Source organism: Enterobacter cloacae complex sp. GF14B (genome assembly GCF_004136805.1).
Classification (GTDB): domain Bacteria; phylum Pseudomonadota; class Gammaproteobacteria; order Enterobacterales; family Enterobacteriaceae; genus Enterobacter; species Enterobacter hormaechei_C.
Genome location: NZ_QFRV01000004.1, coordinates 1 through 111,703, shown reverse-complemented (window position 1 = coordinate 111,703; position 111,703 = coordinate 1). Strand labels below are relative to the sequence as shown.

General features: G+C 53.9%; 107 protein-coding genes, 2 tRNA genes and 1 other annotated feature. Of the genes, 63 read left to right on the top strand and 46 right to left on the bottom strand.

The window, feature by feature from the left end:
- Together DD606_RS02700 and DD606_RS02695 are read left to right on the top strand one after the other, a co-directional pair.
- Positions 1-344: bacterioferritin-associated ferredoxin (locus DD606_RS02700; protein WP_176691431.1), on the top strand; the 344-nt coding region annotated here is incomplete at its 5' end.
- A gap of 174 nt (positions 345-518) precedes the next feature.
- Positions 519-1,937 (top strand): YchO/YchP family invasin, encoded by a 1,419-nt coding sequence (locus DD606_RS02695; protein WP_058648255.1) that lies wholly within the window; start codon positions 519-521, stop codon positions 1,935-1,937.
- Between the two features lies 1 nt (position 1,938).
- Here the strand turns inward: DD606_RS02695 and narL are convergent, their stop codons facing one another.
- Both narL and narX read right to left on the bottom strand, forming a co-directional pair.
- A complete protein-coding gene (narL, locus tag DD606_RS02690) occupies positions 1,939-2,589 on the bottom strand; it encodes a two-component system response regulator NarL (protein WP_003856701.1) in 651 nt (216 codons plus the stop codon).
- Positions 2,582-4,378, bottom strand: a complete 1,797-nt coding sequence (gene narX, locus DD606_RS02685; RefSeq protein ID WP_003856703.1) for a nitrate/nitrite two-component system sensor histidine kinase NarX — start codon at positions 4,376-4,378, stop codon at positions 2,582-2,584. The genes narL and narX overlap by 8 nt, the downstream gene beginning before the upstream one ends.
- A 309-nt stretch (positions 4,379-4,687) precedes the next feature.
- Between narX and DD606_RS02680 the strand changes: the two genes are divergently transcribed.
- The 5 genes from DD606_RS02680 (at position 4,688) to narI (ending at position 13,126) form a co-directional block, all read left to right on the top strand.
- The gene (locus DD606_RS02680; protein ID WP_003856705.1) at positions 4,688-6,085 is read left to right on the top strand and encodes a NarK family nitrate/nitrite MFS transporter; all 1,398 of its coding nucleotides are present in this window, start codon (positions 4,688-4,690) and stop codon (positions 6,083-6,085) included.
- A gap of 381 nt (positions 6,086-6,466) precedes the next feature.
- Positions 6,467-10,210 carry a nitrate reductase subunit alpha gene (locus DD606_RS02675; RefSeq protein ID WP_003856706.1) on the top strand — a complete coding sequence of 1,248 codons (3,744 nt, stop codon included), beginning with the start codon at positions 6,467-6,469 and terminating at the stop codon, positions 10,208-10,210.
- On the top strand, positions 10,207-11,742 hold the full coding sequence (narH, locus tag DD606_RS02670) for a nitrate reductase subunit beta (protein ID WP_017384243.1): 1,536 nt from the start codon (positions 10,207-10,209) through the stop codon (positions 11,740-11,742). The genes DD606_RS02675 and narH overlap by 4 nt, the downstream gene beginning before the upstream one ends.
- Positions 11,739-12,449 carry a nitrate reductase molybdenum cofactor assembly chaperone gene (gene narJ, locus DD606_RS02665; RefSeq protein WP_022651366.1) on the top strand — a complete coding sequence of 237 codons (711 nt, stop codon included), beginning with the start codon at positions 11,739-11,741 and terminating at the stop codon, positions 12,447-12,449. The genes narH and narJ overlap by 4 nt, the downstream gene beginning before the upstream one ends.
- The gene (gene narI / locus DD606_RS02660; protein WP_003856712.1) at positions 12,449-13,126 is read left to right on the top strand and encodes a respiratory nitrate reductase subunit gamma; all 678 of its coding nucleotides are present in this window, start codon (positions 12,449-12,451) and stop codon (positions 13,124-13,126) included. Before narJ ends, narI begins: the two co-directional genes overlap by 1 nt.
- A gap of 201 nt (positions 13,127-13,327) precedes the next feature.
- Here narI and DD606_RS02655 read toward each other — a convergent pair.
- The 4 genes from DD606_RS02655 to DD606_RS02640 form a co-directional block, all read right to left on the bottom strand.
- Positions 13,328-13,412: transfer RNA gene (locus DD606_RS02655), tRNA-Tyr, on the bottom strand.
- 34 nt (positions 13,413-13,446) lie between these two features.
- Positions 13,447-13,531 (bottom strand) — tRNA-Tyr (locus DD606_RS02650).
- A gap of 157 nt (positions 13,532-13,688) precedes the next feature.
- Positions 13,689-14,531, bottom strand: a complete 843-nt coding sequence (gene purU / locus DD606_RS02645) for a formyltetrahydrofolate deformylase (RefSeq protein WP_003856715.1) — start codon at positions 14,529-14,531, stop codon at positions 13,689-13,691.
- Positions 14,532-14,572: 41 nt separating this feature from the next.
- Entirely contained in the window at positions 14,573-15,037 is a 465-nt protein-coding gene (locus DD606_RS02640; RefSeq protein WP_026094296.1) for a YchJ family protein, read from the bottom strand.
- 113 nt (positions 15,038-15,150) lie between these two features.
- Between DD606_RS02640 and rssA the strand changes: the two genes are divergently transcribed.
- The 3 genes from rssA to galU all read left to right on the top strand — a co-directional run bounded on the left by rssA (position 15,151) and on the right by galU (position 18,261).
- Positions 15,151-16,053, top strand: a complete 903-nt coding sequence (rssA, locus tag DD606_RS02635; protein WP_045333132.1) for a patatin-like phospholipase RssA — start codon at positions 15,151-15,153, stop codon at positions 16,051-16,053.
- A gap of 89 nt (positions 16,054-16,142) precedes the next feature.
- Positions 16,143-17,156, top strand: a complete 1,014-nt coding sequence (gene rssB / locus DD606_RS02630; protein WP_003856721.1) for a two-component system response regulator RssB — start codon at positions 16,143-16,145, stop codon at positions 17,154-17,156.
- Between the two features lie 199 nt (positions 17,157-17,355).
- A complete protein-coding gene (gene galU, locus DD606_RS02625; protein ID WP_003856723.1) occupies positions 17,356-18,261 on the top strand; it encodes a UTP--glucose-1-phosphate uridylyltransferase GalU in 906 nt (301 codons plus the stop codon).
- Positions 18,262-18,463: 202 nt separating this feature from the next.
- Here the strand turns inward: galU and hns are convergent, their stop codons facing one another.
- Positions 18,464-18,877, bottom strand: coding sequence for a histone-like nucleoid-structuring protein H-NS (hns, locus tag DD606_RS02620; RefSeq protein WP_003856724.1), 414 nt, complete (start codon positions 18,875-18,877; stop codon positions 18,464-18,466).
- 550 nt (positions 18,878-19,427) lie between these two features.
- Between hns and tdk the strand changes: the two genes are divergently transcribed.
- Positions 19,428-20,042: a thymidine kinase gene (tdk, locus tag DD606_RS02615; protein WP_032610234.1), complete on the top strand. Its 615-nt coding sequence runs from the start codon at positions 19,428-19,430 to the stop codon at positions 20,040-20,042.
- Between the two features lie 69 nt (positions 20,043-20,111).
- Here the strand turns inward: tdk and adhE are convergent, their stop codons facing one another.
- Entirely contained in the window at positions 20,112-22,793 is a 2,682-nt protein-coding gene (adhE, locus tag DD606_RS02610) for a bifunctional acetaldehyde-CoA/alcohol dehydrogenase (protein ID WP_003856730.1), read from the bottom strand.
- A 480-nt stretch (positions 22,794-23,273) separates the two neighbouring features.
- On the opposite strand from adhE, the gene DD606_RS02605 reads away from it, so the two are divergent.
- The 7 genes from DD606_RS02605 (at position 23,274) to DD606_RS02575 (ending at position 31,155) form a co-directional block, all read left to right on the top strand.
- Positions 23,274-23,921 (top strand): YchE family NAAT transporter, encoded by a 648-nt coding sequence (locus tag DD606_RS02605; RefSeq protein WP_017384236.1) that lies wholly within the window; start codon positions 23,274-23,276, stop codon positions 23,919-23,921.
- A gap of 770 nt (positions 23,922-24,691) precedes the next feature.
- Positions 24,692-26,323, top strand: coding sequence for an oligopeptide ABC transporter substrate-binding protein OppA (gene oppA, locus DD606_RS02600; protein WP_003856736.1), 1,632 nt, complete (start codon positions 24,692-24,694; stop codon positions 26,321-26,323).
- An 82-nt stretch (positions 26,324-26,405) separates the two neighbouring features.
- Positions 26,406-27,326: an oligopeptide ABC transporter permease OppB gene (gene oppB / locus DD606_RS02595; protein WP_003856738.1), complete on the top strand. Its 921-nt coding sequence runs from the start codon at positions 26,406-26,408 to the stop codon at positions 27,324-27,326.
- A 12-nt stretch (positions 27,327-27,338) separates the two neighbouring features.
- Positions 27,339-28,247: an oligopeptide ABC transporter permease OppC gene (gene oppC / locus DD606_RS02590; protein WP_003856740.1), complete on the top strand. Its 909-nt coding sequence runs from the start codon at positions 27,339-27,341 to the stop codon at positions 28,245-28,247.
- Between the two features lie 11 nt (positions 28,248-28,258).
- Positions 28,259-29,272: an ABC transporter ATP-binding protein gene (locus DD606_RS02585; protein ID WP_003856742.1), complete on the top strand. Its 1,014-nt coding sequence runs from the start codon at positions 28,259-28,261 to the stop codon at positions 29,270-29,272.
- Entirely contained in the window at positions 29,269-30,273 is a 1,005-nt protein-coding gene (oppF, locus tag DD606_RS02580; protein WP_003856743.1) for a murein tripeptide/oligopeptide ABC transporter ATP-binding protein OppF, read from the top strand. The genes DD606_RS02585 and oppF overlap by 4 nt, the downstream gene beginning before the upstream one ends.
- 45 nt (positions 30,274-30,318) lie before the next feature.
- Positions 30,319-31,155, top strand: a complete 837-nt coding sequence (locus tag DD606_RS02575) for an ion transporter (RefSeq protein WP_003856745.1) — start codon at positions 30,319-30,321, stop codon at positions 31,153-31,155.
- A gap of 31 nt (positions 31,156-31,186) precedes the next feature.
- On the opposite strand, the gene DD606_RS02570 is transcribed toward DD606_RS02575, so the two are convergent.
- Both DD606_RS02570 and cls read right to left on the bottom strand, forming a co-directional pair.
- A complete protein-coding gene (locus tag DD606_RS02570; RefSeq protein ID WP_006810881.1) occupies positions 31,187-31,516 on the bottom strand; it encodes an HI1450 family dsDNA-mimic protein in 330 nt (109 codons plus the stop codon).
- A gap of 33 nt (positions 31,517-31,549) precedes the next feature.
- Positions 31,550-33,010 (bottom strand): cardiolipin synthase, encoded by a 1,461-nt coding sequence (gene cls, locus DD606_RS02565; RefSeq protein WP_003856750.1) that lies wholly within the window; start codon positions 33,008-33,010, stop codon positions 31,550-31,552.
- A gap of 143 nt (positions 33,011-33,153) precedes the next feature.
- Here cls and DD606_RS02560 point away from each other — a divergent pair, with 143 nt between their 5' ends.
- The 4 genes from DD606_RS02560 (at position 33,154) to leuE (ending at position 34,699) form a co-directional block, all read left to right on the top strand.
- On the top strand, positions 33,154-33,327 hold the full coding sequence (locus DD606_RS02560) for a YciY family protein (protein WP_017384232.1): 174 nt from the start codon (positions 33,154-33,156) through the stop codon (positions 33,325-33,327).
- Between the two features lie 118 nt (positions 33,328-33,445).
- The gene (locus tag DD606_RS26675) at positions 33,446-33,574 is read left to right on the top strand and encodes a KPN_01571 family protein (RefSeq protein WP_210911827.1); all 129 of its coding nucleotides are present in this window, start codon (positions 33,446-33,448) and stop codon (positions 33,572-33,574) included.
- Between the two features lie 11 nt (positions 33,575-33,585).
- Entirely contained in the window at positions 33,586-33,996 is a 411-nt protein-coding gene (locus DD606_RS02555) for an Exc2 family lipoprotein (RefSeq protein ID WP_003856751.1), read from the top strand.
- A 67-nt stretch (positions 33,997-34,063) separates the two neighbouring features.
- Positions 34,064-34,699 (top strand): leucine efflux protein LeuE, encoded by a 636-nt coding sequence (gene leuE / locus DD606_RS02550; protein ID WP_022651359.1) that lies wholly within the window; start codon positions 34,064-34,066, stop codon positions 34,697-34,699.
- A gap of 33 nt (positions 34,700-34,732) precedes the next feature.
- Here the strand turns inward: leuE and DD606_RS02545 are convergent, their stop codons facing one another.
- Entirely contained in the window at positions 34,733-35,029 is a 297-nt protein-coding gene (locus tag DD606_RS02545; RefSeq protein WP_023314258.1) for a YciI family protein, read from the bottom strand.
- Positions 35,030-35,250: 221 nt separating this feature from the next.
- Between DD606_RS02545 and tonB the strand changes: the two genes are divergently transcribed.
- Positions 35,251-35,979, top strand: a complete 729-nt coding sequence (gene tonB / locus DD606_RS02540) for a TonB system transport protein TonB (protein WP_017384230.1) — start codon at positions 35,251-35,253, stop codon at positions 35,977-35,979.
- Positions 35,980-36,016: 37 nt separating this feature from the next.
- On the opposite strand, the gene yciA is transcribed toward tonB, so the two are convergent.
- The 5 genes from yciA to DD606_RS02515 form a co-directional block, all read right to left on the bottom strand.
- Positions 36,017-36,412, bottom strand: a complete 396-nt coding sequence (gene yciA / locus DD606_RS02535; RefSeq protein WP_003856759.1) for an acyl-CoA thioester hydrolase YciA — start codon at positions 36,410-36,412, stop codon at positions 36,017-36,019.
- 98 nt (positions 36,413-36,510) lie between these two features.
- A complete protein-coding gene (locus tag DD606_RS02530) occupies positions 36,511-38,697 on the bottom strand; it encodes a TonB-dependent siderophore receptor (RefSeq protein WP_116290721.1) in 2,187 nt (728 codons plus the stop codon).
- Positions 38,698-38,877: 180 nt separating this feature from the next.
- Positions 38,878-39,417: a septation protein A gene (locus tag DD606_RS02525; RefSeq protein WP_003856762.1), complete on the bottom strand. Its 540-nt coding sequence runs from the start codon at positions 39,415-39,417 to the stop codon at positions 38,878-38,880.
- A 13-nt stretch (positions 39,418-39,430) separates the two neighbouring features.
- Positions 39,431-40,174, bottom strand: coding sequence for a YciC family protein (locus DD606_RS02520; protein WP_003856765.1), 744 nt, complete (start codon positions 40,172-40,174; stop codon positions 39,431-39,433).
- 25 nt (positions 40,175-40,199) lie between these two features.
- A complete protein-coding gene (locus tag DD606_RS02515; protein ID WP_023314254.1) occupies positions 40,200-40,604 on the bottom strand; it encodes a YkgJ family cysteine cluster protein in 405 nt (134 codons plus the stop codon).
- A gap of 282 nt (positions 40,605-40,886) precedes the next feature.
- Here DD606_RS02515 and ompW point away from each other — a divergent pair, with 282 nt between their 5' ends.
- The gene (ompW, locus tag DD606_RS02510) at positions 40,887-41,519 is read left to right on the top strand and encodes an outer membrane protein OmpW (RefSeq protein WP_003856769.1); all 633 of its coding nucleotides are present in this window, start codon (positions 40,887-40,889) and stop codon (positions 41,517-41,519) included.
- Positions 41,520-41,805: 286 nt separating this feature from the next.
- Here the strand turns inward: ompW and yedF are convergent, their stop codons facing one another.
- The 8 genes from yedF to trpL form a co-directional block, all read right to left on the bottom strand.
- Positions 41,806-42,039, bottom strand: coding sequence for a sulfurtransferase-like selenium metabolism protein YedF (gene yedF, locus DD606_RS02505; RefSeq protein WP_003856774.1), 234 nt, complete (start codon positions 42,037-42,039; stop codon positions 41,806-41,808).
- Positions 42,036-43,247: a selenium metabolism membrane protein YedE/FdhT gene (yedE, locus tag DD606_RS02500; RefSeq protein ID WP_129258149.1), complete on the bottom strand. Its 1,212-nt coding sequence runs from the start codon at positions 43,245-43,247 to the stop codon at positions 42,036-42,038. Before yedE ends, yedF begins: the two co-directional genes overlap by 4 nt.
- 174 nt (positions 43,248-43,421) lie before the next feature.
- Positions 43,422-44,231, bottom strand: coding sequence for a tryptophan synthase subunit alpha (gene trpA, locus DD606_RS02495; RefSeq protein ID WP_032609356.1), 810 nt, complete (start codon positions 44,229-44,231; stop codon positions 43,422-43,424).
- A complete protein-coding gene (gene trpB / locus DD606_RS02490) occupies positions 44,231-45,424 on the bottom strand; it encodes a tryptophan synthase subunit beta (RefSeq protein WP_003856780.1) in 1,194 nt (397 codons plus the stop codon). The genes trpA and trpB overlap by 1 nt, the downstream gene beginning before the upstream one ends.
- A 10-nt stretch (positions 45,425-45,434) precedes the next feature.
- Entirely contained in the window at positions 45,435-46,793 is a 1,359-nt protein-coding gene (trpCF, locus tag DD606_RS02485; RefSeq protein ID WP_003856781.1) for a bifunctional indole-3-glycerol-phosphate synthase TrpC/phosphoribosylanthranilate isomerase TrpF, read from the bottom strand.
- Positions 46,794-46,796: 3 nt separating this feature from the next.
- On the bottom strand, positions 46,797-48,392 hold the full coding sequence (gene trpD, locus DD606_RS02480) for a bifunctional anthranilate synthase glutamate amidotransferase component TrpG/anthranilate phosphoribosyltransferase TrpD (RefSeq protein ID WP_003856782.1): 1,596 nt from the start codon (positions 48,390-48,392) through the stop codon (positions 46,797-46,799).
- Positions 48,392-49,954, bottom strand: coding sequence for an anthranilate synthase component 1 (locus DD606_RS02475; RefSeq protein ID WP_045343250.1), 1,563 nt, complete (start codon positions 49,952-49,954; stop codon positions 48,392-48,394). The genes trpD and DD606_RS02475 overlap by 1 nt, the downstream gene beginning before the upstream one ends.
- Positions 49,955-49,977: 23 nt before the next feature.
- Positions 49,978-50,072 (bottom strand) — a sequence feature (Trp leader region).
- Positions 50,049-50,093, bottom strand: coding sequence for a trp operon leader peptide (gene trpL, locus DD606_RS02470; RefSeq protein WP_071524153.1), 45 nt, complete (start codon positions 50,091-50,093; stop codon positions 50,049-50,051). Its footprint overlaps the feature before it by 24 nt.
- A gap of 127 nt (positions 50,094-50,220) precedes the next feature.
- On the opposite strand from trpL, the gene rnm reads away from it, so the two are divergent.
- The 3 genes from rnm (at position 50,221) to rluB (ending at position 52,704) form a co-directional block, all read left to right on the top strand.
- Positions 50,221-51,114 carry an RNase AM gene (gene rnm, locus DD606_RS02465; protein ID WP_022651354.1) on the top strand — a complete coding sequence of 298 codons (894 nt, stop codon included), beginning with the start codon at positions 50,221-50,223 and terminating at the stop codon, positions 51,112-51,114.
- Positions 51,111-51,731, top strand: a complete 621-nt coding sequence (locus DD606_RS02460; protein WP_003856793.1) for an L-threonylcarbamoyladenylate synthase — start codon at positions 51,111-51,113, stop codon at positions 51,729-51,731. Before rnm ends, DD606_RS02460 begins: the two co-directional genes overlap by 4 nt.
- A 97-nt stretch (positions 51,732-51,828) precedes the next feature.
- Complete coding sequence (gene rluB, locus DD606_RS02455; protein ID WP_032658649.1) at positions 51,829-52,704, top strand: 23S rRNA pseudouridine(2605) synthase RluB; 876 nt, start codon at positions 51,829-51,831, stop codon at positions 52,702-52,704.
- Positions 52,705-52,740: 36 nt separating this feature from the next.
- Here rluB and cobO read toward each other — a convergent pair whose 3' ends face one another.
- The gene (gene cobO / locus DD606_RS02450; protein ID WP_003856796.1) at positions 52,741-53,331 is read right to left on the bottom strand and encodes a cob(I)yrinic acid a,c-diamide adenosyltransferase; all 591 of its coding nucleotides are present in this window, start codon (positions 53,329-53,331) and stop codon (positions 52,741-52,743) included.
- Positions 53,328-54,089 carry a YciK family oxidoreductase gene (locus DD606_RS02445; RefSeq protein ID WP_017384219.1) on the bottom strand — a complete coding sequence of 254 codons (762 nt, stop codon included), beginning with the start codon at positions 54,087-54,089 and terminating at the stop codon, positions 53,328-53,330. The genes cobO and DD606_RS02445 overlap by 4 nt, the downstream gene beginning before the upstream one ends.
- Before the next feature lie 252 nt (positions 54,090-54,341).
- On the opposite strand from DD606_RS02445, the gene sohB reads away from it, so the two are divergent.
- A complete protein-coding gene (gene sohB / locus DD606_RS02440) occupies positions 54,342-55,388 on the top strand; it encodes a protease SohB (protein ID WP_022651351.1) in 1,047 nt (348 codons plus the stop codon).
- Positions 55,389-55,423: 35 nt separating this feature from the next.
- Here sohB and DD606_RS02435 read toward each other — a convergent pair whose 3' ends face one another.
- A complete protein-coding gene (locus DD606_RS02435; RefSeq protein WP_003856804.1) occupies positions 55,424-55,675 on the bottom strand; it encodes a YciN family protein in 252 nt (83 codons plus the stop codon).
- 398 nt (positions 55,676-56,073) lie between these two features.
- Between DD606_RS02435 and topA the strand changes: the two genes are divergently transcribed.
- From topA to acnA, 6 genes are all read left to right on the top strand, one after another.
- Positions 56,074-58,671, top strand: a complete 2,598-nt coding sequence (gene topA, locus DD606_RS02430; RefSeq protein ID WP_003856806.1) for a type I DNA topoisomerase — start codon at positions 56,074-56,076, stop codon at positions 58,669-58,671.
- Between the two features lie 186 nt (positions 58,672-58,857).
- Complete coding sequence (gene cysB / locus DD606_RS02425) at positions 58,858-59,832, top strand: HTH-type transcriptional regulator CysB (RefSeq protein WP_003856808.1); 975 nt, start codon at positions 58,858-58,860, stop codon at positions 59,830-59,832.
- A 336-nt stretch (positions 59,833-60,168) separates the two neighbouring features.
- Positions 60,169-60,309: a YmiA family putative membrane protein gene (locus tag DD606_RS02420; protein ID WP_213083754.1), complete on the top strand. Its 141-nt coding sequence runs from the start codon at positions 60,169-60,171 to the stop codon at positions 60,307-60,309.
- Positions 60,310-60,311: 2 nt separating this feature from the next.
- Positions 60,312-60,482, top strand: coding sequence for a hypothetical protein (locus tag DD606_RS25865; RefSeq protein WP_006810843.1), 171 nt, complete (start codon positions 60,312-60,314; stop codon positions 60,480-60,482).
- A 137-nt stretch (positions 60,483-60,619) separates the two neighbouring features.
- Positions 60,620-60,718 carry a small membrane protein YmiC gene (gene ymiC / locus DD606_RS26335; protein WP_032103392.1) on the top strand — a complete coding sequence of 33 codons (99 nt, stop codon included), beginning with the start codon at positions 60,620-60,622 and terminating at the stop codon, positions 60,716-60,718.
- A 165-nt stretch (positions 60,719-60,883) separates the two neighbouring features.
- Positions 60,884-63,559: an aconitate hydratase AcnA gene (acnA, locus tag DD606_RS02415; protein WP_045894816.1), complete on the top strand. Its 2,676-nt coding sequence runs from the start codon at positions 60,884-60,886 to the stop codon at positions 63,557-63,559.
- A gap of 36 nt (positions 63,560-63,595) precedes the next feature.
- Here acnA and ribA read toward each other — a convergent pair whose 3' ends face one another.
- Entirely contained in the window at positions 63,596-64,186 is a 591-nt protein-coding gene (gene ribA / locus DD606_RS02410) for a GTP cyclohydrolase II (protein WP_003856813.1), read from the bottom strand.
- Between the two features lie 197 nt (positions 64,187-64,383).
- On the opposite strand from ribA, the gene pgpB reads away from it, so the two are divergent.
- The 5 genes from pgpB to yciH all read left to right on the top strand — a co-directional run bounded on the left by pgpB (position 64,384) and on the right by yciH (position 68,032).
- Positions 64,384-65,151, top strand: coding sequence for a phosphatidylglycerophosphatase B (gene pgpB / locus DD606_RS02405; protein ID WP_003856815.1), 768 nt, complete (start codon positions 64,384-64,386; stop codon positions 65,149-65,151).
- Between the two features lie 148 nt (positions 65,152-65,299).
- Positions 65,300-65,608 carry a LapA family protein gene (locus DD606_RS02400; RefSeq protein ID WP_003856817.1) on the top strand — a complete coding sequence of 103 codons (309 nt, stop codon included), beginning with the start codon at positions 65,300-65,302 and terminating at the stop codon, positions 65,606-65,608.
- Positions 65,609-65,614: 6 nt separating this feature from the next.
- A complete protein-coding gene (gene lapB / locus DD606_RS02395; RefSeq protein ID WP_003856819.1) occupies positions 65,615-66,784 on the top strand; it encodes a lipopolysaccharide assembly protein LapB in 1,170 nt (389 codons plus the stop codon).
- A gap of 184 nt (positions 66,785-66,968) precedes the next feature.
- A complete protein-coding gene (pyrF, locus tag DD606_RS02390; RefSeq protein WP_003856820.1) occupies positions 66,969-67,706 on the top strand; it encodes an orotidine-5'-phosphate decarboxylase in 738 nt (245 codons plus the stop codon).
- Complete coding sequence (gene yciH, locus DD606_RS02385; protein WP_003856822.1) at positions 67,706-68,032, top strand: stress response translation initiation inhibitor YciH; 327 nt, start codon at positions 67,706-67,708, stop codon at positions 68,030-68,032. The genes pyrF and yciH overlap by 1 nt, the downstream gene beginning before the upstream one ends.
- A 104-nt stretch (positions 68,033-68,136) precedes the next feature.
- Here the strand turns inward: yciH and osmB are convergent, their stop codons facing one another.
- From osmB to DD606_RS02370, 3 genes are all read right to left on the bottom strand, one after another.
- On the bottom strand, positions 68,137-68,355 hold the full coding sequence (gene osmB, locus DD606_RS02380) for an osmotically-inducible lipoprotein OsmB (protein WP_003856823.1): 219 nt from the start codon (positions 68,353-68,355) through the stop codon (positions 68,137-68,139).
- Positions 68,356-68,617: 262 nt separating this feature from the next.
- Positions 68,618-69,370: a DNA-binding transcriptional regulator YciT gene (locus DD606_RS02375; protein WP_129258147.1), complete on the bottom strand. Its 753-nt coding sequence runs from the start codon at positions 69,368-69,370 to the stop codon at positions 68,618-68,620.
- A 37-nt stretch (positions 69,371-69,407) separates the two neighbouring features.
- Positions 69,408-69,590 carry a hypothetical protein gene (locus DD606_RS02370; protein ID WP_003856825.1) on the bottom strand — a complete coding sequence of 61 codons (183 nt, stop codon included), beginning with the start codon at positions 69,588-69,590 and terminating at the stop codon, positions 69,408-69,410.
- A gap of 191 nt (positions 69,591-69,781) precedes the next feature.
- On the opposite strand from DD606_RS02370, the gene DD606_RS02365 reads away from it, so the two are divergent.
- Entirely contained in the window at positions 69,782-70,651 is an 870-nt protein-coding gene (locus tag DD606_RS02365) for a crotonase/enoyl-CoA hydratase family protein (RefSeq protein WP_129258145.1), read from the top strand.
- Here DD606_RS02365 and pdeR read toward each other — a convergent pair.
- From pdeR to fabI, 4 genes are all read right to left on the bottom strand, one after another.
- Complete coding sequence (gene pdeR / locus DD606_RS02360; RefSeq protein ID WP_003856827.1) at positions 70,648-72,639, bottom strand: cyclic di-GMP phosphodiesterase; 1,992 nt, start codon at positions 72,637-72,639, stop codon at positions 70,648-70,650. The two genes, DD606_RS02365 and pdeR, sit on opposite strands and share 4 nt — an antisense overlap.
- 204 nt (positions 72,640-72,843) lie before the next feature.
- Entirely contained in the window at positions 72,844-74,778 is a 1,935-nt protein-coding gene (locus DD606_RS02355) for an exoribonuclease II (RefSeq protein ID WP_023324795.1), read from the bottom strand.
- 88 nt (positions 74,779-74,866) lie between these two features.
- Positions 74,867-75,853 carry an oxidoreductase gene (locus DD606_RS02350; protein WP_045333123.1) on the bottom strand — a complete coding sequence of 329 codons (987 nt, stop codon included), beginning with the start codon at positions 75,851-75,853 and terminating at the stop codon, positions 74,867-74,869.
- Positions 75,854-76,005: 152 nt separating this feature from the next.
- A complete protein-coding gene (gene fabI / locus DD606_RS02345; protein ID WP_003856831.1) occupies positions 76,006-76,794 on the bottom strand; it encodes an enoyl-ACP reductase FabI in 789 nt (262 codons plus the stop codon).
- A 393-nt stretch (positions 76,795-77,187) separates the two neighbouring features.
- Between fabI and DD606_RS02340 the strand changes: the two genes are divergently transcribed.
- A complete protein-coding gene (locus DD606_RS02340; RefSeq protein ID WP_045336490.1) occupies positions 77,188-78,528 on the top strand; it encodes a GGDEF domain-containing protein in 1,341 nt (446 codons plus the stop codon).
- Positions 78,529-78,536: 8 nt separating this feature from the next.
- On the opposite strand, the gene DD606_RS02335 is transcribed toward DD606_RS02340, so the two are convergent.
- Both DD606_RS02335 and DD606_RS02330 read right to left on the bottom strand, forming a co-directional pair.
- Entirely contained in the window at positions 78,537-79,358 is an 822-nt protein-coding gene (locus tag DD606_RS02335) for a helix-turn-helix transcriptional regulator (RefSeq protein ID WP_126542489.1), read from the bottom strand.
- A 47-nt stretch (positions 79,359-79,405) separates the two neighbouring features.
- Positions 79,406-79,807: a RidA family protein gene (locus tag DD606_RS02330; protein WP_129258143.1), complete on the bottom strand. Its 402-nt coding sequence runs from the start codon at positions 79,805-79,807 to the stop codon at positions 79,406-79,408.
- A 132-nt stretch (positions 79,808-79,939) separates the two neighbouring features.
- Between DD606_RS02330 and DD606_RS02325 the strand changes: the two genes are divergently transcribed.
- The gene (locus tag DD606_RS02325) at positions 79,940-80,530 is read left to right on the top strand and encodes a TetR/AcrR family transcriptional regulator (RefSeq protein WP_003856836.1); all 591 of its coding nucleotides are present in this window, start codon (positions 79,940-79,942) and stop codon (positions 80,528-80,530) included.
- Here DD606_RS02325 and sapF read toward each other — a convergent pair.
- From sapF to pspF, 6 genes are all read right to left on the bottom strand, one after another.
- Positions 80,527-81,333, bottom strand: a complete 807-nt coding sequence (gene sapF, locus DD606_RS02320) for a putrescine export ABC transporter ATP-binding protein SapF (RefSeq protein WP_003856838.1) — start codon at positions 81,331-81,333, stop codon at positions 80,527-80,529. The two genes, DD606_RS02325 and sapF, sit on opposite strands and share 4 nt — an antisense overlap.
- 1 nt (position 81,334) lies before the next feature.
- On the bottom strand, positions 81,335-82,327 hold the full coding sequence (gene sapD / locus DD606_RS02315) for a putrescine export ABC transporter ATP-binding protein SapD (protein ID WP_003856840.1): 993 nt from the start codon (positions 82,325-82,327) through the stop codon (positions 81,335-81,337).
- A complete protein-coding gene (gene sapC / locus DD606_RS02310) occupies positions 82,327-83,217 on the bottom strand; it encodes a putrescine export ABC transporter permease SapC (RefSeq protein ID WP_003856843.1) in 891 nt (296 codons plus the stop codon). Before sapC ends, sapD begins: the two co-directional genes overlap by 1 nt.
- Positions 83,204-84,169, bottom strand: a complete 966-nt coding sequence (sapB, locus tag DD606_RS02305; protein ID WP_003856845.1) for a putrescine export ABC transporter permease SapB — start codon at positions 84,167-84,169, stop codon at positions 83,204-83,206. Before sapB ends, sapC begins: the two co-directional genes overlap by 14 nt.
- Positions 84,166-85,806: an ABC transporter substrate-binding protein SapA gene (sapA, locus tag DD606_RS02300; protein WP_129258141.1), complete on the bottom strand. Its 1,641-nt coding sequence runs from the start codon at positions 85,804-85,806 to the stop codon at positions 84,166-84,168. Before sapA ends, sapB begins: the two co-directional genes overlap by 4 nt.
- Before the next feature lie 88 nt (positions 85,807-85,894).
- A complete protein-coding gene (gene pspF, locus DD606_RS02295; RefSeq protein ID WP_170970035.1) occupies positions 85,895-86,887 on the bottom strand; it encodes a phage shock protein operon transcriptional activator in 993 nt (330 codons plus the stop codon).
- Between the two features lie 151 nt (positions 86,888-87,038).
- Here pspF and pspA point away from each other — a divergent pair, with 151 nt between their 5' ends.
- The 15 genes from pspA (at position 87,039) to DD606_RS02220 (ending at position 101,468) form a co-directional block, all read left to right on the top strand.
- A complete protein-coding gene (gene pspA, locus DD606_RS02290; RefSeq protein WP_022651342.1) occupies positions 87,039-87,707 on the top strand; it encodes a phage shock protein PspA in 669 nt (222 codons plus the stop codon).
- Positions 87,708-87,756: 49 nt separating this feature from the next.
- Positions 87,757-87,981 carry an envelope stress response membrane protein PspB gene (pspB, locus tag DD606_RS02285; RefSeq protein WP_003856853.1) on the top strand — a complete coding sequence of 75 codons (225 nt, stop codon included), beginning with the start codon at positions 87,757-87,759 and terminating at the stop codon, positions 87,979-87,981.
- Complete coding sequence (gene pspC, locus DD606_RS02280; RefSeq protein ID WP_003856855.1) at positions 87,981-88,340, top strand: envelope stress response membrane protein PspC; 360 nt, start codon at positions 87,981-87,983, stop codon at positions 88,338-88,340. Before pspB ends, pspC begins: the two co-directional genes overlap by 1 nt.
- Positions 88,341-88,352: 12 nt before the next feature.
- Positions 88,353-88,577, top strand: a complete 225-nt coding sequence (gene pspD, locus DD606_RS02275; protein ID WP_003856857.1) for a phage shock protein PspD — start codon at positions 88,353-88,355, stop codon at positions 88,575-88,577.
- 195 nt (positions 88,578-88,772) lie between these two features.
- On the top strand, positions 88,773-90,470 hold the full coding sequence (locus DD606_RS02270) for a sugar phosphorylase (RefSeq protein WP_129258137.1): 1,698 nt from the start codon (positions 88,773-88,775) through the stop codon (positions 90,468-90,470).
- A gap of 13 nt (positions 90,471-90,483) precedes the next feature.
- Positions 90,484-91,776, top strand: a complete 1,293-nt coding sequence (locus DD606_RS02265) for an ABC transporter substrate-binding protein (protein WP_129258135.1) — start codon at positions 90,484-90,486, stop codon at positions 91,774-91,776.
- Between the two features lie 21 nt (positions 91,777-91,797).
- The gene (locus tag DD606_RS02260; protein ID WP_003856862.1) at positions 91,798-92,679 is read left to right on the top strand and encodes a carbohydrate ABC transporter permease; all 882 of its coding nucleotides are present in this window, start codon (positions 91,798-91,800) and stop codon (positions 92,677-92,679) included.
- On the top strand, positions 92,666-93,508 hold the full coding sequence (locus DD606_RS02255) for a carbohydrate ABC transporter permease (RefSeq protein ID WP_015570402.1): 843 nt from the start codon (positions 92,666-92,668) through the stop codon (positions 93,506-93,508). The genes DD606_RS02260 and DD606_RS02255 overlap by 14 nt, the downstream gene beginning before the upstream one ends.
- A 28-nt stretch (positions 93,509-93,536) precedes the next feature.
- Positions 93,537-94,589, top strand: a complete 1,053-nt coding sequence (locus tag DD606_RS02250; protein WP_003856866.1) for a zinc-binding alcohol dehydrogenase — start codon at positions 93,537-93,539, stop codon at positions 94,587-94,589.
- Between the two features lie 16 nt (positions 94,590-94,605).
- Positions 94,606-95,394 (top strand): sugar phosphate isomerase/epimerase, encoded by a 789-nt coding sequence (locus tag DD606_RS02245; RefSeq protein WP_003856868.1) that lies wholly within the window; start codon positions 94,606-94,608, stop codon positions 95,392-95,394.
- An 11-nt stretch (positions 95,395-95,405) separates the two neighbouring features.
- The gene (locus DD606_RS02240; RefSeq protein ID WP_129258133.1) at positions 95,406-96,464 is read left to right on the top strand and encodes a Gfo/Idh/MocA family protein; all 1,059 of its coding nucleotides are present in this window, start codon (positions 95,406-95,408) and stop codon (positions 96,462-96,464) included.
- Positions 96,458-98,737: a glycoside hydrolase family 65 protein gene (locus tag DD606_RS02235; protein WP_129258131.1), complete on the top strand. Its 2,280-nt coding sequence runs from the start codon at positions 96,458-96,460 to the stop codon at positions 98,735-98,737. Before DD606_RS02240 ends, DD606_RS02235 begins: the two co-directional genes overlap by 7 nt.
- Positions 98,727-99,392, top strand: coding sequence for a beta-phosphoglucomutase (pgmB, locus tag DD606_RS02230; RefSeq protein ID WP_129258129.1), 666 nt, complete (start codon positions 98,727-98,729; stop codon positions 99,390-99,392). The genes DD606_RS02235 and pgmB overlap by 11 nt, the downstream gene beginning before the upstream one ends.
- Positions 99,393-99,405: 13 nt before the next feature.
- Complete coding sequence (locus tag DD606_RS02225; RefSeq protein WP_129258127.1) at positions 99,406-100,488, top strand: ABC transporter ATP-binding protein; 1,083 nt, start codon at positions 99,406-99,408, stop codon at positions 100,486-100,488.
- A gap of 65 nt (positions 100,489-100,553) precedes the next feature.
- Entirely contained in the window at positions 100,554-101,468 is a 915-nt protein-coding gene (locus DD606_RS02220; protein WP_023314240.1) for an OmpG family monomeric porin, read from the top strand.
- 33 nt (positions 101,469-101,501) lie between these two features.
- Here DD606_RS02220 and DD606_RS02215 read toward each other — a convergent pair whose 3' ends face one another.
- Entirely contained in the window at positions 101,502-102,512 is a 1,011-nt protein-coding gene (locus tag DD606_RS02215) for a LacI family DNA-binding transcriptional regulator (protein ID WP_003856881.1), read from the bottom strand.
- 155 nt (positions 102,513-102,667) lie between these two features.
- Here DD606_RS02215 and DD606_RS02210 point away from each other — a divergent pair, with 155 nt between their 5' ends.
- The 3 genes from DD606_RS02210 to tyrR all read left to right on the top strand — a co-directional run bounded on the left by DD606_RS02210 (position 102,668) and on the right by tyrR (position 106,767).
- Positions 102,668-104,065 carry a YcjX family protein gene (locus DD606_RS02210; RefSeq protein ID WP_045336517.1) on the top strand — a complete coding sequence of 466 codons (1,398 nt, stop codon included), beginning with the start codon at positions 102,668-102,670 and terminating at the stop codon, positions 104,063-104,065.
- Positions 104,062-105,114 (top strand): YcjF family protein, encoded by a 1,053-nt coding sequence (locus DD606_RS02205; protein WP_032609317.1) that lies wholly within the window; start codon positions 104,062-104,064, stop codon positions 105,112-105,114. Before DD606_RS02210 ends, DD606_RS02205 begins: the two co-directional genes overlap by 4 nt.
- Before the next feature lie 111 nt (positions 105,115-105,225).
- Positions 105,226-106,767 (top strand): transcriptional regulator TyrR, encoded by a 1,542-nt coding sequence (gene tyrR, locus DD606_RS02200; RefSeq protein WP_003856887.1) that lies wholly within the window; start codon positions 105,226-105,228, stop codon positions 106,765-106,767.
- A gap of 34 nt (positions 106,768-106,801) precedes the next feature.
- On the opposite strand, the gene tpx is transcribed toward tyrR, so the two are convergent.
- A complete protein-coding gene (gene tpx, locus DD606_RS02195) occupies positions 106,802-107,308 on the bottom strand; it encodes a thiol peroxidase (RefSeq protein WP_003856889.1) in 507 nt (168 codons plus the stop codon).
- A 106-nt stretch (positions 107,309-107,414) separates the two neighbouring features.
- Here tpx and ycjG point away from each other — a divergent pair, with 106 nt between their 5' ends.
- On the top strand, positions 107,415-108,380 hold the full coding sequence (gene ycjG / locus DD606_RS02190; RefSeq protein WP_129258125.1) for an L-Ala-D/L-Glu epimerase: 966 nt from the start codon (positions 107,415-107,417) through the stop codon (positions 108,378-108,380).
- Here ycjG and mpaA read toward each other — a convergent pair.
- Positions 108,371-109,084, bottom strand: a complete 714-nt coding sequence (gene mpaA, locus DD606_RS02185) for a murein tripeptide amidase MpaA (RefSeq protein ID WP_022651338.1) — start codon at positions 109,082-109,084, stop codon at positions 108,371-108,373. The two genes, ycjG and mpaA, sit on opposite strands and share 10 nt — an antisense overlap.
- Positions 109,085-109,267: 183 nt before the next feature.
- On the opposite strand from mpaA, the gene DD606_RS02180 reads away from it, so the two are divergent.
- Both DD606_RS02180 and DD606_RS02175 read left to right on the top strand, forming a co-directional pair.
- Positions 109,268-110,884 (top strand): ABC transporter substrate-binding protein, encoded by a 1,617-nt coding sequence (locus DD606_RS02180; RefSeq protein ID WP_045343273.1) that lies wholly within the window; start codon positions 109,268-109,270, stop codon positions 110,882-110,884.
- 614 nt (positions 110,885-111,498) lie between these two features.
- On the top strand, positions 111,499-111,703 hold a 205-nt coding region (locus DD606_RS02175), incomplete at its 3' end, for a type VI secretion system contractile sheath small subunit (protein WP_139158309.1).

Sequence of the window (111,703 nt, the reverse complement as noted above, 5' to 3'; positions counted from 1 at the left end):
AGACGGGAGAACGCAGCAGCGTGCTCGCCTGGCATCACGGCGAGCTGATGCTGGGCTACTGGGAGGGCCATACGCTGCCGGCGCTGGCGCATGCGTTTATTGAAGAAGCCTTTGCTGCTGCACCCGTACAACTCGCTGAACGCCATGCGCTGCTGCACGGACAACGGCCGGGCGAAGATGCCGATCCCGGGCGAATTATCTGTAGCTGCTTCAGCGTGGGTGAAAATGCGATACGTAAGGCGATAGCCGGAGGCTGTGATTCTGCCGCAGCGCTGGGCGTGAAGCTGCGCTGCGGCACGAACTGCGGCTCCTGCGTGCCGGAGCTGAAAGCGCTGTTGGGATAATAGTGCAAGGGCGTCGGTTGGCGGCTTCGCACCGGTACGAATTTGTAGGTCGGGTAAGGCGAAGCCGCCACCCGACAAATCTTTTCAGGATATTCCTGAAATTTCTGTTAAGACTGGTTTTCAGGGCTTATGGCGTTAACATAATAAGTGTTTGTTCATAAACACAGGTTCTGATTGACGACGTTGAAGGCTGTATCGTCCCGCATCCGTTTTTTGCTGTTACTCCCCCTTTTTACGGCTGGAGCCCTTCACGGTGCGCCGAAATCCTTCGTGCAGCAGGCGCAGAATCCGTTTGATAATAACGGCGATAGCCTGCCGGATCTCGGTATGGCGCAACCGACCACCGAAGGCGAAAAGCATCTGGCTGAAATGGCAAAGGCCTTCGGTGAAGCCAGTATGACCGATAACGGCCTGACGGCCGGGCAGCAGGCGCGACAGTTCGCGTTTGGCAAAGTGCGGGATGCCGTCAGCGGGGAAGTCAACGAGCAGATTGAATCCTGGCTTTCACCCTGGGGAAACGCCAACGTCAATGTACTGGTGGATGACGACGGCAACTTTAACGGCAGCAGCGGTAGCTGGTTTATCCCCTGGAACGACAACACCCGTTATCTGAGCTGGAGCCAGCTTGGCCTGACGCAGCAGACAGATGGGCTGGTGAGCAATGTCGGGATCGGGCAGCGCTGGGTTGCCGGAAACTGGCTGCTGGGCTACAACACCTTTTACGACAACCTGCTGGAAGACAACCTGCAACGTGCCGGGCTGGGCGCAGAGGCGTGGGGTGAAAACCTGCGCCTGTCGGCCAATTACTACCAGCCGTTCGCTGGCTGGCAGCCGCGTTCCGACATCCGCGAGCAGCGCATGGCGCGCGGGTACGACGTAACGGCCAAAGCCTGGCTTCCCTGGTTTCATCACCTGAACACCAGCGTCAGCTTTGAACAGTATTTTGGCGATAACGTCGATCTGTTTAACAGCGGTACGGGGTATCACAACCCGGTTGCGGTCAATCTGGGGCTGAACTATACCCCCGTACCGCTGGTCACCCTGACGGCTGCCCATAAGCAGGGGGAGAGCGGCGTTAGCCAGAATAACCTCGGGCTGAAGCTCAACTATCGTTTTGGCGTGCCGCTGGCGAAACAGCTTTCCGCCGGAGAAGTGGCGGCGACGCGCTCGCTGCGGGGCAGCCGCTATGATTCACCTGAGCGCGATAATCTGCCCGTGATGGAATTCCGTCAGCGCAAAACCCTCTCGGTATATCTGGCCACGCCGCCGTGGGATCTTAAGCCAGGCGAAACCGTGATGCTGAAGCTGCAAATTCGCAGCAAGCACGGTATCCGGCAGATCCACTGGCTGGGTGATACCCAGGCGCTCAGCCTGACCTCACCGGCAAACGGCAACAGCAGCGATGGCTGGAGTGTGATCATGCCTGCATGGGATGATTCAGAAGGGGCGAAAAACGCATGGCGGCTAACGGCCGTGGTGGAAGATAAGGATGGGCAGCGTGTCTCCTCCAATGAGATCACGCTTTCCGTGGTGCAACCGCTCGTCGCAATGCCTGCCGACGATCCACGGTGGAAGTTGCTGCCGGATGAGTAAGTTAAAAAATGCGCTCCTGATGCACCCAGACGGCGGCTTCGACGCGGGATTTTAACTTCATTTTTTTCAGCATGTGTTTGACATGCACTTTGACCGTGCTCTCGGTGATGTCCAGACGGCGGGCGATCATTTTGTTCGGCAGCCCCTGGGCAATCAGCTTCAGAATGTCACGCTCGCGCGGGGTCAACTGGCTGACGTCGCGGTCAGACGTGGCGCGGTTCGCACGCAGGCTGGCGGCCAGTACCGGCGTTAACGCTTCACTCAGCACCATCTCGCCTGCGGCAGCCTGTTGCAGCGCCTTGAGCAGATCTTCCGGCTCCATATCTTTCAGCAGATAGCCGTCTGCCCCTCGCTTGAGGGCGGTGACCACGTCTTCTTCATGGTTTGAGACGCTGAAGACCACCACCCGGCCAGAGAGGGATTTCTCCCGCAGCTTGTCGAGGGTTTCCAGGCCATTCATGCCCGGCATGTTGAGATCGAGCAAGATCAAATCAGGATCGAGCGATTCGGCAAGTTCAATACCCTGTTCGCCGTTGCTGGCTTCCCCGACGACGGTGATATCTGGCGCCATGCTGACAAGCTGTTTAACGCCAGTGCGCAGCATCGGATGATCGTCAATCAACAGGATAGATGCCGGTTCCTGATTAGTCATGGTTTTCTCCTTGAGCAGTTATGAGGGGCTTTTCGGGTATAAAGGTGACCACTACTTCGGTGCCACCTGACTCTCCCCGGCGAACCTGGCAATCACCGCGCAGGCTTTGCGCGCGGTCTCGCATGATAATTAAACCATAATGGTTCGTTCGTTCGGCATTTTCCGGCACGCCGCGGCCGTTATCCTGAACCCTGAGCTTCACCTGATTATCCTGGCAGCTGACGGTGACCGTAACGGCCGTCGCCTCGGCATGCTTGAGCACGTTGCTCAGGGCTTCACGGGCAATTTGCAGCAAATGGATCGCCTGGTGAGAGGGGACAAAACGCGGTGGCAGCTGGTAATCCAGCTTCACCGGGAAGCCCAGCCGGGCACTAAACTCCTGACAGCTGGACTCCAGCGCAGGGCGCAGCCCCGGCTCGGTGAGCTGCAAACGGAAGGTGGTCAGCAGCTCGCGAAGCTGAACCCACGAGGTGTTAAGCTCGTTGCGGATCTGGCTGAGCAGCTGTTTGCTGCTCTCGGGCATGCCTTCGTCCTGCATTTGCAGGCAGCTCACCTGCATCTTCATGCAGGAGAGGGACTGGGCGATGGAGTCGTGCAGCTCGCGGGCGATGGTGGCACGCTCCTCCATCACGATCAGCTGCTGCTGTTTCTCCTGGTGGCGGTCGAGCGCCAGCGTGGCCGTGAGCTGCTCAACAAGCGTATCGACCAGCTGCTGCTGGTCGTGGCTCAGGTGACGTCCGGCGGGCAGGGTGGCCAGCAAAATACCGTACTGGGTATGGCTGTCCATCAGCCGCCACTTGAGGGTCGTGCCGCTGGTGGTAAGCGGCGGCAAGCCGCGCGGGCACAGATGACACCCTTTATCGTCGCAGGAGATGTCCGACTGACAGGTAAATTCCTGATGGTTTTCCTCATCTTCAACGTCGTAAACCCGAAGCTCAAGATCGCGGAGCAGAGTCAGGTTTTGCAGGCCGTTCAGTACTGGCGAGAGACGTTCGCAAAGCGGGACCTGCATATGCAGGCGACGGTTCGCCTGCCAGAGGAAAGAGAGGATCTCGTTTTTCTGCTCAAGCCCGGCGGTTTTCTCCTGGACGCGTTGTTCCAGTACCGCGTAGCTTTCTGATAGCTCTGCCGACATGGTGTTGAGCGCCTCGCCGAGCATCGCCATTTCGTTGCGCCCGCTGATGTGCGTGCGCTGGGTAAAATCGCGCTGTGTGACGGCGCGGGCCATCGCCAGGAGCTGTTTCCAGGGGTTAAGCAACCGCGCGCGCAGCCAGATAACCGTGAAAATCAGCAGCAAACCCATAAACAGCGCCATTGCGCGGTGAACCATCACCACACGGTCAATGCGTAACTCTGTGGTGCGATCGAATGAGGAGACAAGATGATCGATGCGTGACACAAACCCGGCGACATCCTGGGCGACCGTTTCCCGGTCTTCCGCCCGCTTTAAGCCGGGCTCCAGCTGGGTATGCCAGTAGCCCTGAAGCGCCTTAAGCTGAGATTGCTGACCGTCACGGATGGCGGCTCTTTCCAGTTCAGGGCTGAATGCGGTACGCTCCATTTCGTCGATAAGCGGTTGGTCAGCCTGCGTCAGCGGCACCGACGCCAGTAGCCGGTAACTCTGCATACGTAGTGAGCCTGCCTCGTTGATGGCATGCGCGTTACCCTGTACACCCTGTACCAGCCAGCCAGAAATAGCCATGCCGGTCACACCGATAGCGGTGGACAGCAGAACAATAAGCGCCAGCTGGTTAACCAGCGTCAGCGGAGATAAACATCTTTTTAACATAGAGTTGCCGGGCTCCTGACGTGACCTGATTGCAGGAATGGCGCTATTCTGGTGCATACCCTGGAGTATACCCATACCAATAAAGGATTACCTCTAAATTGCCAGAGGGGTAACGGTTAGTGGGTGGACGAAGCAGGGATGCCTCAGCACCGTGAAAAACCACACCTTTTTTACGTTTTGCATCTACTCATTAAGAGTGATGGCTTTTTTTTTGCCGCAAAACCTCCCACTTTTCCTTTGATTTATATCAACTTACCGCCGCTCTAAAGCCCTAATGTTTGCAGCATCATTCGAGAATCAGAGGTGTCTATGAGTCACTCTTCCGCTCCCGAAAGGGAAACTGGTGCCGTTATTACAGACTGGCGTCCAGAGGATCCGGCGTTCTGGCAACAGCGCGGCCACCGTGTAGCAAGTCGTAATCTGTGGATTTCCGTTCCATGTCTGTTACTGGCGTTTTGCGTCTGGATGTTGTTCAGTGCGGTTGCGGTTAACCTGCCAAAAGTGGGCTTTACCTTTACCACCGACCAGCTGTTTATGTTGACCGCGTTGCCGTCGCTTTCAGGCGCACTGCTGCGCGTTCCTTATGCGTTTATGGTGCCGGTCTTTGGTGGTCGTCGCTGGACGGCTTTCAGTACCGGGATCATGATCATACCGTGCGTGTGGCTCGGTTTTGCGGTGCAGGATACCTCCACACCGTTTAGCGTGTTCGTGATTATCTCTCTGCTGTGCGGTTTTGCGGGGGCGAACTTTGCGTCCAGTATGGCAAACATCAGCTTCTTCTTCCCGAAAGCGAAGCAGGGTGGCGCGCTGGGCATCAACGGCGGTCTGGGTAACATGGGCGTGAGCGTGATGCAGCTGATTGCCCCGCTGGCGATCTCTGTCTCCATCTTTGCGGCCTTTGGCGGCGGCGGTGTGACGCAGCCCGACGGTTCCGTGCTGTTCCTGCAAAACGCCTCCTGGATTTGGGTACCGTTCCTGGTGGTCTTTACCCTGGCGGCGTGGTTCTTCATGAACGATCTGTCCGCGTCCAAAGCGTCACTGAGCGAGCAGCTGCCGGTTCTGAAGCGTGGCCACCTGTGGGTGATGGCGTTGCTGTATCTGGCGACCTTCGGCTCGTTCATCGGTTTCTCCGCAGGCTTTGCCATGCTGTCTAAAACCCAGTTCCCGGACGTGCAGATCCTTCAGTTTGCCTTCTTCGGTCCGTTTATCGGCGCGCTGGCACGTTCGCTGGGCGGGATGATCTCCGACCGTCTGGGCGGGACGCGCGTTACGCTGGTGAACTTTGTTGTAATGGCCATCTTCTGTGCGCTGCTGTTCCTGACGCTGCCTGCGGGTGGTGAGGGGGGTAACTTCTTTGCCTTCTTCGGCGTCTTCATGGTGCTGTTCCTGACCGCCGGGCTGGGCAGTGCGTCTACTTTCCAGATGATCTCTGTCATCTTCCGCAAGCTGACCATGGACCGCGTGAAAGCGCAGGGTGGGAGCGACGAGCAGGCAATGCGTGAAGCCGCCACCGATACCGCTGCGGCGCTTGGGTTTATCTCTGCGATAGGCGCGATTGGCGGCTTCTTTATTCCAAAAGCGTTCGGTATCTCACTGGATCTGACCGGCTCTCCGGCGGGTGCGATGAAAGTATTCCTCGTCTTCTATATCGCCTGCGTGGTCATCACCTGGCTGGTATATGGCCGTAATACCAAGAAAAACAAGTAAGCTTGATTATCCGTTTGCGCGGCCTGAGTGCCGCGCTTTTTTTAATCGCTGAATAGTTACAACATACTAATGGCGTTACCCGTGCTCACCCGCAGGTCACGCTGTGATCGCCATCGCTTTACAGGTGTTTCTACCCCTTAATACCTAAGATGTTAAATTTTGCCTCGCTTATTGTACGATAAATAAAATATATCTATATAAATCATAAGGTTAAAAAATATTAACAGCTACCGCTTTGGTGGTATTTGATCTAATACCCCCCCTCAGAGTCCCCCTTCGTCTTGATCGTTATCAATTCTCACCATCTTTCATAGCGTTACCTTCGCTGCAAATCAGCAATGTCGATTTAGAGAGCCACAGGCTCCACACAGGAGATACCCGATGAGCAAATTTTTGGACCGGTTTCGCTACTTCAAACAGAAGGGTGAAACTTTTGCCGATGGGCACGGCCAGGTTCTGGATACCAACCGGGACTGGGAAGACGGTTACCGTCAACGCTGGCAGCATGACAAAGTTGTCCGTTCTACCCACGGCGTAAACTGCACTGGCTCATGTAGCTGGAAGATTTTCGTTAAAAACGGTCTGGTGACCTGGGAAATGCAGCAGACCGATTATCCGCGTACCCGTCCGGATATGCCGAACCACGAGCCGCGTGGCTGCCCGCGTGGGGCCAGCTACTCCTGGTATCTCTACAGCGCAAACCGACTGAAATACCCGCTGATGCGTAAACGCCTGATGAAAATGTGGCGTGAAGCGAAAGTGCAGCACAGCGATCCGGTTGATGCCTGGGCCTCCATCATTGAAGATGCCGACAAAGCGAAAAGCTTCAAGCAGGCGCGTGGTCGCGGTGGTTTCGTTCGCTCTTCCTGGAAAGAGGTGAACGAGCTGATTGCGGCTTCCAACGTCTACACCGTGAAAACTTTCGGTCCTGACCGTGTGGCAGGCTTCTCGCCAATCCCGGCGATGTCGATGGTCTCTTATGCCTCCGGCGCGCGCTACCTGTCACTCATCGGCGGAACCTGCCTGAGCTTCTACGACTGGTACTGCGACCTGCCGCCAGCGTCGCCACAGACCTGGGGCGAGCAGACCGACGTGCCGGAGTCCGCTGACTGGTACAACTCCAGCTACATCATCGCCTGGGGCTCTAACGTTCCGCAGACCCGTACCCCGGATGCGCACTTCTTTACCGAAGTACGTTACAAAGGGACCAAAACCGTTGCCGTGACCCCGGACTACGCCGAAATCGCCAAGCTGTGCGACCTGTGGCTGGCGCCGAAACAGGGTACCGATGCCGCCATGGCGCTGGCGATGGGCCACGTCATGCTGCGCGAATTCCACCTCGACAAGCCAAGCCAGTATTTCACCGATTACGTGCGTCGCTACACCGACATGCCAATGCTGGTGATGCTCGAAGAGCGTGACGGCTATTACGCCGCAGGCCGTATGCTGCGTGCCGCAGATCTGGTGGACGCGCTTGGTCAGGAAAACAACCCGGAGTGGAAAACGGTCGCCTGCAACAGCAACGGCGAGCTGGTGGCGCCAAACGGCTCTATCGGCTTCCGCTGGGGCGAAAAAGGCAAATGGAACCTGGAACAGCGTAACGGCACCACGGGTGAAGAGACAGAACTTCGCCTTAGCATGCTGGGCAGCCAGGACGAAATCGCCGATGTCGGCTTCCCGTACTTTGGTGGTGAAGGTTCCGAGCACTTCAACAAGGTTGAGCTGCAAAACGTTCTGATGCACAAACTGCCGGTTAAGCGCCTGCAACTGGCGGACGGTTCTACTGCTCTGGTCACTACCGTCTACGATCTGACCATGGCGAACTACGGCCTGGAGCGCGGCCTGAACGACGAAAACTGCGCGACCAGCTATGATGACGTGAAGGCTTATACCCCGGCCTGGGCGGAGCAGATCACCGGCGTGCCACGCGCGCAGATCACCCGTATCGCGCGTGAATTTGCGGAAAACGCCGACAAAACCCACGGTCGCTCCATGATCATCGTCGGTGCCGGTCTGAACCACTGGTATCACCTCGATATGAACTATCGCGGCCTGATCAACATGCTGATCTTCTGCGGCTGCGTCGGGCAGAGCGGCGGCGGCTGGGCGCACTACGTGGGCCAGGAAAAACTGCGTCCGCAGACCGGCTGGCAGCCGCTGGCGTTTGCCCTTGACTGGCAGCGTCCGGCCCGTCACATGAACAGCACCTCCTACTTCTATAACCACTCCAGCCAGTGGCGCTACGAGACGGTTACCGCCCAGGAACTGCTGTCGCCGATGGCGGATAAATCCCGCTACAGCGGCCACCTGATTGACTTCAACGTGCGCGCTGAGCGTATGGGCTGGCTGCCGTCTGCGCCGCAGCTGGGCACGAACCCGCTGCGCATTGCGGAAGCGGCGAAGAAAGCGGGCATGTCACCGGTTGACTACACCGTTAAATCCCTCAAAGACGGCTCAATCCGCTTCGCGGCAGAACAGCCGGAGAACGGTAAAAACCATCCGCGTAACCTGTTCATCTGGCGCTCTAACCTGCTGGGTTCGTCCGGTAAAGGCCATGAATACATGCTGAAATACCTGCTCGGTACCGAAAACGGTATTCAGGGTAAAGATCTCGGCAAGCAGGGCGGCGTGAAGCCAGAAGAAGTTGAATGGAAAGACAACGGTCTGGACGGCAAGCTGGATCTGGTGGTAACGCTGGACTTCCGTCTGTCCAGTACCTGCCTGTACTCCGATATCGTGCTGCCTACCGCCACCTGGTACGAAAAAGACGACATGAATACGTCGGATATGCATCCGTTTATTCATCCGCTGTCTGCGGCCGTTGACCCGGCATGGGAATCAAAAAGCGACTGGGAAATCTACAAAGACATCGCGAAGAAATTCTCCGAAGTCTGTGTAGGGCACCTGGGCAAAGAGACCGACGTGGTGACGCTGCCAATCCAGCACGACTCCGCTGCCGAACTGGCGCAACCGCTGGACGTGAAGGACTGGAAAAAAGGCGAGTGCGACCTGATCCCAGGCGTAACCGCGCCGCACATTATTCCGGTTGAACGTGATTACCCGGCAACGTACGAGCGCTTTACCTCTATCGGCCCGCTGATGGAAAAAATCGGTAACGGCGGGAAAGGGATCGCCTGGAACACCCAGAGTGAAATGGACCTGCTGCGCAAGCTCAATTACACCAAAGCGGACGGCCCGGCGAAAGGCCAGCCGATGCTGAACACGGCGATTGATGCGGCGGAAATGATCCTGACCCTGGCCCCGGAAACCAACGGCCACGTGGCGGTGAAAGCCTGGGCGGCCCTGAGCGAGTTTACCGGTCGTGACCATACGCACCTGGCGAAGAATAAAGAGGAAGAGAAAATCCGCTTCCGCGATATTCAGGCCCAGCCGCGCAAGATTATCTCCAGCCCGACCTGGTCTGGCCTCGAAGATGAACATGTGTCCTATAACGCCGGATACACCAACGTTCACGAGTTGATCCCATGGCGCACGCTGTCTGGCCGTCAGTCTCTGTATCAGGATCACCAGTGGATGCGTGACTTCGGTGAAAGCCTGCTGGTTTACCGTCCGCCAATCGACACCCGCTCCGTGAAAGCGGTGATGGGTGCGAAATCGAACGGTAACCCTGAGAAGGCGCTGAACTTCCTGACGCCGCACCAGAAGTGGGGTATCCACTCCACCTATAGCGACAACCTGCTGATGCTGACCCTGTCGCGCGGGGGGCCAATCGTCTGGATGAGCGAAGCGGACGCCAAAGATCTGGGTATCGAAGATAACGACTGGATTGAAGTGTTCAACAGCAACGGTGCCCTGACGGCACGTGCGGTGGTGAGCCAGCGCGTACCGGCCGGGATGACCATGATGTACCACGCGCAGGAACGTATCGTTAACCTGCCGGGGTCTGAGATCACCGAACAGCGCGGCGGTATTCACAACTCCGTGACCCGTATTACGCCGAAGCCGACCCACATGATCGGTGGTTATGCCCAGCTGGCCTACGGCTTTAACTACTACGGCACCGTAGGATCGAACCGCGATGAGTTCGTGGTGGTACGTAAGATGAAGAATATTAACTGGTTAGATGGCGAAGGTAATGACCAGGTACAGGAGAGCGTAAAATGAAAATTCGTTCACAAGTCGGCATGGTGCTGAATCTGGATAAATGCATCGGCTGTCATACCTGCTCAGTCACCTGTAAAAACGTCTGGACCAGCCGTGAAGGTATGGAGTACGCCTGGTTCAACAACGTGGAAAGTAAGCCGGGCACCGGCTTCCCGACCGACTGGGAAAACCAGGAGAAATGGAAGGGGGGCTGGATCCGTAAAATCAACGGCAAACTGCAACCACGCATGGGTAACCGTGCCATGCTGCTGGGTAAAATCTTCGCTAACCCGCATCTGCCGGGCATCGATGATTACTACGAGCCGTTTGATTACGACTATCAGAACCTGCACAACGCGCCGGAAAGCAAACACCAGCCGATCGCCCGTCCTCGCTCGCTGATCACCGGCCAGCGCATGGACAAAATTACCAGCGGTCCAAACTGGGAAGAGATTCTGGGCGGCGAGTTCGAAAAACGCGCCAAAGACCAGAACTTCGAGAACATGCAGAAGGCGATGTACGGCCAGTTCGAAAACACCTTCATGATGTACCTGCCGCGCCTGTGCGAACACTGCCTTAACCCGGCGTGCGTGGCGACCTGCCCAAGCGGCGCCATCTACAAGCGTGAAGAAGATGGCATTGTGCTGATCGACCAGGACAAGTGCCGCGGCTGGCGTATGTGCATCACCGGCTGCCCGTACAAAAAAATCTACTTCAACTGGAAGAGCGGTAAGTCTGAGAAGTGCATCTTCTGCTACCCGCGTATCGAAGCCGGTATGCCGACCGTCTGCTCAGAGAGCTGCGTAGGTCGTATCCGCTACCTCGGCGTGCTGCTGTACGACGCGGACGCGATTGAAAATGCCGCAAGCACCGAGAACGAGAAAGATCTGTATCAGCGTCAACTAGACGTCTTCCTCGATCCAAACGATCCGAAGGTTATTGAGCAGGCGCTGAAAGACGGTATTCCGCAGAGCGTGATTGACGCCGCACAGCAGTCTCCGGTGTACAAAATGGCGATGGACTGGAAGCTGGCCCTGCCGCTGCACCCGGAATACCGCACGCTGCCGATGGTCTGGTACGTGCCGCCGCTGTCTCCGATTCAGTCTGCGGCGGATGCGGGTGAACTGGGCAGCAACGGCATTCTGCCGGACGTGGAAAGCCTGCGTATCCCGGTTCAGTATCTGGCCAACCTGCTCACCGCCGGGGATACCCAGCCGGTACTGCTGGCGCTGAAACGTATGCTGGCGATGCGTCACTTCAAACGTGCGGAAACCGTTGACGGCGTGAACGATACCCGCGCGCTGGAAGAGGTTGGTCTGACCGAAGCGCAGGCGCAGGAGATGTACCGCTATCTGGCAATCGCTAACTACGAAGATCGTTTCGTGGTGCCGAGCAGCCACCGTGAACTGGCTCGCGAGGCCTTCCCGGAGAAAAGTGGGTGTGGCTTTACCTTTGGCGACGGTTGCCACGGGTCAGACAGCAAATTCAACCTGTTCAACAGCCGCCGCATCGACGCGATGGATGTGACCAGCAAAACGGAGCCGCACCAATGATTGAACTCGTCATTGTTTCGCGTCTGCTCGAGTACCCTGATGCTGCGCTTGTGCAGCATCAACAGGAACTCTTTGATGCACTCGCGTCATCTGAAAACCTGGATAAAGAGGATGCCCAGAAGCTGGGCGTTTTCCTCCGCGATCTGCTGGCGCGCGATCTTCTTGATGCGCAGGCGGACTACAGCCAGCTGTTTGACCGGGGTCGTGCCACGTCTCTGCTGTTGTTCGAACACGTTCACGGTGAATCCCGCGACCGTGGTCAGGCGATGGTGGATCTGATGGCCCAGTACGAGCAGCACGGTTTGCAACTCGACAGCCGCGAGCTGCCGGATCACCTGCCGCTGTATCTGGAATATCTGGCGCAGTTGCCGAAAGAGGAAGCGCTGGGCGGGTTGCAGGACATTGCTCCCATTCTGGCGTTGCTCGGCGCGCGTCTCCAGCAACGTGAGAGCAGCTATGCAGTCCTGTTTGATCTGCTGGTGAAACTGGCTAACGCCTCGGTTGACAGTCAAAAAGTGGCAGAAAAAATCGCGGATGAAGCCCGGGACGATACCCCACAAGCACTGGATGCCGTCTGGGAAGAAGAGCAGGTGAAATTCTTTGCTGACCAGAGCTGTGGCGAATCTGAAATCTCCGCGCATCAGCGTCGTTTTGCCGGAGCGGTGGCTCCGCAATATTTGAATATCTCTAACGGAGGACAGCACTAATGCACTTCCTGAATATGTTCTTCTTTGACATTTACCCGTATATCGCGGGCACCGTGTTCCTGGTGGGAAGCTGGCTGCGTTATGACTATGGCCAGTACACCTGGCGTGCTGCCTCCAGCCAGATGCTGGATCGTAAAGGGATGAACCTGGCGTCAAACCTGTTCCACATCGGGATTTTGGGGATTTTCGCCGGTCACTTCCTGGGGATGCTGACCCCGCACTGGATGTACGAAGCGTGGCTGCCGATTGACGTGAAGCAGAAGATGGCGATGCTCGCCGGTGGCGCCTGCGGCGTGATGACCCTGGTGGGTGGTCTGTTGCTGCTGAAACGCCGTCTGTTCAGCCCACGCGTGCGGGCTACCACGACCGGAGCGGACATCCTTATCCTCTCCCTGCTGATGGTGCAGTGTGCGCTGGGTCTGCTGACCATTCCATTCTCTGCGCAGCATATGGACGGCAGCGAGATGATGAAGCTGGTGGGATGGGCGCAGTCTGTCGTGACCTTCCGCGGGGGCGCCTCTGAGCATCTGGACGGCGTGGCGTTCATCTTCCGCGTTCACCTGGTGTTGGGTATGACCCTGTTTGTGCTGTTCCCGTTCTCTCGCCTGGTGCACATCTGGAGTGCGCCGGTGGAGTACCTGACGCGCAAATATCAGGTTGTGCGTGCCCGTCGCTGATTCGCTGTATTAATACAACCCCGCATATGCGGGGTTTTTTTTGTCCCCGATCCAGGGTTTCGTGCGGATGCCGGGTGGCGGCTGCGCCTTACCCGGCCACTATGCTCGAATCGAACCTTAGTCGAAGCTTCTTATCCGTCCCCGCATGGGAGAACCATGGGGCATTGTGCTTTTGGATAGTGCTAAAGAATCTGGAAGTGATGGTGGTGGGGGAAGGATTCGAACCTTCGAAGTCGATGACGGCAGATTTACAGTCTGCTCCCTTTGGCCGCTCGGGAACCCCACCAGGGGTAATTCATATTTTGAGGTAAAGCTGGAGATGGTGGTGGGGGAAGGATTCGAACCTTCGAAGTCGATGACGGCAGATTTACAGTCTGCTCCCTTTGGCCGCTCGGGAACCCCACCACGGGGTAATGCTTTTAACTGGCCTGCTTCCTGTTGGAAGCGGGGCGCATCATATCAAATGAGACGCCCCTGTAAAGCATTCCTTTAGGAAAATGAAGCTGTTTGCCTGCTTTTTATCCGCAAAGGCGTAAAGCTAATCAATTCATTTTCCGAGGGATTAAAGAATAATCGTTCTGTTGCCGTACACAAAGACGCGCTGGGCAAGTACCTGATACAGCGCACGGCTTAGTACGTTCTTCTCAACGTCACGGCCAGCACGCATCATATCTTCTGCCGTGTAGGTGTGATCCACGTGAATCACGTCCTGCATGATGATTGGGCCTTCATCCAGATTATCATTCACGTAGTGCGCGGTTGCGCCAATGATCTTCACCCCACGCTCGTATGCCTGGTGATACGGACGCGCGCCAATAAAGGCTGGCAGGAAGGAGTGGTGGATGTTGATAATCTTGTTCGGGAAGCGCGCCACGAAGGATGGCGTCAGCACGCGCATATATTTCGCCAGCACCACGTAGTCCGGGTTATGCGCTTCAATCGCAGCAGCCATCAGGTTGTCGTGCTCTTCACGGGTATGGCCTTCGTGACTGACCAGCTCAAACGGAATGTCGAAACGTTCTACCAGTGTACGCAGCGTCTCGTGGTTGCCAATGACGGCGGCAATTTCGACGTCCAGGCCACCGTAGTTGGCTTTCATCAGCAGATCGCCCAGGCAGTGCGCCTCTTTGGTGACCAGAATGACAATACGGCGACGGCCCGCCGGGTTCAGCTCGCGCACCGAGCCTTCCGGCAGGGCGCTGTCCAGATCGGCAAGCAAGGTTGTGTCGTTGAAAATGCCTTCCAGTTCGGTACGCATAAAGAAGCGACCGGTACGGTGGTCAACGAACTCGTTGTTCTGCACGATATTCAGTTCATGCTTGTAGCAAATGTTGGTAATTCGTGCGATCAGCCCTTTTTGATCGGGACAGATAGTGCGCAGAACTTTACGTTGTAATGATTGCATCGCCGGGAAATCCTGTTTATGTATTTGCGAAGTCTGAGTTGTCAGGCATTACTGCCGCAACACTTTTTAAATTTTTTTCCTGAACCACAGGGGCAGGGATCGTTACGACCGAATTGCGGACGTGTGCCGTCAATATAATACCATTGCCCGCTGTCCTTTAAGAACCGTGAGCGTTCAATGATGGCGCCGGGTTTGTTTTGTTCGCTAAAGCGGGCGACAAAACTGACATAGCCCTCGTTGGCATCGCGGCCGGGAGCGGCTTCAAAGACGGTGAGGCCCAGCCAGACGGTGTTGGCAAATCCGGCTTCAATCTCTTGGCGAAAATCGGCAGCATGGCAGGACGGATGCCAGGTTTTAATCAGGTAGTCTGCGTTTTTGATCACAAAAGCAGTATACCGCGAGCGCATAAGGTGTGACGGCTCTGGTGCAACCTGCTCGCCAGAAAGATATCGCTGGCAACATAGGCTATACTCCAGAGCGCTACCACAGGGGCAGAGTTGAGACACGATTCTCTTCCTGGAACAAAAAATAAGGCGTTAAACGCTTAAGGTAGCAATATGTTAACTGAGCAGGTGCGTTGACGCTATGTCGGGAATCCAGGGGAAGTAAAACAGGGCTAATGAGAAAGGTAAAAATTGGACTGGCGTTGGGCTCAGGTGCAGCCCGGGGTTGGTCACATATTGGCGTTATCAATACCTTAAACCAGATGGGGATTGACGTTGATATTGTCGCAGGATGTTCTATCGGGTCGCTGGTCGGATCCGCGTACGCCTGCGGTAAGCTCCCGGAGCTTGAAAGCTGGGTGCGCTCCTTCAGTTACTGGGATGTGCTGCGCCTGATGGATCTCTCCTGGCAGCGTGGCGGCCTGTTGCGCGGCGAACGCGTTTTCAATCAGTTTCGCAAGATAATGCCCCTCGCTGACTTCAGCCACTGCCAAATGCCTTTCGGGGCCGTTGCAACCAACCTCAGTACGGGCAGGGAGTTATGGCTCACCGAAGGGGATATTCATCTCGCCGTTCGTGCATCCTGTAGTATGCCTGGATTAATGGCGCCTGTGCCTCACAATGGCTACTGGCTCGTTGACGGTGGCGTAGTGAATCCTGTCCCTGTCTCTCTGACGCGCGCCATGGGGGCGGATATCGTCATTGCCGTGGATTTACAGCACGACGCTCACCTTATGCAGCAGGATTTGATGCCGGTTAATCTTCAGAGCGATGACACGGAAGAGGAGAAACTTGCCTGGCATGCTCGATTACGCGGCAGAATAGGGCGCCTGGCTGCCCGTCGCGCGGTGACCGCACCGAACGCCATTGAAATCATGACGACCTCTATTCAAATTCTTGAGAATCGCCTGAAGCGAAACCGTATGGCTGGCGATCCTCCGGATATTCTTATTCAACCCTATTGTCCACAAATCTCTACCCTTGATTTCCACCGGGCTGAGGCCGCCATAGCAGCGGGCTCGTTAGCCGTCGAAAAGAAAATAGATGAACTGTTGCCTTTTGTGCGTACAGCACGTTGAGCACTTTTTTGATTACTTCAGCAAAATCTGACAGGCGATAGTACCAATAGCATGCCACTATTGAGTAACTGTCAGCCAGGGGAGGAACCATGACACAGCCATTGGCCGGAAAACATATTTTGATAGTAGAAGACGAGCCCGTTTTCCGATCGCTACTGGATTCGTGGTTATCCTCACTGGGTGCAACCACGTCCCTTGCCGAAGATGGCGTCGAGGCACTGGAAAAAATGGCCAGCATGGCGCCGGATCTGATGATCTGCGATCTTGAGATGCCGCGCATGGACGGATTAATGCTGGTAGAAAACCTGCGTAATGAAGGTTATCAGACACCGATACTGGTGATCTCGGCCACCGAAAATATGGCGGATATTGCTAAGGCGTTGCGTTTAGGTGTGCAGGATATTCTGCTCAAACCGGTTAAAGATTTGAACCGTCTGCGTGAAACGGTGTTGGCCTGCCTGTATCCCAATATGTTTAATTCCCGGGTGGAAGAAGAAGAACGTCTTTTCCAGGACTGGGATGCTTTAGTCAGTAATCCTCTCGCGGCCGCGAAGCTGCTTCAGGAACTTCAGCCGCCGGTGCAGCAAAATATCTCTCATTGCAGAGTAAATTATCGCCAGCTGGTAGCGGCTGACCAGCCTGGACTGGTGCTGGATATTGCGCCGCTCTCGGATTCCGACCTCGCTTTTTATTGCCTGGATGTTACCCGAGCGGGAGATAACGGCGTTCTGGCGGCCTTATTACTCCGGGCGCTGTTTAATGGATTGCTACAGGAACAATTATCCCATCAGGGGCAACGACTTCCTGAGCTAGGCAGTTTACTAAAACAGGTCAACCAACTTTTTCGCCAGGCCAATTTACCGGGGCAGTTCCCGCTTCTGGTTGGCTATTATCACAGCGGGTTGAATAACCTTATTCTGGTGTCTGCGGGATTAAATGCCACACTGAATACTGGCGAACACCATATTCAGGTGAGTAACGGCGTGCCGTTGGGTACGCTGGGAAATACTTACCTTAATCAAATTAGCCATCGCTGCACCTCCTGGCAGTGCCAAATTTGGGGTGCCGGAGGGCGGTTACGCTTAATGTTGTCCACGGAGTAAGCAGTCAGATTTTATTTTTCAGATTGCTTTACCTGTGTTTTTGCTGGCAGTGCTACTATCGCTGCAAGTTTCATGCGTATTTGTCTTAATTGATCGGCAACGCGTTCTTTTCAGACCCGTATTAGTGGCTGAGACTGTATACTCAACGCGTTATTCAATGCATAAAAGTTCAAAACTTGAACAGTTCAGGAGAATTTCAATGGCTGCCCTTAATTCGAAAGTCAGAAAGGCCGTTATCCCGGTGGCGGGATTGGGTACCAGGATGTTGCCAGCGACGAAGGCAATCCCAAAAGAGATGCTGCCTCTGGTTGATAAGCCATTAATCCAGTATGTCGTGAATGAATGTATTGCAGCAGGTATCACCGAAATTGTGCTGGTGACGCATTCATCTAAAAACTCTATCGAAAACCATTTCGATACCAGTTTCGAACTCGAAGCAATGCTGGAAAAACGCGTTAAGCGCCAGCTGCTGGAGGAAGTGCAGTCTATTTGTCCTCCACACGTTACCATTATGCAGGTTCGTCAGGGCCTGGCGAAGGGCCTGGGGCATGCAGTATTGTGCGCACATCCTGTAGTGGGTGATGAGCCGGTCGCGGTTATTCTGCCTGATGTGATCCTTGATGAGTACGAGTCCGATCTTTCCCAGGAAAACCTGGCGGAAATGATTAAACGCTTCGACGAAACCGGCAGCAGCCAGATTATGGTTGAGCCAGTCGACGACGTGACCGCTTACGGCGTGGTTGACTGCAAAGGCGTTGACCTGCAACCTGGCGAAAGCGTACCGATGGTTGGCGTTGTTGAAAAACCTAAAGCGGACGTCGCGCCGTCTAACCTTGCTGTTGTTGGTCGTTACGTACTGAGCGCTGAAATTTGGGCGCTGCTGGCGAAAACGCCTCCGGGTGCGGGCGATGAAATCCAGCTGACGGATGCTATCGATATGCTGATCGAGAAAGAGACCGTGGAAGCCTACCATATGAAAGGTAAGAGCCATGACTGCGGGAATAAGCTCGGTTATATGCAGGCATTCGTCGAATATGGTATTCGCCATAACAGCCTGGGTGAAGAATTTAAAGCCTGGCTCAAAGGTAGCGTGGGTATTAAGTAATAAACTCACCAGCCTGTGAACAAGACCGGTGTGGCGTCGCCCACCGGTTTTTTTATGCCTGTCACTCTGTAAATGACGGGGGATTGTCAAGGACGTTAAATACGGAGCCTCACAATATGACAGAATGTAAGGAGATGTTCGGGCGGATATTACAGGCATAAAAAATCCCGCATTAAGCGGGATTTTTCAGAATCTTTCCAGATTAATCCTTGATCAGGAAGTCATCCAGTTGTTTACCTTGTTCGTCCATTGCTTTCTTGATTACAGCAGGAGTACGGCCCTGGCCAGTCCAGGTTTTCTCTTCGCCGTTCTCATCGATGTAGCTATATTTAGCAGGACGTGCCGCGCGTTTTGCTTTGGTACCGGTTTTAGCCGCAGCCATGCTGTTCAGCAATTCGTTTGGATCGATACCATCGGCAATCAGCATTTCGCGATACTGTTGCAGTTTACGTGTACGTTCTTCGATTTCAGCCGCAGCTGCGCTTTCTTCTTCACGACGTTCGTTAACTACAACTTCTAATTTTTCGAGCATTTCTTCAAGCGTCTCAAGGGTACATTCTCTTGCCTGCGCACGAAGAGTACGGATGTTGTTCAGAATTTTAAGTGCTTCGCTCATTGTAGTAATCTCAAACTTATAATGGGGGTGGGTTTGTTGTCCTAATAATAGAGCCTTAATTTCACTTGTGCAATAGGTGGGAATGTAAGGAATTCAAAAAATACAAAATAAACGACGCTATTATTAATTACGCTAACTTAAATTTCATTGTTTGTTGGGGCTGCGAGATATCGTTTCAAACGGCAAAAGCGCGTCATTTGCATGTTTGTTTTGTGACTTTTACCTCAGGAATTATAGTTGCGGTTGATAAATATCAGCCTTTTGTATTACCCCGTGTAAACGCAGCGAAGCCAGGAATAGTTAATAAATAGTGAATTTTAATGAACGAAGAAGACACTATAAAAAGAAGTGTTATCTCTGGTTGCGGTCTCACCTTATTGTCAGTGTTTAATGCCTTTACTGCCTGTTTTAACGCATTATTTTGCGCTACTCGCGAAGGATTTACCGGTGCATGGCAGGTTGGAGTGTGCTGCTCGCCGCAGCTGACGGTACAAAATATGGTACAATGATCCATCGGGAATATTTCACATTGATTAGGGTTCTTCGGCCAATGGCACAACTTTATTTCTACTATTCGGCAATGAATGCAGGGAAATCGACGGCGTTACTGCAATCCTCATACAATTATCAGGAGCGGGGGATGCGTACCGTTGTTTATACCGCCGAAATCGACGATCGCTTTGGGGCAGGGAAGGTAAGCTCAAGAATAGGGCTTTCATCGCCTGCAAGGCTGTTTAACCCTCAAACGGACCTGCTGGAGGACATTCGTGTCGAGCATGCCTCTAAGCCTGTCCATTGCGTGCTGGTAGATGAAAGCCAGTTCCTGACCCGTGAGCAGGTCCATGCGCTTTCAGAGGTCGTTGATGAGCTGGATATTCCCGTTCTTTGCTATGGATTACGTACCGATTTTCGTGGGGAGTTATTTGCCGGCAGCCAGTATCTGCTCGCCTGGTCGGATAAGCTGGTTGAGCTGAAAACAATCTGCTTTTGTGGCCGCAAGGCAAGTATGGTTCTTCGCCTGGACCAGTCGGGTAAACCCTATGCTGATGGCGAGCAGGTGGTGATAGGAGGCAATGAACGTTATGTCTCGGTCTGCCGCAAGCATTATAAAGAGGCGCTGGCTGTAGGCTCGCTGACGGCGTTACAGGGCGACAATCGAAAATAACAAGAATGTTTTACCGATCCTCAGATATAAAAAAACCCGCTGCTGGCGGGTTTTTTATCACACTGTCAACTAAGCGTTTTTCTTCGCTTTCTTGTCAGCCTTTACAACTGCGGGGATTTCAACTTTTACGGCTGCGACATCGCTTTCAGTGAAGTTACGACCGTAATAAGTATCCAGCAGGATCTGTTTCAGTTCGGAAATCAGTGGGTAGCGCGGGTTAGCACCAGTACACTGGTCATCGAATGCATCTTCAGACAGCTTATCTACGTGAGCGAGGAAGTCAGCTTCCTGAACGCCTGCTTCGCGGATAGATTTAGGAATACCCAGTTCCGCCTTCAGACTTTCCAGCCATGCCAGCAGTTTTTCGATCTTCGCGGCAGTACGGTCGCCCGGTGCGCTCAGACCCAGGTGATCGGCGATTTCAGCATAACGACGGCGCGCCTGTGGACGGTCGTACTGGCTGAATGCAGTTTGCTTGGTTGGGTTGTCGTTGGCGTTATAGCGGATAACGTTGCTGATCAACAGGGCGTTCGCCAGACCGTGAGGAATGTGGAACTGTGAACCCAGCTTGTGCGCCATAGAGTGACAGACACCCAGGAAGGCGTTAGCAAACGCGATGCCCGCGATTGTTGCCGCACTGTGTACACGTTCACGCGCAACAGGGTTTTTCGAACCTTCGTTGTAAGAAGCTGGCAGGTTTTCTTTCAGAAGTTTCAGCGCCTGCAAAGCCTGACCGTCAGAGAACTCAGAAGCCAGTACGGAAACGTAAGCTTCCAGAGCGTGAGTTACCGCATCCAGACCACCGAACGCACACAGTGATTTCGGCATTTCCATGACCAGGTTGGCGTCAACGATAGCCATATCTGGCGTCAGTGCGTAGTCAGCCAGCGGGTATTTCTGACCGGTTGCGTCATCAGTCACAACGGCAAATGGAGTCACTTCTGAACCAGTACCGGAAGTAGTGGTGACGGCGATCATTTTCGCTTTCACGCCCATTTTCGGGAACTTGTAGATACGTTTACGGATATCCATAAAGCGCAGCGCCAGTTCTTCGAAGTGAGTTTCCGGATGCTCGTACATCACCCACATAATTTTCGCGGCGTCCATTGGGGAACCGCCACCCAGTGCGATGATCACATCAGGTTTGAAGGAGTTCGCCAGTTCAGCACCTTTACGGACAACGCTCAGGGTTGGGTCAGCTTCAACTTCAAAGAAGACTTCAGTTTCGACGCCAGCCGCTTTCAGAACAGAGGTGATCTGGTCTGCATAGCCATTGTTGAACAGGAAACGGTCAGTCACGATGAGCGCACGTTTGTGGCCATCAGTAATCACTTCATCCAGCGCGATTGGCAGAGAGCCGCGGCGGAAGTAGATAGATTTCGGAAGTTTGTGCCACAACATGTTTTCAGCTCGCTTAGCAACGGTTTTCTTGTTGATCAGGTGTTTTGGACCAACGTTTTCAGAGATGGAGTTACCACCCCAGGAACCACAACCCAGAGTCAGGGAAGGTGCGAGTTTGAAGTTGTACAGATCACCGATACCACCCTGAGAAGCAGGGGTGTTGATCAGGATACGTGCCGTCTTCATCTTCTGACCGAAGTAAGCAACACGCTCAGGCTGGTTATCCTGATCGGTGTACAGGCAAGAGGTGTGGCCGATACCGCCCATTGCCACCAGTTTCTCTGCTTTTTCTACCGCGTCATCAAAATCTTTCGCACGGTACATTGCCAGCGTTGGGGAGAGTTTCTCGTGAGCAAACGGCTCACTTTCATCAACGACTTTCACTTCACCAATCAGAATTTTGGTGGTAGCAGGGACGCTAAAGCCAGCGAGTTCAGCAATTTTATACGCTGGCTGACCTACGATAGCTGCGTTCAGCGCGCCATTTTTCAGGATCACGTCCTGAACGGCTTTCAGTTCTTTACCTTGCAACAGGTAGCCGCCGTGGCTGGCGAAACGTTCACGAACGGCGTCGTATACCGAATCAACCACGACAACAGACTGTTCAGATGCGCAGATAACGCCGTTATCGAAGGTTTTAGACATCAGCACAGAAGCAACTGCACGCTTGATATCTGCCGTTTCGTCGATCACAACAGGAGTATTACCTGCGCCTACGCCGATGGCTGGTTTACCGGAGCTGTATGCTGCTTTAACCATACCAGGACCACCGGTCGCCAGAATCAGGTTAATGTCCGGGTGATGCATCAGAGCGTTGGACAGTTCAACAGAAGGTTGGTCGATCCAGCCGATCAGATCTTTTGGCGCACCCGCAGCAATGGCTGCCTGAAGCACGATATCTGCTGCTTTGTTGGTGGCGTCCTTCGCACGTGGATGCGGAGAGAAAATGATTGCGTTACGAGTCTTCAGACTGATGAGAGATTTGAAGATGGCGGTAGAGGTTGGGTTAGTGGTTGGAACGATACCGCAAATGATGCCGATCGGTTCTGCGATGGTGATGGTGCCGAAAGTATCGTCTTCTGACAGCACACCGCAGGTTTTCTCATCTTTATAGGCGTTGTAGATATACTCTGAAGCAAAGTGGTTTTTGATCACTTTATCTTCAACGATACCCATGCCGGATTCGGCAACGGCCATTTTAGCGAGAGGGATTCGAGCATCAGCAGCAGCCAGAGCGGCCGCGCGGAAGATTTTATCAACCTGTTCTTGGGTGAAATTGGCATATTCACGCTGGGCTTTTTTTACGCGCTCGACGAGGGCGTTCAGTTCAGCGATATTGGTAACAGCCATAATGCTCTCCTGATAATGTTTAAACTCTTTTAGTAAACCAGCGCTCGATACGTCTGACAGTATAGTCAGAGCCGATCCCACTTGCGTAACACACAGTAAAACAAAGGATTACTCACTGCTCCAGCTCACTAATTTACTAAAAGAGCCTTACCTTAGCATCATACCTTTTTGATAGGTGATCTCCCTGGCGGCGTAACCAAGATTACTCACTTCTGAGTACGAAAATTATGATCAAGATCAATTTTGTCCTAAGCTGATACCTTTCAGCAGGGTTATTTTGTACTAATTATTCTACTGTTAAATAATTAAGTAACTATTGGAAGCGGCAATATCATTGATTACACAAATGTTTAACATCATGAATTGATAACGTTTAAGAACAGATTTCTGGTGAAGTGTGCGGCTAAAAAGCGTATCTTCAGCGCGGATTTATCATGACACGCAGTTTCTCCCTGGACATGCTCAATTGCGGAGCTTAATGTGATTCAAACGCTCTTTGATTTCCCTACATATTTCAAGTTTTTTATCGGCTTGTTTGCTCTGGTTAACCCGGTAGGGATCATCCCTGTCTTCATCAGTATGACCAGCTATCAGACGGCTGCGGCACGAAATAAAACCAACCTGACGGCAAACCTGTCGGTGGCGATCATCCTACTTACGTCTCTTTATCTCGGGGACGCCATTCTTCAGGTCTTCGGCATCTCGATTGATTCGTTCCGTATAGCAGGCGGGATCCTGGTGGTGACGATTGCCATGTCGATGATCAGCGGCAAGCTGGGGGAGGATAAACAGAACAAACAGGAAAAATCAGAGACAGCTATCCGCGAGAGCATTGGGGTTGTGCCACTGGCACTGCCGCTGATGGCGGGCCCGGGGGCGATCAGTTCCACCATTGTCTGGGGAACGCGCTACCACAGCCTGATGCACCTGATTGGCTTTTCCGTCGCCATTGCGCTGTTCGCGCTGTGCTGCTGGGGCGTATTTCGTATGGCGCCATGGCTGGTTCGCTTGCTGGGACAAACGGGCATCAACGTGATTACCCGTATCATGGGTCTGTTGTTAATGGCGTTGGGCATCGAATTTATCGTTACCGGTATAAAAAGTATTTTCCCCGGGTTAGTACACTGACTTTCATTTGAAAGAGCGGAGCCAGCGGCTCCGTTTTTTTTACGTGATTATCTGCAAATCATATAAATAAAGTTGAAATAGGCGCCAGTCATAATAAGTTCTACTAATAACCCTCTTTTGTTGTTTTTCAAGAGGTTGTTTATTTTCATTTCCCCTTGCCGCGCATAAATCCCTCAAACCCTCTGTTATTTTACTCACATGATACTCTGGGGCTTGCTGACAGATAACCGAAATGATATTAGTAATTTCGATGCTGACTCAGACGAATGTGCTAAATAATAATCAATTGTTAAATTATCGTGAAAAGTCGTTCAACTAAGCCATGTCGTCGCGTTTGGAGCAACAAAATTTCTTATCTGTATGAATTATATCTCTTTTAGTTGATTTCGGCGTAAGCCAGGGTTGGCGCCTTAGTTATGCCAGCCATCGTAAAAGAGAAATGCTTAACAAATTTGCAAAATGTATTGGCGAGAGTTGGCACCATTTGGTACTTTCCGGCCTTATATTTTGCAGCATTAAACAAGTTGATGAGAACTATTTTCATATAGCCCTCACGTAAGATATCCAACGCATCTCTCTGACAGGGGAAAGGTGTAAAGAATCGACGCAAGACCGCCGTACGAGCGGTCAGTAATAATGAAGTCGGTGATAGCAAGAAGTAAAAAAAGAACCTGACAGTAGCAAAAAAAACTCCTGCGCTGTACAGGCCCCAACAGGGGATTACACAACTGGCGAAGGCCAGTCATTATAATGAGTGGAGTATCAACACAATGTCCATCATCACAAAAAAAAGTCTGGTAGCGGCGGGGATTTTAACTGCGCTAATCGCGGGCAACGCTGCAATGGCTGCGGACGTTCCTGCTGGTGTTCAGCTGGCTGAGAAGCAAACGCTGGTACGTAATAACGGTGCGGAAGTGCAGTCTCTTGATCCGCACAAAATTGAAGGTGTTCCAGAGTCTAACGTTAACCGCGATCTGTTTGAAGGTCTGCTGGTGACTGACGTAGACGGCCACCCGGCTCCGGGCGTGGCGGAAAAATGGGACAACAAAGATTTTAAAGTCTGGACCTTCCATCTGCGTAAAGATGCCAAATGGTCCGACGGTACGCCGGTTACCGCCGAAGATTTCGTCTATAGCTGGCAGCGTCTGGCGGATCCAAATACCGCCTCCCCGTATGCGAGTTACCTCCAGTATGGCCATATTGCCAATATCGATGACATCATCACGGGTAAAAAGCCAGTAACCGACCTGGGCGTAAAAGCCATCGATGCCAATACCTTTGAAGTGACGTTGAGCGAACCTGTTCCGTACTTCTATAAGCTGCTGGTTCACCCGTCCGTCTCCCCGGTACCAAAATCCGCGGTAGAAAAATTTGGTGAAAAATGGACGCAGCCTGCGAATATCGTGACCAACGGTGCATATAAGCTGAAGGACTGGGTCGTTAACGAACGTATGGTGCTGGAGCGCAACCCGCAGTATTGGGATAATGCGAAGACTGTTATCAATCAGGTCACCTACCTGCCAATCTCTTCTGAAGTGACGGACGTAAACCGCTACCGCAGTGGTGAAATCGACATGACCTATAACAACATGCCGATTGAACTGTTCCAGAAGCTGAAAAAAGAGATCCCGAAAGAAGTTCACGTCGATCCGTATCTGTGCACCTACTATTACGAAATTAACAACCAGAAAGCACCGTTCACCGACGTACGTGTTCGTACCGCACTGAAGCTGGCTCTGGATCGCGACATTATCGTGAATAAAGTGAAGAATCAGGGCGACCTGCCGGCTTACAGCTACACCCCGCCTTACACCGACGGTATGAAGCTGGTTGAACCTGAATGGTTCAAATGGTCCCAGGAAAAACGTAACGAAGAAGCGAAAAAACTGCTGGCTGAAGCTGGCTATACCGCCGACAAGCCGCTGACCTTTAGCCTGCTGTACAACACCTCCGATCTGCATAAAAAGCTGGCTATTGCCGTCGCGTCTATCTGGAAGAAAAACCTCGGCGTGAACGTGAAGCTGGAAAATCAGGAATGGAAGACCTTCCTCGATACGCGCCACCAGGGAACCTTTGACGTGGCACGTGCAGGATGGTGTGCGGACTATAACGAACCGACCTCATTCCTGAACACCATGCTGAGCGACAGTTCGAACAACACCGCACACTATAAGAGCCCGGCGTTTGATAAGCTGATTGGCGAAACCCTGAAGGTGGCAGATGACGCCCAGCGCGCCGATCTGTACGCCAAATCAGAACAACAGCTCGATAAAGACTCTGCGATCGTTCCGGTTTACTACTACGTTAACGCCCGCCTGGTGAAACCATGGGTAGGGGGTTATACCGGTAAAGACCCGTTGGATAATATTTCCGTTAAGAATCTTTATATTATCAAGCATTAATGGCAATACGTGGGGCGAGCGAGCTTGCCCCACTGTGTCTATTTTGTAACATTCGTCAGGCACACGCCAGAAGGTACGGGCAATGTTGAAATTTATCCTGCGTCGCTGTCTTGAAGCGATTCCAACGTTATTTATTCTAATTACAATTTCCTTCTTCATGATGCGTCTTGCACCGGGCAGTCCTTTTACCGGTGAACGCACGCTTCCGCCAGAAGTTATGGCCAACATCGAAGCGAAATACCATTTAAACGATCCTATCACCACGCAGTACTTCAACTATCTGAAGCAACTTGCACACGGTGATTTTGGTCCGTCATTTAAATATAAAGACTATTCCGTTAACGACCTGGTGGCGTCCAGCTTCCCGGTATCGGCTAAATTAGGAGCTGCTGCATTTATCCTGGCCGTTGTTCTCGGTGTCACTGCGGGCGTTATCGCCGCGCTTAAACAAAATACCCGATGGGATTACGCCGTAATGGGGGTCGCAATGACCGGGGTGGTTATCCCCAGCTTCGTTGTTGCGCCGTTGCTGGTCATGATATTCGCCATAACCCTGAAATGGCTTCCCGGAGGCGGCTGGAACGGCGGGGCGCTGAAGTTCATGATATTGCCGATGGTGGCATTATCTCTGGCCTACATCGCCAGTATCGCCCGTATTACCCGCGGTTCAATGATTGAAGTCCTGCATTCGAACTTCATCCGTACCGCCCGTGCGAAAGGGCTGCCGATGCGCCGGATTATTTTCCGTCATGCCCTCAAGCCTGCACTGTTACCGGTACTCTCCTATATGGGGCCTGCTTTCGTCGGCATTATCACCGGTTCAATGGTGATTGAAACCATTTATGGTCTGCCGGGCATCGGGCAGCTGTTTGTTAACGGGGCGCTTAACCGTGACTATTCGCTGGTGCTGAGCCTGACGATCCTCGTGGGCGCGCTGACCATTCTGTTTAATGCCGTTGTCGATGTGCTGTATGCCGTTATCGACCCGAAAATCCGTTACTAACTGGAGCACGCCATGATGTTGAGTAAGAAAAACAGCGAGGCGCTGGAAAACTTCAGTGAAAAGCTGGAGGTTGAAGGTCGTAGCCTTTGGCAGGACGCCCGCCGTCGTTTTATGCATAACCGTGCCGCCGTTGCCAGCCTGGTCGTGCTGGTGCTTATCGCGCTGTTCGTAACCCTGGCGCCAATGCTCTCTCAGTTCACCTATTTCGATACGGACTGGGGCATGATGTCCAGCGCGCCGGATATGGAATCCGGGCACTATTTCGGTACCGACTCTTCCGGGCGTGATTTGCTGGTGCGAGTGGCGATTGGCGGCCGTATCTCCCTGATGGTTGGCATCGCGGCGGCGCTGGTGGCGGTGATCGTCGGCACGCTTTACGGTTCGCTTTCCGGATACCTCGGCGGGAAAGTGGACTCCGTGATGATGCGTCTGCTAGAAATCCTGAACTCCTTCCCGTTCATGTTCTTCGTCATTCTGCTGGTGACCTTCTTTGGTCAAAATATCCTGCTGATCTTCGTGGCGATCGGGATGGTGTCCTGGCTGGATATGGCGCGTATTGTGCGCGGCCAGACGCTGAGCCTCAAACGTAAGGAGTTTATCGAAGCCGCACAGGTTGGTGGTGTTTCTACCGCCAATATTGTGGTGCGTCATATCGTTCCTAACGTGCTGGGCGTGGTGGTGGTATACGCCTCCCTGTTGGTGCCAAGTATGATCCTGTTTGAATCTTTCCTGAGCTTCCTGGGATTAGGTACGCAAGAGCCGCTGAGTAGCTGGGGCGCTCTGTTAAGTGATGGCGCAAACTCCATGGAAGTGTCACCGTGGTTACTCCTGTATCCGGCGGGCTTCCTGGTCGTCACCCTGTTCTGTTTCAACTTTATCGGCGATGGCCTGCGTGATGCCCTCGACCCGAAAGACCGTTAAGGAGCGCCGTCATGACTATTATTGAAACGGCAACCGCGCCACAGGCGCAACAGCGGACCAGCGCACTGCTGGACGTTAAAGACCTCCGCGTGACGTTTAAAACCCCCGACGGTGATGTTACTGCCGTTAACGATCTCAACTTCGACCTGCGTGCCGGTGAAACGCTGGGCATTGTGGGCGAATCCGGTTCCGGTAAATCCCAGACCGCATTCGCGCTGATGGGCCTGCTGGCGTCAAACGGCGTGATCGGTGGTTCGGCGACGTTTAACGGAAAAGAGATCCTGAATTTGCCGGAACATGAGCTGAATAAGCTGCGCGCGGAGCAGATTTCAATGATTTTCCAGGATCCGATGACGTCCCTGAACCCCTATATGCGTGTGGGCGAACAGCTGATGGAAGTGCTGATGCTCCACAAGGGGCTGGGTAAAGCCGAAGCGTTTGAAGAGTCCGTCAAAATGCTGGATGCGGTGAAAATGCCTGAGGCACGTAAGCGCATGCGCATGTATCCGCACGAATTCTCCGGCGGTATGCGCCAGCGCGTCATGATCGCGATGGCATTGCTTTGTCGGCCAAAACTGCTGATCGCTGATGAACCGACCACCGCTCTGGACGTGACCGTCCAGGCGCAGATCATGACGTTGCTGAACGAGCTGAAGCGCGAGTTCAACACCGCCATCATCATGATCACCCACGATTTAGGCGTCGTTGCCGGGATCTGCGACAAAGTGTTAGTCATGTATGCAGGTCGCACGATGGAATACGGTAATGCCCGCGATGTGTTCTACCAGCCAGCCCATCCGTACTCTATCGGGTTGCTGAATGCCGTACCGCGCCTTGATGCGGAAGGGGAGTCGCTGCTGACTATCCCGGGTAACCCGCCAAACCTGCTGCGTCTGCCAAAAGGCTGTCCGTTCCAGCCGCGTTGTCCGCATGCGATGGAAATCTGTAACAGCGCACCGCCGCTGGAAGCGTTTGTCCCAGGCCGTCTGCGCGCCTGCTTTAAGCCGCTGGAGGAGCTGGTATGAACGCAATCGACGAAAAAAGAAATGTGCTGCTCGAAATCGCTGACCTGAAGGTCCATTTCGATATCAAAGACGGTAAACAGTGGTTCTGGCAGCCTGCCAAAACCCTGAAAGCGGTGGATGGCGTCACGCTACGCCTGTACGAAGGGGAGACCCTGGGCGTGGTGGGTGAATCTGGCTGCGGCAAATCGACATTTGCGCGTGCGATCATCGGCCTGGTGAAGGCCACCGACGGGAAAGTGGCCTGGCTTGGCAAAGATCTGCTGGGGATGAAGCCGGATGAATGGCGCGACGTGCGCAGCGACATCCAGATGATTTTCCAGGATCCGCTGGCGTCCCTGAACCCGCGTATGACCATTGGCGAAATCATTGCCGAGCCGCTGCGCACCTATCATCCGAAGATGCCGCGCCAGGAAGTTCGCGATCGGGTGAAAGCGATGATGCTCAAGGTGGGTCTGTTGCCTAACCTCATTAACCGCTACCCACACGAGTTTTCCGGCGGTCAGTGCCAACGTATCGGTATCGCACGCGCGTTGATCCTTGAACCAAAACTGATTATCTGTGATGAGCCGGTTTCGGCGCTGGACGTCTCCATCCAGGCCCAGGTGGTTAACCTGCTACAGAAACTGCAACGGGAAATGGGGCTGTCGCTGATCTTCATCGCCCACGATCTGGCGGTGGTAAAACACATTTCGGACCGTGTGCTGGTCATGTATCTGGGCCACGCCGTGGAGCTGGGTACGTATGATGAGGTGTACCACAATCCGCTGCACCCTTATACCAAAGCGCTGATGTCTGCGGTTCCCGTTCCGGATCCCGATCTGGAAAAAAATAAAACCATTCAGCTTCTGGAAGGTGAACTGCCTTCGCCAATCAACCCGCCTTCAGGCTGCGTATTCCGTACGCGATGCCCAATAGCCGGGCCGGAATGTGCAAAAACACGGCCGGTTCTGGAGGGCAGTTTCCGACATGCGGTTTCCTGCCTGAAAGTAGACCCGTTATAATCGCAAGGGCTGACATGATGTCAGCCCTTATTTTTCGAGGTTAATGTGTCGCGATTATTCACGTCGGCCCGTCAGCGGCTGTATCACCTTTTATTTGATCCTGAGACGGTTTCCGGTCGCCGTTTCGAAGGCCTTTGTGGTTTATTTGCCCTGATTAGCGTCATTATTATCTTTATCGAATCCGGCGCCGGAACGCAGTACCATATGACGTATGAGGAGTGGCACGTTTTCGTCTGGCTGGAATTGATTGTCACGCTGGTGTTTACCGCGGAATATGTGCTGAGGGTCATTAGCTGGCCAAATCCGGCGAAATACGTTTTCAGCTTCTGGGGGTTTATTGATTTAGCCACCATCCTGCCGCTGTATGTCATGTGGCTGTGGCCTGAGATCAGCCTGAATTATGTGTTTGCCTGGCGTGCAATGCGGGCGATTCGTGTGTTACGAATACTCAAACTGCTGCGCTTTATGCCGTCGCTGCGGGTTTTTTGGGTCGCCATTGTCAGCGCTCGCCACCAGCTGATTCTCTTCTATTCGTTTATTGCTATCGTGATGATCGTTTTTGGCTCCCTGATGTATTTAATCGAAGGGCCAAAATACGGGTTTACCACGCTTAATGCGTCTGTTTACTGGGCTATCGTCACGGTGACCACCGTGGGCTATGGCGATATTACCCCGCATACGCCGCTCGGACGTATTGTGGCATCGGTTCTTATCCTGATCGGCTATTCAGTTATAGCGATACCAACGGGGCTAATTACCACCCATATGAGCAGCGCCTTCCAGAACAGCAAGCAGCAACGCAAATGTCCGAATTGTCAGCAGGGGAATCATGAACCCGGCGCGCGGTTTTGTCACCGCTGTGGAAATGCTTTACCGGATTAAATAAAAAAGGCTGCGCGGGCAGCCTTTTTTATTATTCGCGCCAGAGAATATGGCACAGTTTGTGGTCTTTCTCGCGGCACAGCAGGACGCGGGCAAAGATGTCGTTAATTTCTCCGCCGTCTTCATCTGCCAGGCCAATCACCACCTCGGCGAAGAAGTCCGGATTGAGGTCAAAATCGACGTGTTCGGCCCAGTCTTCAGACGGATCGAACAGCTCAGCACCGCCACGCTCTTCAAATTGCAGGTTGAAAAGAATGACGTCAGCAGGGTCGAGATTATCGACCGCCAGCTCGAGAAAAATATCGTAGGCCTGTTCGAGCGTTTCGTCTTCGGTCAGGCGATTGTTCAGATCCATTTCCATGATGACTACCTGTTAAACATCGTTGGGCACGTTTTACAGCAACGGGCTAAAGAAGTAAAACAGTCGTTCGGCAATTCGCTGCCAGAGCGGACGTTTCGCCCACAGTCTGGCGTCCAGCAGGCGTGAGCGGGAGATATAATCGTCCTGAACCGCCGCCAGATCGCCACCGAACCCGGCGTCATCAATGACCAGCGTAATTTCAAAATTCAGCCACAGACTGCGCATATCGAGGTTAACGGTGCCCACCAGGCTCAGCTCTCCGTCCACCAGCACGCTCTTGGTATGTAACAGCCCGCCTTCGAACTGATAAATTTTAACGCCTGCGGCCAGCAGCTCACTAAAGAACGCGCGGCTTGCCCATCCCACCAGCAGCGAATCGTTCTTGCGCGGCATAATAATGCTCACATCCACTCCGCGCTGTGCCGCTGTACAGATGGCATGCAGAAGGTCGTCGCTGGGAACGAAATAGGGCGTGGTCATGATCAGATATTCCCGCGCGGAGTAGGCGGCGGTCAGCAGTGCCTGATGGATCAGATCTTCCGGGAAGCCAGGACCGGATGCGATAGTGTGGATAGTGTGCCCGCTGGCTTCCTCAAACGGCATGATATTGCCATCCGGGGGCGGGGGAAGAATGCGTTTACCGGTTTCAATTTCCCAGTCGCAGGAGTAGACGATACCCATTGAGGTCGCGATCGGTCCCTCCATCCGCGCCATCAGATCGATCCATTGCCCCACGCCGGAATCCTGCTTGAAGAAGCGGGGGTCAACCATGTTCATGCTGCCGGTGTAGGCGATATAGTTATCGATCAGAACCATTTTCCGGTGCTGGCGGAGATCCATGCGGCGCAGAAAGACGCGGAAAAGATTCACTTTCAGCGCCTCGACCACCTCGATACCGGCGTTGCGCATCATGCCTGCCCACGGGCTACGGAAAAAGGCCACGCTGCCGGCGGAGTCCAGCATCAGGCGGCAGTGGATACCGCGACGTGCAGCGGCCATTAGTGATTCGGCGACCTGGTCCGCCATGCCGCCCGGCTGCCAGATATAAAACACCATCTCGATATTATGCCGTGCGAGCTGGATATCACGGATCAGCGCCTGCATCACATCATCGGAAGAGGTCATCAGTTGCAGTTGATTACCTTTTACCCCAGCAATCCCCTGGCGGCGTTCGCACAGCTTGAACAGAGATGCGGCCACGCTGCTGTTCTCTTCAGCGAAGATATGCTTGCAGGCTTTAAGGTCTGCAAGCCATTTCGCCGTGGAGGGCCACATGGCGCGGGCGCGTTCGGCGCGGCGTTTACCCAGATGAAGTTCACCGAAAGAGAGATAGGCGATGATGCCCACCAGCGGCAGAATATAGATAATCAGAAGCCAGGCCATGGCGGAAGGTACCGCTCTGCGTTTCATCAGAATGCGCAACGTCACCCCGGCAATTAACAGCCAGTATCCTAAAATGACCAGCCAACTCACCACGGTGTAGAAGGTTGTCATAAATAAAAAATCCTTTTGAAAGCGTATTGTTATGAGTTTACGCATCAGGATTCATCTGGCAAATAAAAACACCAGATAAAAGCGCTGGTTTGCCGCCTGCTTAGGCATATAATGGCATCTCTGTTAGAGAAAGAGTTGTAGACATGAAGCGCAGTAGAACTGAAGTTGGGCGCTGGCGCATGTTGCGACAGGTGAGTCGTCGTAAGGCTCGTTGGCTGGAAGCACAATCCCGCCGCAATATGCGTATCCACGCCATCAGAAAATGTGGCCTGAACAGACACCGTAACGCGCTGTTGTTCGCGGTCCAGGACATCTGAAAAGCATGAAGGGCACCGTAAAGGTGCCCATTAAACATCCAGGCTATCAATTTTTGCAGTCTCTTCCCATCTGCTTTCCGCGATATACTAAGTCCCCTTAACGTCATGATATTAAAAGATGAATCCTTATCTCTGGATTTTTATTGTACTTTTGGCGCTGGATGCGCTCAGGGAAGATTTAGGACTTTCGTCATTTTCCTCATTGGCAGATTATGTTTTCGCATGCGGAATACATTGGCTTTATTAAAGGAACAAAGGATGAACGGAAAAGTAATGGCAGCACTCTTTGGGATTGCGATATTAAGCGGTTGTGCCAGCAGCAAAACCTCACCCGAACGGCACGCGTTTTATTTCGTGTCGCATCAGTCCAGCTTTACTGGCGGCAATTACACCTCCAGCGTGCAGAAAAATTATCAGCTGAACGTGGCGCAGTTCCGCGAGCTTTATGCCCGGGGCAAAGCTGACCGCGCGGAAGGGCGGACTCAGGCTGAAGCCAGTGAATACGCACAAAGCATTCGCGATCAGCTAAAAGAAAATGCGACGTCTCAGGAATTGTTCGCAGGCAACACGAAGGATAAATGGTCATCGGACATGGACAGTAAAGACGCCATATTATTTGGCAACGAACTGGCCGCGACTTATCTTGATGGCTATAACGGCGTACAATAGCGCAACTGATTAAGGGGATACCGTAATTCCCGGTATCCCCGCTGTTTTTGAGCGAAAGGAGTGAGACGTGTTTGCGGAGTTTGGTGTACTGAATTTCTGGACCTATGTTGTCGGCGCATTTTTTATCGTGCTGGTTCCAGGACCGAACACCTTGTTTGTGCTGAAAACAGGGATTGGCCACGGCGTTAAGAAAGGCTATCTGGCAGCCACCGGTGTGTTTATTGGTGATGCCGTGCTGATGTTTTTGGCCTGGGCGGGCGTCGCCGCGTTGATCCAGACCACTCCGGTATTATTTAATATTGTCCGCTATCTGGGCGCGTTTTATCTGCTGTGGCTGGGCGGGAAAATGCTCTGGTCCGTTATGATGCGTCAAAAAAATGCGCACGAAAGTAGCGCCGAACCGGCAAGCGCAATCCTTAAGCGTTCGCTGGTGCTGAGCCTGACGAACCCGAAAGCGATTCTCTTTTACGTGTCGTTCTTCGTACAGTTCATTGATGTCAATGCGAAGAATACCGGCACGTCGTTCCTGATCCTCGCCACAACGCTTGAGCTGATCAGCTTCATGTACATGAGCTTCCTGATTTTCTCAGGCGCGTTTGTCACGCGTTACCTCAAAACCAAAAAGAAACTGGCGAAGCTGGGGAACGGGCTGATAGGTCTGCTGTTTGTCGGATTTGCGGCGAGGCTGGCGTCGCTGCACTGAATGAAGAAAAGGCTCCTGAGGGAGCCTTTCGTTTCAGAATACTTTTTTATACGGACGAACCGTGACTTTCTCGTACACGCCGGCTGCGACGTACGGGTCTGCTTCTGCCCAGGCCTGCGCGGCTTCAAGAGATTCAAACTCGGCAATCACCGCGGAGCCGGTAAAACCCGCCGCGCCCGGATCGTTGCTGTCAACGGCAGGCATCGGGCCTGCGGTCAGCAACCGACCTTCATCCTGTAGCAACTGTAAACGCGCCAGATGGGCAGGGCGAACGGAAAGACGTTTTTCCAGAGAATCAGGTACATCTTCAGCGTAAATCACGTAAAGCACGGCAAAGCTCCTTAACCGGTAAAAGTGACAATTACGTTATGTGAAAGCACAAATGACTGCAATGTAAAGATAATAACAATGTTAAAACCCTGATCTGGATGCCCCTTTTTTGCCCTCATGTACGCTTAAATTGCGCCAGGACAAAGTGTCTTATTGAATATGATTGCTATTTGCATTTAAAATCGAGGTTCGGTTTTTTAACGTTGATGATTATGACTTCGATGACCCTTGATTTACCTCGCCGCTTTCCATGGCCGACGCTGCTTTCCGTCGTTATTCACGGTGCTGTCGTGGCGGGTCTGCTCTATACCTCGGTTCATCAGGTTATTGAAATGCCGGCGCCCGCGCAGCCAATTTCTGTGACCATGGTATCGCCTGCGGATCTTGAGCCGCCGCAGGTTGCGCCGCCGCCGCCACAGCCCGTTGTTGAACCCGAGCCAGAGCCAGAGCCCGAGCCGGTTCCTGAACCGCCGAAAGAAGCGCCGGTGGTGATCCATAAGCCGGAGCCGAAACCTAAGCCGAAGCCAAAACCCAAGCCGGTCAAAAAGGTGGAAGAGCGTCCGAAACGCGAAGTGCGTCCGGTTGAGCCACGCGCCACGCAGCCGGTTGAAAATGCCGCCCCGTCACGTCCGCTGATGAATAACACCACGACCGCGACAAAACCGACGGTAACGGCGCCAGCAGGCCCGCGCGCGCTGAGCCGTAACCAGCCGCAGTACCCGGCACGTGCTCAGGCGTTACGTATTGAAGGGCGTGTACGGGTGAAATTCGACGTTACGGCCGATGGACGTGTGGATAACGTGGAAATCCTGTCCGCACAGCCGGCGAATATGTTTGAACGTGAAGTTAAATCGGCCATGCGCAGGTGGCGCTATGAAGCCGGTAAACCCGGCAATGGGTTGATTGTGAACATTGTCTTCCGCCTGAACGGCGGGGCACAGATGGAATAAAAGAAGCCTCCGCAAGGAGGCTTTTTTTACCTGAGGATCAGCTCCGTGGAAGCTGGCGGGGCTTACCGTCGCTATCCACCGCCACATAGATGAACAATGCCTCCGTCGCCTTATAGCGCTGACCAATCGGTTCAGAAGAGACTTTTTTCACCCAGACTTCAATGTTGATGGAGACAGACGTATTGCCGCGTTTTACGCAGCGTGCATAACAGCACACCACGTCCCCCACCGCGACAGGACGCAGGAAGGTCATGCCATCGACCCGGACGGTTACCACGCGCCCGTGTGCAATCTCTTTTGCCAGGATTGCACCGCCCATATCCATCTGAGACATCAACCAGCCGCCAAAAATATCGCCATTGGCATTCGTATCCGCAGGCATTGCCAGTGTGCGTAAAACCAGTTCGCCCTGTGGGGCGTCATTTGTTGTCATTGTTTTTAAACTCGTAACTGAAGACTTCAGGCGGGATGCTACTATGATTTCTGGCTGGAGAGAATAGGGTTAGCGCCCGCAGAGCAGGCGCCTTAGGGTCAGAAGGACAGGGTCACGCCTGCGTAATACGCACGGCCTGGTTCGTTATAGGTCGATGCACCGTCATTTTCACGGTAAATCTGCTTGTCAAAGAGGTTGCTGATGCCGGCATTCAGGCGCAGGTTTTTGGTCAGCTGATAGTTACTGCCGATACCCACGATGGAATACGCGCCGATCTCTCTGTTGGACATCGCATTTTCCTCTTTGCGGATTTCAGCGTTTTCTCTGGGCTTCTGGCGGCCGTACATCGTCCAGCTTACGTTGGCTGAAAGCTTGCTGTTAACCTCCCAGTCCAGCATGGTGTTGACGGTATATTTGGGGATAATCGACAAAGGGTTGCCGGTGTCCTTACTTTCAGACTGAATCATATACGTCGCATTGGTACGCCATGTTAGCGTGTCGCGGATAACCGGGACGGTGAGATTGCCCTCCAGCCCCTCAACAACAGCCTTTCCTCCGTTCTGCCACTGAAGGATATTTGCGCCGCTGCTTGTCTGGCCCAGCACGTCCGTTCCTGAAACGATCTTGTTTTTGTAATCGTTGCGGAACCAGGTTATGCCAGCCTCGTAGCCTTCCAGCGCAAAGGCCAGGCCAATCTCTTTGTTCACGCTGATTTCCGGATCCAGATCCGGGTTACCTAACAGGTAACAGCTTCCTTCGGAAACGTTGTTCGGGCAGCCATTACCGCGGGTGGAAAGCAGATAGCCTTCGCTGGATTGATACAGGTTTGGCGCTTTAAATACCCGAGCGATACCCGCTTTAACCTTGAACATGTCACCCAAATCCTGGGAGACGTTCAGGCTAGGACTCCAGTTGCTGCCGAACTGATTGTGATAATCAAAGCGGATCCCTGGGATCAGGTTGGTGCCCTGACGCGCTTCAATATTGTCCTCAAGATAGATGCCGGTGAGGTCAGCGCTGTTTTTGCTGTTGCGCTCAGAAGCCGTGCCGGGAACGCCGTTAATCACTTCTCCCGACACATTTGTCGCCTGCATTGAGGCCGGATCGTTCAGTTCATCACGGTTCCATTCTGCACCCACGGTTAGCGTCTGTTCGACCAGCCAGAAGAAAGGAATGTTCAGCTCACCCGTTGAACGGTATGACTCCAGCCGGCTGGTATCGTATTTATCGCTATTGATCATCCCCTCAACTTTGCCCGTAGAGCCTTCTTCCAGGCGGGTGTTGTTGGTCTTTTCATAATAGACACCGAACTTTGACTGACCCCAGTCCCAGATGCCGTTGTGCGTAATGCCATAAGACTGGCGGTACATTCGGTTGGTTTCGTGTCCATACAGGGACGACACCAGACCGTCAGGGCTGACGTTGCTGTTGCTGTATTGAGTATCACCCGCGTAGATATTGCCCTGGCGGCTGTAGCTGTAGTCGAAATCGATAATCTGCTGTGGCGTGAGTTTCCAGGAGAGCAGGGCATTGATGTCCTTGTTGCGCACGCCTTCACGTCCGGCGGCGTAAGAGCCATTTTGCGCGGTGTTGATGTCCTGAGCATCTGCGTCAGTTTTATTGATATTCCCGTACAGGCGCATCGTTAACGCATCGCCCGCAAGAGGGCCGCTCAGATCAAAATTAGCGCGTTTCGTCGCCCCCTCTTTATCATTTTCAGGCTGGTTAGTGTACAGGGAGAGCGAGCCGTGCCAGTCGTTGGTCGGGCGTTTGGTAATGATGTTGACGACGCCGCCGGCCGCCCCCGAACCATAGCGGGCGGCAGCAGGTCCCCGGAGCACTTCAATGCGCTCAACCATCTCTGGCGGAACCCAGTTAGTATCCCCGCGGGTGTCGCGCTCCCCGCGCCAGCTGTAGCGCACCGAGTTACGTGACGTCACCGGCACACCGTCAATCAGAATCAGCGTGTTCTCCGGCCCCATACCGCGGATATCGATCTGGCGGTTGTTGCCGCGGCTGCCTGTCGCGCTGTTTCCGGTGAGGTTAACCCCGGGCATTTTGCGAATAATTTCTGAAAGATCGTTAACCGGTGGATCCTTTTCTATGTCCTTTGCCGTGATGATGGAAACCCCCGGCTGTTGCTTCAGCGCCTCTTCAGCGGTGGCCTGAACAACCATTGTTTCACCATCGGCGAGAGGATCTTCCGCTGCGTGCGCGCTCTGGTATAGCGTTGAAAGAATGGCGAGCGTAAGTGTAGCCGGGGCAAATCTTATTATATTATTCATCAACTCATTTCCATTTGTTAAAAATGCGATGACGAATATTAATGATAGTCATTCTCATTACAATAAAGTGACAGCAATCTCCATAAAATCTTCATGATTCAGACATTTTCGCAGGAAGGATGTAGAGAAAAGAGAAGGCGGGAAAAGAGGCCAGACCGCGTGGCGATCTGGCCAGAAGGATCAGTGCTTGTCATCCTGCGGCATGTGGCGATAAATATAAACGCCGCTGAGCAGGGTGAAGATAAGAGTCAGCGCCGTCAGGCCAAACACCTTGAAGTTGACCCAGATATTCTGCGGGAGCCAGAATGCGATATAGATATTCGCCAGACCACACAGAATAAAAAATAGCGCCCAGGCGATGTTCAGACGTCCCCACACAGCCTGCGGCAGGGTCAGTTCTTTCCCCAGCATGCGCTGGATCAGTGGCTTCTTCATCACCCACTGGCTGATGAGGAGTGCGCCCGCAAACAGGCCGTAAATCACCGTGACCTTCCATTTGATAAATTCATCATTGTGGAAGAACAATGTCAGACCACCAAACACCGCCACCATCAGGAAGGTGATGAGCGCCATCTTTTCAACTTTGCGATAGCGAACCCAGCTGTAAATCAGCACCACAGCCGTTGCCACAATCAGCGCCAGCGTGCCGGCATAAATGTCGTACAGCTTATAAAAAGCGAAAAATACGATCAGCGGTAAAAAATCAAGAAACTGCTTCATTCTGCGATCCCAGTTACTGACGAATTAACATGTACAGGCGGAACAAATAGACCAGCAGCACGGCTGAAATCAGATTGCTCAGCGTATTGGCGACAACCGCTCCGACATTTGGCGTTAACACCGCAAAATTCGGCGCAAACAGCAACAGCAGAGTCTTGGCCAGCAGCCAGCTGATAACGGCCGGGGCGACCAGTCGCATATTGGCCCATGCGAGCCTGATGCTGCTGCGCATGGCGGTGAAAATGCCCAGTTTGTCCTGCACAACCATTACTGGCGCGAATGAAAGCACGATAGCCAGCAGCACGCCCGGAACGACCACCAACATGATCCCCATCTGGACCAGCAGCGTGGTCAGGAAGATGAGGATAAACAGCTTTGGCAGCACCGGAGCACTGGCCCCGATTGCACGTAACGCGCTGACGCGTTGGCCGGCAGATACCAGTTGGATCATCAGCAACACGCCACCCGCCAGAATGGCGTTGCCAATCAGACCCGAGAAGGTAGATGCCGCAGATGCGCGCAGCAAGATTTGCTGTTGCTCTGGCGTCATATTCTGCACAAGGTCAAACAACCCTGCGCTGCCTGCAAGATGATCCCCCTGGCTCAGCGTGGCAATCTGTTCATCACTGGGTGAGAACGCATGACCCAGCACCACCGTAATAAAGGCGCACAACAACGCGATCAGTAAAAAGGTAATGAACTGATTGCGGAAAAAATTTCCCGTGTCACGGTAGACAGACTTCGCCGTGATAGACATGCACTCTCCTTGAGTATTGCAGGTGTTAATTAGCCGGCAATTGTACACCGGATAACACGCTGGTGGCAGCATCAAGGCTTGTATGGAAAAGCATATCTTTGTAAAGCGGCGGTAATCCATAGCGGGCGCGGGCGCGATTGCATGCCTCATTGACCTGCCCATCCTCTCCCGACATCGCGAAAGTGCGACACGGGCTGGGGCGATCCGCGTAAATGGAGCAGCGGGTGGATACCCCAGGTTCACCTTCCAGTGCCACACAGCGGCTCTGTTTTTGATTGGTGCCGCACATACAGCGCAGAAAAGGGGTTAAGGGTTCAGTGAGATCGACCGGAACGGTGCCGCCGCCATCGCTGGCTTCAGCCCAATAGAAAGAGACTCGAAAATACGCACAACAGGCTCCGCACGTCATGCACGGGTTATGATCACTCATGGCACACCTGCAAAAGTAGAACGCATCAAATCACATTGTGAGAGTGATAAATTATCCAGCCGCTACAGGAAGCGCAAGAGAGGGAAAACAGAAAATTTTGTAACCATGAAATGCCAAAAATTGACGCGGTAACAACTTATTGCTTTATGAGGCGTCACCAAAAATTAACCTAGATCAATGAATGTTAACTTACTGGTTTTAATGTGATCTGTGTTAGATCACTTATTACTCATTTGTGAGTATATTCTCCTCCGCAATTAAAACCACAACGATGGAGCGGATATGAAAAAATTAGCGGTGGCAGCCCTTATCTTAAGCAGTCTCTCTGGCGGCGCTTACGCGCATGAAGCAGGTGAATTCTTTATTCGTGCCGGTTCGGCAACGGTACGTCCAACGGAAGGGTCCGACAATGTGCTGGGTATGGGCGGGTTTAACGTTAGCAATAACACCCAGTTAGGCCTGACGTTTACGTATATGGCAACGGATAACATTGGCGTCGAGCTTTTAGCCGCCACGCCATTCCGTCACCGCGTCGGTTTAGGACCGACCGGGGACATTGCCACGGTGCACCATTTGCCACCAACGCTGATGGCGCAGTGGTACTTCGGCGATTCCAGCAGCAAGGTGCGCCCTTATATTGGTGCAGGCGTTAACTACACCACCTTCTTTGATGAGAAATTTAACGATACCGGTAAAGAGGCCGGGCTCTCCGATCTCAGCCTGAAAGACTCGTGGGGCATGGCGGGACAGGTTGGTCTGGATTATCTGATTAATCGTGACTGGCTGATCAACGCCTCTGTCTGGTATATGGACATTGATACGGACGTGCGCTTTAAAGCTGGCGGGCAGCAGCAAAGTATCAATACCCGTCTGGATCCGTGGGTATTTATGTTCTCAGCAGGCTATCGTTTCTGACAGAAGATATATCCCCTGTCAGCCGGTGATTGCTGTATGGTGGTTGTTCCACACACCTGTCTGGAGGGGATATCCCCAACATCAAATTTGAGTGTCCGGTTTGTGCAGGTAAACAGTTTCAGTTCACGACGTTCAGCCCAGCACATAGCCTACCTCACGGTGCTATCTGTTCCGTTTGCGGAACACGTCTCACCATTCATTCATGCCTGCCGAAGCTCAGACGACGACGGTGGCCAAAGCCAGTAAACTAGAAAAGGCCTCTGAGAGGCCTTTTTCGATCGTGAAATCACTTCTGAATTAAATAACGAATGGTTGGTCCGTCCTGCTGGATATCCAGCACGGTATAGCCGTGATTTTTGGCATCAAGCGGAATGTTATTGATCGACTGGGGGCAATCGCTCACCACTTCCAGAATTTCACCTTTCTTTAGCTGCGGTAGCGCTTCAAGCGTGGCGACGGCCGGGTAAGGGCAAGGTTCACCCACCATATCGAGACGATAATCAGGCACGATCTCTTTCATGCGGCATTCTCCTGAGTTTCAGTTTTGGCGGTGGCGCGTCGGAAGAAGCGCTTCTCATGTGCAACAACCAGTAAGAAGGCGATGAGCAGCAGGGCATAGGTCACCAGGAGCCCCCCGAGTGGACCAAAGGTTTTCAGCAGGTTGACCTTGTCCCAGTTTGTTGCCAGCACCGGAGAGACGTCATCCCAGTAGCAGGCCAGAAGGGTAGAGCCAATCACGTTACCCAGACCCACCCACCAGTAATGCACCTGGCCTTCCACAGCGCGGTACATCCAGCCGGTTTCACACCCGCCCGCCAGCACGATGCCAAAGCCAAACAGCAGCCCGCCAATCACGGCATTTGGGCCCGCCCACATAATTTTTGGCTCCACGCCGAGCTGAACATAGCTGAAGATGCCAATTGCGCTCACGGCCATGCCGGCAATGATCGCCTTCGCCATCATGGTGCGTCCGGTGATCCACATATCGCGAAACGCGGAGGTAAAGCAGATCTGCGCGCGTTCAATCAGCAGACCAAAGCCGACGCCGAACAGCATGGCCAGACCGAGTTTGGGCTGATTCATTGCCGTGCAAATCGCCCAGGCAACCATAGCAAAAAAGACCAGCATACCGAGGCGGAAACGACGACGCGCCTGATCGGGTTTTTGCGTTAACGGAGAGGCAGCGCTAACTTTCGCCATTTTCACCGGAATGCGGAACAGCGGCAGCAGGGTGAATTTAGCACCGAAGTAGGAGCCGATGGCGGTGGCGACGGCAAAGAACCAGGCATGCAGCGAGAACTGCGGAATGCCGGTAAAGAACGCGGCCAGATTACAGCCCATCGCCAGACGAGCGCCAAACCCGGCAATGATGCCGCCGACCACGGCCTGCATAATGCGGATGCGGCTTTTCGGCATGCGCAACTTAACGTTGTTGGCCCACAGCGCGGCCGCAAAACAGCCGCCGAACATGCCAATGATCATCATTCCGTCGATGCGGGTCAGCGGTGTGCCCTCAAGATGGATCAGTTTGAAGTAGCCCCACTCTTCGGCATGGACGCCTGCCAGCTGTAATAGCTGCCCACCCCAGCGGGTAAACTCGCCCGTAACAGCCCAGAAGGTGCCGGTAATACCGAAATAATAGGTAGAGAGAATGCCTGCCGCGATAACGGCCGGAACAGGTGACCAGAACTTAACCAGGTAAGTCTGTTTGAAGGAATACCATGACATGAATAACCTCTGAACTCAGAAGGGTAACGCTAAAAAGAGCCCAGATCATACGCTTACGCGAAAGTTTGGAAAGTCATTCACACCGAAAATATCGACAGGATCAATTTTGACCTGCTTCTTTCAGGAAGAGAGGAGGGAAAACCGCCTGACGCCGGGGCCAGACGGTGTTAACGGTTACGCCTTGCGCGTGGCCGCTTTCATGGATGTGACGAATGCGTGTAATTCAGCCAGCATCTGCTGTGGCTTATCCACGTTCTTCTCGATAATTTTCACGATAGCCGAACCCGAAATGGCCCCGGCGGCTTTCGCGTCAATCGCCGCAGTAACCTGATCCGGTGAGGAAATGCCAAAGCCCTGAAGCGGCGGTGCAGCATGGTATTCTGCAAGCTTCTCCACCAGATGATGCAGCGGCAGCGCGGCTTTGTTTTCCGCACCGGTGACGCCCGCACGGGAGAGCAGGTAGGTGTAACCTCGTCCGTAAGAGGCAATCTGGCGCAACAGATCGTCATCGGCATTCGGTGGACAGATGAAAATCGGCGCGACGTTGTGGCGCATTGCCGCCTGACGGAATGGCGCAGACTCTTCAACGGGCACGTCAGCCACCAGCACGGAGTCAACGCCCACGCGGGCGCACTCTGCGTAAAACGCATCAATGCCGCGGCTGAACACCAGGTTGGCGTACATCAGCAGGCCGATCGGAATGGTCGGGTGCTTCTGACGGATCGCCGCCAGCATTTCAAAGCACTGGCTCGGCGTCACGCCCGCGGCAAACGCGCGTAGCGTTGCGTTCTGAATGGTCGGGCCATCCGCCAGCGGATCGGAGAACGGAATACCGAGCTCCAGCGCGTCGGCACCGGCATCAATCAGGGTGTCGATAATCTTCAGCGACTGCTCCGGGCCGGGGTCGCCCAGCGTCACGAAGGGAACGAACGCGCCTTCCTGGCGGGCTTTCAGTTGTGCAAATGCGTTGTCGTAGCGTTCCATCAGATTTCCCCTCGTGCTTTCAGAATATCGTGAACGGTGAAGATATCTTTGTCACCGCGACCGGAAAGGTTTACCACCAGCAGCTGCTCTTTTTCCGGGTTTTCCTTCATCATTTTCAGCGCGTGCGCCAGCGCGTGGGAAGACTCCAGCGCCGGGATGATCCCTTCATTGCGGCACAGCGTTTTGAAGGCCTCCAGCGCTTCGTCATCGGTGATGGAGACATAATCCGCGCGGCCGGTGCTGTTCAGGAACGCGTGCTGCGGCCCTACGGACGGGAAATCCAGCCCGGCAGAGATCGAGTAAGACTCCTCAATCTGCCCTTCATCGGTCTGCATCATCGGGGCCTTCATGCCGAAGTAGATCCCCACGCGGCCATGCTTCAGCGGCGCACCATGCTCGCCCGTTTCAATGCCGTGGCCGGCAGGCTCAACGCCAATCAGCCCAACGCTGGTTTCGTCGATAAAATCGGCAAACATGCCGATGGCGTTAGATCCGCCGCCAACGCAGGCGATCACCGCATCCGGCAGGCGACCCTCTTTTTCGAGGATCTGCGCTTTAGTCTCTTCGCCGATCATGCGCTGGAATTCACGCACGATGGTCGGGAACGGGTGCGGGCCCGCGGCGGTACCGAGCATGTAGTGGGCGGTTTCGTAGCTGCCAGACCAGTCGCGCAGCGCTTCATTACAGGCATCTTTCAGCGTGGCAGAACCGCTGTGCACCGGGATCACTTCCGCCCCCATCAGACGCATACGGAACACGTTTGGCGACTGGCGCTCAACGTCCTTCGCCCCCATGTAAATGCGGCATTTCAGGCCGAGCAGGGCGCTGGCGAGCGCTGAGGCCACACCGTGCTGCCCCGCGCCGGTTTCGGCGATGATTTCGGTTTTACCCATCCGCTTCGCGAGCAGCGCCTGGCCCAGCACCTGGTTAGTTTTATGCGCGCCACCGTGCAGCAAATCTTCACGCTTAAGATACAGCGTAGTTTTAGTGCCTTCGGTCAGGTTGCGGCACTTTGTCAGCGCCGTCGGACGACCGGCGTAGTTTTTCAGCAGGTCAGTAAACTCCGCCTGAAACGCCGGATCTTTCTGTGCGCTCACGAACGCTTCTTCCAGCTGGCGCAGCGCGGGCATCAGGATTTGTGGGACATACATCCCACCGAACTCACCAAAATACGGGTTAAGTAATGTCGTCATCTTCTCTTCCTTAATATGCACGCAGAGTTTTAAATACCGATGCCAGCTTGCTGGCGTCTTTAATGCCCGGTTGGGACTCTACGCCTGAATTGAAATCGAGGCCGGCGCAGCCGGTTTTGGCCGCTTCCACACAGTTATCGGGGCTTAATCCCCCCGCCAGCAGGACATTGTCCAGCACTTCGCCACGCAGCAGTGACCAGTCGAAACGCTGCCCCGTGCCGCCCTGGCCGTTGTCGAGCACGTATTTATCAACATGCTTCAGGTTACGCGCTGGCAGGGTGGCGCCAACGCTTTGCGCTTTCCAGATCTGAACCTGAGGCGCCAGAGCATGTCGCAGAGCATCAATGTACGCCTGATCTTCATCGCCATGCAGCTGAACCGCGCTCAGGGATAACGCGTCCGCTTTAGCCGCAACGTCGTTAATATCCGCATCGCGGAACACGCCCACGTAGTTCAGTGGCGCAGCCGCCATCACCTTGCGCGCCTGTTCCTCATTAACGGCGCGAGGAGAGGACTCAACAAAGATCAGACCACCATAGATTGCGCCCGCTTCATATGCGGCCTGCGCATCCTGTTCACGGGTCAGGCCGCAGACTTTGTTCTCACCCAACAGCACGCGGCGCACGGCCGCATTAAGATCGTCGTGTTCCATCATCGCGGAGCCGATCAGGAAACCGTTGGCAAAGTGGCTGAGTTCGCGCACCTGAGCGTAGCTGTTTATCCCGGATTCGCTGATCACCGTGACGCCCGCGCCCAGACGCGGCGCAAGCTGGCGCGTACGGTTGAGGTCAATCGACAGGTCGCGCAGGTCGCGGTTGTTAATGCCGACCACTTTGGCTTCCAGCGCGATGGCGCGCTCCAGCTCCTCTTCGTTGCTCACTTCGGTCAGTACGCCCATATTCAGGCTGTGCGCGACGGCGGAGAGCTGGCGATACTGCTCGTCATCCAGCACGGAGAGCATCAGCAGGCAGGCATCGGCCTGGTAAAAGCGCGCCAGCCAGATCTGATACGGGTCGATAATAAAGTCTTTGCACAGAATCGGCTGCGGCGCGATGCCGCTGACTACGGGCAGAAAATCGAAGCTGCCCTGAAAATATTTCTCATCCGTCAGCACAGAAATGGCAGACGCATGATGCTTGTAGATACCGGCAATACGCGCCGGGTCGAAATCGTCACGGATCACGCCTTTGGACGGAGACGCTTTTTTACACTCCAGAATAAACGCGGTACGCGCGCCCTGAAGCGCATCATAAAAACGACGGCTGCTCGGAACGACGTCATTCTGAAAACTGGCGAGCGGCTGCTGTTGCTTGCGGGCTTCCACCCAGATGGCCTTATCGGCGACGATTTTCGCTAAAACGGTCTGCATTATTTACCCTCTTGCCGCAAGTGCGGTAACGCGATCGTAAGCTGCACCGGAGCGCAGTACGGCCAGAACTTTTTGGGCGTTGGCTTTTAGATCTTCCTCGCCATGTAAACGCATCAGCATGGCTACGTTGGCCGCCACGGCGGCCTCATGGGCGGCCTCACCTTTACCTTGTAATAAGCGCGTGAGAATGTCACGGTTTTCTTCCGGCGTGCCGCCCGCCAGGGCGTCCTGATGGTACGGGGTCAACCCGAAGTCAGCGGCCTCAAGCTGATAGTTCAGCACTTCGCCGTGATTCAGTTCCGCCACCAGCGTGGGCGCATGCAGGGAAACTTCATCCATCCCGCCGCTGTGTACCACGGCGGCGCGTTGGTAACCGAGGACGCGCAGCGTCTCCGCAATCGGCAGGACCAGCTCCGGGCTGTAAACGCCAATCAGCGCCAGCGGCGGGTGCGCCGGGTTAATGAGTGGACCGAGCACGTTAAACAGCGTGCGGGTTTTAAGCTGCTGGCGAACCGGCATCGCGTGGCGGAAACCGGTGTGATACTTCGGCGCAAACAGGAAACAGACGCCCAGGTCATCCAGCGCTTCACGGGAACGCTCGGCGTTCATGTCCAGGTTGATACCGAAAGCTGCCAGCAGGTCGGACGATCCTGAACGGCTGGACACGCTGCGGTTGCCGTGTTTCGCCACTTTCAGACCGCATGCCGCGGCCACAAAGGCGCTGGCGGTGGAAATATTGATACTGTTACTGCCGTCGCCACCGGTCCCGACAATATCGGCAAACGGGTAGTCCGGGCGCGGGAACGGGGCGGCATTTTCCAGCAGCGCGGTTGCCGCACCGGCGATCTCCTGCGGGCTTTCGCCGCGTACCTTCATGCTCACCAGCGCAGCGGCGAGCTGCTCAGGCTTCAGCTCGCCGCGCACGACGGCGGAGAACAGCTGATGGCTCTCCTGCTGGCTCAGGGTCTGAGCCTGATACAGTTTTTCCAGAATCGGTTGCAGGGTGTTGGTCTGCTCCAGCTTTTGCAGCGCCCAGTCGAGCGTTTGCTCCAGCAGGCGCGCGCCGTTGGACGTCAGGATAGATTCCGGGTGGAACTGCATCCCGCAGACGCGATCCGCATCATGACGCACCGCCATCACCATCCCTTCAAACGAGGCGTTAATGGTCAGCCCGGCCGGAATGTTGCTGCCAACCAGCGAGTGGTAACGCGCTACCGGAAGCGGGTTCGGCAGCCCGGCAAACATCGCCTGACCGTCATGTTCAATGCTTGACGCTTTACCATGCAGGATCTCCCCCGCCTGACCCACGTAACCGCCGTAGGCTTCGACAATCGCCTGATGGCCAAGGCAGATGCCGATAATCGGCAGCTTGCCGCGCATACGGGTCAACAGCTCAGGCATACAGCCTGCTTCGCTCGGTGCGCCTGGGCCCGGGGAGAGCATCAGCACCGGGTTTTGCATGGTCGCCAGGCGGTCAATCAGCGTCTGGGCCGGAACGTGGTTGCGATAGATAACAACGTTGTGACCATTCGCACGCAGCTGATCTGCCAGGTTGTAGGTAAAGGAGTCGATATTATCGAGCAGCAGAATGTCAGCCATCAGAAAATCTCCTGTGCATGGTGTGCGGTAGCAATGGCGCGCAGTACCGCGCGCGCTTTACTGCGGGTTTCGTCGGCTTCCGACTGCGGAACAGAATCCAGCACAATTCCGGCCCCGGCCTGGACGGTGGCAATGCCGTCCTCAACGTAGGCGGAGCGGATCACGATGCAGGTATCAAGGTCACCGTGAGCGGTGAAATAGCCCACGGCACCACCGTAGCTGCCGCGACGGCGGCCTTCAGCTTCGGCAATCAGCTGCATGGCGCGGACTTTCGGCGCGCCGCTCAACGTACCCATGTTCATGCAGGCGCGGTAAGCGTGCAGGACGTCGAGGTCGTGGCGCAGCTCACCCACCACGCGGGAGACCAGGTGCATGACGAAGGAGTAGCGGTCGACTTTGGTCAGGTCCGCCACGTAGCGGCTGCCAGGCGTGCAAATGCGTGCCAGATCGTTACGCGCCAGGTCAACCAGCATCAGGTGTTCGGAGAGCTCTTTATGGTCGGTACGCATTTCCAGTTCAATGCGGCTGTCGAGATCGCGGTCCAGGGAGCCATCGGCACGACGGCCGCGTGGGCGGGTTCCCGCTATCGGGTAGATCTCAATCTGGCGGCTGGTGGCGTCGTACTTGAGGGAGCTTTCCGGCGACGCGCCAAACAGGGTGAAATCATTGTCCTGCATAAAGAACATGTAAGGGCTTGGGTTGCTCTTTTTAAGCACATCGTAAGCCGCCAGCGGCGACGGGCAGGGTAGTGAGAAGCGACGGGACGGCACCACCTGGAATATCTCCCCGGCACGAATCGCTTTTTGCATCTGACGCACCACCGCGCCGTACTGATCGTCGGTCTGACTCACCTCGCAGGTCATCTTTTCAACACGCTGCACCGGGAGTGCGGGCGGTGCTTCCGACATCTGCTGTTGCAGTTGGGCGATGCGCTGCGCGAGGCGATTTTTCTCAGACGCAGACGGCGTGAACAGGCTGGCCTGGATGCGGGTGTATTTTCTCTGATGGTCGATCACCAGCAGGGTTTCGGCCAGGTAGAAGCAGTAGTCCGGGCAGCGGTTACCCTGCTCGGTTTGGGGTAAATCTTCAAAGCCAGCAACCAGGTCGTAAGCAAACAGCCCGCCAAAGAACATTGCTTCGCGCTCATCTTCCGGTACGGCCACCAAATTTTGCAGCAGACGGAAGGCGTCAAAAACGGAGAGCGAGCAGAGGCGGGCATCCTCATCCAGCAGCTGGCTTACCGGTGGGAAATGCAGAATTCTCAGGTCCGGATGACGCTCATTTTCAATACCTGAAGGCAGAGCCGCATCCAGCAGCGGCAGCAGCGACGCGCCATTCTCAGATAACGCCTTAATAGTGACGGTGTCACCCGACGCGGTAATGCGTAACGCGCTGTCAACCAGCAGCAGGCTTTTGAGATCGTCCTTGCTGTCGATATCAGCAGATTCCAGCAGCAGCGTCGCAGGACGTGCACCGCACACCTGATGAAACAGCGCGGTAGGGTTATGGCGATAGGCCGCCTCGCAGGTCAGCAGTTCGAGGTGGGGTTTGGCTGTTTGCATGTTGTTGTTCTCATATTCTGTTCAAAAAAAAGCCCGCTGGGTAGCGGGCTGGGTATCTGTTTGCTTATCGCAGACGCGTGACACTGCCCGAAGATCAGGAAGTACGCCACCAACCGTGCAGAGCGAAATGTGCTGTCATTTTCAGATACCTTTCTCGTGTGAACTTGCGTACTAGTTAACTGGTTCGATGGCGTGTTGTCAACCCCTGATTTCAGTATTTCACGGTTAGTCGGTATCATAGGGGCTTCGGATGTCTCCAACCTGTTATGGGAAGTGCTTTGAGCGATACCACCTACGCCGTAATTTATGATTTACACAGCCATACGCAGGCTTCAGATGGCCTGCTGACACCCGAAGCTCTGGTCCATCGCGCCGTTGAAATGCGTGTCGGCACGCTGGCAATAACCGATCACGATACCACTGACGGCATTCCCGCCGCGCGCGCCGAGATTGTCCGCAGCGGACTGGCGCTGGATCTGGTGGCCGGGGTTGAGATCTCGACGGTCTGGGAAAACCACGAAATTCATATCGTTGGCCTGAACATCGATATAGAACATCCGGCCATGCGTGCTTTTTTGCAAGAACAAAAAACACGCCGCAATCAACGCGCGGAGATGATTGGCGAACGTCTGGAAAAAGCGCATATTCCCGGTGCGCTGGAAGGCGCGCGAAAGCTGGCGAACGGTGGGGCGGTGACGCGCGGCCATTTCGCCCGTTTTCTGGTGGACGCTGGTAAGGCGACGACCATGGCGAATGTCTTTAAAAAGTATCTGGCGCGCGGGAAAACCGGATACGTTCCCCCACAGTGGTGTACAATAAAACAAGCTATTGATGTGATTCATCATTCTGGCGGTAAGGCCGTGCTGGCCCATCCGGGGCGGTATAATCTTTCTGCTAAATGGCTGAAAAGACTGCTGGCACACTTTGCCGAATGCGGCGGTGAGGCGATGGAAGTTGCCCAGTGTCAGCAGGCACCCAATGAACGTTCGCAGCTCGCGACCTACGCCCGTCAGTTTGGCCTGCTTGGCTCACAGGGTTCAGATTTCCATCAGCCCTGCGCGTGGATTGAACTGGGGCGCAAGCTCTGGTTACCCGCGGGCGTTGAGCCTGTCTGGCAGCTCTGGGAACAGCCACAGCAAATTGAAGAGAGGGAAGTATGAGTCAGTTTTTCTATATCCATCCGGATAACCCCCAGCCACGTCTGATTAATCAGGCCGTGGAGATCGTCCGCAAAGGCGGCGTTATTGTCTACCCAACCGATTCTGGCTATGCGCTGGGCTGTAAAATCGAGGACAAAGGGGCGATGGAGCGCATCTGTCGCATCCGCCAGCTGCCGGACGGCCACAACTTCACCCTGATGTGTCGCGATCTCTCTGAGCTGTCGACCTATGCTTATGTTGATAACGTGGCGTTTCGCCTGATTAAGAACAACACGCCCGGTAACTACACCTTCATTCTGAAAGGGACAAAAGAGGTACCGCGTCGTCTGTTGCAGGAAAAACGTAAAACCATCGGCATGCGCGTGCCGTCGAACCCGATTGCCCAGGCGCTGCTTGAAACCCTCGGCGAGCCGATGCTCTCCACATCGCTGATGCTGCCGGGCAGTGAGTTTACCGAGTCCGACCCGGAAGAGATCAAAGATCGTCTGGAGAAGGTGGTGGAGCTGATTATTCATGGCGGCTATCTTGGCCAGCAGCCGACCACCGTGGTGGATCTCACCGAAGATGCGCCAGAAGTGATTCGTGAAGGCGTGGGCGATGTTAAGCCTTTCTTGTAAGGGTGTAAGCAGATATACTACGCGGCCATCAAAGCAGGGCGCCGCCCTGTTTTTGACCTGATTCGACGCCTGTGAAGGCGACACCTGAGGAAGCTCAATGAGCGAGAAGTTACAGAAAGTGCTGGCGCGTGCCGGCCACGGTTCGCGCCGTGAAATCGAAGCCATTATTGAAGCAGGCCGCGTGAGTGTGGACGGTAAAATCGCCACGCTCGGTGACCGCGTTGAAATCGTACCGGGGCTGAAGATCCGCATTGACGGCCATCTTATCTCCGTGAAAGAGTCTGCTGAACAGATCTGCCGCGTGCTGGCATACTACAAGCCGGAAGGCGAACTGTGTACCCGCAACGATCCGGAAGGCCGCCCGACGGTGTTTGACCGTCTGCCAAAACTGCGTGGCGCCCGCTGGATTGCCGTAGGACGTCTGGACGTGAACACCTGCGGCCTGCTGCTGTTCACCACCGATGGTGAACTGGCAAACCGTCTGATGCACCCGAGTCGTGAAGTGGAACGTGAATACGCCGTTCGTGTTTTCGGCCAGGTTGATGAAAACAAACTGCGCGACCTGTCGCGTGGCGTTCAACTGGAGGACGGCCCAGCGGCGTTCAAAACCATCAAGTTTACCGGTGGTGAAGGCATTAACCAGTGGTACAACGTTACCCTGACAGAGGGACGTAACCGCGAGGTGCGTCGTCTCTGGGAAGCGGTAGGCGTGCAGGTTAGCCGCCTGATCCGTGTCCGTTACGGCGACATCCTGCTGCCAAAAGGCCTGCCGCGTGGGGGATATACCGAACTGGATCTGACTCAGACCAACTACCTGCGCGATCTGGTTGGCCTGACGCCAGAAACCTCGTCGAAAGTGGCGGTAGAGAAAGATCGTCGTCGCATGAAGGCGAATCAGATCCGCCGTGCGGTGAAGCGTCACAGCCAGGTCAGCAGCAATCGCCGCTCTGGCAGCCGTAATAACAACGGTTAATTGAAAAGCCCGGTGAATACACCGGGCTTTTTTTCTTCAGTAATCAATCCCAATTTGCGCTTTGATTCCCGCATCGAACGCATGCTTAACCGGACGCAGCTCGCTGACGGTATCGGCCAGCTCCAGAATATCCCGATGACACCCGCGCCCCGTGACAATAACCGTCTGATGCGCTGGGCGGTTTTTCAGGGCAGCCAGCACGGCCTCCAGCGACAGATAGTCGTAGGCGACCATATAGGTGATCTCATCCAGCAACACCATGTTCAACGACGGGTCAGAGAGCATCCTTTTAGCATGCTCCCAGACGGCGAGGCAGGCTGCGGTATCGGTTTCCCGGTTCTGGGTATCCCAGGTAAAACCGGTCGCCATCACCTGAAACTCAACGCCATGCGGCTCGAGCAGATTACGCTCGCCGTTGGGCCATTCACCCTTGATAAACTGGATCACGCCCACTTTCTGCCCATGTCCGACTGCGCGGGTGGCGGTACCAAATGCGGCGGTGGTTTTTCCTTTACCGTTGCCGGTGAACACGATGAGGATCCCGCGCTCGTCCTGAGCGGCTGCCACGCGTGCATCAACCTGTTCTTTCAGACGCTGCTGGCGCTGCTGATGACGATCTTCACTCATTGCGATATCCCCGGTTTGCGGCCTGGCTGGGCATCGAAGGTCATTCCGGTTTTACGACGGCTGTCGTCACCCATCAGCCACAGGTAAAGAGGCATAATATCGGCCGGGGTTTTAAGCTTTTGCGGATCTTCTGTCGGGAAGGCGCTGGCACGCATTTTGGTGCGCGTACCGCCCGGGTTAATACAGTTAACCCGCAGGTGGCGGCTTTGGTACTCTTCGGCCAGCACCTGCATCATTCCTTCGGTGGCAAATTTTGAGACGGCGTAAGCCCCCCAGTTCGCACGCCCCTGACGCCCCACGCTGGAGGAGGTAAAGACCAGCGAGCCGGAATCGGAGTTGAGTAATAAAGGAAGCAAGGCCTGGGTCAGAAAAAACGTCCCGTTGACGTTAACCTGCATCACCTGCTGCCAAATCTCTGGATCCTGTTCATCCATCGGGCGCACTTCGCCCAGTAACCCCGCGTTGTGCAGTACGCCATCCAGACGCGGATAATGCGTGCTGATACGCTGGGCAAGGGCCTGACATGACGCTGGCGTACAGGTCAGCAGATCGAGCGTATACCAGGGCGTGGGGGTACCGCCGGCGTTTTCGATTTCACGAGCGACGGCCTTGAGCTTTTCTTCATTACGTCCCAGCAGAATAAGGCTCGCACCGTATTCAGAATAGGTCAGCGCCGCTTCGCGACCAATCCCGTCGCTGGCACCGGTAACCAGAATGATGCGGTTCTGTAGAAGGTTTTTTTGTGGCTGATAATGCACGGTGGCTCCTCAGGCGCATTGGGCGTAACTTGCACCTTTATTTATGACTTTTCGGCTTTATGCCCGAAACAGCGTCAGAATTCAATCAGTCTACAGGACAGATCGCTGGGAAATTAACAATTTGCAAAGATTTAAACCAGCAACGGGGGATTCCTGAAGCCGCCTCGCAGAGGTAATGTCCAGAGCGAGACGCCTGCGCAGGGCTGTTGTACACTGGCGTGAAAGATTCGTGGTTAAATCAAGGTGGAACGCGTGGAATTACTTTCTCAGTATGGGTTGTTTTTGGCCAAAATCGCGACGGTGGTTATAGCTGTCGCGGTGATTGCCGTCCTGATTGTCAACCTGACGCAGCGTAAGCGTCAGCGTGGTGAGTTACGCATTACCCGCCTGAGCGAACAGTATAAAGAGATGCAGGAGGAGATGTCTCTGGCGCTGCTTGACGATCATCAACAGAAGCTGTGGCTAAAAGCCCAGAAGAAAAAACATAAGCAGGACGCCAAAGCTGCGAAGGCGAAAGCTAAACTCGCCACGCCACAGGCTGACGCAAAACCGCGCGTCTATGTGCTCGATTTTAAAGGTAGCATGGATGCGCATGAAGTCTCCTCACTGCGTGAAGAAGTGACGGCGGTGCTGGCCGTGGCGACAGCCCAGGATCAGGTGGTGGTACGCCTTGAAAGCCCGGGTGGCGTAGTGCATGGGTATGGACTGGCGGCTTCGCAGTTACAACGTCTGCGGGATAAACAGATCCCGCTCACCGTGGCGGTAGATAAGGTCGCGGCGAGTGGCGGCTATATGATGGCGTGCGTGGCGGATAAAATCGTCGCGGCACCGTTCTCCATTATCGGCTCGATTGGGGTAGTCGCGCAGATCCCTAACTTCAATCGTTTCCTGAAAAACAAAGAGATCGACATTGAACTGCATACGGCGGGCCAGTACAAACGTACGCTGACGCTGCTCGGCGAAAATACCGAAGAGGGACGGCAGAAGTTCCGGGAAGATCTGAACGAAACCCACCATCTGTTCAAAGATTTCGTGCACCGCATGCGCCCAACGCTGGACATTGAGCAGGTGGCTACGGGCGAACACTGGTACGGCACGCAGGCGCAGGAGAAAGGGCTGGTGGATGAAGTGGGTACCAGCGACGACCTCCTGCTCAACCTGATGGACGGCCGTGAGCTGGTGGGGGTGCGCTTCACCCGACGTAAGCGCCTGCTCGACCGTTTTACCAATAGCGCGGCAGAAAGCGCGGATCGCCTGCTGCTACGCTGGTTGCAGCGCGGACAAAAGCCGCTGTTGTAAAGAAAAACGCGAGGCAGATGCCTCGCGTTTTCGTTTTAATCGACCAGGTGGTACTTCTCTGAGAGGGTATGCGCCAGGTATTTAAACATGTTAAATACGGCGGTGCTTTTTGGGGTGGGTAATCCTTGTTCATCAAGGAAGTATTCACCGCTGAACACCAGCACGCCATTACGTTGTTCCACGCCAGTCGCTTCAATCCCCGCCAGGGTGTCTTCATGGTCGCGAATGAGTTTGTTTGCTTCGATAAGCAGTGAAGCTCGGTCAATGGGTTGGGTCGTATTCTGCATATTCCACTCCTTAAACAGTGACAATAGTCTACGCCTGGGTCGCTTCGGGGGCAAATTTTCCCTGTTATCCGAGGGGATAAGGAACAGGGGCTGGCTGGCGGGATTTGCTTTTGCATGCTAATAAAGTTGCGTAACGAATTTTATCAGGTACAGTGTGCGCTTTCGTCATTCTGGCAACAGAATTGCTTGACATTCGACCGGGAATTCGTCACGAATGAACTTTGATGTGAGAAAAATACCCGAAAACTCAATGACCTGGATGTCGCCATTCTGACGTTCGGTAACACATAGGGGTTGATATCCCCTGACGACGTCGCAATATCAATGGCTCGTCGTCAGCGGAAGGGAAATCAACGTGCGGCGTATTCCTGGAAGAATTAAATTAGGTAAAGGTGAATATGGGTAAAGCTCTCGTCATCGTTGAGTCCCCGGCAAAAGCCAAAACGATCAATAAATATCTGGGCAATGACTACGTGGTTAAGTCCAGCGTTGGTCACATTCGCGACTTGCCGACCAGTGGCTCAGCCAGCAAAAAGAGCGCAGACTCTACCTCCACCAAAGGGGCTAAAAAGCCTAAAAAGGATGAACGTAGCGCGCTTGTCAACCGCATGGGTGTTAACCCATGGCACAACTGGGATGCACATTACGAAGTGCTGCCAGGCAAAGAAAAAGTCGTTAACGAGCTGAAACAGCTTGCTGAAAAAGCAGACCACATTTATCTCGCAACCGACCTTGACCGCGAAGGGGAGGCCATCGCATGGCACCTGCGGGAAGTGATCGGGGGTGATGACAAACGCTACAGCCGTGTAGTGTTCAACGAAATTACAAAGAATGCGATTCGTCAGGCGTTTGAAAAGCCGGGTGAACTGAATATCGACCGTGTTAACGCTCAGCAGGCGCGTCGCTTTATGGACCGCGTTGTAGGCTACATGGTCTCGCCGTTGCTGTGGAAAAAGGTCGCTCGCGGCCTGTCTGCGGGGCGTGTGCAGTCTGTTGCTGTTCGTCTTGTTGTTGAGCGTGAACGCGAGATCAAAGCGTTCGTCCCGGAAGAGTTCTGGGAAGTGGATGCGAATGTCACCACGCCGGGCGGCGATGCGCTGCCGTTGCAGGTGAGCCACCACAACGACAAACCGTTCCGTCCTGAAAATCGCGATCAGACCATGGCCGCCGTGGCGCTGCTGGAAAAAGCGCGTTATCAGGTTCTGGATCGTGAAGACAAACCGACCAGCAGCAAGCCTGGCGCACCGTTTATCACGTCAACGCTTCAGCAGGCGGCGAGTACGCGTCTGGGTTACGGCGTGAAGAAAACCATGATGATGGCCCAGCGTTTGTATGAAGCGGGTTACATCACCTACATGCGTACTGACTCCACCAACCTGAGCCAGGATGCTGTCAACATGGTGCGCGGCTATATCGAGGACAACTTCGGTAAGAAATACCTGCCGGACAGTCCTAATCAGTACGCCAGCAAAGAGAATTCTCAGGAAGCGCACGAAGCGATTCGACCTTCTGACGTTTCCGTTCTGGCAGAATCGCTGAAAGATATGGAAGCGGACGCCCAGAAGCTGTATCAGCTGATCTGGCGCCAGTTCGTAGCCTGCCAGATGACGCCAGCGAAATACGACTCCACCACGCTGACCGTCGGCGCGGGTGATTTCCGCCTGAAAGCGCGCGGCCGTATTCTGCGCTTCGACGGCTGGACAAAAGTGATGCCTGCGCTGCGTAAAGGTGATGAAGACAGAACGCTGCCTTCAGTCAACAAAGGTGACGAGCTGTCGCTGGTTGATCTGGTCCCGGCTCAGCACTTCACCAAGCCACCTGCGCGCTTTAGCGAAGCATCGCTGGTGAAAGAGCTGGAAAAACGCGGAATCGGTCGCCCGTCCACCTATGCGTCAATCATTTCGACCATTCAGGATCGTGGATACGTTCGCGTTGAGAACCGTCGTTTCTATGCTGAAAAAATGGGGGAGATTGTCACCGACCGTCTGGAAGCGAACTTCCGCGAGTTGATGAACTATGACTTCACCGCGCAGATGGAAGACAGCCTCGATGAGGTTGCCAGCCATAAGGCAGAGTGGAAGAAAGTTCTCGACAGCTTCTTCAGCGATTTTACCAATCAGCTTGAGAAAGCCGAGAAAGATCCTGAAGAGGGCGGCATGCTGCCTAACCAGATGGTACTGACGAGCATCGACTGCCCAACCTGTGGCCGTAAAATGGGGATCCGTACCGCGACCACGGGCGTGTTCCTCGGTTGCTCTGGTTATGCGCTGTCGCCGAAAGAGCGTTGCAAAACCACCATCAACCTCGTGCCGGAGAACGAAGTTCTCAACGTGCTGGAAGGTGACGATGCGGAGACCAACGCACTGCGCGCCAAACGCCGCTGTAAGAAATGCGGCACGGCGATGGACAGCTACCTGATCGATCCAAAACGCAAACTGCACGTTTGTGGCAATAACCCGACCTGCGATGGTTATGAGATCGAAGAAGGTGAGTTCCGCATTAAGGGCTATGATGGTCCAATCGTTGAGTGTGAGAAATGTGGTTCCGAAATGCACCTGAAAATGGGACGCTTCGGTAAGTACATGGCATGCACCAACGACGACTGTAAAAACACGCGTAAGATCCTGCGTAACGGTGAAGTTGCGCCGCCGAAGGAAGATCCGGTTCCGCTCCCTGAGCTGCCGTGCGAGAAGTCAGACGCGTATTTCGTGCTGCGTGACGGCGCTGCCGGGGTATTCCTGGCGGCCAACACCTTCCCGAAATCGCGCGAAACCCGTGCGCCGCTGGTAGAAGAGCTGTACCGCTTCCGCGACCGTCTGCCGGAGAAACTGCGTTACCTGGCCGATGCGCCACAGCAGGATCCGGAAGGCAATAAAACCGTGGTGCGCTTCAGCCGTAAAACGAAGCAGCAGTACGTGGCGGCAGAGAAAGAGGGCAAAGCGACCGGATGGTCAGCCTTCTTTGTCGACGGGAAATGGGTTGAAGGCAAGAAATAATCTTTCCTTACCGTAACTTACCTGTGAAAGGGCCGGACTTCCGGCCCTTTTTTATTACGTTGTTATTATTTTTTGTTCCGTACTATACAGCCTGGCTATAAATGATATAGTGGTTATAGTTAACCCGTTTCTTATTATCAAATCGTCTTAAGCGATTGACGCATGCGCTAAATCGGATGGTCTGGCATGAAATTACAGCAGCTTCGCTATATCGTTGAGGTCGTCAATCATAACCTCAATGTCTCTTCCACCGCAGAAGGTCTTTATACCTCTCAGCCCGGCATCAGTAAGCAGGTGCGTATGCTGGAGGATGAGTTAGGTATTCAGATATTTGCCCGCAGCGGTAAGCACCTGACTCAGGTCACGCCGGCAGGACAGGAAATCATACGCATCGCACGGGAAGTGCTCTCCAAAGTCGACGCCATTAAATCCGTCGCCGGGGAGCATACCTGGCCTGATAAAGGCTCTCTGTATATTGCCACCACGCATACACAGGCGCGTTATGCACTTCCCGGGGTGATCAAAGGTTTTATCGAACGCTATCCCCGCGTTTCCCTGCATATGCATCAGGGCTCACCGACGCAAATCGCAGAGGCCGTGTCTAAAGGTAATGCAGACTTCGCTATCGCGACGGAAGCGCTCCATCTGTACGATGATCTGGTCATGCTCCCGTGCTACCACTGGAACCGCTCTATTGTTGTGACCCCGGAGCACCCGCTGGCGGGGAAGGGCGAAGTGACAATCGAAGAACTGGCGCAATACCCGCTGGTGACCTATACGTTCGGCTTTACGGGCCGGTCTGAACTGGACACCGCGTTTAACCGCGCCGGATTAACGCCACGGATTGTCTTTACGGCGACGGATGCGGACGTCATAAAAACGTATGTGCGTCTGGGCCTGGGCGTTGGGGTTATTGCCAGCATGGCGGTGGATCCTGTCTCAGACCCGGATCTGGTGCGTCTGGATGCGCATGATATTTTCAGCCACAGCACCACCAAGATAGGTTTTCGTCGCAGCACGTTCCTGCGCAGCTATATGTATGATTTTATTCAACGCTTCGCGCCACATTTAACGCGCGACGTGGTGGATACAGCTGTAGCGTTACGCTCCAATGAAGACATCGAAGAGATGTTTAAAGACATAAAACTTCCCGCCAAATAATCACACCCGGTATCTTTCTGGTACGGAAAGATACCGTCATTCCCCTTTAAACCTGAATTAGAATTATCATCATCTACGTCCACTGTCATATATCGTCATAACCCATTAAATGACTATGGTTTTACTGTCGCAAATTTGCGACAAAAGTAGAAACTAATTTACAGGTGTGCAAATTATTCTTTTCAATTATTTATTTCGGGTCAAAAGATTGAATTTTCCCAGGCCCAGATACGTAAATTCACTGGCTTTTCGGCTAAAGTTTCTTTAGGATTTATCTCATCAGATGATTACTTGTGCCAATTGTTTGGTCTCTAAATGATAAGCGATGTCGATTGTATGAGGTTAGCAATGCCGTCAGGAAGTGAAGAACCGCAAAGGGATCCCGCGCTTAAGCGTAAAGCCTGGCTGGCGGTATTTCTTGGCTCTGCCCTGTTCTGGGTGGTGGTTGCTCTTCTTGTCTGGAATTACTGGGGTTGATTATGGTCATGACGGTGCGTACAGAAGCGAGAAAAGAGATGTGTCAGCTTCGTGACAATGCTCACAAAGCCCGTAAGGCGCCAGCAACCAGCGTGCCAGCTTCCTGGAAACTGACGCCACAGCAGCAGGCCTTTATTGATGTGTTCGCGGAAGACGAACCCAAAAAACAATAATTTTGAATTTTGCGTAATGATGCAAATAGTCTGAATAAAGACTGTGCGCTTTTGTACTCCTTAATAAATACACATCAGCAATATAGAACGAGGGCAGACCTCGCAACCTTAAATAATTAAAGTCTGGTGTCCCTATGATGAATAACATGACAACCGTAAAATACTGGTCATGGCTCGGCGTATTCTCAGCGTCGATCCTCTTCTGGTGTCAGCTCCTCTGGCTGGCCTTGCACTAAATCGTAAAACCTCGCCACGGCGGGGTTTTTTGTTTTATCCCTCGTGTTGGACCATTCCTAAATTTATCAATTTGGGTTGTTATCAAAACGTTACGACATCTTTGTGTTATCTTTAATTACAGCCCTGATGATTGTCAGGACATCCCTGTTTTTAAGGAGGAGCTTATGTCGTTAACCCTACGCGAAGCCAGTAAGGACACATTACAGGCGGAAAATAAAACCTGGCGCTACTATAGCTTATCGCTGGCTGCCAGAACGCTTGGGGACATTTCGCGGTTACCCAAGTCGTTGAAAGTCTTACTGGAAAACCTCTTGCGCTGGCAGGATGGCGACTCGGTTACCGAGGAGGATATCCAGGCTCTGGCAGGGTGGCTGAAGAATGCACATGCAGACAGAGAAATTGCCTATCGCCCGGCCAGGGTGCTTATGCAGGATTTCACCGGCGTACCAGCGGTTGTGGATTTGGCTGCCATGCGTGAAGCCGTTAAGCGTCTCGGGGGCGATACTGCTAAGGTTAACCCCCTGTCCCCGGTAGACCTCGTCATTGACCACTCCGTCACCGTCGATCACTTTGGTGACGACGATGCTTTCGGCGAAAACGTCCGTCTGGAGATGGAACGTAACCATGAACGCTACGTATTTCTGAAATGGGGTCAGCAGGCGTTCAGCCGCTTCAGCGTTGTTCCACCGGGCACCGGCATTTGTCACCAGGTCAACCTGGAATATCTCGGCAAAGCCGTCTGGAGTGAATTGCAGGATAAAGAGTGGGTGGCTTACCCGGATACGCTGGTGGGCACCGATTCACACACAACCATGATTAACGGCCTTGGCGTTCTGGGTTGGGGCGTCGGTGGTATTGAAGCGGAAGCGGCCATGCTCGGCCAGCCGGTATCAATGCTCATTCCCGATGTGGTGGGCTTTAAGCTGACCGGTAAATTGTCCGAAGGCATCACCGCCACGGATCTGGTTCTGACGGTCACCCAGATGCTGCGTAAGCATGGTGTGGTGGGTAAATTCGTTGAATTTTATGGCGATGGTCTGGATTCCTTGCCGCTGGCGGACCGGGCCACCATCGCCAATATGGCGCCGGAATATGGCGCGACCTGCGGCTTTTTCCCGATTGATAGCGTTACGCTGGAGTATATGCGCCTCAGTGGTCGCAGCGAGGAGCAGGTGGCTCTCGTTGAGGCCTACACCAAAGCGCAGGGCATGTGGCGTAACCCGGGTGACGAGCCGGTATTTACCAGTACGCTGGAACTGGATATGGGCACCGTTGAGGCAAGCCTCGCAGGGCCAAAACGTCCGCAGGACCGCGTCGCCCTGAGCAACGTTCCCAAAGCCTTTGCCGCCAGCAATGAGCTGGAGGTTAACGCCGCGCAAAAAGATCACCGTCCGGTGGACTATGTTCTGAACGGGCATCAGTATCAGCTTCCTGACGGCGCCGTGGTGATCGCCGCTATCACTTCCTGTACCAACACGTCCAACCCGAGTGTGTTAATGGCTGCCGGGCTGCTGGCAAAAAAAGCGGTAGAACTGGGGCTCAAGCCACAGCCGTGGGTTAAAGCCTCTCTGGCGCCTGGTTCGAAAGTGGTTTCCGATTATCTGGCGCAGGCCAGACTCACGCCTTACCTCGACGAGCTGGGCTTCAACCTGGTGGGCTACGGCTGTACGACCTGTATCGGTAACTCTGGTCCACTGCCTGAGCCTATTGAAGTGGCGATCAGGCAGGGTGATTTGACCGTTGGCGCGGTACTTTCTGGTAACCGAAACTTTGAAGGGCGTATTCATCCGCTGGTGAAAACCAACTGGCTGGCCTCGCCGCCGCTGGTTGTAGCCTATGCGCTGGCCGGAAACATGAACATTAACCTGGCGACCGATCCGATTGGTCACGATCGCAAAAATGAACCGGTCTATCTGAAAGACATCTGGCCATCATCGCGTGAAATTGCGCGCGCGGTAGAGAAAGTTTCCACCGAGATGTTCCGCAAAGAGTATGCGGAAGTGTTCGAAGGCACAGCGGAATGGAAAGCGATCGACGTGGTGGGTTCCGATACCTATGACTGGCAGGATGATTCCACCTATATTCGCCTGTCGCCATTCTTCGACGAAATGCTGGCGGAGCCTGCACCGCTGAAAGATATTCACGGCGCGCGGATCCTGGCGATGCTGGGCGATTCCGTCACCACCGACCATATCTCTCCGGCTGGGAGCATCAAGGCGGACAGTCCGGCAGGTCGGTATCTGCAAAGCCGTGGCGTGGAACGTCGCGATTTCAACTCCTACGGTTCGCGCCGTGGTAACCACGAAGTGATGATGCGCGGGACCTTTGCCAACATCCGCATTCGCAATGAAATGGTTCCGGGCGTGGAAGGGGGCATGACGCGCCACCTGCCGGATACAGAGGTCATTTCAATTTATGACGCAGCCATGAAGTATCAGCAGGAGGGGACGCCGCTGGCCGTTATTGCCGGTAAAGAGTACGGCTCCGGTTCCAGTCGCGACTGGGCGGCAAAAGGTCCGCGTCTGCTCGGGGTTCGCGTGGTGATTGCCGAATCCTTTGAACGTATCCACCGCTCAAACCTGATCGGCATGGGGATCTTGCCGCTGGAGTTCCCGCAGGGCGTGACGCGTAAAACGCTGGGTCTGACCGGGGAAGAGCAGATTGATATCAGCGGTCTGCAAAATCTGCAACCGGGTAAAACCGTTCCGGTGAAATTAACGCGCGCAGATGGTACGACAGAAGTGCTGGATTGCCGGTGTCGTATTGATACGGCAACAGAGCTGACCTATTACCAGAACGACGGCATTTTACATTATGTAATTCGTAAGATGCTGGACTGATAAAATCGCCCGGCACATGTGCCGGGCGTTTTGCGTTTACTCGCTCAGCAGATGCCCCATTTTGGCGGCTTTAGTATCGAGGTAGTGCGCGTTTTTCGGGTTGCGGCCGACAATCAGCGGCACGCGTTCCACGATATTGATGCCCGCTTCAGTGAGGATTTCCACTTTCTTCGGGTTATTGGTCAACAGACGCACTTCGTCCACGCCCAGCAGCTTGAACATATCTGCGCACAGGGTGAAATCGCGCTCGTCAGCAGCAAAGCCGAGCTGATGGTTCGCTTCGACGGTATCGTAGCCCTGATCCTGCAACGCGTAGGCGCGGATTTTATTCAGCAGGCCAATATTGCGTCCTTCCTGACGGTGATACAGCAGAACGCCACGTCCTTCCTCTGCGATATGAGAAAGGGCGGCTTCAAGCTGGAAACCGCAGTCGCACCGCAGGCTGAACAGCGCGTCACCGGTCAGACACTCTGAATGAACGCGGGACAGCACCGGCGTTTGCCCCGAAATGTCGCCGAATACCAGGGCGACGTGATCTTGCCCGGTTGCCAGTTCTTCAAAACCCACCATCAGGAAATCGCCCCATGGGGTTGGCAGTTTGGCTTCTGCCACACGTTTAAGCTGCATGTGATTCTCCAGACCAGGCTGACACGTTTCGTGCCTTTGCCCCATTATGCTTTCTGTATTGGACTATTTTGCCACAAGCCCGGCAACTTCACCTAATCACCACCACGCTTTACAAACGTTAAACGCACAATCCGACATATCCACCTGAATGAAGAAATTCAGTTATGATTGTGGTGCTTAGTGAAAAAGGAGAGGACATGCTTTCGATTGCCAGACGAACGGCCGCAGGTGCCGCCGTATTGCTCGTTATACCCCTGGTCGTTTGGTTCTCCGGCTGGATGTGGCAGCCCGGACAAAACGAGACGTGGCTGAAAGCCCTATACTGGATAACCGAGACGGTCACCCAGCCGTGGGGGATTATTACGCACGTGCTGCTCTGTGGCTGGTTCCTGTGGTGCCTGCGCTTTCGCCTTCGTGCGGCGCTGGTACTGTTTGCCATTCTCGGCGGGGCCATACTCATCGGGCAGGGGGTGAAGTCGTGGGTGAAAGATCGCGTGCAGGAACCCCGTCCTTTCGTCGTCTGGCTGGAAAAAACGCACCATGTTCCGGTGGATGAGTTCTACAATTTAAAGCGTAAAGATCGCGGTGCGCTGGTAAAGGAGCAGCTTGCGGAACAACAGGATATCCCGACCTTTTTACGCAAACACTGGCAAAAAGAGACCGGCTTTGCGTTTCCTTCCGGGCATACGATGTTTGCTGCCAGCTGGGCGCTACTTGGCGTAGGACTGCTGTGGCCGCGTCGGCGTACCCTCACGATTGCGATTTTGCTGGTCTGGGCGACAGGCGTAATGGGCAGCCGGATGCTGCTGGGGATGCACTGGCCGCGTGATTTGGTGGTGGCAACGCTGATCTCGTGGGTACTGGTGACGCTGGCGACCTGGCTTGCACAACGTTTTTGTGGACCCCTGACGCCGCCGCCGGAAGAGAAGGAAGAAATAGCCGAAAGGGAGTCTGGCGGAACCTGAAGGTTGATATTCCGCATTTTGACCATAAATCCATGTAGGGCGCATTACTTTTTCCATTTCGCGCCCGCCACTAAAATGGTAGCTTATAAGGCTGATTGCAGTGAGTTGAACACGCTTTATACGCTCGAACCACATAACGGGAAGTCATGTGAAATATTTACTCATTTTCTTACTGGTGTTGGCGATTTTTGTCATTTCAGTCACATTGGGCGCGCAAAACGATCAACAGGTAAGTTTCAACTATCTGCTGGCGCAGGGCGAGTACCGGGTGTCGAGCCTGCTGGCTGTGTTATTCGCGGCGGGGTTTGTCATCGGCTGGCTTGTATGCGGCCTGTTCTGGCTTAAGGTTCGTGTTTCTCTTGTTCGCGCTGAACGTAAAATTAAACGACTTGAACATCAACTTACGCCTGCGTCTGACATTCCGGCGAGCTCTGGTGTGCCGGTAGTCAAGGAATAATCGAATATGCTGGAGTTGTTGTTTCTGCTTTTGCCTGTCGCCGCAGCCTATGGCTGGTATATGGGCCGCAGAAGCGCGCAACAAACAAAACAGGATGAAGCAAACCGACTCTCCCGTGACTACGTAGCGGGGGTGAACTTCCTGCTGAGCAATCAGCAGGATAAAGCGGTGGATCTGTTCCTCGATATGCTTAAAGAGGATACCGGCACCGTTGAGGCGCATCTCACCCTGGGAAACCTGTTCCGCTCGCGCGGAGAGGTTGACCGTGCCATTCGTATCCACCAGACCTTGATGGAAAGCGCTTCGTTGACCTATGAGCAACGGTTGCTGGCCGTGCAGCAGCTTGGGCGGGATTACATGGCCGCGGGGCTTTACGATCGCGCCGAGGATATGTTCTCTCAGCTGGTGGATGAGACGGACTTCCGTATCGGTGCGCTTCAGCAGCTTCTGCAAATCTATCAGGCCACCAGCGACTGGCAAAAAGCGATTGATACCGCTGAACGGCTGGTCAAACTCGGCAAAGACAAACAGCGCGTCGAAATTGCCCACTTCTATTGCGAGCTGGCTCTCCAGCAGATGGGTAGCGATGACATGGATAAAGCCATGGCACTGTTAAAGAAAGGCGCAGCGGCCGATCGCAACAGCGCGCGCATCTCGATCATGATGGGGCGGGTCTTTATGGCTAACGGTGATTACGCCAAAGCCGTGGAGAGCCTGCTTCGCGTTATCGATCAGGACAAAGAGCTGGTCAGCGAAACGTTGGAAATGCTGCAAACCTGCTATCAGCAGCTCGGTAAGCAGGACGAGTGGGTTGCGTTTCTGCGTCGCTGTGTTGAAGAGAATACAGGTGCCACAGCCGAGCTGATGCTGTCAGATGTCGTCGAAGAGCATGAAGGGAGCGATACCGCCCAGGTATACATTACCCGTCAGTTGCAGCGTCATCCTACCATGCGTGTCTTCCATAAGCTGATGGATTACCACCTTAATGACGCAGAAGAAGGGCGCGCTAAAGAGAGCCTGATGGTGCTGCGAGACATGGTGGGTGAACAGGTGCGCAGCAAACCGCGCTATCGCTGCCAGAAATGCGGCTTCACCGCCTATTCGCTCTACTGGCATTGCCCTTCCTGCCGGGCGTGGTCCACCATTAAGCCAATCCGAGGTCTGGACGGACAGTAATTTTTTAAAACGCTGCACTTTAGTTACAACATACTAATGGTTACAGTAATTCCATCAGCACCGTGCGGTCTGGGGTTCAGCAGGAAAAGCATTCGATTCTGTTCATTTACCCCGAGGGCAGGTAGAATGCACGCCGTTTATCTGTTCCGCGCCGCTGCGCGCCCATAGACGAAAAGGGCTGGTCATGACGTCTGTTACATCCTCCACTTCCCGCGTAGTTACCGATTCTCCCGTAGTTGTTGCTCTGGATTACAATAACCGTGACGCCGCACTGGCCTTTGTTGATGGCATTGATCCCCGCGATTGCCGTCTGAAAGTAGGCAAAGAGATGTTTACGCTGTTCGGCCCACAAATCGTCCGCGATCTGCATCAACGTGGTTTCGACGTTTTCCTCGACCTGAAATTCCACGACATTCCAAATACCACTGCGCACGCCGTTGCTGCGGCAGCTGAACTCGGCGTGTGGATGGTTAACGTACATGCATCGGGCGGGGCACGCATGATGACGGCTGCGCGCGAAGCGCTGGTGCCGTTTGGTAATGACGCTCCGCTTCTGATCGCCGTCACCGTGCTGACCAGTATGGATGAATCCGACCTGCGCGACCTGGGTGTGACGTTGTCACCTGCCGAACATGCAGAGCGTCTGGCGCGCCTCACGCAACAGTGTGGTCTCGATGGCGTGGTCTGTTCGGCTCAGGAGGCGGTTCGCTTCAAATCTGAGTTAGGCCGCGATTTTAAACTGGTGACGCCAGGTATTCGTCCAGCAGGCAGCGAGTCAGGGGATCAGCGACGTATCATGACGCCAGAGCAGGCGCTGAGCGCGGGTGTAGACTATATGGTGATTGGTCGCCCGGTGACGCAATCCGCTCATCCGGCAGAGACCCTGAAAGCGATTAATGCATCACTGAAAAAGGGGGCATAATGCGTGACGCCAACAGTCGTCTGGTCTATTCAACGGATACCGGGCGCATTGAAGAGCCAAAAGAGAAAGCTGAACGTCCAAAAGGCGATGGTATCGTGCGAATTCAGCGCCAGACCAGCGGCAGAAAAGGGAAAGGCGTTTGCCTTGTCACCGGCATTGACCTGGATGATGCAGACCTGGTAAAGCTCGCCGCTGAGCTTAAAAAGAAGTGCGGATGCGGTGGGGCAGTAAAAGACGGCATTATTGAGATTCAGGGCGATAAACGAGATTTAATTAAAACGCTGCTGGAAGCCAAAGGAATGAAAGTCAAACTGGCGGGCGGCTAAAATAAATGAGCCACGGACATTGCCGTGGCTCTTTTTTTTACGTGCGTAAGTCAGACCTGAAAATACTTAATATATTATTATGCCGGTGAGAGCCGTTATGGTGATTATTTGCCCACCTGGTGACCGATAATACCACCTACGGCAGCACCACCTAATGTACCCAGCGTACTACCATCCGTTAATACTGCACCACCAAGCGCACCAGCACCGGCACCAATCGCGGTGTTACGGTCACGTTTAGACCAGTTAGAGCAAGCGCTCAGGGACATTGCTACAGTGATTGCCAGAACAGCGGCGGCTAATTTTTTGCTGGTAAAGGTCATAATACTTTCTCCTGAATTATCGATTCACGGAAAGGAATGCACTTTAAGTATAGACAATATCCATACTTAAATTCTGTTCCCGTGAAAGCTGGTCGCGCAGGCGTTTCATCATCACGCAGGTGATAGTCACTTCCTGTTATATCGCTAATACTAATTTTACGTGTTTAGAACGGTTTCAACAGGTAAAAACTCTTAAAGGAAGGGTCGGAATACTCTCAGAGAAAGGTTTAAGTGCGCCCATTATTCGGGCGCAGCAGGATAATCAGGCTGTTTTTTTTACAATATCGACAGTCAGACCGTCTTGTTCTAATTGCTGGCGATATTCATCACGCAAACGCTCATCCGTGATTACACGGCTGAAGCGCGAGGCCGGCCCCATCGTATAAGGGTGTACGGCGCCAAACTTAGAGCTGTCGGTCAGCACAATCGCTTCACACTCTTTGGCGAGTACGGCGTTAACCACGTCTGAACGCATCATGTCGCGGCCGGTAAAGCCGGTGTCGGGCTGCCAGCCGTCAATACCTATGAATGCCTTACTGAAGTGAACTTGCTGAACATATTGGCGCGTTAATGGCCCCACCATGCTTTCGCTTTTCTTCTGGTAAATGCCGCCCAGCAGAATCACCTCGCAGCGAGTTTCCTTCAACAGATGGGCAATATAGCTGCTTACGGTGATGATGGTAACGTCTTTTTGATCGGCAAGCGTGCGCGCCAGAAGGGCGTTACTGCTGCCATTTTCAATAAAGACGGTCTCACCGTTATTCACCAGGGATGCAGCAAACTCCGCCAGCTCCCGCTTGAGCGCATAATTGTTCATCATGCGGGTTTCAACGTCGTCGCTGTCCAGTGGAACGGCATATCCGTGCGCACGCCGCAGGTAGCTCTGTTTTTCCAGAAGATTCAGATCCTGACGAATGGTGACTTCAGAAACGCCGGTGGCTTTAGCGAGATCGACCACGCTTACGCGTCTCTGATCGATCACCATCTGCAAAATGATTTGTTGTCGGGAGTTCATAGCATCCATTTAAAAGGCAAGGTCGGAAACGACGTGGTTACACTTCCCACGGGGCTTTAGGCTGAGTGGATTCTGGAGCGTTATCAGCGCCGTTCTCAGCCAGCAGTTCAGACTTGAGGATCTCAAGATTACGGATAGCAGAGTGATAATCGCCTGCGACAAGAATATCCAGCACAGTATCAATACGCTGCGCCACGGCTGTTGCATCAATGTTAGACATAAGCTCACCCTGAAGCGAAAAGTTAATATTATCAATGATGCAGAAAATTGATTCAAAAGAGAAGGTAAAAAATGCAATAACCAAAGCCCATAAATGAAAGTGATAAATTTAACCCCCGTCTGCTGCGGGTTGTAGGGGTGGATTAGTCTAAAACTGCGCGCAACGCGCTTTTTTATAAGAGGAATTCGACTATGACAGTTATCAACCAGACAACCTGCACATTGTTTACTGATGCTGAACGATTCACTCAACTGGCGGCTTATTATGAGGCCGAACGGCGTACGGTGTGGATGATGTTACGCGCCACGCCACGGCCTTGCTTCAACCATGCGCTGATCGAGGAGATCATGAATCTCTCCTGGCTGGTTCGACAGTCCGGATTTGTCGTTGATTTTTGGGTCACCGGATCGCTGGTCCCCGACATCTACAATACCGGCGGTGATTTACAGTTCTTCGTTGAGTGCATCAAAAACAACCGACGCGAAGCGTTACGCGCCTATGCCCGGGCCTGTGTGGACTGCGTTCATACCGCCTCGCGAGGGTTTGATACCGGCGCTGTCACGCTGGCTATGGTGGAAGGAAGCGCTTTAGGGGGCGGGTTTGAAGCCGCGCTGGCGCATCATTTCATTCTGGCCCAGCGCGATGCCCGATTAGGCTTTCCGGAAATCGCGTTCAATCTGTTCCCGGGCATGGGCGGCTATTCACTGGTGGCGCGTCGTGCCGGCATGAAAATGGCGGAGGCGCTGATCTACAAAGGTGAGACGCATACGGCGGAATGGTATGAGCAGCATGGTCTTGTGGATCTCTTATTTGAGCCGTTACAGAGCTATGTTTCGGTGCGGACGTTTATCGACACGCTACAGCCGAAGCTGAACGGCGTAAGGGCCATGCTGCGTGCACGTACGCGCGTGCTGCCACTTCCGCGAAGCGAGTTGATGGACATTACTGAGGATTGGGTTGATGCCGCCTTCTGCCTTGAACCGAAGGATATCGCCTACATGGAGCGGCTGGTTATGCTGCAAAATCGCCATCAGGCGACGGGCTTACGCAAAGCCAGCTAACGGACATTCCTGGCCTGATAACGTTTTAGCCATCGCTCGAATGCGGCAGCGGGCATGGGCTTAGCAAAAAGATAACCCTGCCGTTCGTTGACGCCATTCTTCGTCAGAAAGGCGTCTTCTTTTGCACTTTCCACCCCTTCAGCAATGACCTGCAAATTTAACGCCTGCGCCACGGCGACTATCGCACGCACCAGCGACTGTGAAATGGACTGCTTATGGATATCCCGCACGAAAGACTGGTCAAGCTTAATGGCATCGATAGGGAAGCGCGCCAGTTGCGACAGGGAAGAGTACCCCGTACCAAAGTCATCCAGATGAATTTGCGCTCCCAGGCGGCTAAATTGCTGGATCACTGACAGGGCCAGTTCTTCATTTTCAATGAGACAGCTTTCGGTCAATTCCACGTCAATCGGGCAGTATTCAAAATTCAGGTCTTTCAGCGCCTGCTTCAGGTCACTGAAGATGGTCTGGTCCGCCAGCTGACGGGCGGAGACGTTGACCGCGACGCGCATGTTGATCCCCTTGTCGCGCCATTTTGCTACCTGGCGCACCACATCAAGCATAACCCAGCGGCCCAGAGGCACAATCAGCCCTGATTCCTCGGCATAGGAGATAAACTCCATCGGCGGGATCAGGCCACGCTCTGGCGACTGCCAGCGCACCAGCGCCTCCAGACTTCTGACTTCGCCGCGCCAGGTCATTTTGGGCTGGTAGTGGATTAACAGCTGATCGTTATCCAGCGCTTTACGCAGGTTGGTATCCAGCCACAGGTATTCAAATACGCGCTGGTTCATCTCTGGCGAGAAGACGCAGAATTTGCCCCGGCCATTTTCTTTGGCGGTGTACATGGCGGTGTCGGCATTGCGAATGACGCTTTCGCGATCGTTACCGTGCTGGGGCGCAAGCGCGATGCCCAGCGAGCAGCCGGTGTAAACCTCAATCAGTCCGATGCGGAAAGGTTGACGCAGTCGGGTCAGTATTCGCGACGCCATCGCTTCCAGCGCGCCCTGCGAGGTATCGGTGGCCATCACGATAAACTCATCCCCACCCAGGCGCGCCAGGGTTTGTCCTTCGTCCAGGCAGCTCAGGATCGCCAGCGCAACGGCCTGTAGCAGCTGGTCGCCAAACATATGCCCATAGGCATCGTTCACTTTTTTAAAATTATCCAGATCGAGATAAACTACGCCAACCTGCGTGTCACCCCGAGCGGTGATGGCATCAGAGATCAGCTCATGGATGGCATTTCGGTTAGGCAAACCGGTAATCGTATCCGTATTGGCGAGAACGCGCAGGCGCTCCTGGGCCCGACGCTCCTCGGTTATGTCGGTACCTGAACAGATGAGGAAAATTTCATTTTTTCCGCTGCCGCTGTGAACAAATTTATTTCTGAAGAGAAACAGGCGCTGCCCCTTGCGGGTCTTGATCCAGCGTTCAACTTCGTAGGAGCTGCCGTTACGAAAAAAACCGGTGATGTTGCGTTTGGAGGCCGCGGCTTCGCTGCGGCTCATAAACAGTTTGAACACGTTTTGCCCGATAACTTCCTGTTCCTTCAGGCCCGTATATTCTTCACTTAAACGGTTGAAGCGCTGAATATTCCCGTTCTGGTCGAGGATCACAATCACGGAGTTAGCCTCGGAAACTACCTGTTCGGCGAAGGAGAGCCCCTGCGCCAGGTCGCGCGCAACGGAAGGGGTATCGTTCCAGGCTGATGCCGTTCCTGCCCACTCATTTTTGTTAATTTTACGGCCGACAAGATGAACGGGAACGTCCACACCGTACAAAGGCAGGGTCATGGCAATGCTGGAGGTGATTACGGTGAGCTGGCGGATCAGCGCGGCCTGTTCATCATCCAGCGCAACCACCTGAATGATGTCAGCGCTTTCACTGGCAGCAAGATGCAGAGCATTGCTGTCTGCTGTCAGTCGCCACCAGGGGCTATGCGTACCCATGTAACGAAACAGCAAATTCTGCTCCAGATCGTCCATCACGTTTTCTCCCGCGGCTGCTGAGTAGCGCACAAATTATTCATTTGCAGTCGACAATGACGGCTCTCTTTTACTGTAGATAATTCTGGAGAAATGTGGCGTTGGGAAACAGAAAAGTGTGAGAAAAAACGATGATTTTGCGGGAGATAATTCAGGAGAGAACTCCCGGCCACCCCTTAACGGAACGGCCGGAAGTTTACGCGGTTATCAGGCGACAGGGCGCGCGATAATACTGCGGGTTTCCATGCGCACTTCAGCGATGGTGACATCAATCACGTCAGTGACCTTGTAAACCGTTTCGCCTTTAATTTGCACGGTCCCGTTTTCCTGGCTACAAACCAGTTCGTCGCGGACGGCATGCAGGAACGGGGCAGGAATAAAGGCAACGGCGCCATTATCCACCAGGCGAACGCGCATACCGCCGCGGCTGATGTCAATGATTTCAGCCGGGAAACGGGTATCAGTCCCTGCCTTATCATTCAGGAAGCGCGCGTACAACCAGTCGCCGACATCACGCTCCGCCATACGGTTGAGACGGCGACGTTCTGCCATCTGCAATGTCGTACCATCCTGTGGGCGGGCAACAGATTCCCCTTTGATGATCGCTTTCAGCAGACGATGGTTAACCATGTCGCCGTACTTACGGATCGGGGAGGTCCAGGTCGCATAAGCCTCAAGGCCAAGGCCGAAGTGCGGGCCAGGCTCGGTGCTGATTTCCGCAAAGGACTGGAAGCGGCGAATACGGCTGTCGAGGAACCCTGACGGCTGTGCGTCCAGCTCGCGGCGCAGTTTGCAGAAACCTTGCAGGGTCAGCACTTCCTCAGGATCGACGTGTACGTCATGGGTTTTCAGCAGGGCAGCCAGCGCTTCGGTGTTCGCCGGATCAAACCCGGTGTGCACGTTGTAAATGCCAAAGCCTAATTTGTCGCGCAGCACGCGTGCAGCACAAATGTTGGCGGAAATCATCGCTTCTTCAACGATGCGGTTGGCAATACGGCGCGGCTCAGCGACGATATTCAGCACTTCACCTTTTTCACCCAGCACAAAACGGTAGTCCGGACGATCTTTGAAGACCAGCGCGTGAGTTTGACGCCATTCGCTGCGGCTCAGGCAGACGCGGTGCAACAGACGAATTTGTGCGGCAATGTTGTCCGACTCGGGTTTCCAGTTGCCCGTGTTCTCCAGCCAGTCGGACACGTCGTCATAGGCCAGCTTGGCTTTGGATTCGATGGTGGCGGCGAAGAATTCAATATCTTCTTCAATGGTACCGTCAGCCGCAATGGTCATCCGACATGCCAGCACCGGACGTACTTCATGCGCACGCAGCGAACAAAGATCGTCGGAAAGTTCACGCGGCAACATCGGAATGTTAAAGCCCGGCAGGTAGTTGGTGAACGAGCGCACTTTGGCCATCTCGTCCAGCCTGCTGCCTTCGACAATCCATGCGGTAGGGTCGGCGATGGCGACGGTCAGATGCAGTTTGCCATCGACTGTCTCTTCGGCATACAGCGCATCGTCCATATCCTCGGTGCTGGCGCTGTCAATGGTGACAAAGTCCAGCGCCGTCAGATCGCGACGTTCCAGACCTTCGTCCTGCATTTCAGTCGCCACGCCATCAGGCGCTTCTTTTTCGAGATTGTGGCGCGCCAGCGTCACCCACCATGGGACGAAATGGTCGTCGCCGAAGGTAATGTATTGGGTAAGCTCGGCGTAGAAACCGCGATCGCCTTTTAAAGGATGACGGCGCATCTCAGCAACCGCCCAGTCACCCTCAACAAAATCATGCTCAACGCCACGCGCGGCGCGGCACGGAATAGCATCTTTCAGGAGAGGATGGTCCGGCACGACGGAAAGACGATCGTCTTTTTTATGCACTTTCCCGACAAAGCGGGTCAGGAAAGGTTCGATCAGTGCTTCCGGCTCGGCAGACTCTCGTTCCTTTTCGGTATGAATAACGGCCGAAATACGGTCGCCATGCATCACTTTCTTCATCTGAGGAGGCGGAATGAAGTAGCTCTTCTGCCCATCAACTTCAAGAAAGCCAAAGCCCTTTTCCGTGGCTTTTACGACCCCTTCTGCACGCGGCGTCTGGGAATGCAGTTGCTGTTTAAGCTGCGCTAGCAGCGGGTTGTCCTGAAACATAATGTTCTATTTTCGTAGCCATTGAGCGGCTGACAGTTTTACGCGAATCTCACTGCTACAGCAAGCGCTCTTTAGGTAAAGAGTATGGTTATTCCTCTTTGCCGAGCGCCACACGCAGACGGTCCAGCCAGCCATAAAATGCATCTCGGGTTAGCAGATTGATGGCCTTCTCTGGCGAGAGACCTGACCCGGTCAGGGGCGTTAACTGGGCGGCGCTAAAGCGATCCGGAGAGGCGACGAGCAGCGCACGAGCGGCTGAGATCATCGAAGACGCGGGGCCTTCACTTAGCGGATGGTTAAGCAGAATTTCGCCCGTCAGATTAAGCAGCATCGGCTCATGACACAGCACAGGGGTGAGCGCTTCAAGCGCCGGTTCCGCCTGCCAGCGTGAGAGCGCCTCAAGCTGAAGCGCACTGGCATATTTTAGCTCTACCGCAGGTAGCGTGGCGGTCCATCTGCTGAAGCTAACCGGCAGCGTATGGGGCTGAATGTGGTGCCCGGGCAACCAGCGTACCGGATGGCCAAGCAATGCCTGAAATACCGCGACCACTCGCGCCTGAAAACCGACAAAGCCGATGATCTGGTTGATAAGCACAATGTCATACGTTGTGAGTCCAACCTCATCAAGCTGGTTTTGGGCTTTGTCATCGATCACATCGGGTGAGCTTGCTAACTGGCGGGCATACTGGGTAATTTCTGCAAGGCGTCGATTGCTTTCCCGGGAGGAGTCCGGCCCCGGAAGAGGGGCGAGCAGGGCAGCGTAGTGGTTACAGAGCCGCTGAACACCACACGCCTGGGCAACCGTTAATGCCGTGCTCAGCCTGTCGTAGGCGCTGAGCGTATGCAGACGGCTCACGGGAGTATCAAGCGGGAACAAAAGATGACACAGGGTTCGGGCAGGCGCAAGCCAACCAGCACAGCTTGCGAGAATGTCATCGGGCAGGGCTAAATCGAGCAAAAAACGGTCGTCGACGTTAGCGGCTTCGGGCACCAGCGGCAGAACGTCCGTCTGCGAATGATTCGACTGGGTTTCATGATACCAGTGGCCTTTGCCGGAAAAACGGCGTTGTTCCATGGGCGTTCCTTGATCTCAAAATGGCGATCAATATCCTGGCGTAAGGCGGATGAGGGGAAAAATATTGTTAGGTGATAACAAATAGCAGAACGGAATAACGAGGAGCGGGGCGGTGAGAAACTCTCTTCCCTGGCGGGAAGAGAGTGACAAGCTTATTTGATTTCCAGCTCGTTCATTGCAGCGATGTTGAAGCCGCCGTCAACGTGAACCACTTCGCCGGAGATACCTGCGGAAAGGTCAGAGCACAGGAATGCCGCAGAGTTACCCACATCTTCGATGGTAACGGTACGACGAATCGGGGTAACCGCTTCGCAGTGTGCCAGCATTTTACGGAAATCTTTGATACCGGAAGCGGCCAGGGTACGGATTGGACCCGCAGAAATAGCGTTAACACGCACGCCTTCAGGACCCATTGCGTTCGCCATGTAGCGCACGTTGGCTTCCAGAGACGCTTTCGCCAGACCCATAACGTTGTAGTTAGGGATAGCACGTTCTGCGCCGAGGTAGGACAGGGTCAGCAGGGCTGCGCCCGGGTTCAGCATCGCGCGGCAGGATTTTGCCATTGCAACGAAGCTGTAGGAGCTGATGTCGTGGGCGATTTTGAAGCCATCACGGGTAACCGCGTTCACATAGTCGCCGTCCAGCTGGTCGCCAGGAGCGAAGCCGATGGAGTGAACAAAACCGTCGAATTTCGGCCATGCTTTTGCCAGTTCAGCAAACATGCCATCAATGCTTTCGTCTTGTGCAACGTCACATTCCAGAACAATGCTGGAACCCAGCTGCGCGGCAAATTCTTCAACACGGCCTTTCAGCTTGTCGTTCTGGTAGGTGAACGCCAGCTCAGCGCCTTCGCGATGCATTGCCTGTGCGATGCCGTATGCGATGGACAGTTTGCTGGCAACGCCAGTCACCAGAATGCGCTTACCGGAAAGAAAACCCATAGCTTTAATCCTTATATTCATTGCTTATTTTGCCTTGTAATTCATAGCGTTACAGGCAGTATTTCAAAATCATTCGAAATTAGCTCGAAATTATAGCCCACTCACAGCCCCATGTGTCACGATATTTCTCGCTCCTGCGCCGTGAATGGGCTCACGGAAGAGGTTGAACTGACTCTTCATCAGGCCGTTTCGTGTGTATCCCAGCAGTATATCACCGCACGCGGGGTTCGCCTCATCCAACCAGCGGGCACCGTGACGCCGCCCTCATGCTGATGTGTCCAGCGCCTTTTGCGCAAAATGATCCGTTTAGCCCTTTAAACGCTTTAAAATTGCGCGAGGGTCGATAACGGCTATGCCATTTTGAGTCTTTATCTGTGTGCGGTAAGAAGGAAGATGAAAAATATAACGTTGGCCGAAAAACTGATCATGCTGTCAGGTGCGGCGCTTTTTGCGCTTATGATCGCGGTGAACTCCTTTTGCGTGAATGATAATCCTGGTTTCAGGGTGCCTATGACCACCTATTTGATCGTCATGATTGCGCTGTTCTTTCTGGATACCATTATCTTTATTTTTATCCAGATGCTGTATGCCTCCGACCGATCGCGTTTTTCCTTATTCATTCTGAGCCTGGCATTTCTTAGTGGGCTGGTTTATTTCATTGAGACGATCATTGTCATTCAGCTTCCGGAGCATGCTGGTTTTACCCAGGCGGCAAAAACCAACGATACGGCGGTATTCTATTTTTTTCGGCAGCTGAGCTTTATCGTATTACTGGCGCTGGCGGTCCGTGTGGAAAAAATCACGATACGATCCACGCTCAGATTCCGAAATAAGATCAGCATGACGTTAGCATTAATGATGACACTGGTTATGTTTCCGATGCTGGCCCATTATCTCAGCAGCTACCATCCGGCCTGGACATTAACGATTGCAGCATACGAAGATGAACATCATTATCCTGTCTGGGATATCAGGTACGTAAACGTTCTGATCCTGCTCTGGTCGGCTTTACTTTGTTATATGATCTCTGTGACACGCCTGGCGTCCGGGATCTGGAACAGTATTATTGTGGTTTGCCTTTCCGCCATCGTTTACAATTTTTTCCTCTTACTGCTTGATACCTACAATCTGTCGCTCTGGTATATCAGCCGGGCAGTAGAGGTCCTCAGCAAATTATTTGTGATTTGTACCTTAATATTCCATGTCTTTAACCTGTTGAAAATTTTCGGCGATCGGGTTGATCGCGATCCGCTTACTCAGATCTACAACCGTAAATATTTTTATGAGGCACTTCCGCGGGTCCGCTCGCTCAGGACAGAAAAGGGGACCAGCATTATGATGCTGGACATCGACAACTTTAAGTCGATTAACGATAACTGGGGGCATCTTGTGGGGGATCGCGTGATTCTGGCGGTCGTGGATATTATCAAAGACAGCATTCGCGATAACGACATCTTTGCCCGACTGGGAGGCGAGGAATTTGGTCTGCTGCTGCCGGATACCGACGGTAAGCAGGCTATTGCCGTCGCAGAGCGTATTCGCCAGAACGTTCAACAGCGCACCGGGCCGGGCTATCATTATGCTCTCCCTGTAAAGGTCACATTAAGTATCGGCGTGTGCTCAGCCATTCAGAATAACGTCAACGGCAATGATATTATGCGTGACGTGGACGAGGCGTTGTATGAGGCTAAGCACAACGGTAAAAACAGAATTGTTACCAGACAGGCTGAATGAAGCTGAGGTTACAGGATGGGGATGAAAACATCAAAATCGACAGACTCGTCGCTGTACGCATTAATTTTCATCAGGAAAATACCGTCGCGCAACGTCAGGCGTTGGTTTACCATCGCCTTAACGAAGGCAATCTTGTTAAACGCGCTGTAGATTTCCCAGCTACCGCTAAAGGGCATTCTTGCGTATCTCCCACGCACAATGCAGGATTTTTTATTTGTCACCGTGTCGCTTTGTAACGCGTACGATATTAATACCTCGACCAGATACGATCGGCTTTTGCCTAACTCGGGGCGGCGGGGCATCAGAATAATTTTATCGATATCATGGCGGTTTTCTGTCAGGAGCTTTTTGATTTTTTTAGTAATATCATGCACTGAGGTATCAAAAAGATGATCGTGTTCGATAATTTCATGCGTATAGATAAACGTTTCATCCAGATAGCAGACCTCGAGCTCAGGCGTTTCATGTTCGCTTAATAAAAAAGAGGGCTGTAAGATGTCAAAATTCCACCCTCTGGCACATCTGTACTCAGAGGGTGTCAGCCCCATCATTTTTTTAAAGGCTCTGGAAAATCCCTGACTGCTCTGGTAATGGAATAAATACGCAATATCCGTCACCGGAATCGACGTCATTCTCAGCATAATGGCGGCACGGCTTAACCTCCGTCGGAGAATATATTCACCTAAAGAGAGCCGATACTTCTCTTTAAACCATGTTTCGATGGTTCTTCTGCTGTATCCAATACCTGCAACCAAATCACCAATGTGTAAAATAGTAAAGTTATTTTCTTCTACCCAGGAGAGAATATAGTTGCTGATGCTGTCTTTCATTTGTGCGTCAGTGATAGCTTAACGGTAAATCAGTTTGCTGCCAGATGTTAATTCGCGGGCGTAGGGATCCTGGCGATAACCTTAATTTCGAAATCAAAACCCGCAAGCCAGTTAACGCCTATTGCTGTCCAGTTTGGGTAAGGGGGGTGCGGAAACGCCAGTTTTTTCGCCTCCATGATGGCGGGGAACTGGTTTTCAGGATCGATATGAAATGTCGTGACATCAATCAGATCGTCAAAAGTACACCCTGCGGCTGCCAGAGTCGCCCGTAAATTATCGAACGCCAGCTGCACCTGAGCGGGGAAGTCGGGTTCAGGTGTGCCATCGCTGCGGCTGCCAACCTGACCGGAAACAAATAACAGATCGCCAGAGCGGATTGCTGCTGAATAGCCATGCTCTTCATAGAGGGCATGTCGATTAGCCGGAAAGACGGGGTCACGTGGATGCATGGCTTTTCCTTTTCTGTCAGAGGTATTGTTGTGCTTACGCAGTAGAAGTAACATACGCGATGTATGTCAAAAATGTAATCCACATACGCCGCGTATGTCAAATTATAATTACCGCTTAATGAAGGAAGTCCCATGGCTACAAAACGTCGTGCTGAAACGGCCCAGGAAAATCGCGAGAAAATGATTCAGGCGGCGCGGAAGGCATTTGCTGAAAAAGGCTATGCCGCAGCGTCAATGGATGAACTCACGGCAAGCGTGGGGTTAACACGCGGCGCGCTATATCATAATTTCAACGACAAGAAGGGATTACTGGCGGCGGTGGTCGCGCAGATAGACAGCGAAATGGCAGCAAACGCGAAAGCGATTGCCGCCGCCGCCGATGATGACTGGGAGCGACTGCTGGCGGAGGGCATCGCCTATATCAAAATGGCGCTCGTTCCGGAAGTTCAGCGTATCGTCCTTCTTGACGGCCCGGCTGTTCTGGGTGACCCGGCGCAATGGCCCAGCCAGAACAACTGCCTTGAGTCGACCCGTCAGACCATCGAAAAAATGATGGAGTGCAACGTAATCAAAAAGATGGATGCCAGAGTCGCAGCCCATCTGCTGAACGGCGCTGCGCTGAATGCGGCTCTGCTGATTGCTGCGAGTGATGAACCGCAGAAGACCCTTCCGCATGCTATAGAGGTGTTTACTCTGCTGGCAAGCGGGTTACGCAACGGCTAACGATCTTTACGCCACGCGTCCGCCGTCAATGCTTCACCAAAGTGTCCGGCAATCAGGCGTTTTGTCAGGTCATGGAGCGGGGAGGCCAGTACGTCAGCGGTACTGCCGCGCTCGACCACTTCTCCCTGGTGCATCACCAGCACCTGGTCGCTGATGTGTTTCATCATGCCCAGGTGCTGAGTCACGTAAATATACGAGATCCCCTGCTTTTCCTGTAACTCCAGCATCAGGTTAATGAGCTGCGAACGCATCGACATATCCAGCGACGCCAGCGCTTCGTCGGCGATAATAACTTTCGGGCGCAGGATCAGCGCGCGGGCCAGACCGAGACGCTGTTTTTGGCCCGGGGCCAGCATGTGCGGGTAATAGCTGACATGGTCGGGCAGGAGGCCTACCAGACGCAGGGTTTCGACAATCCGTTTGCGACGCGCTTCCGGCTCCAGGTCGGTATTCAACCGCAGCGGGAAATCCAGGATCTGGGAAATACGCTGGCGCGGGTTCAGGGACGTCGACGGATCCTGAAAAATCATCCGGATGCGCTGACTGCGAAAAGAATAATCCCCAAATTCCAGAGGATGATCGTCAATCAGTATTTCACCGCCGCTTGGCTCGACCATGCCCGCGAGCATTTTTGCCAGGGTCGATTTGCCCGAGCCGTTTTCACCGATAATCGCCAGCGTCTGCTTTTCGCGCAGCGTAAAGCTCAGCGGTTTAACCGCCTCGACGGTCTGACGGTGAAACAGGCCGGTGCGATAGCGAAAGGTCTTACTCAGGTTACGTACTTCCAGTAAGGTTTCGACCATTTCACTCTCTCTCCATGTTCAGCGGGAAATGACAGGCAAACAGATGGTTTTTCGGCCCTGTCAGGCGCGGTGTTTCAATGCATTTACGCTGAGCATACGGGCAACGCGGTCCCAGACGGCAGCCAATGGGCAGCGATTCCAGCAGCGGTATCGCGCCAGGCAGCGTATTCAGACGGCTTTTGTGCGGCATCGCGCTGCCAAAGTCCGGGATCGCCCTGATCAGCGCCTGCGTGTAGGGATGATGTGGCGTCGTCACCAGGTCTTCACTTGGCGCGGTTTCTACCGTCTGGCCGCAATACATTACATCAATTTTATCCGCCCACTTGCTCAGCATTTGCAGGTCGTGACTGATCAGCAAAATGGTGGTGTTGTTATTCTGGTTCAGACGCGTGAGCAGGCGGAAAATCTGGGCCTGGGTGGTTGGCTCCATCGCGTTCGTTGGTTCGTCCGCAATCAGCAGACGCGGCTGATTCGCCAGGGCGATGGCAATCATCACTTTCTGGCATTCACCGTCGGTCAGTTCGTAGGGGAAACTGCGCATCGCGTCTTTATGGTCTTTGATCCCGACACGGTGCAACAGCTCAATGGCACGACGTTTACGCCAGCCGAAACGCTGCCACCAGCGGCCTTTATAGGTCCAGCCGGGGATGTTCTGCATCAGCTGTTTCCCGACGCGCTCGGACGGATCGAGACAGGATTGCGGCTCCTGGAAAATCATCGAGACGTTATGGCCCACCAGTTTGCGGCGTTCGCGCGGGGAGAGACGCAACAGATCGATGTCGTCGAAGCGCATACGATCGGCGGTCACCCGCCAGTTGTCTTTCGCCACGCCGCAAATGGCCTTGGCGATCAGACTTTTCCCCGAACCCGATTCGCCCACCAGCCCGCGGATTTCGCCCTCTGCGAGCGTAATGCTGATGCGATCCACGGCCTTGACCCAGCCTTCGCCCGTTTTAATTTCTATCGTGAGGTTGCGGATATCGAGTAACGGCATTATTGCACCCCCGCATTGATTGCGCGGCGGATCCCGTCGCCCAGCAGGTTAACGAGCAGCACGCTCACCATGATGGCCGCGCCCGGCAGCATGACCGTCCACGGCGCAACGTAAATCAGCTCCAGCGCATCGCCGAGCATGGCGCCCCATTCCGGGGAGGGAAGCTGCGCGCCAAGGTCCAGGAAGCCCAGCGCTGCGATATCCAGAATCGCCATCGACAGGGCGCGGGTGATCTCCGTCACCAGCCCGGCGGCAATGTTAGGCAGCACGGCAAACCACAAAATATTAAACGTGGTGGCGCCATCCAGACGGGCGGCGACGACATACTCTTTTTCCAGCTCGTCGTGAACCAGGCTGTAAACCGAACGCACCATGCGCGGCAGAATGGCCAGCCAGACGGCGAACATCGCATGGGTGAGGTGCGGCCCCGCGAAGGCCACGACGATAATCGCCAGCAGCAGTGAAGGAATAGAGAGCAGGGTATCAAGAATATGGTTAAGCACGGCCGACCGCAGCCCGTGGGTTGAGCCGGCAAAAATGCCCAGCGCCAGGCCGCAGATCGCGGCAGCCAGGGTGACCACGAACGCGCCGCCTACCGTAGGTGCGGCGCCGCTCAGTAAACGACTTAGCACGTCGCGTCCGAGATCGTCAGTCCCCAGGAAGAACGAAACCTCCCCGTAACGCGACCACGACGGCGGTAAAAGCTGATAACCAAGGAACTGCTGATCGATGCCATACGGTGCAAACCACGAACCCAAAACGCACAGCAACACGAGGCCAATGCAGCCGTAAAAGCCGATCATCGCCGTGGTGTCGCCATAAAAATTACGCCACACGGTACGTAGCGCACCGGGCGTGCGCTTTTCGCTGTAGACGTTATCGTAAGGCATACCATTCCTTATGCTTCAATGGGTTGGCCATGGCACCCAAAATATCGGAAACAACGTTAACAATAATGACCAGGGAGCCAATCACCATCACGCCGGCAGAGATCGCCGCGTAATCCTGCTGGCGAATGGCGTTGATCATCCAGCGTCCAAGGCCCGGCCAGCTGAAAACCATCTCGGTGATCATCGCCAGCGTCAGCATGGTTGAAAATTGCAGCCCAAGACGTGGGATTACGGGTGGCAACGCATTGTGCAGCACATGGCGACGGAGAATCGTCAGGCGAGACAGTCCGCGCGTGGCGGCGGCCTTCACATAGTTTTGATCGAAGACGTCGATAGTGCTGATACGCATCAGGCGAATTACTTCGGTCGTCGGCGCGACGGCCAGCGTGAGCACCGGCAGCACCATGTGGCGCAGCGCGCTCACGATCATTTCGTCGCGCCACACTGAATCAGAAAGCCAGGCGTCAACGATGGCGAAGCCGCTCACCGTTTGCACGTTATACAGCAGATCAAAACGGCCAGATACCGGCAGCCAGCCTAACGTCAGTGAGAAGAAGAGGGTAAGCAGCAGCGCCAGCCAGAAAACAGGGATGGAAAAGCCAATTAAGGCAAGCGCGCTGATGAATTTATCCTGCCACTTATTACGATAAATGCCCGCCAGCATCCCCACCGGGATCCCCACCATGAGGGCAAAGCCAAAGGCGAGTACACACAGCTCCATGGTGGCCGGGAAAACCACTTTCAGCTGCTCGGAGATGAGCTGTCCGTTAATGCTGGACACGCCAAAATCCCAGTGTAGCAGGCCATTAAACCAGAACAGCCAGGCGTCCCAGAGGGAGGAGCCCTGAAGCGGGGCGTGCGGCGTAAAGTAGCTCAGGCTAAAGCCGACAAAGGTCAGGAAGAACAGGGTGACCAGCAGTAACAGCAGCCGACGCAAGGTAAATATAATCATGGTTTCTTCACCTCTTGTTCTTTCTCACGGGTGACGCCCGCGAAGGAGGCGTTACCAAACGGGCTGAGTACCAGCCCTTTAATATCGTAACGGTAGGCCTGGAGGCGCAGGGAAGAGGCAAGCGGCAACACGGGAAGTTCTCTGGCCAGAATATTTTGCGCTTCATCATAGGCCTCAATGCGTGAGGCAAGCTGTTGAGACGCCAACGCTTTTTGCAGCACGGCATCAAATTCCCGGTTACACCAGTGGGCGTAGTTGGTCTGGGAGTTGATTGCCGCACAGCTCAGCAGAGGACGGAAGAAGCTGTCCGGGTCGTTACTGTCGGTGGACCAGCCAGCCAGCGTTAAGTCGTGATTCATGTCCATCAGACGCGCCTCCTGGAAACGGCCTTCGACAGGCACGATGATCACCTTAACGCCCACCTGCGCCATATCAGCCTGCAACAGCTCAGCCGTTTTAAGCGGGCTGGGGTTCCACGCCTGAGAGCTGGTGGGCACCCACAGCTGTAGCGTCAGGTTTTCTGCCCCCAGCGCTTTAAGCTGTTCGCGCGCTTTCGCCGGATTATATTCGGTAATCTTCGCCTCGCCGTCATAGGCCCAGGAGGCGCGCGGAAGAATAGAGGCGGCGGTTTCCGCGGTCCCGTAGTAAATCGACTGCATCAGACGCTGATTGTTGATCGCTAACGCCAGCGCATGGCGCACGGCCGGATTATTCAGCGGCGGCTTATCGGTGTTAAACGCCAGATAAGCGATGTTCATTCCCGGGCGCAGGGTCAGGCGCAGGCGTGGGTCGTCGCGCAAAATGGTCAACTGGCTGGCCGCAGGCCAGGCAAGCACGTCGCACTCGCCGGTCAGCAGTTTGGAGAGTCGGCCTGTTCCACCTGAACCCAGATCGACAATTACCTGCGGCATCAGCGGTTTGCCGCGCCAGAAACGATCGTGGCGTTGCAGGCGAATGTATTGTCCGGCGCGGTACTCTGCTAACTGGAACGGACCTGTGCCCACAGGCTCACGATCGAGACGTTCCTGACGATCCTTTTTCGTCAGCTGATCTGCGTATTCGGCTGACATGACCGAGGCGTAGTGCGTCGCCAGATGCCAGAGGAAGGAGGCGTCCGGGCGAGTCAGGCGAAACTCAACCGTGCGGTTATCCAGCTTACGAACGCTTTTGACCGAGTCCGCGAATTGCAGACTGTCGAAATAGGGGAAGTTCCCGCCATTAACGTTATGCCACGGATGATTTCGGTTGAATATGCGCTGGAAGGTGAAAACCACGTCATCCGCGTTGAGTTTACGGGTTGGCGTAAACCACGGGGAGTGCTGAAAGGCGACATCATCGCGTAGACGAAAGCGGTATGTAGCACCGTTATCAAGCACTTCCCAACTTTCAGCAAGCTCCGGAACCAGCCGATAGGTATAAGGATCGACGTCGAGCAGGCGATCGTAGAGCTGTGCGGCCAGCGTATCAACAATCAGGCCGCTCCCCGCTTTTTGTGGGTTAAAGGTATCAACTTGCCCGCTGACGCAATAGACGAAACCACTCTCTCGGATATCAGGGGGCACAGCGCGATCGGGCGCAGCAAAGGCCAGATTGCTGAACAGACCGAGTGCAAACAGGGACGATAAAACCAGGCGCATAGTTTTTAAGGTTTTTAGATTCGATCTGCAAAGTGTATCGCACTTACGCCTGCTTCGTAAAAATGTCTGGGGGTAAGTGCTGATAATGTCAGCGCATTTGATGTTTTTTGAGCAATGCCCTTAACTGATGGTAGGTCAGGCCCAGCAGTTCAGCCGCCCGTTTCTGATTATATTTCGCCTCTTTCAGGCTCTGCTCGAGCAAGTTTTGTTCCTGCTGATGCTGGAACTGGCGTAAATCGAGCGGCAACGCCGGATCCTGCTGGCGCGTCGCCGGAGCCGGGGGCTGTTTATCCTCGCGACGAAACGGATCGAGAATAATGTTGTCCAGTTCGGTCTCGCTGCTGCCATGCCGGTAAACGGACCGTTCCACCACGTTTTTCAGTTCACGAATATTGCCCGGCCAGTGGTAACCGAGCAGGGTCCCGGTGGCCCGTTCGCTGAAGCCCGGAAAGAGCGGCAGACCCAGTTCCCGGCACATCTGAATGGCAAATTGATCGGCTAGCAGCATGATATCGCTGCGCCGCTCCCGCAGCGGCGGCAGCTGAACGACATCGAAAGCCAGCCTGTCCAGCAGGTCGGCGCGGAATTTGTCTTCTGCCACCATCGCGGGCAGGTCGGCGTTAGTAGCGCACACCAGGCGAACGTTAACCTGGAGCGGCTGACTGCCGCCAACGCGTTCCAGTTCGCCATACTCAATGACGCGCAGCAGCTTTTCCTGCACCAGCATCGGCGCGGTCGCCAGCTCGTCGAGAAAGAGCGTTCCGCCATCGGCGCGCTCAAAGCGTCCGGGATGGCGTTTTTGTGCGCCGGTAAAGGCGCCAGCTTCATGACCAAACAGCTCGGTGTCGAGCAGATTTTCATTCAACGCCGCGCAGTTAAGGGAAATAAAAGGGCCGTCCCAGCGGCCAGACAGAAAGTGCAGGCGGTTAGCGATAAGTTCTTTACCCGTTCCGCGCTCACCGATAATCAGCACCGGTTTATTCAGCGGCGCGAGGCGCGAAACCTGTTCAAGCACTTCCAGGAAGCTGTTGGCTTCGCCAAGCAAATTATCCTTATAGTCAGCCATGATGAAATTAACCACTCCTTAGTGATATTCACCAGGTGAGAATAGCCGCTGGATGGATAAATATCAATCACATTGAGTAAAATCAATAAGATAAAAAGTTGGCATGGGATTTGTATTATCTGTTCAGCAGGGCATCGCCCGATAACAGAACTATGAGGATTGAATTATGGGTATTTTTTCTCGTTTTGCCGACATCGTGAACGCCAACATCAACTCGCTGCTGGAGAAAGCGGAAGATCCGCAGAAGCTGGTGCGCCTGATGATTCAGGAGATGGAAGACACGCTGGTTGAAGTACGCTCCACCTCCGCCCGCGCGCTGGCAGAGAAAAAGCAGTTAACACGTCGTATCGAGCAGGCGACTGCCCAGCTTAACGAGTGGCAGGAAAAAGCGGAACTGGCGCTGCGTAAAGATAAAGAAGATCTGGCCCGCGCTGCGCTGATTGAGAAGCAGAAGCTGACCGACATGGTTGCCACGCTGGAACATGAAGTGACGCTGGTGGATGATACTCTGACGCGTATGAAGAAAGAGATTGGTGAGCTTGAAAACAAACTCAGCGAAACCCGTGCACGTCAACAGGCGCTGGCGCTGCGCCACCAGGCTGCAAGCTCGTCCCGCGACGTGCGTCGCCAGCTGGACAGCGGCAAACTGGATGAAGCAATGGCGCGTTTCGAATCGTTTGAACGTCGTATCGACCACATGGAAGCGGAAGCCGAAAGCCACAGCATCGGTAAGCAGAAAACCCTGGATCAGCAGTTTGCTGACCTGAAGGCCGATGATGAAATTAGCGAGCAACTGGCTGCGCTGAAAGCCAAAATGAAACAAGACAACCAATAATAATTCCTGCGGCACCTGAGCGTGCCGCATCGTTAGACAAGGAGTACACATGAGCGCGCTTTTTCTGGCTATACCCCTGACCATTTTCGTGCTGTTTGTTCTGCCCATCTGGTTATGGCTGCACTACAGCAACCGCTCTTCACGCGGTGAGCTGTCGCAGAGTGAACAACAGCGGCTGGCGCAGCTCTCTGCCGAGGCAAATAAAATGCGCGAACGTATTCAGGCGCTGGAAGCCATCCTGGACGCGGAACACCCAAACTGGAGGGAACGGTAATGGCTGGACTGAATCTGAATAAAAAACTGTGGCGGATCCCACAGCAGGGCATGGTTCGGGGCGTTTGCGCCGGGCTGGCGCACTATCTGGATGTCCCGGTAAAACTGGTGCGTGTGGTCACCGTATTGTCGATTTTCTTCGGTCTGGCCTTTATTACACTGGTGGCATACATCATTCTGTCGTTTGTACTCGATCCTATGCCGGAAGGTGAGCTGAATGCTGAGAACACGCCAACCAGCAGCGATCTCCTGAACGCGGTGGATGAACAGCTGAGCGCAGGGGAGAAGCGATTGCGCGAGATGGAACGTTATGTCACCTCCGATACCTTTACGCTGAGAAGTCGTTTTCGTCAGCTTTAAGAGAGAACTTACATGAAACAAAACTGGCAACAGGCCGGTCAGAAGGTAAAACCCGGCCTGAAAATCGCAGGTAAACTGGTTCTGATGACGGCGTTACGTTATGGCCCGGCCGGTGTGGCGGGTTGGGCGATCAAGTCTGTTGCCCGCAAGCCGGTCAGAATGATGCTGGCGGTCGCTCTGGAGCCGCTGTTACAGAAACTGGCAAAACGCGTTTCCCGGCGCTACTTGTCACGCTAGATCCTCCCGCATAAGCCCTTTCTCCCCCAGAGAAGGGGCATGACTTTACTTTCTGCGTTTCTTCTGCTTTTCTGCTTTCTTTGCGGCAGCTCACAATAATGCGTTGCGCTGCGCTGAGAATGCTGCTTTCTGCCCCCGGGTCCGTTGACAGTTATTTTTCATGGGAGTAGATTGCCACTCCGTGGGACCGCTACCATGGAAAATAATGTGAACGCAAAAATTAAAAAACTCATCAATCATATCTACGGTGAATCATTTTCAGATGCACACCTTAACGTGTTATTAACTAAGCTTGAAAAAGCGGCGGCTAATATTACGGAAAAGCGTAAGTCAGGCTGGGATGAAAAAGACGTTGTGCTGATTACCTATGCCGATCAGTTCTCCACAAAAGGGGAGCAAGCGTTGCCGGTATTTACCCGGTTCTATAATGAATGGCTTTCTCGTACGTTTTCCCATGTCCATCTGTTACCTTTTTATCCGTGGTCTTCGGATGATGGATTTTCCGTTATTGATTATCACGAGATTGCTCCTGAAACAGGAACCTGGCGAGATGTCGCGGAATTAAAACATTCAGCCAGCTTAATGTTTGACTTCGTTTGCAATCATATGTCAGCGAAAAGCGAATGGTTTGCTAATTATCTTGCGCAGAAGCCGGGCTACGAAGATTTCTTTATTTCTGTCGACCCCGAAACCGATTTATCCGCGGTGACGCGTCCACGCGCATTACCGCTGCTGACGCCGTTCACGCTTCATGATGGCAGCGTTCGTCATCTGTGGACCACATTCAGCGATGACCAGATCGATCTCAATTTCGCCTCGCCGCAGGTGCTGATTGCCATGGTTGACGTTCTGCTCCATTACCTCATGGAAGGGGCGCGTTATATCCGTCTGGATGCGGTCGGGTTTATGTGGAAGATCCCGGGAACCACCTGTATCCATCTGGAACAAACCCATTGCCTTATCCAGCTGTTCCGCGCCATTACGGACGCTGTGGCGCCTGGAACGGTGATCATCACTGAGACAAATGTTCCCCACAAAGACAATGTCTCTTACTTCGGTGATGGTGAAAATGAAGCCCAGATGGTCTATCAGTTTTCCTTACCTCCGCTGGTGCTGCATGCTGTTCATCGTCAGGATGTTAAAGCCCTATGCCAGTGGGCGGGGTCACTGGCGCTGCCTTCAACTCATACCACCTGGTTTAATTTCCTGGCCTCGCATGATGGTATCGGTTTGAACCCGTTACGCGGCATCCTTCCGGAATCAGAGATCCTCTCGCTGGTTGAAAAGCTTCAGCAGGAAGGCGCGCTGGTCAACTGGAAAAATAATCCTGACGGTACGCGAAGCCCCTATGAAATTAATGTCACCTATCTTGATGCGTTGAGTTTGCGAGACAGCTCAGATGATGAGCGCATTGCACGGTTCATCCTGGCGCATGCTGTGTTGTTAAGTTTTCCTGGCGTACCGGCTGTATATATTCAAAGCATTCTCGGTTCGCGTAACGATTATGAAGGTGTCGAACGTCTTGGATATAACCGCGCAATAAACAGGAAGAAATACACCGCAGGTCAGGTTGATCTGGAACTCAATAATAAGAAGAGTATTCGTTATAAAATTTATTCTCGTTTGAGTGAGCTTATTGCTATTCGTCGCGGCGAGAGTGCGTTCCATCCGGATAGCCAGGCTATTTTTGACGCAATCGGCGAACATATTCTTAAAATTGTTCGTGTTGCTGAAAATGGCGAGCGAATGACAGCATTATTTAATTTTAGCAATAAAATGCAGACCATTTATGGACAAACGCTCTTTGGTAGGGAATTACTATCAGGACACGATATTAGCGGTACGGAACTGAACCTCAATCCATGGCAGGTAATGTGGATTAAAGAAAACTAAAAAGGACCCTAAAATGAAAATGCCCAAAATTGTGCTGTTATCAGCACTGGTTTCGTGCGCCCTGTTATCAGGCTGTAAGGACGATAAAGCATCTCAGGTCACCATTGAGTTTATGCACTCGTCGGTAGAACAGGAGCGTCAGGCAGTTATTACGAAACTGATCGAAAAATTCGAGAAAGAGAACCCGACTATTACGGTGAAACAGGTACCCGTTGAGGAAGATGCCTATAACACCAAGGTCATTACGTTGGCCCGTACCGGCGCGCTGCCGGAAGTGATTGAAGTCAGCCATGACTACGCCAAAGTCATGGATAAAGAGCAACTGCTGGACCGTGACGCGATCGGCAACGCGATTAAAGCCGTCGGTGAAGATACCTTTTATGACGGCATTTTACGCGTTGTTCGCACTGAAGACGGCAAGGCATGGACGTGGGTGCCGGTTAGCGCCTGGCTGTCCGGCGTCTGGTATCACAAAGATGCGCTCGCGGCAGCAGGAATCGAAGAACCGCACAACTGGGAGCAACTGCTGAAGGCCAGTCAGGCGCTCAACGATCCGGCGAAAAAACATTACGGTATCGCGCTGCCAACCGCAGAAAGCGTTATGACCGAGCAGGCTTTCTCGCAGTTTGCGTTGTCAGGCGGAGCCAACGTCTTTGATGCAAACGGCAACGTGAAAATCGATACCCCTGAAATGTCGAAAGCGCTGGCGTTTTATCGGGCACTGGCCGCGAACACCATGCCGGGCTCGAATGATGTTATGGAGATCAAAGACGCCTTCATGAACGGCTCTGCGCCGATGGCCGTTTATTCCACCTATATCCTGCCCGCGGTCTACAAAGATGGCAATCCGGCCAACCTGGGGTTCGTGGTCCCGACGGAAAAATCATCAGCCGTGTACGGCATGATCACCTCGTTGACTATCACGACCGGCCAGACCGAAGAGGAAACGCAGGCGGCAGAAAAATTTGTGACCTGGATGGAGCAGGCTCAAAACGCGTCTGACTGGGTGATGATGTCCCCTGGTGCGGCGCTGCCGGTGAACAAACTCGTGGTGGGCACTGAGAGCTGGAAAAACAACGACGTGATCAAAGCCTTTGGTCAACTGCCTTACGAGCTGATTGCGCAGTTCCCGAACGTCCAGGTATTTGGCGCCGTAGGCGACAAAAATTTTACCCGCATGGGAGATGTTACCGGGTCCGGCATTATCAGTTCCATGGTGCATAACGTAACGGTGGGACAAAAAGATCTCAATGCGACGTTAAGCAACAGCCAGAAGAAACTGACTGACCTGATCTCACAACGATAGGAGCGCTTTGCGAAGGGAATTATGAAGACGTTGTTTTCTGGTCGTTCAGATATGCCTTTCGCCATGCTGCTGTTGGCCCCCAGCCTGATTTTGCTGGGGGGCCTGGTGGCCTGGCCAATGATTTCCAACATTGAAATCAGTTTTTTACGTTTACCGCTGAACCCGCGTATTGATGCGGTGTTCGTCGGCCTGGATAACTACATTCGCATTCTGGGCGATGCTGCGTTCTGGCACTCCCTGTGGATGACGTTCTGGTATACGGCGCTGGTCGTGCTCGGCAGCACCGGGTTGGGACTGGCCGTAGCGATCTTCTTTAACCGTGAATTCCGCATGCGGAAAACGGCACGTTCACTGGTGATTCTGTCCTACGTGACGCCGTCTATTTCACTAGTATTTGCCTGGAAATACATGTTCAACAACGGCTACGGGATTGTGAACTACCTGGGCGTTGATCTGCTGCATCTCTACGATCAGGCGCCGCTGTGGTTCGATAATCCTGGCAGTAGTTTTGTCCTGGTTGTGCTGTTCGCCATCTGGCGTTACTTCCCGTACGCCTTTATCTCGTTCCTCGCAATTTTGCAGACCATTGATAAATCATTGTACGAAGCGGCAGAGATGGACGGGGCGAATGCCTGGCAGCGTTTTCGTATCGTGACGTTGCCCGCCATCATGCCGGTGCTGGCCACGGTGGTCACGCTGCGAACCATCTGGATGTTCTACATGTTTGCGGATGTGTATCTGCTCACCACCAAGGTCGACATTCTGGGCGTATATCTCTACAAAACCGCCTTTGCGTTCAATGACCTGGGTAAAGCAGCCGCCATTTCCGTTGTGCTGTTTGTGATCATCTTCGCGGTCATTCTGCTGACCAGAAAAAGGGTAAACCTCAATGGCAACAAATAAACGCGTTCTGGGCCGTATCGGTTTTTATCTGGGACTGGCGCTATTCCTGATTATCACGCTGTTTCCGTTTTTTGTGATGTTGATGACGTCATTCAAAAGCGCGAAAGAGGCGATCTCGCTGCACCCGACCATTCTGCCGCAGGAGTGGACGCTACAGCACTACATCGACATCTTTAACCCGCTGATTTTCCCGTTTGTGGATTACTTCCGTAACAGCATGGTGGTGTCGCTGACCTCCTCGGTCATTGCGGTGTTTCTCGGCACGCTGGGCGCGTATGCGTTATCCAAACTGCGCTTTAAAGGACGCACGACGATCAATGCGAGCTTCTACACCGTCTATATGTTCTCCGGGATCCTGCTGGTGGTGCCGCTGTTCAAAATCATCACCGCGCTCGGCATTTATGACACCGAACTGGCGCTGATCATCACCATGGTGACGCAGACGTTGCCTACCGCGGTCTTTATGCTGCGCAGCTATTTCGACACCATCCCGGACGAAATCGAAGAAGCCGCGATGATGGACGGCCTGAACCGCCTGCAAATCATCTTCCGCATCACCGTGCCGCTGGCGATCTCGGGTCTGGTGTCGGTCTTTGTCTACTGCTTCATGGTGGCGTGGAATGACTATCTGTTCGCCTCCATTTTCCTGTCCAGCGCCAGCAACTTCACGTTGCCGGTGGGGCTGAACACGCTCTTCAGTACGCCAGATTACATCTGGGGTCGCATGATGGCGGCATCGCTGGTAACGGCACTTCCGGTCGTCATTATGTATGCCCTGTCTGAACGTTTCATTAAAAGTGGTTTGACCGCCGGCGGCGTGAAGGGCTGAGGCGGCCGATATTAACAAGGAGTCAGTCATGAAAAAATTAGTTGCGACAGCGCCTCGTGTAGCGGCGCTGGTGGAATACGAAGATCGTCCTGTTGCAGCACATGAGGTGAAGATTCGTGCCCGTTATGGTGCCCCGAAACACGGCACCGAAGTCGTGGATTTCCGCGCGGCAAGCCCGTTCATCGATGAAGAGTTCAACGCTGAGTGGCAGATGTTTACCCCGCGTGAAAAAGGTGCAGCGCGCGGCATCGAATTTGGTAAATTCCAGCTGGGGAACATGATCGTCGGCGACATCATCGAATGTGGTGCGGACGTGACGGAATACCAGATCGGCGACAGCGTCTGCTGCTACGGCCCGTTGCAGGAAACGGTCATCGTAAACGCGGTGAACAACTATAAGCTGCGCAAAATGCCGCAGGGCGCATCCTGGAAAAACGCCGTTTGCTACGATCCGGCGCAGTTCGCCATGAGCGGCGTGCGTGATGCTAACGTCCGCGTAGGGGATTTCGTCGTGGTTGTGGGGCTGGGCGCGATTGGCCAGATTGCGATTCAGCTGGCGAAAAAAGCCGGCGCGTCAGTGGTTATTGGTGTCGATCCTATCGAACATCGCTGTGAGATCGCCCGCCGTCACGGTGCAGACCACTGCCTGAACCCAATCGGTACCGATGTCGGTCTGGAAATTAAGAAACTGACCGGCAAGCAGGGCGCCGATGTGATCATCGAAACCAGCGGATTTGCAGATGCGCTGCAATCTGCGCTGCGCGGTCTCGCCTACGGTGGAACGATCTCCTACGTGGCTTTCGCCAAGCCGTTTGCGGCAGGCTTCAACCTTGGTCGCGAAGCACACTTCAATAACGCCAAAATTGTCTTCTCCCGCGCATGCAGTGAACCCAACCCGGATTATCCGCGCTGGAGCCGCAAGCGTATTGAAGAGACCTGCTGGGAATTGCTGATGAACGGTTATCTCAATTGCGAAGATCTGATCGACCCGGTCGTCACCTTCACCACCAGCCCGGAAAGCTATATGAAGTATGTCGATCAGCACCCGGAACTCAGTATCAAAATGGGCGTCACTTTTTAAGCTAAGGACAGCAATCATGAAAATCGCAACACAAAACCAGGCCTTTTTCCCGACCGCTATCATGGAAAAATTCGAATACATCAAAGCGATGGGATTTGATGGCTACGAAATTGATGGCCGACTGCTGGTGGAAAACCTCGACGAAGTAAAAGCGGCTATCAAAGCCACCGGCCTGCCGGTCACGACGGCCTGTGGCGGATACGATGGCTGGATCGGGGATTTCATTGAAGAACGCCGCCTGAACGGTCTACAGCAGATTGAACGCATTCTGGAAGCGCTGGCAGAAGTGGGCGGAAAAGGGATTATCGTTCCGGCTGCCTGGGGGATGTTTACCTTCCGTCTGCCGCCAATGACTTCGCCACGTAGTCTGGACGGCGATCGCAAAGCGGTCAGCGCTTCCCTGCGCTGGCTGGATGAGGTGGCAGCGCGCACCGGTACTACCGTCTACCTGGAGCCGCTGAACCGCTATCAGGATCATATGATCAACACTCTGGCCGACGCGCGTCGTTATATCGAAGAGAACGGCCTGAAGCACGTGCAGATCATCGGTGATTTCTACCACATGAATATTGAAGAAGACTCCCTGACGGAAGCGCTGCATCAGAACCGCGACCTGCTGGGTCATGTGCACATTGCTGATAACCACCGCTATCAGCCGGGCAGCGGCAGCCTCGATTTCGCCAGCCTGTTCGATCAGCTGCGTGCCGATAATTATCAGGGTTACGTCGTGTACGAGTGCCGGGTGCGTGCCGACGATCCGGCTCAGGCCTATAAGGACTCTCTCACTTACTTGCGTGAATGCTAAGGATGACGAGCGTGATGAGTGCTTCTACACCTTTGCCTCTGCGCGTCGCCATCATTGGCGCCGGGCAGGTTGCAGACAAAGTGCATGCCTCGTATTACGCCACGCGCAGTGATGTTCAAATGGTGGCTGTCATGGACAGCCGCCTTGAGCAGGCACAGGCGTTCGCGGAACGTTATGCTATTCCATCGGCATGGCAGGACGCTCACGAGATGTTGCAGGAAGTAAAACCGGATGTGGTGAGCGTCTGTTCGCCTAACCGGTTCCATTTTGAACATGTGATGGCGGCTCTCGAAGCAGGTTGTCATGTGATGTGTGAAAAGCCGCCGGCGATGACGCCGCACCAGGCGGATGAGATGCGTCTCGCGGCGCGCAAGGCCGGAAAAGTCCTCGCGTACGATTTTCACCATCGCTTTGCGCTGGATACCCAGCTCCTGCGCGATGCGGTAATGAACGGAACGCTCGGTGAAATTTACTTCACCTCCGCGCAGGCGCTGCGTCGTTGCGGTGTGCCGGGGTGGGGCGTTTTCACCAATAAATCGCTCCAGGGCGGCGGGCCGCTGATCGATATCGGCATTCATATGCTGGACGCCGCGATGTACGTGCTGGGTTTCCCGCCCGTGAAGCGGGTAACCGCGCACAGCTTCCAGAGACTGGGGAACCGGAAACACACCGGCCAGTTTGGCGAATGGGATCCTGCGCAGTTTACCGTGGAAGATGCCCTGTTTGGCACGATTGAGTTCTGCAACGGTGGCATTCTGCGTCTGGACACCTCTTTTGCGCTTAATATCCGCGAGCAGTCGATCATGAACGTCTCTTTCTGCGGTGAGAAGGCGGGTGCAACGCTGTTCCCGGCACACATTTATAACGACGAAGCCGATGTTTTACAGACGCTGACCCAGCGGGAAGAAGCTGACGATCGCCGACATCTGCGCAGTATGGACGCGTTTGTTCGCCACGTATTGGGCGAGCCGGTCATGATTGCCGATGCGGAGCAGGGGCTGGTGATCCAGCAATTAGTCGCGGCGTTATATGAAGCCGCGGAAACAGGGGAAAGCGTGACGTTATGCTGAACCAGTCTGTATTAACCGATCCGGGCTTTTGCCCGCATAGCCTGAATAAGTACGCGTCCATTATGGCCTGCGGCAATGGCTACATGGGCATTCGCGCCACGCATGAAGAAGATTACACCCAGCAGACCAGAGGCATGTATCTCGCGGGGCTGTATCATCGCGCGGGACGCAACGAAACCACAGAGCTGATCAATCTGCCGGATGTCACCGGAGTTGAAGTTGAGCTGGACGGCGTCAATTTCACGCTCCTTTCAGGCGAAATTCTTGAGTGGCAACGCGAGCTGGCCTTTGCTAACGGCGAACTGCATCGTAACGTTGTCTGGCGTTCGCCGGACGGAAAAGGCTATCGCCTCGAGAGCCGTCGTTTTGTTTCGCTGGACCAGTTACCCTTAGTGGCAATGCAGCTCTCAATTACACCGCTTGACGGCGCCGCACAGGCCGTGCTGAAAACCGGCATAGATGCGACACAGACGAACAGCGGCAGGCAGCATCTGGATGAAATCTCGGTCAGGGTTTTTGACCAGCACTACATGCAGGGTGTGTATGAAACGCTGGACCGGGCGTCTGAAGTTGTTGTTTCGGCGTTTTGTCAGCTCTCCGCTAAGAGCGACAGCTGTTTCACCGCCAAAAATCGTCGCCTCAGCGTTCATCATTCTCTGACTATCTCGAAAGGTGACACCGTCACGCTTGAGAAAATCATCTGGCTGACGCATCGCAGCGATAAAGCGCTCTCGCAGGAGTCTTTCGCCCGCAACGCGCTGGCCGATCTCAAAGTCTGCGCGGCAAGAGGCTACGATGCGTTGCTTGAAAGCTCAGCGTATGCCTGGAAAGCGGTATGGCGTGACGCTCGGGTGGAAGTGACTTGTGCAGAACAGCAGGATCAGCTTGCGCTGGATTATGCCGTCTGGCACCTGACGACAATGACGCCAGCCCATAGCGAAAGAAGCAGCATTGCCGCGAAAGGGTTGACGGGGGAAGGGTACAAAGGGCACGTCTTCTGGGATACCGAAATTTTCCTGTTGCCGTTCCATCTGTTTACCCGTCCACAGATTGCCCGCAGCCTGCTGCGCTATCGCTGGCTGAATCTTTCTGGCGCGCGTGAAAAAGCACGCCGTAACGGTTGGCCGGGCGCGTTGTTCCCGTGGGAAAGCGCCGCCAGCGGAGAGGAAGAGACGCCAGAATTCGCAGCCATTAACATCCGCACCGGGGTTCGCCAGAAGGTCGCCTCCGCACTCGCTGAACACCACATCGTGGCTGATATTGCCTGGGCCGTTGTCGCTTACTGGCAGGCAACACACGACGATGCCTTTATGCGCAATGAGGGTCTGACGCTGCTGATGGAAACCGCTTCGTTCTGGATGGGACGCGCGACGGAAATTAATGGTCGTCTTGAGATCCATGACGTGATCGGACCGGATGAATACACCGAGCATATCAACAACAACGCTTACACCAACTATCTGGCCTGGCACAACGTGGCCTGCGCGCGTCAGTTTATGGCGAAATTTGGGCGTGAAGATGCGCGTTTTACGGAGAATGCCGGTAAGTTCCTGGCGCGCCTGTGGCTGCCAGAGGCCGACGCAGAGGGTGTGATCCCGCAGGATGATACCTTCATGGCAAAACCTGCCATCGATCTGAGCCGCTATAAAGCCAAAGCGGGTAAGCAAACCATTCTGCTTGATTACTCTCGCGCGGAAGTGAACGAGATGCAGATCCTGAAGCAGGCCGACGTGGTGATGCTTAACTACCTGCTGCCGGAACGGTTTACGCCGCAGCAATGTGCCGCCAATCTGGCGTTCTACGAGCCACGCACGATCCATGATTCATCCCTGAGTAAAGCCATTCACGGCATTGTGCTCGCACGCTGCGGTGACACCGAGGGGGCGTATGCCTTCTGGCGCGATGGGATTGCCATCGACCTGGGGGACGACCCGCACAGCAGTGATGACGGTATTCATGCCGCCGCCACCGGTGCGATCTGGTTGGGCGCCATTCAGGGATTTGCTGGCCTGCACATTAGCGAAGGGGAGCTGCATCTTGCGCCGAAGCTGCCTGCTCACTGGCAGAAACTCGCCTTCCCGCTGCGGTGGCGGGGCGCAACAATACACATTACCTGTGAAGATGACCTGTTAACCATTGAAACCACCGCACCTGTCACGTTGACGCTGTGGGGTAAAACGCTGCATGTATCAGGGCGAAAGGTCTGTGAGCGTAAGGACTTTCTTGTACCTGTTAATGGGACCGCTACCACGGAGGGGCGCCATGACGCTTAACGCTGTTGTATTCGATCTGGACGGGGTGATCACCGATACCGCGCATCTTCACTTTCTGGCCTGGCGCGCCGTGGCGGAGGAGATTGGTATCACCTTCGACGAAGTATTTAACGAACAGCTGAAGGGAATAAGCCGTATGGACTCCCTCCAGCGCATTCTGAAACATGGCGGGAAAGAGGGGATGTTCAGTGACGAGCAGCGCCTGGCGCTGGCGACGAAAAAAAACGCGCTTTACGTCCAGTCGCTGGCATCACTGAAGCAGGATTCGCTGCTGCCGGGTATTCGCGACGTGCTGGCGGATATTCGCGCCGCGAAGGTCAAAATTGGCCTGGCATCCGTATCGCTTAATGCTCCTGGGATTTTGCACGCGTTGGGTATTCATCAGGCTTTCGATTTTTGCGCCGATGCTTCGCGTATTAGCCGCTCAAAGCCGGACCCGGAAATCTTCCTTGCGGCCTGTAAAGGACTGAACGTGCGTCCTGAAGAGGCCATTGGTATCGAAGATGCCGCCGCAGGGGTAGATGCGATCAACGCCGCAGGAATGCTGTCGGTCGGGATTGGGCCTGGCCTGAACCATGCGGGATTACAACTTCATTCAACGCAGGAACTGACCTGGGAACGCCTGACGGCTTTCTGGGCATCCCGGGCGTATTGATAAGGAATTAATAATGGCTCAACTGTCTCTGAAACACATTCAGAAAATTTATGATAACCAGGTCCACGTGGTGAAGGATTTCAACCTCGAAATTGAAGACAAAGAATTTATCGTCTTCGTCGGTCCATCGGGTTGTGGGAAATCCACGACGCTGCGAATGATTGCCGGCCTCGAGGAGATCAGCGCGGGTGAACTGATTATTGACGGGGTTTGCATGAATGATGTTCCCGCAAAGTCCCGTGATATCGCGATGGTCTTCCAGAACTATGCGCTCTATCCGCATATGACGGTCTACGACAACATGGCGTTTGGCCTGAAAATGCAAAAAATTGCGCCCTCCGTCATTGAAGAACGCGTTACCTGGGCGGCACAGATCCTGGGCTTGCGCGATTACCTCCAGCGTAAACCTGGCGCGTTGTCCGGCGGTCAGCGTCAGCGCGTGGCGTTAGGCAGGGCGATAGTGCGCGAAGCGGGGGTGTTCCTGATGGATGAGCCCTTATCCAACCTTGATGCCAAACTTCGTGTGCAGATGCGCGCTGAAATCAGCAAGCTGCATCAGAAGCTTAATACCACCATGATTTACGTGACGCACGATCAGACGGAAGCCATGACGATGGCGACCCGCATCGTGATTTTAAAGGACGGCATCATTCAGCAGGTGGGCGCGCCGAAGCAGGTCTACAACGAGCCGGCGAATATGTTCGTTGCAGGATTTATTGGCTCACCGGCGATGAACTTCATTCGTGGCGCAATCGACGACCGCTATTTTGTGACGGAAACGCTGCGTCTGGAGATCACGGAGGACAAGCTGGCCGTACTGAATGCGCAAGGTTACCAGCGTAAAGCGGTTGTCTTTGGGATCCGTCCGGAAGATATTCTCACCGTACAGCGAAGCGGCGAAAACATCACGGCGAAGATCAGCGTTGCTGAGCTGACCGGGGCTGAATTTATGCTTTATGCCACCGTGGGTGGGCATGAACTGGTTGTCTGTGCGGGAGCGGCGGATGATTACGTTGCCGGAGATAATATCGGCATCCAGTTCGATATGAATAAGTGCCATTTCTTCGATGCTGATACTGAAACAGCTATTAGATAAGAAAGGTGTTCGCCGGAAATGAAAGTTTCCGGTTTTTTGTATGTTAATTATAAAGGAATATTTTAATGAGTACTCTACTAAGAAGTGCTGCGCTCGTCCTGTGCGCAGGGGTGAGCTGCGCGCAAGCAACTGAATCAGCCAAACAGTGGGAATTTAATATTGGCGCCATGTATGAAATTGAAAACGTCGAAGGTCAGGCCGACGATAAAGATGGATTATATGAACCCTCCGTGTGGTTTAATGCCACTTGGGATGCATGGACCATTTCGCTGGCTATGTATCAGGAAGGGCCGGTTGATTACAGTAGCATGACGCGCGGCACCTATTTCGATCGTCCCGAAGTAGAATTACGCTATCGTATTATTGGTACCGATGATTTCACGCTGGGACTGACGGGTGGTTTCCGTAATTACAGCTATCATTTCAAAGATGAGGATGGCGCGAAAGCGGGCAGCGCAAATATGCAGCGCTATAAAATTCAACCGGACTGGGATGTAAAATTAACCGATGACTGGCGTTTTGGCGGATGGTTTGCCATGTACCAGTTTGCGAATGACCTGGCAAAAACCGGTTATTCTGACAGCCGTGTTGAAACGGAAACCGGTTTTACCTGGACAATTAACGAAACCGTCTCTGCAAAAGTTAATTACTATTTAGAGCGGGGTTTCAATATGGACAGTTCACGTAATAACGGTGAATTCTCCACTCAGGAAATTCGCGCCTATCTGCCGATTTCATTGGGTCAGACGACACTAACGCCTTATACCCGTCTGGGACTCGATCGCTGGTCAAACTGGGACTGGCAAGACGATCCTGAGCGTGAAGGACATGATTTCAACCGTTTGGGTATGCTGTACGCCTATGATTTTAACAATGGTTTATCCATGACGCTGGAATATGCCTACGAATGGGAAAACCATGACGAAGGGGAAAGTGACCGCTTCCACTATGCCGGTATCGGCGTGAATTACGCGTTTTGATAACACTTCACCAGGGGCGTTTGCCCCTGGTTTTTAGCGTAATGAAGCCGCATCTGAAAAATGCGTTTCAACCAATACCTTATGCGGGGCAGGTTTACCCGCAATGCACCTGAACAACAAATCGCAGCTCTCTTCGCCCAGCTTTCTCGTGGGGATATCAAAACCGCCTGGTGCAGGGGTTAAAATGAGAGATAGCATCGGGTCGCTGTATCCTGCCATTGCGACCTGTTCCGGGATCGTCAGATTTAGCTCATCCGCGGCACGATAAAGACTTAGCAATTTCATGCTGTCCGTCGCAAAAACTGCATCAGGCGGGTTGTCTGATGAGAGTAGCTGACAGGCCGCCTGAAGCGCGCTTTCATGGGTATATCCGCCATCAATAACCCAGTCCGGATTAATCGCAATACCGTGCTTCTCAAGGCTCGATTTATAGCCCGCCAGGCGATCGATAGAAACGTGATAATCGAGCGGGGCATGCAGGCAGGCAATTTTAGTGCGACCATGTTTGATAAATGAGTCGGTTAATATGGCGCTGTCGTGGAAATTATCCGTGTCGACAGAATAGATATTCTGGTAATTGCCTTCCACTTTACCAATAACGACCACGGGCACACCGTATTCGTCCAGCGTCGCGAAAAAAGACTCGTTCGCCGGCGAGCTTAGCATGATGATCCCTTTGATCATCTTCTGCTTTATTTTACCCACGCATTTTTGCAGATCATCTTCGCTGCTTTTGGACGTTTGTAAAATAACATCAAAACCTTCTTCTTCTGCTTTTGCCGTTATGGCATGCAGTACATCAGAGAAAAACGGATTCCCTGCGGTGGTTTTGGTTGAACGGGTCGAAATAACCATAATGGCGTCGAAGCCAGAAGAGGTGAGTGCGCGGGCAAGTTTATTCGGTTGATAATTTAATTCTTCTATCGCCTTCAACACCTTTTCGCGCGCTTCAGGAGAAATATTCGTTTGTTTATTCAGAACGCGCGACACGGTTGATTTCGAAACGCCAGCAACGCGGGCAATATCATAGATGGTGGGTGACATACACCTTACTCACTCCAGACGGACAGCAATTGCGCCCATCTTACTGGAGAGAAAACGGCAATAGCAATAATTAAGAATTGATAATCAACGATCTGCCCCAATTTACTGTATTCTGAAGTGACTTTTTTCAGGGTTCCAGGCAATGAAGGACGGCGATGAAGCGACTTAAAAACGAATTCAATTCTCTGGTGAACCGTGGCGTTGATCGCCATTTGCGTCTTGCCGTGACGGGGCTGAGCCGCAGCGGTAAGACAGCATTCATTACGGCGATGGTCAATCAGCTGTTGAACCTGCATGCAGGGGCGCGCCTGCCACTGCTTAGCGCAGTGCGCGAGGAGCGGTTGCTGGGGGTGAAACGCGTACCGCAACGTGATTTTGGCATCCCCCGTTTCACCTATGATGAAGGTCTGGCGCAGTTATACGGGGAACCTCCCGCCTGGCCCACCCCGACGCGTGGCGTGAGCGAAATCCGTCTTGCGCTGCGTTTCCGCTCGAATGAATCCCTGATGCGTCACTTCAAAGAAACGTCCACGCTCTATCTCGAAATTGTGGATTATCCGGGAGAATGGCTGCTCGATTTACCGATGCTGGCGCAGGATTACCTGAACTGGTCCCGACAGATGACCGGTTTGTTGCAGGGGCAGCGGGCAGAGTGGTCGACCAAATGGCGCCAGCTTTGCGAAGGGCTGGACCCGCTGGCGCCGGCGGATGAAAACCGTCTGGCCGTCATAGCCGAAGCCTGGACGGATTACCTGCATCAGTGCAAGCAGGAGGGGTTGCATTTCATTCAGCCGGGCCGCTTCGTTCTGCCGGGTGATTTAGCCGGTGCTCCCGCGCTACAGTTTTTCCCGTGGCCGGACGTTGACAGCATCGGCGAATCGAAACTGGCGCAGGCGGACAAGACCACCAACGCCGGTATGCTCCGCGAGCGATACAATTATTACTGTGAGAAGGTGGTTAAGGGCTTTTATAAAAATCACTTTTTACGCTTTGACCGCCAGATCGTGCTGGTGGACTGCCTGCAACCGCTCAACAGCGGGCCGCAGGCGTTCAATGATATGCGGCTGGCGCTGACGCAGCTGATGCAAAGCTTTCATTATGGCCAGCGTACGCTGTTTCGCCGTTTGTTCTCGCCGGTCATCGACAAGCTGCTGTTTGCCGCCACAAAAGCTGACCATGTGACGGTCGATCAGCACGCCAACATGGTATCCCTGCTGCAACAGCTGGTGCAGGATGCCTGGCAGAATGCGGCCTTCGAAGGGATCAGCATGGACTGTCTGGGGCTGGCGTCCGTACAGGCAACGCAGAGTGGGTTGATTGACCTGAATGGCGAGAAAATTCCGGCCCTGCGGGGCAACCGTCTCAGCGACGGTGAGCCGCTCACGGTCTATCCGGGGGAAGTTCCGGCGCGTCTGCCGGGCCAGGCATTCTGGCAAAGCCAGGGTTTTCAGTTCGAAGCCTTCCGTCCGCAGAGCATGAACGTTGACCAGCCATTGCCGCATATCCGTCTGGATGCTGCGCTGGAGTTTTTAATTGGAGATAAATTGCGATGACGGAACCGTTAAAACCACGCATTGATTTTACCGGCCAGCTTGAGCAGACGCCCCATGAGGCGTTTAAAACGGCGCAAACCTTCAGCGGCCCGCAGGCCGACAACTTTGCTCCCGTGCTGGCAGACGAGCCGATGGTTGAAGAGGGGCAGGCGGAAGCGGTGGTTGATGCGGCACTGCGCCCGAAACGCAGCCTGTGGCGTAAGATGGTGACCGCCGGGTTAGCCCTTTTTGGTGTGAGCGTAATCGGCCAGGGCGTGCAGTGGGGCGTCAATGCCTGGCAAACGCAGGACTGGGTGGCGCTGGGGGGATGCGCCGCCGGGGCGTTGATTGTTGGTGCGGGCGTTGGCTCAGTCGTCAGCGAGTGGCGTCGCCTCTGGCGTTTGCGTCAGCGTGCCCACGAACGCGATGAAGCGCGGGATCTGCTGCACAGTCACGGCACAGGAAAAGGGCGTGCTTTTTGTGAAAAGCTTGCGGCTCAGGCCGGGATAGATCACTCTCACCCGGCGCTTCAGCGCTGGTATGCGGCGATCCACGAAACCCAGAATGACCAGGAAGTGGTCACGCTCTATGCGCACATTGTTCAGCCGGTACTGGATGCGCAGGCTCGTCGTGAGATCAGCCGTTCGGCGGCGGAATCTACCCTGATGATCGCCGTCAGTCCGCTGGCAATGGTGGACATGGCCTTTATCGCCTGGCGCAACCTGCGTCTGATCAACCGCATCGCCAGGCTGTACGGCATTGAGCTTGGCTATTACAGCCGACTGCGCCTGTTCAAACTGGTGTTGCTGAATATCGCCTTCGCCGGGGCAAGCGAACTGGTACGGGAGGTCGGGATGGACTGGATGTCGCAGGATCTTGCGGCGCGTCTCTCTGCCCGGGCGGCGCAGGGGATTGGTGCCGGTCTGCTGACGGCACGCCTGGGTATCAAAGCGATGGAGGTTTGTCGTCCACTCCCCTGGATCGATGGCGATAAGCCGCGGCTGGGGGATTTCCGTCGCGAATTGATTGGCCAGCTTAAAGAGACGCTCAATAAAAAACCTGCTCAGTGAGGTTTTGTTTACTAATCGTGCGGGCTGTCAATATTTGTTGACAGCCACCTTCCCGAACACCGTGATCTGACATATCATTTTACTGTTATTGGCTTAAACGGTGAATTTCCCATGCGTCTGGAAGTCTTTTGTGAGGACCGTCTCGGTCTGACCCGCGAGTTACTCGATCTTCTTGTTTTACGTAGCATTGATTTACGTGGCATAGAGATCGACCCTGTCGGGCGAATTTACCTCAATTTTGCCGAAATTGAATTTAATACCTTCAGTAGCCTGATGGCGGAAATCCGCCGTATCGCTGGCGTTACGGATGTACGTACCATCCCCTGGATGCCGTCCGAGCGGGAACATCTTGCGCTGAGCGCGCTGCTGGAAGCAATGCCGGAGCCGTTTCTCTCTCTCGATCTGAAAAATAAAGTCGAGCGCGTTAACCAGGCCAGCTGCCAGCTGTTTGCGCAGACTCAGGAAAAACTTATCGGGCACCACGCCACGCAACTGATCACCGGTTTTAATTTCCAGCGCTGGCTGGACAGCAACCCGCAAAATACCCATAGCGAGCATGTCGTCATCAACGGACAGAATTTCCTGATGGAGATCACGCCGGTCTACCTGAAAGGGGAAAATGCCGCGCGGGTGCTGACCGGCGCAGTGATCATGCTGCGCTCCACGGTGCGAATGGGGCGTCAGTTACAGAACCTTTCCAGCCAGGACGTCGGCGCATTCAGCCAGATTATTGCGGTGAGCCCGAAGATGCGTCATGTGATCGACCAGGCGCGCAAGCTGGCAAATCTTACGGCGCCGCTGCTGATTACCGGGGATACCGGTACGGGGAAAGATCTGCTGGCGCATGCTGTGCACATGGCCAGCCCGCGTGCGGCAAAACCGTATCTGGCGCTGAACTGCGCCTCTATTCCTGAAGATGCCGTTGAAAGTGAGCTGTTCGGGCATGCACCGGAAGGTAAAAAAGGCTTCTTTGAACAGGCGAATGGCGGCTCGGTGCTGCTGGACGAGATTGGCGAAATGTCGCCACGCATGCAGGCGAAACTGCTGCGTTTCCTCAATGACGGCACGTTCCGCCGCGTGGGGGAAGATCATGAAGTTCACGTGGACGTGCGCGTCATCTGCGCCACCCAGAAAAACCTGGTGGAGCTGGTGCAGAAAGGGGTATTCCGCGAAGATCTCTACTATCGTCTCAACGTTCTGACGCTCAATATTCCGCCGCTGCGCGATTGCCCACAGGACATCATGCCGTTGACAGAACTGTTCGTGGCCCGTTTTGCCGATGAGCAGGGCGTGCCGCGTCCGAAGCTCTCTGCCGACCTGGGCACCGTGCTGACGCGTTACGGCTGGCCGGGCAATATTCGTCAGCTTAAAAATGCGGTCTATCGCGCATTAACTCAGCTTGAAGGGTATGAACTGCGCCCTCAGGATATTCTATTGCCGGATTACGATGCCGGGACGGTCTCGGTAGGCGAAGAGGCAATGGAAGGCTCGCTGGATGACATCACCAGCCGTTTCGAGCGTTCGGTGTTAACGCAGCTATATCGCAGCTATCCGAGCACGCGCAAGCTGGCTAAACGTCTTGGGGTGTCACATACCGCGATTGCGAATAAGTTGCGCGAGTATGGGTTAAATCAGAAGAAGGGTGACGAATAAATAAAAAAGCCTCTTTGCAGAGGCTTTTTTACGTTTAGGCTTTAAGCGCCTCAAGTGCAGCGGTGTAATCCGGTTCGGTAGTGATTTCGTTGACCAGCTCACTGAAAACAACGTTGTCGTTTTCGTCGATCACCAGCACCGCTCGAGCAGCCAGACCCTTCAGCGCGCCTTCGGAAATGGCAACACCGTATTTCTCCAGGAAATCAGGGCTGCGCAGAGTGGAAAGGGTGATGACGTTGCTCAGGCCTTCAGCGCCGCAGAAGCGGGACTGGGCAAACGGCAGGTCAGCAGAAATGCACAGCACTACGGTGTTGTCCATTTCGGTCGCCAGCTGGTTGAATTTACGCACTGATGCAGCGCAAACGCCAGTATCGATGCTTGGGAAAATGTTCAGGACTTTACGTTTGCCAGCAAACTGGCTCAGCGTGACGTCAGACAGATCTTTAGCCACCAGAGTAAAAGGCTGTGCTTTGCTGCCAGACTGTGGGATGGAACCTGCAACAGCAACCGGGTTGCCCTGGAAATGAACGAGTTGTGACATAGATATCTTCCTGTTTACAAATAGTTAACGTCGTGGCTAGTGTATGTCATCCGCAGTTAGCACGGCAAACCAATTTTCTGCCTTTCCGGCCTGCAAGGAGTCAGTGATGAGAAGCGTTAAGGTCTATGAAGAAGCCTGGCCATTGCACACCCCGTTTGTGATCTCGCGCGGCAGCCGTAATGAGGCCTGCGTGGTCGTGGTTGAATGTGAAGAGAACGGCGTAAAAGGCGTCGGAGAATGCACCCCTTATCCACGTTACGGAGAAAGCCTGGCGTCAGTCATGGCGCAAATTATGACGGTAGTGCCCGAGTTGCAGGCGGGTCTGACGCGTGAGGCTCTTCAGCTTCGGTTGCCGGCCGGCGCGGCACGCAACGCGATTGACTGCGCACTCTGGAGTCTGGAAGCGGCGAAACAACAAAAACCGCTGCCTGCGCTGCTGGACGTTGCGCTGCCGCAATCGATCGTCACCGCGCAAACGGTGGTCATCGGTGAACCAGAGCAAATGGCCGCCAGCGCTCAGGCGTTGTATGCCACCGGTGCAACATTATTAAAGGTGAAGCTCGACGATCGTCTGATTAGCGAACGCATGGTCGCCATTCGTACGGCGGTGCCTGATGCCACTCTTATCGTCGATGCGAACGAATCATGGCACAGCGAAGGGCTGGCAGCCCGTTGTCAGCTGCTTGCCGATCTGGGCGTCGCCATGCTGGAGCAACCCCTCCCGGCAGGAGACGATGCCGCGCTGGCGAATTTTATTCATCCGCTTCCCGTCTGTGCAGATGAAAGCTGTCATACCCGTGCGAGCCTGTCAGCTCTCAATGGACGCTACGAAATGGTGAACATTAAGCTGGATAAAACAGGTGGATTAACCGAGGCCCTGGCACTGGCACAAGATGCGCAGGCGCAAGGCTTTGCTCTGATGCTGGGCTGTATGTTGTGCACGTCCAGAGCGATCGGCGCTGCGCTCCCGCTGGTGAACAGCGTGCGTTTTGCCGATCTGGACGGCCCAACCTGGCTGGCGGTTGACGTCTCACCCGCGCTGAATTTTACCTCCGGCGTACTTCATCTTTGAGGCTGCCAGCGCAGGAGATCTGTCATCGCCCGCAGGTATTTTTCGCTCGCTTCATCCGAGGAGATGGGCGGAAACTCTGCGGTGATACAGTGAAGGCTGAGGTCTGCGCACCAGCTGCCAAACGACCCGGGTGTTTCATAGCCAACGCTGCTCACCAGAGGTAGAGCAAACGCATCCGCCAGCCACTGCCCGAGCGCCGTATGACGAGGATCTTCAATACAGGCGAGGGGATCGTGGAAAGAGACAACCCAGGCCGGGTGGATCTTATGAATAAGCTGGCACAGCGCCTGAGTCTCCGGTTCGGAACCGGGTTTGTCTCCTGTGAGCAGGACCACATCTCGCTCCTGCGCCGAACTGTTCCAGCGATACACCGTTTCACCGGCGCGCCAGTTTGCCGCCGGGAAGTTCCTGTTCAGGTCAACGCCGCGTGCATTCGCCCGTAATCCAAGCTGACAACCGTCCGGGTTGACGGACAAAATCACATGATGACGTCGTAAATCGGGGGCCAGCGTACGTAGCGCGCACGAGAGCGTCACGACAGACGAGTTTTCATCGCCATGCGTGCCTGCAATGATTAAGCCGCTATTGCGATCGGCCTTGGGGGCCGGAAACCAGATCAGCGGCGCGCCTAAAAATGAGCGTCCATAATGTTCAGTTCCTGGCGGGAAGGCACCGCGTTCCGTTCTTGGTCGGGTAGTTGCCATAGTAAACCCTGATGATAAAGTCACTTCTGGCAGTGTTGTGCAAAAGCCGCGCTTAATCAAATAGTTTCCGTGTGTGTGGAAAATTGCCTGACATCAACTTTCCGGAGGAAGCATTTGCATTTCTCCGTTTCGAAACAAATAATTACGCATCTGCCTGTTACCTGACATCATTAAGGGGATCGTATGAAGCATCCTGTTTCGCTTCTTTGTACTGCGCTGTGGCTGTGCGGGCTTTCTTCACTTTCATATGCCGCGGAGGTTCCCGAAGGAACGGTTCTGGCGCAAAAGCAGGAGCTGGTTCGACATATCAAAGATGAGCCCGCTTCGCTCGATCCGGCAAAAGCGGTGGGATTGCCCGAGATACAGGTGATTCGCGACCTCTATGAAGGGCTGGTAAATCAGAACGAAAAAGGGGAGTTAGTTCCCGGCGTGGCGACGCGCTGGCAGAGCAATGACAACCGCGTCTGGACGTTCACGCTGCGGGATAACGCTAAGTGGTCTGACGGTACCCCAGTGACGGCACAAGATTTTGTCTATAGCTGGCGTCGTCTGGTTGATCCTAAAACAACGTCACCTTTCGCCTGGTTTGCGGCGCTGGCGGGCATTAACAATGCCCAGTCCATCATCGACGGCAAAGCTGCTCCGGATACGCTCGGCGTGACGGCGGTCGATGCTAAAACGCTGCGCGTGCAGCTGGACAAACCGCTACCCTGGTTCAGTAATCTGACGGCTAACTTCGCGTTTTATCCTGTTCAAAAGGCCAATGTGGAGAGCGGTAAGGAATGGACGCGCCCTGGCGCGCTCATTGGCAACGGTGCTTATGTGCTGAAAGATCGCGTGGTGAATGAAAAACTGGTGGTTGAGCCGAATTCACATTACTGGGATAACGCCAGGACGGTGCTTAAAAAAGTCACCTTTGTGCCAATCAACCAGGAGTCCTCAGCGACCAAACGCTATCTGGCGGGCGATATCGATATTACAGAATCGTTTCCGAAAAACATGTACCAGAAGCTGCTTAAAGATATTCCGGGACAGGTATATACACCGCCACAGCTTGGGACCTATTACTACGCGTTTAATACGCAAAAAGGCCCAACCGCGGATGCACGCGTACGTCTCGCGCTCAGCATGACTATCGACAGACGTATTATGGCGGAAAAAGTCCTGGGGACCGGCGAGAAACCGGCCTGGCATTTTACTCCCGATGTCACTGCGGGTTTTACGCCGGAAACCTCGCCATTTGAGCAGATGTCACAGCAGGAGCTGAATGCGCAAGCGAAAACGTTGTTGCAGGCGGCAGGCTATGGCCCTCAGCGTCCGCTAAAATTAACGCTGCTGTATAACACGTCTGAAAACCACCAGAAAATCGCGATTGCCGTTGCATCCATGTGGAAGAAAAATCTGGGTGTTGACGTTAAGTTGCAGAATCAGGAGTGGAAAACCTACATCGACAGCCGCAATACCGGGAATTTTGACGTCATCCGTGCATCGTGGGTAGGGGACTACAACGAGCCGTCGACATTCCTGTCGCTGCTGACCTCCTCCCATAGCGGGAATATCTCACGATTCAACGACCCTGCTTACGATAAGATTATTCATCAGGCGACGCTCGAAACCACTGAAAAAGCGCGTAATGCCGATTACAACATGGCCGAGAAGATCCTCACCGAGAAAGCACCGATTGCCCCTATTTATCAGTACACCAATGGACGTCTCATCAAGCCATGGGTTAAAGGTTATCCGATAAATAACCCAGAGGATGTTGCGTACAGCCGTACAATGTATATTGAAAAGCATTAAAAAGAGGTCAGGGCGCTACGTGATTATGGTAAACATCCATTAACCGCATAAGCGCCCGCTCTCAGGGGGCATGATTTTACAGCCTGGTTAATACCGTATATCCCCTTCATATCAGCCCATCACTCATTGTCATGATGAATATCTTCAGAGAGATTCTTTCTCCCGTTTATCGAAAAACGCGTAGTCATTTATTCGCCATTCCTGTAGCAGTATAGTCATTACTGTTTTCAAGATTAAATTTGTCCGATACAGGATTTTTTCATATTCAGGCCATTTATTGAATTAAAGCCTTATTTCTCTGCGCTGTTACGGGGTGTGTTAATAAATGCATTGATGTAAATCAATTATTCAACCTCATGGAACAATAAGTTCAATATTTCCAATCAAAGCAGTCATTTCTGCCAAATTAATGTGAATAAATAGTTAATTTTTACTGTGTATCATGTATCTATGGCATTTATGAGTACACTAATTTAGTGGAATATTCTTAAGAAAAGTCTAATGGTAGATCTTTGATCTGGGAAGTTGATTTTAAATGGGGTTTTGCTCTAATATGGCTTTGTAAAGAAACGTCACTCACTTAACATTTATTTCTTTTAAAGAAAGGGATTGCTATGGCCGATTCATTCCAGAATGAGGTGCCCAAGGCACGCATAAATTTAAAGCTGGCTCTGCATACAGGTGGCGCGCAAAAGAAAATCGAACTGCCGCTTAAACTCCTCACCGTCGGTGATTTCAGTAATGGAAAAGAGAATCGCCCATTATCGGAAAGGGAGAAAATCAACGTCAATAAAAATAACTTCAACAGCGTACTTTCGG

What these genes read in the sequence shown, in the direction of transcription:
- narL (WP_003856701.1), bottom strand. Translation starts at nt 2,589, where the DNA reads ATGACTAATCAGGAACCGGCATCTATCCTGTTGATTGACGATCATCCG.
- narX (WP_003856703.1), bottom strand. Translation starts at nt 4,378, where the DNA reads ATGTTAAAAAGATGTTTATCTCCGCTGACGCTGGTTAACCAGCTGGCG.
- DD606_RS02680 (WP_003856705.1), top strand. Translation starts at nt 4,688, where the DNA reads ATGAGTCACTCTTCCGCTCCCGAAAGGGAAACTGGTGCCGTTATTACA.
- DD606_RS02675 (WP_003856706.1), top strand. Translation starts at nt 6,467, where the DNA reads ATGAGCAAATTTTTGGACCGGTTTCGCTACTTCAAACAGAAGGGTGAA.
- narH (WP_017384243.1), top strand. Translation starts at nt 10,207, where the DNA reads ATGAAAATTCGTTCACAAGTCGGCATGGTGCTGAATCTGGATAAATGC.
- narJ (WP_022651366.1), top strand. Translation starts at nt 11,739, where the DNA reads ATGATTGAACTCGTCATTGTTTCGCGTCTGCTCGAGTACCCTGATGCT.
- narI (WP_003856712.1), top strand. Translation starts at nt 12,449, where the DNA reads ATGCACTTCCTGAATATGTTCTTCTTTGACATTTACCCGTATATCGCG.
- purU (WP_003856715.1), bottom strand. Translation starts at nt 14,531, where the DNA reads ATGCAATCATTACAACGTAAAGTTCTGCGCACTATCTGTCCCGATCAA.
- rssA (WP_045333132.1), top strand. Translation starts at nt 15,151, where the DNA reads ATGAGAAAGGTAAAAATTGGACTGGCGTTGGGCTCAGGTGCAGCCCGG.
- rssB (WP_003856721.1), top strand. Translation starts at nt 16,143, where the DNA reads ATGACACAGCCATTGGCCGGAAAACATATTTTGATAGTAGAAGACGAG.
- galU (WP_003856723.1), top strand. Translation starts at nt 17,356, where the DNA reads ATGGCTGCCCTTAATTCGAAAGTCAGAAAGGCCGTTATCCCGGTGGCG.
- hns (WP_003856724.1), bottom strand. Translation starts at nt 18,877, where the DNA reads ATGAGCGAAGCACTTAAAATTCTGAACAACATCCGTACTCTTCGTGCG.
- tdk (WP_032610234.1), top strand. Translation starts at nt 19,428, where the DNA reads ATGGCACAACTTTATTTCTACTATTCGGCAATGAATGCAGGGAAATCG.
- adhE (WP_003856730.1), bottom strand. Translation starts at nt 22,793, where the DNA reads ATGGCTGTTACCAATATCGCTGAACTGAACGCCCTCGTCGAGCGCGTA.
- oppA (WP_003856736.1), top strand. Translation starts at nt 24,692, where the DNA reads ATGTCCATCATCACAAAAAAAAGTCTGGTAGCGGCGGGGATTTTAACT.
- oppB (WP_003856738.1), top strand. Translation starts at nt 26,406, where the DNA reads ATGTTGAAATTTATCCTGCGTCGCTGTCTTGAAGCGATTCCAACGTTA.
- oppC (WP_003856740.1), top strand. Translation starts at nt 27,339, where the DNA reads ATGATGTTGAGTAAGAAAAACAGCGAGGCGCTGGAAAACTTCAGTGAA.
- DD606_RS02585 (WP_003856742.1), top strand. Translation starts at nt 28,259, where the DNA reads ATGACTATTATTGAAACGGCAACCGCGCCACAGGCGCAACAGCGGACC.
- oppF (WP_003856743.1), top strand. Translation starts at nt 29,269, where the DNA reads ATGAACGCAATCGACGAAAAAAGAAATGTGCTGCTCGAAATCGCTGAC.
- DD606_RS02570 (WP_006810881.1), bottom strand. Translation starts at nt 31,516, where the DNA reads ATGGAAATGGATCTGAACAATCGCCTGACCGAAGACGAAACGCTCGAA.
- cls (WP_003856750.1), bottom strand. Translation starts at nt 33,010, where the DNA reads ATGACAACCTTCTACACCGTGGTGAGTTGGCTGGTCATTTTAGGATAC.
- DD606_RS02560 (WP_017384232.1), top strand. Translation starts at nt 33,154, where the DNA reads ATGAAGCGCAGTAGAACTGAAGTTGGGCGCTGGCGCATGTTGCGACAG.
- DD606_RS26675 (WP_210911827.1), top strand. Translation starts at nt 33,446, where the DNA reads ATGAATCCTTATCTCTGGATTTTTATTGTACTTTTGGCGCTGGATGCG.
- DD606_RS02555 (WP_003856751.1), top strand. Translation starts at nt 33,586, where the DNA reads ATGAACGGAAAAGTAATGGCAGCACTCTTTGGGATTGCGATATTAAGC.
- tonB (WP_017384230.1), top strand. Translation starts at nt 35,251, where the DNA reads ATGACCCTTGATTTACCTCGCCGCTTTCCATGGCCGACGCTGCTTTCC.
- yciA (WP_003856759.1), bottom strand. Translation starts at nt 36,412, where the DNA reads ATGACAACAAATGACGCCCCACAGGGCGAACTGGTTTTACGCACACTG.
- DD606_RS02530 (WP_116290721.1), bottom strand. Translation starts at nt 38,697, where the DNA reads ATGAATAATATAATAAGATTTGCCCCGGCTACACTTACGCTCGCCATT.
- DD606_RS02525 (WP_003856762.1), bottom strand. Translation starts at nt 39,417, where the DNA reads ATGAAGCAGTTTCTTGATTTTTTACCGCTGATCGTATTTTTCGCTTTT.
- DD606_RS02520 (WP_003856765.1), bottom strand. Translation starts at nt 40,174, where the DNA reads ATGTCTATCACGGCGAAGTCTGTCTACCGTGACACGGGAAATTTTTTC.
- DD606_RS02515 (WP_023314254.1), bottom strand. Translation starts at nt 40,604, where the DNA reads ATGAGTGATCATAACCCGTGCATGACGTGCGGAGCCTGTTGTGCGTAT.
- ompW (WP_003856769.1), top strand. Translation starts at nt 40,887, where the DNA reads ATGAAAAAATTAGCGGTGGCAGCCCTTATCTTAAGCAGTCTCTCTGGC.
- yedF (WP_003856774.1), bottom strand. Translation starts at nt 42,039, where the DNA reads ATGAAAGAGATCGTGCCTGATTATCGTCTCGATATGGTGGGTGAACCT.
- yedE (WP_129258149.1), bottom strand. Translation starts at nt 43,247, where the DNA reads ATGTCATGGTATTCCTTCAAACAGACTTACCTGGTTAAGTTCTGGTCA.
- trpA (WP_032609356.1), bottom strand. Translation starts at nt 44,231, where the DNA reads ATGGAACGCTACGACAACGCATTTGCACAACTGAAAGCCCGCCAGGAA.
- trpB (WP_003856780.1), bottom strand. Translation starts at nt 45,424, where the DNA reads ATGACGACATTACTTAACCCGTATTTTGGTGAGTTCGGTGGGATGTAT.
- trpCF (WP_003856781.1), bottom strand. Translation starts at nt 46,793, where the DNA reads ATGCAGACCGTTTTAGCGAAAATCGTCGCCGATAAGGCCATCTGGGTG.
- trpD (WP_003856782.1), bottom strand. Translation starts at nt 48,392, where the DNA reads ATGGCTGACATTCTGCTGCTCGATAATATCGACTCCTTTACCTACAAC.
- DD606_RS02475 (WP_045343250.1), bottom strand. Translation starts at nt 49,954, where the DNA reads ATGCAAACAGCCAAACCCCACCTCGAACTGCTGACCTGCGAGGCGGCC.
- rnm (WP_022651354.1), top strand. Translation starts at nt 50,221, where the DNA reads ATGGGAAGTGCTTTGAGCGATACCACCTACGCCGTAATTTATGATTTA.
- DD606_RS02460 (WP_003856793.1), top strand. Translation starts at nt 51,111, where the DNA reads ATGAGTCAGTTTTTCTATATCCATCCGGATAACCCCCAGCCACGTCTG.
- rluB (WP_032658649.1), top strand. Translation starts at nt 51,829, where the DNA reads ATGAGCGAGAAGTTACAGAAAGTGCTGGCGCGTGCCGGCCACGGTTCG.
- cobO (WP_003856796.1), bottom strand. Translation starts at nt 53,331, where the DNA reads ATGAGTGAAGATCGTCATCAGCAGCGCCAGCAGCGTCTGAAAGAACAG.
- DD606_RS02435 (WP_003856804.1), bottom strand. Translation starts at nt 55,675, where the DNA reads ATGCAGAATACGACCCAACCCATTGACCGAGCTTCACTGCTTATCGAA.
- topA (WP_003856806.1), top strand. Translation starts at nt 56,074, where the DNA reads ATGGGTAAAGCTCTCGTCATCGTTGAGTCCCCGGCAAAAGCCAAAACG.
- cysB (WP_003856808.1), top strand. Translation starts at nt 58,858, where the DNA reads ATGAAATTACAGCAGCTTCGCTATATCGTTGAGGTCGTCAATCATAAC.
- DD606_RS02420 (WP_213083754.1), top strand. Translation starts at nt 60,169, where the DNA reads ATGAGGTTAGCAATGCCGTCAGGAAGTGAAGAACCGCAAAGGGATCCC.
- DD606_RS25865 (WP_006810843.1), top strand. Translation starts at nt 60,312, where the DNA reads ATGGTCATGACGGTGCGTACAGAAGCGAGAAAAGAGATGTGTCAGCTT.
- ymiC (WP_032103392.1), top strand. Translation starts at nt 60,620, where the DNA reads ATGAATAACATGACAACCGTAAAATACTGGTCATGGCTCGGCGTATTC.
- acnA (WP_045894816.1), top strand. Translation starts at nt 60,884, where the DNA reads ATGTCGTTAACCCTACGCGAAGCCAGTAAGGACACATTACAGGCGGAA.
- ribA (WP_003856813.1), bottom strand. Translation starts at nt 64,186, where the DNA reads ATGCAGCTTAAACGTGTGGCAGAAGCCAAACTGCCAACCCCATGGGGC.
- pgpB (WP_003856815.1), top strand. Translation starts at nt 64,384, where the DNA reads ATGCTTTCGATTGCCAGACGAACGGCCGCAGGTGCCGCCGTATTGCTC.
- lapB (WP_003856819.1), top strand. Translation starts at nt 65,615, where the DNA reads ATGCTGGAGTTGTTGTTTCTGCTTTTGCCTGTCGCCGCAGCCTATGGC.
- pyrF (WP_003856820.1), top strand. Translation starts at nt 66,969, where the DNA reads ATGACGTCTGTTACATCCTCCACTTCCCGCGTAGTTACCGATTCTCCC.
- yciH (WP_003856822.1), top strand. Translation starts at nt 67,706, where the DNA reads ATGCGTGACGCCAACAGTCGTCTGGTCTATTCAACGGATACCGGGCGC.
- osmB (WP_003856823.1), bottom strand. Translation starts at nt 68,355, where the DNA reads ATGACCTTTACCAGCAAAAAATTAGCCGCCGCTGTTCTGGCAATCACT.
- DD606_RS02375 (WP_129258147.1), bottom strand. Translation starts at nt 69,370, where the DNA reads ATGAACTCCCGACAACAAATCATTTTGCAGATGGTGATCGATCAGAGA.
- DD606_RS02370 (WP_003856825.1), bottom strand. Translation starts at nt 69,590, where the DNA reads ATGTCTAACATTGATGCAACAGCCGTGGCGCAGCGTATTGATACTGTG.
- DD606_RS02365 (WP_129258145.1), top strand. Translation starts at nt 69,782, where the DNA reads ATGACAGTTATCAACCAGACAACCTGCACATTGTTTACTGATGCTGAA.
- DD606_RS02355 (WP_023324795.1), bottom strand. Translation starts at nt 74,778, where the DNA reads ATGTTTCAGGACAACCCGCTGCTAGCGCAGCTTAAACAGCAACTGCAT.
- DD606_RS02350 (WP_045333123.1), bottom strand. Translation starts at nt 75,853, where the DNA reads ATGGAACAACGCCGTTTTTCCGGCAAAGGCCACTGGTATCATGAAACC.
- fabI (WP_003856831.1), bottom strand. Translation starts at nt 76,794, where the DNA reads ATGGGTTTTCTTTCCGGTAAGCGCATTCTGGTGACTGGCGTTGCCAGC.
- DD606_RS02340 (WP_045336490.1), top strand. Translation starts at nt 77,188, where the DNA reads ATGAAAAATATAACGTTGGCCGAAAAACTGATCATGCTGTCAGGTGCG.
- DD606_RS02335 (WP_126542489.1), bottom strand. Translation starts at nt 79,358, where the DNA reads ATGAAAGACAGCATCAGCAACTATATTCTCTCCTGGGTAGAAGAAAAT.
- DD606_RS02330 (WP_129258143.1), bottom strand. Translation starts at nt 79,807, where the DNA reads ATGCATCCACGTGACCCCGTCTTTCCGGCTAATCGACATGCCCTCTAT.
- DD606_RS02325 (WP_003856836.1), top strand. Translation starts at nt 79,940, where the DNA reads ATGGCTACAAAACGTCGTGCTGAAACGGCCCAGGAAAATCGCGAGAAA.
- sapF (WP_003856838.1), bottom strand. Translation starts at nt 81,333, where the DNA reads ATGGTCGAAACCTTACTGGAAGTACGTAACCTGAGTAAGACCTTTCGC.
- sapD (WP_003856840.1), bottom strand. Translation starts at nt 82,327, where the DNA reads ATGCCGTTACTCGATATCCGCAACCTCACGATAGAAATTAAAACGGGC.
- sapC (WP_003856843.1), bottom strand. Translation starts at nt 83,217, where the DNA reads ATGCCTTACGATAACGTCTACAGCGAAAAGCGCACGCCCGGTGCGCTA.
- sapB (WP_003856845.1), bottom strand. Translation starts at nt 84,169, where the DNA reads ATGATTATATTTACCTTGCGTCGGCTGCTGTTACTGCTGGTCACCCTG.
- sapA (WP_129258141.1), bottom strand. Translation starts at nt 85,806, where the DNA reads ATGCGCCTGGTTTTATCGTCCCTGTTTGCACTCGGTCTGTTCAGCAAT.
- pspA (WP_022651342.1), top strand. Translation starts at nt 87,039, where the DNA reads ATGGGTATTTTTTCTCGTTTTGCCGACATCGTGAACGCCAACATCAAC.
- pspB (WP_003856853.1), top strand. Translation starts at nt 87,757, where the DNA reads ATGAGCGCGCTTTTTCTGGCTATACCCCTGACCATTTTCGTGCTGTTT.
- pspC (WP_003856855.1), top strand. Translation starts at nt 87,981, where the DNA reads ATGGCTGGACTGAATCTGAATAAAAAACTGTGGCGGATCCCACAGCAG.
- pspD (WP_003856857.1), top strand. Translation starts at nt 88,353, where the DNA reads ATGAAACAAAACTGGCAACAGGCCGGTCAGAAGGTAAAACCCGGCCTG.
- DD606_RS02270 (WP_129258137.1), top strand. Translation starts at nt 88,773, where the DNA reads ATGGAAAATAATGTGAACGCAAAAATTAAAAAACTCATCAATCATATC.
- DD606_RS02265 (WP_129258135.1), top strand. Translation starts at nt 90,484, where the DNA reads ATGAAAATGCCCAAAATTGTGCTGTTATCAGCACTGGTTTCGTGCGCC.
- DD606_RS02260 (WP_003856862.1), top strand. Translation starts at nt 91,798, where the DNA reads ATGAAGACGTTGTTTTCTGGTCGTTCAGATATGCCTTTCGCCATGCTG.
- DD606_RS02255 (WP_015570402.1), top strand. Translation starts at nt 92,666, where the DNA reads ATGGCAACAAATAAACGCGTTCTGGGCCGTATCGGTTTTTATCTGGGA.
- DD606_RS02250 (WP_003856866.1), top strand. Translation starts at nt 93,537, where the DNA reads ATGAAAAAATTAGTTGCGACAGCGCCTCGTGTAGCGGCGCTGGTGGAA.
- DD606_RS02245 (WP_003856868.1), top strand. Translation starts at nt 94,606, where the DNA reads ATGAAAATCGCAACACAAAACCAGGCCTTTTTCCCGACCGCTATCATG.
- DD606_RS02235 (WP_129258131.1), top strand. Translation starts at nt 96,458, where the DNA reads ATGCTGAACCAGTCTGTATTAACCGATCCGGGCTTTTGCCCGCATAGC.
- pgmB (WP_129258129.1), top strand. Translation starts at nt 98,727, where the DNA reads ATGACGCTTAACGCTGTTGTATTCGATCTGGACGGGGTGATCACCGAT.
- DD606_RS02225 (WP_129258127.1), top strand. Translation starts at nt 99,406, where the DNA reads ATGGCTCAACTGTCTCTGAAACACATTCAGAAAATTTATGATAACCAG.
- DD606_RS02220 (WP_023314240.1), top strand. Translation starts at nt 100,554, where the DNA reads ATGAGTACTCTACTAAGAAGTGCTGCGCTCGTCCTGTGCGCAGGGGTG.
- DD606_RS02215 (WP_003856881.1), bottom strand. Translation starts at nt 102,512, where the DNA reads ATGTCACCCACCATCTATGATATTGCCCGCGTTGCTGGCGTTTCGAAA.
- DD606_RS02210 (WP_045336517.1), top strand. Translation starts at nt 102,668, where the DNA reads ATGAAGCGACTTAAAAACGAATTCAATTCTCTGGTGAACCGTGGCGTT.
- DD606_RS02205 (WP_032609317.1), top strand. Translation starts at nt 104,062, where the DNA reads ATGACGGAACCGTTAAAACCACGCATTGATTTTACCGGCCAGCTTGAG.
- tyrR (WP_003856887.1), top strand. Translation starts at nt 105,226, where the DNA reads ATGCGTCTGGAAGTCTTTTGTGAGGACCGTCTCGGTCTGACCCGCGAG.
- tpx (WP_003856889.1), bottom strand. Translation starts at nt 107,308, where the DNA reads ATGTCACAACTCGTTCATTTCCAGGGCAACCCGGTTGCTGTTGCAGGT.
- ycjG (WP_129258125.1), top strand. Translation starts at nt 107,415, where the DNA reads ATGAGAAGCGTTAAGGTCTATGAAGAAGCCTGGCCATTGCACACCCCG.
- mpaA (WP_022651338.1), bottom strand. Translation starts at nt 109,084, where the DNA reads ATGGCAACTACCCGACCAAGAACGGAACGCGGTGCCTTCCCGCCAGGA.
- DD606_RS02180 (WP_045343273.1), top strand. Translation starts at nt 109,268, where the DNA reads ATGAAGCATCCTGTTTCGCTTCTTTGTACTGCGCTGTGGCTGTGCGGG.